The organism is Streptomyces ochraceiscleroticus (assembly GCF_000720485.1).
GTDB lineage: Bacteria > Actinomycetota > Actinomycetes > Streptomycetales > Streptomycetaceae > Streptomyces > Streptomyces ochraceiscleroticus.
On record NZ_JOAX01000003.1, the window covers coordinates 1 to 115,343 of the forward strand.

The 115,343-nt window shown below is 71.1% G+C and carries 96 protein-coding genes, 5 tRNA genes and 1 riboswitch; of the genes, 33 read left to right on the forward strand and 68 right to left on the reverse strand.

The features are described from left to right. On the reverse strand, window positions 1-352 hold a 352-nt coding region (locus IG84_RS0104265), incomplete at its 3' end, for an aconitase family protein (protein ID WP_031051522.1). A 24-nt stretch (window positions 353-376) separates the two neighbouring features. Between IG84_RS0104265 and ndgR the strand changes: the two genes are divergently transcribed. Continuing rightward, a complete protein-coding gene (ndgR, locus tag IG84_RS0104270) occupies window positions 377-1,093 on the forward strand; it encodes an IclR family transcriptional regulator NdgR (protein WP_030257960.1) in 717 nt (238 codons plus the stop codon). 203 nt (window positions 1,094-1,296) lie between these two features. On the opposite strand, the gene IG84_RS0104275 is transcribed toward ndgR, so the two are convergent. From IG84_RS0104275 to IG84_RS0104315, 9 genes are all read right to left on the reverse strand, one after another. After that, window positions 1,297-1,369 (reverse strand) — tRNA-Glu (locus IG84_RS0104275). A 48-nt stretch (window positions 1,370-1,417) separates the two neighbouring features. Next, window positions 1,418-1,489 (reverse strand) — tRNA-Gln (locus IG84_RS0104280). 34 nt (window positions 1,490-1,523) lie between these two features. Further along, a tRNA-Glu gene (locus tag IG84_RS0104285) sits at window positions 1,524-1,596 on the reverse strand. Window positions 1,597-1,660: 64 nt separating this feature from the next. Next, window positions 1,661-1,733: transfer RNA gene (locus tag IG84_RS0104290), tRNA-Glu, on the reverse strand. Window positions 1,734-1,796: 63 nt separating this feature from the next. Next, a tRNA-Gln gene (locus tag IG84_RS0104295) sits at window positions 1,797-1,868 on the reverse strand. An 85-nt stretch (window positions 1,869-1,953) separates the two neighbouring features. Beyond that, window positions 1,954-2,676, reverse strand: a complete 723-nt coding sequence (locus tag IG84_RS0104300) for an HAD family hydrolase (RefSeq protein WP_031051524.1) — start codon at window positions 2,674-2,676, stop codon at window positions 1,954-1,956. Between the two features lie 215 nt (window positions 2,677-2,891). Next, window positions 2,892-4,397 carry a glutamate--tRNA ligase gene (gltX, locus tag IG84_RS0104305; RefSeq protein WP_078648601.1) on the reverse strand — a complete coding sequence of 502 codons (1,506 nt, stop codon included), beginning with the start codon at window positions 4,395-4,397 and terminating at the stop codon, window positions 2,892-2,894. Further along, window positions 4,390-5,151 (reverse strand): fumarylacetoacetate hydrolase family protein, encoded by a 762-nt coding sequence (locus IG84_RS0104310; RefSeq protein ID WP_031051526.1) that lies wholly within the window; start codon window positions 5,149-5,151, stop codon window positions 4,390-4,392. The genes gltX and IG84_RS0104310 overlap by 8 nt, the downstream gene beginning before the upstream one ends. A 96-nt stretch (window positions 5,152-5,247) precedes the next feature. Further along, window positions 5,248-5,433, reverse strand: coding sequence for a hypothetical protein (locus IG84_RS0104315; RefSeq protein ID WP_031051528.1), 186 nt, complete (start codon window positions 5,431-5,433; stop codon window positions 5,248-5,250). 599 nt (window positions 5,434-6,032) lie between these two features. Between IG84_RS0104315 and IG84_RS0104320 the strand changes: the two genes are divergently transcribed. The 8 genes from IG84_RS0104320 (at window position 6,033) to IG84_RS0104355 (ending at window position 16,378) form a co-directional block, all read left to right on the forward strand. Then, complete coding sequence (locus IG84_RS0104320; RefSeq protein WP_031051530.1) at window positions 6,033-9,737, forward strand: sensor histidine kinase; 3,705 nt, start codon at window positions 6,033-6,035, stop codon at window positions 9,735-9,737. A gap of 9 nt (window positions 9,738-9,746) precedes the next feature. Continuing rightward, window positions 9,747-10,160 (forward strand): roadblock/LC7 domain-containing protein, encoded by a 414-nt coding sequence (locus IG84_RS0104325; RefSeq protein ID WP_030257979.1) that lies wholly within the window; start codon window positions 9,747-9,749, stop codon window positions 10,158-10,160. A 79-nt stretch (window positions 10,161-10,239) separates the two neighbouring features. After that, entirely contained in the window at window positions 10,240-10,650 is a 411-nt protein-coding gene (locus tag IG84_RS0104330; RefSeq protein ID WP_031051532.1) for a DUF742 domain-containing protein, read from the forward strand. After that, window positions 10,631-11,209 carry a GTP-binding protein gene (locus IG84_RS0104335; protein ID WP_031051534.1) on the forward strand — a complete coding sequence of 193 codons (579 nt, stop codon included), beginning with the start codon at window positions 10,631-10,633 and terminating at the stop codon, window positions 11,207-11,209. Before IG84_RS0104330 ends, IG84_RS0104335 begins: the two co-directional genes overlap by 20 nt. A 331-nt stretch (window positions 11,210-11,540) precedes the next feature. After that, window positions 11,541-14,699 (forward strand): sensor histidine kinase, encoded by a 3,159-nt coding sequence (locus IG84_RS0104340; RefSeq protein ID WP_031051536.1) that lies wholly within the window; start codon window positions 11,541-11,543, stop codon window positions 14,697-14,699. 10 nt (window positions 14,700-14,709) lie between these two features. After that, on the forward strand, window positions 14,710-15,123 hold the full coding sequence (locus IG84_RS0104345) for a roadblock/LC7 domain-containing protein (protein WP_030257992.1): 414 nt from the start codon (window positions 14,710-14,712) through the stop codon (window positions 15,121-15,123). An 84-nt stretch (window positions 15,124-15,207) separates the two neighbouring features. Beyond that, window positions 15,208-15,819, forward strand: coding sequence for a DUF742 domain-containing protein (locus IG84_RS0104350; RefSeq protein WP_031051538.1), 612 nt, complete (start codon window positions 15,208-15,210; stop codon window positions 15,817-15,819). After that, on the forward strand, window positions 15,800-16,378 hold the full coding sequence (locus IG84_RS0104355; RefSeq protein WP_073447656.1) for a GTP-binding protein: 579 nt from the start codon (window positions 15,800-15,802) through the stop codon (window positions 16,376-16,378). The genes IG84_RS0104350 and IG84_RS0104355 overlap by 20 nt, the downstream gene beginning before the upstream one ends. 145 nt (window positions 16,379-16,523) lie before the next feature. Here the strand turns inward: IG84_RS0104355 and IG84_RS0104360 are convergent, their stop codons facing one another. Then, the gene (locus IG84_RS0104360) at window positions 16,524-18,290 is read right to left on the reverse strand and encodes a dihydroxyacetone kinase family protein (RefSeq protein ID WP_031051539.1); all 1,767 of its coding nucleotides are present in this window, start codon (window positions 18,288-18,290) and stop codon (window positions 16,524-16,526) included. Between the two features lie 200 nt (window positions 18,291-18,490). Between IG84_RS0104360 and IG84_RS0104365 the strand changes: the two genes are divergently transcribed. Further along, complete coding sequence (locus tag IG84_RS0104365) at window positions 18,491-19,789, forward strand: MFS transporter (RefSeq protein WP_051861383.1); 1,299 nt, start codon at window positions 18,491-18,493, stop codon at window positions 19,787-19,789. A 57-nt stretch (window positions 19,790-19,846) separates the two neighbouring features. On the opposite strand, the gene IG84_RS0104370 is transcribed toward IG84_RS0104365, so the two are convergent. The 3 genes from IG84_RS0104370 to IG84_RS0104380 all read right to left on the reverse strand — a co-directional run bounded on the left by IG84_RS0104370 (window position 19,847) and on the right by IG84_RS0104380 (window position 24,332). Beyond that, complete coding sequence (locus tag IG84_RS0104370; protein WP_223732411.1) at window positions 19,847-20,074, reverse strand: acyl-CoA carboxylase epsilon subunit; 228 nt, start codon at window positions 20,072-20,074, stop codon at window positions 19,847-19,849. Window positions 20,075-20,111: 37 nt separating this feature from the next. Beyond that, window positions 20,112-21,695 carry an acyl-CoA carboxylase subunit beta gene (locus IG84_RS0104375; RefSeq protein ID WP_031051544.1) on the reverse strand — a complete coding sequence of 528 codons (1,584 nt, stop codon included), beginning with the start codon at window positions 21,693-21,695 and terminating at the stop codon, window positions 20,112-20,114. 243 nt (window positions 21,696-21,938) lie between these two features. Further along, window positions 21,939-24,332 carry a polysaccharide lyase 8 family protein gene (locus tag IG84_RS0104380; protein WP_031051546.1) on the reverse strand — a complete coding sequence of 798 codons (2,394 nt, stop codon included), beginning with the start codon at window positions 24,330-24,332 and terminating at the stop codon, window positions 21,939-21,941. Window positions 24,333-24,547: 215 nt separating this feature from the next. Between IG84_RS0104380 and IG84_RS0104385 the strand changes: the two genes are divergently transcribed. Then, window positions 24,548-25,165 carry a YceI family protein gene (locus IG84_RS0104385; protein WP_031051547.1) on the forward strand — a complete coding sequence of 206 codons (618 nt, stop codon included), beginning with the start codon at window positions 24,548-24,550 and terminating at the stop codon, window positions 25,163-25,165. A gap of 287 nt (window positions 25,166-25,452) precedes the next feature. On the opposite strand, the gene cimA is transcribed toward IG84_RS0104385, so the two are convergent. The 6 genes from cimA to ureA all read right to left on the reverse strand — a co-directional run bounded on the left by cimA (window position 25,453) and on the right by ureA (window position 33,081). Then, a complete protein-coding gene (gene cimA / locus IG84_RS0104390) occupies window positions 25,453-27,063 on the reverse strand; it encodes a citramalate synthase (protein WP_031051549.1) in 1,611 nt (536 codons plus the stop codon). 318 nt (window positions 27,064-27,381) lie between these two features. Next, window positions 27,382-28,689: an MFS transporter gene (locus IG84_RS0104395; protein WP_031051552.1), complete on the reverse strand. Its 1,308-nt coding sequence runs from the start codon at window positions 28,687-28,689 to the stop codon at window positions 27,382-27,384. Window positions 28,690-28,763: 74 nt separating this feature from the next. Further along, window positions 28,764-29,393: a TetR/AcrR family transcriptional regulator gene (locus IG84_RS0104400; protein ID WP_031051554.1), complete on the reverse strand. Its 630-nt coding sequence runs from the start codon at window positions 29,391-29,393 to the stop codon at window positions 28,764-28,766. Window positions 29,394-29,428: 35 nt separating this feature from the next. After that, window positions 29,429-30,493: an agmatine deiminase family protein gene (locus tag IG84_RS0104405; RefSeq protein ID WP_031051556.1), complete on the reverse strand. Its 1,065-nt coding sequence runs from the start codon at window positions 30,491-30,493 to the stop codon at window positions 29,429-29,431. Between the two features lie 189 nt (window positions 30,494-30,682). Next, on the reverse strand, window positions 30,683-32,386 hold the full coding sequence (locus IG84_RS0104410) for an urease subunit alpha (protein ID WP_031051558.1): 1,704 nt from the start codon (window positions 32,384-32,386) through the stop codon (window positions 30,683-30,685). Continuing rightward, window positions 32,383-33,081: an urease subunit gamma gene (gene ureA / locus IG84_RS0104415; protein ID WP_031051560.1), complete on the reverse strand. Its 699-nt coding sequence runs from the start codon at window positions 33,079-33,081 to the stop codon at window positions 32,383-32,385. The genes IG84_RS0104410 and ureA overlap by 4 nt, the downstream gene beginning before the upstream one ends. 177 nt (window positions 33,082-33,258) lie before the next feature. Here ureA and IG84_RS0104420 point away from each other — a divergent pair, with 177 nt between their 5' ends. Then, window positions 33,259-34,689, forward strand: a complete 1,431-nt coding sequence (locus tag IG84_RS0104420) for a cytosine permease (protein ID WP_037799290.1) — start codon at window positions 33,259-33,261, stop codon at window positions 34,687-34,689. Window positions 34,690-34,775: 86 nt separating this feature from the next. Here IG84_RS0104420 and IG84_RS0104425 read toward each other — a convergent pair whose 3' ends face one another. Then, window positions 34,776-35,864, reverse strand: a complete 1,089-nt coding sequence (locus IG84_RS0104425) for a branched-chain amino acid aminotransferase (RefSeq protein WP_031051563.1) — start codon at window positions 35,862-35,864, stop codon at window positions 34,776-34,778. A gap of 280 nt (window positions 35,865-36,144) precedes the next feature. After that, on the reverse strand, window positions 36,145-37,185 hold the full coding sequence (locus IG84_RS0104430; protein WP_031051566.1) for a 3-isopropylmalate dehydrogenase: 1,041 nt from the start codon (window positions 37,183-37,185) through the stop codon (window positions 36,145-36,147). Window positions 37,186-37,313: 128 nt separating this feature from the next. Between IG84_RS0104430 and IG84_RS0104435 the strand changes: the two genes are divergently transcribed. Then, a complete protein-coding gene (locus tag IG84_RS0104435; protein ID WP_031051568.1) occupies window positions 37,314-38,918 on the forward strand; it encodes a purple acid phosphatase family protein in 1,605 nt (534 codons plus the stop codon). Window positions 38,919-38,930: 12 nt separating this feature from the next. Here IG84_RS0104435 and IG84_RS0104440 read toward each other — a convergent pair whose 3' ends face one another. Further along, window positions 38,931-39,971 (reverse strand): NAD(P)-dependent alcohol dehydrogenase, encoded by a 1,041-nt coding sequence (locus tag IG84_RS0104440; RefSeq protein WP_031051570.1) that lies wholly within the window; start codon window positions 39,969-39,971, stop codon window positions 38,931-38,933. A 304-nt stretch (window positions 39,972-40,275) separates the two neighbouring features. Here IG84_RS0104440 and IG84_RS41465 point away from each other — a divergent pair, with 304 nt between their 5' ends. Further along, complete coding sequence (locus tag IG84_RS41465; protein WP_169746137.1) at window positions 40,276-40,413, forward strand: hypothetical protein; 138 nt, start codon at window positions 40,276-40,278, stop codon at window positions 40,411-40,413. 52 nt (window positions 40,414-40,465) lie between these two features. Here IG84_RS41465 and pruA read toward each other — a convergent pair whose 3' ends face one another. Together pruA and IG84_RS0104455 are read right to left on the reverse strand one after the other, a co-directional pair. Continuing rightward, window positions 40,466-42,097 (reverse strand): L-glutamate gamma-semialdehyde dehydrogenase, encoded by a 1,632-nt coding sequence (pruA, locus tag IG84_RS0104450; RefSeq protein WP_031051573.1) that lies wholly within the window; start codon window positions 42,095-42,097, stop codon window positions 40,466-40,468. A gap of 68 nt (window positions 42,098-42,165) precedes the next feature. Beyond that, the gene (locus IG84_RS0104455) at window positions 42,166-43,092 is read right to left on the reverse strand and encodes a proline dehydrogenase family protein (RefSeq protein ID WP_031051576.1); all 927 of its coding nucleotides are present in this window, start codon (window positions 43,090-43,092) and stop codon (window positions 42,166-42,168) included. 202 nt (window positions 43,093-43,294) lie between these two features. Here IG84_RS0104455 and IG84_RS0104460 point away from each other — a divergent pair, with 202 nt between their 5' ends. The 4 genes from IG84_RS0104460 (at window position 43,295) to IG84_RS0104475 (ending at window position 48,118) form a co-directional block, all read left to right on the forward strand. Further along, window positions 43,295-44,545, forward strand: coding sequence for a helix-turn-helix domain-containing protein (locus IG84_RS0104460; protein ID WP_031051577.1), 1,251 nt, complete (start codon window positions 43,295-43,297; stop codon window positions 44,543-44,545). Between the two features lie 141 nt (window positions 44,546-44,686). Next, a complete protein-coding gene (locus tag IG84_RS0104465) occupies window positions 44,687-45,508 on the forward strand; it encodes a DUF2182 domain-containing protein (protein ID WP_037799291.1) in 822 nt (273 codons plus the stop codon). Window positions 45,509-45,683: 175 nt separating this feature from the next. Beyond that, window positions 45,684-46,346 (forward strand): DUF1326 domain-containing protein, encoded by a 663-nt coding sequence (locus IG84_RS0104470; protein WP_031051580.1) that lies wholly within the window; start codon window positions 45,684-45,686, stop codon window positions 46,344-46,346. Between the two features lie 98 nt (window positions 46,347-46,444). Continuing rightward, the gene (locus tag IG84_RS0104475) at window positions 46,445-48,118 is read left to right on the forward strand and encodes a purine-cytosine permease family protein (protein WP_031051582.1); all 1,674 of its coding nucleotides are present in this window, start codon (window positions 46,445-46,447) and stop codon (window positions 48,116-48,118) included. 103 nt (window positions 48,119-48,221) lie between these two features. Here IG84_RS0104475 and IG84_RS0104480 read toward each other — a convergent pair whose 3' ends face one another. The 10 genes from IG84_RS0104480 to IG84_RS0104525 all read right to left on the reverse strand — a co-directional run bounded on the left by IG84_RS0104480 (window position 48,222) and on the right by IG84_RS0104525 (window position 61,118). After that, window positions 48,222-49,250 carry a PRC and DUF2382 domain-containing protein gene (locus tag IG84_RS0104480; RefSeq protein ID WP_063761743.1) on the reverse strand — a complete coding sequence of 343 codons (1,029 nt, stop codon included), beginning with the start codon at window positions 49,248-49,250 and terminating at the stop codon, window positions 48,222-48,224. Window positions 49,251-49,467: 217 nt separating this feature from the next. Further along, the gene (locus IG84_RS0104485; RefSeq protein WP_031051584.1) at window positions 49,468-49,851 is read right to left on the reverse strand and encodes a VOC family protein; all 384 of its coding nucleotides are present in this window, start codon (window positions 49,849-49,851) and stop codon (window positions 49,468-49,470) included. A gap of 235 nt (window positions 49,852-50,086) precedes the next feature. Continuing rightward, window positions 50,087-50,371 carry a zinc ribbon domain-containing protein gene (locus IG84_RS42850; protein ID WP_425424010.1) on the reverse strand — a complete coding sequence of 95 codons (285 nt, stop codon included), beginning with the start codon at window positions 50,369-50,371 and terminating at the stop codon, window positions 50,087-50,089. 45 nt (window positions 50,372-50,416) lie between these two features. After that, window positions 50,417-50,803, reverse strand: a complete 387-nt coding sequence (locus IG84_RS42855) for a helix-turn-helix domain-containing protein (RefSeq protein ID WP_425424011.1) — start codon at window positions 50,801-50,803, stop codon at window positions 50,417-50,419. 429 nt (window positions 50,804-51,232) lie between these two features. Beyond that, on the reverse strand, window positions 51,233-52,837 hold the full coding sequence (serA, locus tag IG84_RS0104495; RefSeq protein ID WP_031051585.1) for a phosphoglycerate dehydrogenase: 1,605 nt from the start codon (window positions 52,835-52,837) through the stop codon (window positions 51,233-51,235). A 247-nt stretch (window positions 52,838-53,084) separates the two neighbouring features. Continuing rightward, a complete protein-coding gene (gene ilvC, locus IG84_RS0104500; RefSeq protein ID WP_030258096.1) occupies window positions 53,085-54,083 on the reverse strand; it encodes a ketol-acid reductoisomerase in 999 nt (332 codons plus the stop codon). 147 nt (window positions 54,084-54,230) lie between these two features. Beyond that, a complete protein-coding gene (ilvN, locus tag IG84_RS0104505; protein WP_030623861.1) occupies window positions 54,231-54,755 on the reverse strand; it encodes an acetolactate synthase small subunit in 525 nt (174 codons plus the stop codon). 32 nt (window positions 54,756-54,787) lie between these two features. Beyond that, window positions 54,788-56,644: an acetolactate synthase large subunit gene (locus tag IG84_RS0104510; RefSeq protein WP_031051586.1), complete on the reverse strand. Its 1,857-nt coding sequence runs from the start codon at window positions 56,642-56,644 to the stop codon at window positions 54,788-54,790. Between the two features lie 207 nt (window positions 56,645-56,851). After that, complete coding sequence (locus IG84_RS0104520; protein ID WP_031051588.1) at window positions 56,852-59,839, reverse strand: putative bifunctional diguanylate cyclase/phosphodiesterase; 2,988 nt, start codon at window positions 59,837-59,839, stop codon at window positions 56,852-56,854. Between the two features lie 319 nt (window positions 59,840-60,158). Further along, complete coding sequence (locus IG84_RS0104525) at window positions 60,159-61,118, reverse strand: 2-hydroxyacid dehydrogenase (protein WP_031051590.1); 960 nt, start codon at window positions 61,116-61,118, stop codon at window positions 60,159-60,161. 88 nt (window positions 61,119-61,206) lie between these two features. On the opposite strand from IG84_RS0104525, the gene IG84_RS0104530 reads away from it, so the two are divergent. From IG84_RS0104530 to IG84_RS41005, 3 genes are all read left to right on the forward strand, one after another. Continuing rightward, on the forward strand, window positions 61,207-62,199 hold the full coding sequence (locus tag IG84_RS0104530) for an aldo/keto reductase (RefSeq protein ID WP_031051591.1): 993 nt from the start codon (window positions 61,207-61,209) through the stop codon (window positions 62,197-62,199). 324 nt (window positions 62,200-62,523) lie between these two features. After that, window positions 62,524-63,705, forward strand: a complete 1,182-nt coding sequence (locus IG84_RS0104535) for a PQQ-dependent sugar dehydrogenase (RefSeq protein ID WP_031051594.1) — start codon at window positions 62,524-62,526, stop codon at window positions 63,703-63,705. 67 nt (window positions 63,706-63,772) lie between these two features. After that, on the forward strand, window positions 63,773-63,946 hold the full coding sequence (locus IG84_RS41005) for a DUF6191 domain-containing protein (RefSeq protein ID WP_245659225.1): 174 nt from the start codon (window positions 63,773-63,775) through the stop codon (window positions 63,944-63,946). A 10-nt stretch (window positions 63,947-63,956) separates the two neighbouring features. On the opposite strand, the gene IG84_RS0104545 is transcribed toward IG84_RS41005, so the two are convergent. The 10 genes from IG84_RS0104545 to IG84_RS0104585 all read right to left on the reverse strand — a co-directional run bounded on the left by IG84_RS0104545 (window position 63,957) and on the right by IG84_RS0104585 (window position 76,379). Further along, complete coding sequence (locus IG84_RS0104545) at window positions 63,957-67,121, reverse strand: helix-turn-helix transcriptional regulator (protein WP_031051596.1); 3,165 nt, start codon at window positions 67,119-67,121, stop codon at window positions 63,957-63,959. Window positions 67,122-67,215: 94 nt separating this feature from the next. Beyond that, window positions 67,216-67,401 (reverse strand): hypothetical protein, encoded by a 186-nt coding sequence (locus IG84_RS0104550; protein ID WP_031051597.1) that lies wholly within the window; start codon window positions 67,399-67,401, stop codon window positions 67,216-67,218. 192 nt (window positions 67,402-67,593) lie between these two features. After that, window positions 67,594-68,178 carry a hypothetical protein gene (locus tag IG84_RS0104555; protein ID WP_031051600.1) on the reverse strand — a complete coding sequence of 195 codons (585 nt, stop codon included), beginning with the start codon at window positions 68,176-68,178 and terminating at the stop codon, window positions 67,594-67,596. A gap of 136 nt (window positions 68,179-68,314) precedes the next feature. Beyond that, window positions 68,315-70,579, reverse strand: coding sequence for an MMPL family transporter (locus IG84_RS0104560; RefSeq protein WP_078648604.1), 2,265 nt, complete (start codon window positions 70,577-70,579; stop codon window positions 68,315-68,317). A 126-nt stretch (window positions 70,580-70,705) separates the two neighbouring features. Further along, window positions 70,706-71,242, reverse strand: coding sequence for a phospholipase domain-containing protein (locus IG84_RS40430; protein ID WP_342668404.1), 537 nt, complete (start codon window positions 71,240-71,242; stop codon window positions 70,706-70,708). A 10-nt stretch (window positions 71,243-71,252) separates the two neighbouring features. After that, window positions 71,253-72,149, reverse strand: coding sequence for a carbohydrate ABC transporter permease (locus tag IG84_RS0104565; protein ID WP_078648605.1), 897 nt, complete (start codon window positions 72,147-72,149; stop codon window positions 71,253-71,255). Continuing rightward, window positions 72,146-73,027, reverse strand: a complete 882-nt coding sequence (locus IG84_RS0104570; RefSeq protein WP_031051605.1) for a carbohydrate ABC transporter permease — start codon at window positions 73,025-73,027, stop codon at window positions 72,146-72,148. Before IG84_RS0104570 ends, IG84_RS0104565 begins: the two co-directional genes overlap by 4 nt. A 28-nt stretch (window positions 73,028-73,055) precedes the next feature. Then, window positions 73,056-74,387 (reverse strand): ABC transporter substrate-binding protein, encoded by a 1,332-nt coding sequence (locus IG84_RS0104575; protein WP_051861385.1) that lies wholly within the window; start codon window positions 74,385-74,387, stop codon window positions 73,056-73,058. A 46-nt stretch (window positions 74,388-74,433) separates the two neighbouring features. Then, on the reverse strand, window positions 74,434-75,252 hold the full coding sequence (locus IG84_RS0104580) for a PfkB family carbohydrate kinase (protein ID WP_031051607.1): 819 nt from the start codon (window positions 75,250-75,252) through the stop codon (window positions 74,434-74,436). Between the two features lie 98 nt (window positions 75,253-75,350). Further along, complete coding sequence (locus tag IG84_RS0104585; RefSeq protein ID WP_031051608.1) at window positions 75,351-76,379, reverse strand: SIS domain-containing protein; 1,029 nt, start codon at window positions 76,377-76,379, stop codon at window positions 75,351-75,353. A 229-nt stretch (window positions 76,380-76,608) separates the two neighbouring features. On the opposite strand from IG84_RS0104585, the gene IG84_RS0104590 reads away from it, so the two are divergent. Continuing rightward, window positions 76,609-77,760: a LacI family DNA-binding transcriptional regulator gene (locus IG84_RS0104590; protein WP_031051610.1), complete on the forward strand. Its 1,152-nt coding sequence runs from the start codon at window positions 76,609-76,611 to the stop codon at window positions 77,758-77,760. Window positions 77,761-77,864: 104 nt separating this feature from the next. After that, the gene (locus IG84_RS0104595) at window positions 77,865-78,698 is read left to right on the forward strand and encodes an SDR family oxidoreductase (RefSeq protein ID WP_031051612.1); all 834 of its coding nucleotides are present in this window, start codon (window positions 77,865-77,867) and stop codon (window positions 78,696-78,698) included. A 99-nt stretch (window positions 78,699-78,797) separates the two neighbouring features. Here the strand turns inward: IG84_RS0104595 and gatB are convergent, their stop codons facing one another. The 10 genes from gatB to gdhA all read right to left on the reverse strand — a co-directional run bounded on the left by gatB (window position 78,798) and on the right by gdhA (window position 90,941). Further along, window positions 78,798-80,306 (reverse strand): Asp-tRNA(Asn)/Glu-tRNA(Gln) amidotransferase subunit GatB, encoded by a 1,509-nt coding sequence (gene gatB / locus IG84_RS0104600; protein WP_031051614.1) that lies wholly within the window; start codon window positions 80,304-80,306, stop codon window positions 78,798-78,800. Between the two features lie 16 nt (window positions 80,307-80,322). Further along, window positions 80,323-80,565: a hypothetical protein gene (locus IG84_RS0104605; RefSeq protein ID WP_030258159.1), complete on the reverse strand. Its 243-nt coding sequence runs from the start codon at window positions 80,563-80,565 to the stop codon at window positions 80,323-80,325. Further along, window positions 80,562-82,070 carry an Asp-tRNA(Asn)/Glu-tRNA(Gln) amidotransferase subunit GatA gene (gene gatA / locus IG84_RS0104610; protein WP_031051617.1) on the reverse strand — a complete coding sequence of 503 codons (1,509 nt, stop codon included), beginning with the start codon at window positions 82,068-82,070 and terminating at the stop codon, window positions 80,562-80,564. The genes IG84_RS0104605 and gatA overlap by 4 nt, the downstream gene beginning before the upstream one ends. Window positions 82,071-82,075: 5 nt before the next feature. Then, entirely contained in the window at window positions 82,076-82,372 is a 297-nt protein-coding gene (gatC, locus tag IG84_RS0104615) for an Asp-tRNA(Asn)/Glu-tRNA(Gln) amidotransferase subunit GatC (RefSeq protein WP_030258164.1), read from the reverse strand. A gap of 111 nt (window positions 82,373-82,483) precedes the next feature. Next, a complete protein-coding gene (locus IG84_RS0104620; RefSeq protein ID WP_031051619.1) occupies window positions 82,484-84,589 on the reverse strand; it encodes a putative bifunctional diguanylate cyclase/phosphodiesterase in 2,106 nt (701 codons plus the stop codon). Between the two features lie 157 nt (window positions 84,590-84,746). Then, entirely contained in the window at window positions 84,747-86,975 is a 2,229-nt protein-coding gene (gene ligA / locus IG84_RS0104625) for an NAD-dependent DNA ligase LigA (RefSeq protein ID WP_382467323.1), read from the reverse strand. 29 nt (window positions 86,976-87,004) lie between these two features. Further along, window positions 87,005-88,039 (reverse strand): methionine synthase, encoded by a 1,035-nt coding sequence (locus tag IG84_RS0104630; protein ID WP_037799292.1) that lies wholly within the window; start codon window positions 88,037-88,039, stop codon window positions 87,005-87,007. A gap of 122 nt (window positions 88,040-88,161) precedes the next feature. After that, window positions 88,162-88,851, reverse strand: coding sequence for an SDR family oxidoreductase (locus IG84_RS0104635; protein ID WP_031051624.1), 690 nt, complete (start codon window positions 88,849-88,851; stop codon window positions 88,162-88,164). Window positions 88,852-88,972: 121 nt separating this feature from the next. Next, window positions 88,973-89,515 carry an LOG family protein gene (locus IG84_RS0104640; protein ID WP_031051627.1) on the reverse strand — a complete coding sequence of 181 codons (543 nt, stop codon included), beginning with the start codon at window positions 89,513-89,515 and terminating at the stop codon, window positions 88,973-88,975. Window positions 89,516-89,621: 106 nt separating this feature from the next. Next, the gene (gene gdhA / locus IG84_RS0104645; RefSeq protein ID WP_031051629.1) at window positions 89,622-90,941 is read right to left on the reverse strand and encodes an NADP-specific glutamate dehydrogenase; all 1,320 of its coding nucleotides are present in this window, start codon (window positions 90,939-90,941) and stop codon (window positions 89,622-89,624) included. 315 nt (window positions 90,942-91,256) lie between these two features. Between gdhA and IG84_RS0104650 the strand changes: the two genes are divergently transcribed. Then, complete coding sequence (locus tag IG84_RS0104650; RefSeq protein WP_031051631.1) at window positions 91,257-91,553, forward strand: hypothetical protein; 297 nt, start codon at window positions 91,257-91,259, stop codon at window positions 91,551-91,553. A 19-nt stretch (window positions 91,554-91,572) separates the two neighbouring features. Here the strand turns inward: IG84_RS0104650 and IG84_RS0104655 are convergent, their stop codons facing one another. Next, on the reverse strand, window positions 91,573-91,875 hold the full coding sequence (locus IG84_RS0104655) for a hypothetical protein (RefSeq protein ID WP_051861387.1): 303 nt from the start codon (window positions 91,873-91,875) through the stop codon (window positions 91,573-91,575). A gap of 128 nt (window positions 91,876-92,003) precedes the next feature. On the opposite strand from IG84_RS0104655, the gene IG84_RS0104660 reads away from it, so the two are divergent. Both IG84_RS0104660 and IG84_RS0104665 read left to right on the forward strand, forming a co-directional pair. Further along, complete coding sequence (locus IG84_RS0104660; protein WP_031051635.1) at window positions 92,004-92,819, forward strand: helix-turn-helix domain-containing protein; 816 nt, start codon at window positions 92,004-92,006, stop codon at window positions 92,817-92,819. Continuing rightward, the gene (locus IG84_RS0104665) at window positions 92,816-93,130 is read left to right on the forward strand and encodes a DUF397 domain-containing protein (protein WP_031051637.1); all 315 of its coding nucleotides are present in this window, start codon (window positions 92,816-92,818) and stop codon (window positions 93,128-93,130) included. The genes IG84_RS0104660 and IG84_RS0104665 overlap by 4 nt, the downstream gene beginning before the upstream one ends. Before the next feature lie 22 nt (window positions 93,131-93,152). Here IG84_RS0104665 and IG84_RS0104670 read toward each other — a convergent pair whose 3' ends face one another. Together IG84_RS0104670 and mnmA are read right to left on the reverse strand one after the other, a co-directional pair. Continuing rightward, window positions 93,153-94,442 (reverse strand): DUF5685 family protein, encoded by a 1,290-nt coding sequence (locus IG84_RS0104670; RefSeq protein ID WP_031051639.1) that lies wholly within the window; start codon window positions 94,440-94,442, stop codon window positions 93,153-93,155. Between the two features lie 279 nt (window positions 94,443-94,721). Further along, the gene (mnmA, locus tag IG84_RS0104675) at window positions 94,722-95,843 is read right to left on the reverse strand and encodes a tRNA 2-thiouridine(34) synthase MnmA (protein ID WP_031051640.1); all 1,122 of its coding nucleotides are present in this window, start codon (window positions 95,841-95,843) and stop codon (window positions 94,722-94,724) included. A 101-nt stretch (window positions 95,844-95,944) separates the two neighbouring features. On the opposite strand from mnmA, the gene IG84_RS0104680 reads away from it, so the two are divergent. Next, complete coding sequence (locus IG84_RS0104680) at window positions 95,945-96,637, forward strand: N-acetylmuramoyl-L-alanine amidase (protein WP_031051641.1); 693 nt, start codon at window positions 95,945-95,947, stop codon at window positions 96,635-96,637. A gap of 34 nt (window positions 96,638-96,671) precedes the next feature. Here IG84_RS0104680 and IG84_RS0104685 read toward each other — a convergent pair whose 3' ends face one another. From IG84_RS0104685 to IG84_RS0104730, 10 genes are all read right to left on the reverse strand, one after another. After that, entirely contained in the window at window positions 96,672-97,841 is a 1,170-nt protein-coding gene (locus IG84_RS0104685) for a cysteine desulfurase family protein (RefSeq protein ID WP_031051643.1), read from the reverse strand. Window positions 97,842-98,002: 161 nt separating this feature from the next. Then, complete coding sequence (locus IG84_RS0104690; protein ID WP_031051646.1) at window positions 98,003-98,848, reverse strand: thioesterase family protein; 846 nt, start codon at window positions 98,846-98,848, stop codon at window positions 98,003-98,005. Window positions 98,849-98,945: 97 nt separating this feature from the next. After that, complete coding sequence (locus IG84_RS0104695) at window positions 98,946-100,031, reverse strand: ABC transporter ATP-binding protein (RefSeq protein WP_051861389.1); 1,086 nt, start codon at window positions 100,029-100,031, stop codon at window positions 98,946-98,948. Further along, complete coding sequence (locus IG84_RS0104700; protein WP_382467308.1) at window positions 100,028-101,203, reverse strand: ABC transporter ATP-binding protein; 1,176 nt, start codon at window positions 101,201-101,203, stop codon at window positions 100,028-100,030. The genes IG84_RS0104695 and IG84_RS0104700 overlap by 4 nt, the downstream gene beginning before the upstream one ends. Beyond that, window positions 101,200-102,210: an ABC transporter permease gene (locus tag IG84_RS0104705; RefSeq protein ID WP_031051651.1), complete on the reverse strand. Its 1,011-nt coding sequence runs from the start codon at window positions 102,208-102,210 to the stop codon at window positions 101,200-101,202. The genes IG84_RS0104700 and IG84_RS0104705 overlap by 4 nt, the downstream gene beginning before the upstream one ends. Before the next feature lie 75 nt (window positions 102,211-102,285). Then, window positions 102,286-104,037, reverse strand: coding sequence for an ABC transporter substrate-binding protein (locus IG84_RS0104710; RefSeq protein WP_031051652.1), 1,752 nt, complete (start codon window positions 104,035-104,037; stop codon window positions 102,286-102,288). A gap of 77 nt (window positions 104,038-104,114) precedes the next feature. Beyond that, window positions 104,115-105,113, reverse strand: a complete 999-nt coding sequence (locus IG84_RS0104715; RefSeq protein WP_031051653.1) for an ABC transporter permease — start codon at window positions 105,111-105,113, stop codon at window positions 104,115-104,117. A gap of 406 nt (window positions 105,114-105,519) precedes the next feature. Continuing rightward, entirely contained in the window at window positions 105,520-106,308 is a 789-nt protein-coding gene (locus tag IG84_RS0104720) for an enhanced serine sensitivity protein SseB C-terminal domain-containing protein (protein ID WP_031051654.1), read from the reverse strand. A gap of 196 nt (window positions 106,309-106,504) precedes the next feature. After that, the gene (locus tag IG84_RS0104725) at window positions 106,505-107,329 is read right to left on the reverse strand and encodes an enhanced serine sensitivity protein SseB (RefSeq protein WP_031051658.1); all 825 of its coding nucleotides are present in this window, start codon (window positions 107,327-107,329) and stop codon (window positions 106,505-106,507) included. A gap of 106 nt (window positions 107,330-107,435) precedes the next feature. Beyond that, window positions 107,436-108,140 (reverse strand): AAA family ATPase, encoded by a 705-nt coding sequence (locus tag IG84_RS0104730; RefSeq protein ID WP_382467322.1) that lies wholly within the window; start codon window positions 108,138-108,140, stop codon window positions 107,436-107,438. Window positions 108,141-108,339: 199 nt separating this feature from the next. Further along, window positions 108,340-108,436: riboswitch (glycine riboswitch) on the forward strand. 151 nt (window positions 108,437-108,587) lie between these two features. Here IG84_RS0104730 and gcvT point away from each other — a divergent pair. From gcvT to nadE, 6 genes are all read left to right on the forward strand, one after another. Next, complete coding sequence (gene gcvT, locus IG84_RS0104735; RefSeq protein ID WP_031051662.1) at window positions 108,588-109,745, forward strand: glycine cleavage system aminomethyltransferase GcvT; 1,158 nt, start codon at window positions 108,588-108,590, stop codon at window positions 109,743-109,745. Window positions 109,746-109,866: 121 nt separating this feature from the next. Then, window positions 109,867-110,244, forward strand: coding sequence for a glycine cleavage system protein GcvH (gcvH, locus tag IG84_RS0104740; RefSeq protein ID WP_031051664.1), 378 nt, complete (start codon window positions 109,867-109,869; stop codon window positions 110,242-110,244). 62 nt (window positions 110,245-110,306) lie between these two features. Further along, window positions 110,307-111,569, forward strand: a complete 1,263-nt coding sequence (gene glyA, locus IG84_RS0104745; protein ID WP_031051666.1) for a serine hydroxymethyltransferase — start codon at window positions 110,307-110,309, stop codon at window positions 111,567-111,569. Between the two features lie 280 nt (window positions 111,570-111,849). After that, window positions 111,850-113,232, forward strand: a complete 1,383-nt coding sequence (locus IG84_RS0104750) for an L-serine ammonia-lyase (RefSeq protein ID WP_031051667.1) — start codon at window positions 111,850-111,852, stop codon at window positions 113,230-113,232. Window positions 113,233-113,715: 483 nt separating this feature from the next. Further along, window positions 113,716-114,273: a GH25 family lysozyme gene (locus IG84_RS0104755; RefSeq protein ID WP_031051668.1), complete on the forward strand. Its 558-nt coding sequence runs from the start codon at window positions 113,716-113,718 to the stop codon at window positions 114,271-114,273. A gap of 87 nt (window positions 114,274-114,360) precedes the next feature. Beyond that, complete coding sequence (gene nadE / locus IG84_RS0104760; protein WP_031051669.1) at window positions 114,361-115,191, forward strand: ammonia-dependent NAD(+) synthetase; 831 nt, start codon at window positions 114,361-114,363, stop codon at window positions 115,189-115,191. The last annotated feature ends 152 nt before the right edge of the window (window positions 115,192-115,343 follow it).

A 115,343-nucleotide genomic window follows, 5' to 3' on the forward strand; every position in this document is an offset into this window, starting at 1 on the left:
CCACGGTGGTGCCCGGCTGGGTCAGCCCCAACTGCGGGCCCACCACATGCACCACGCCCTGCTCGACATCACCCAGCGGGTGCAGCCGGACCCCGAACTCCGCGGCGTTCTTGCGCAGCGTCTCCAGCTGGGTGCGCGAGACCGGATCGGCGATCGGCTTGTCGATGTCCAGGGGGGGGGGGTTGTGGTCCTCGGTGGCGATGGTCAGGTCCGTGCGGCGCACCCGGCGCCCGGCCTTGCGCAGGCCGTCGAACGCCTGCGGGCTGGTCACCTCGTGCAGCAGATGCAGATCGATGAAGAGGAGGTCGGGCTCGCCTTCCGCGCGCCGGACGACATGGTCGTCCCGTTTCACAGTGTGAGACGCGAGTATCGTTGCATGGACAACTCTAGCGGCGTCGGCGTTCTCGACAAGGCGGCTCTGGTATTGAGCGCTCTGGAGTCCGGTCCGGCCACCCTCGCCGGGCTGGTCGGAGCGACCGGGCTCGCGCGCCCCACGGCGCACCGGCTTGCGGTAGCACTGGAACACCACCGGATGGTGGCGAGGGACATGCAGGGCCGGTTCATCCTCGGACCGCGGCTGGCGGAGCTCGCCGCCGCGGCCGGTGAGGACCGCCTGCTGGCCACGGCGGGACCGGTTCTCACGCACCTGCGCGATGTGACGGGCGAGAGCGCCCAGCTCTATCGCCGGCAGGGCGACATGCGGATCTGCGTGGCCGCGGCCGAGCGGCTCTCGGGCCTGCGGGACACCGTCCCGGTGGGCTCCACGCTCCCGATGAAGGCGGGCTCGGCCGCGCAGATCCTGATGGCCTGGGAGGAGCCCGAGCGGCTGCACAGGGGCCTTCAGGGGGCGCGTTTCACCGCGACCGCGCTCTCGGGCGTACGGCGCCGTGGCTGGGCCCAGTCGATCGGCGAGCGGGAGCCGGGCGTGGCCTCGGTCTCCGCGCCCGTGCGCGGCCCGTCGAACCGGGTGGTGGCCTCCGTGTCGGTCTCCGGGCCGATCGAGCGGCTGACCCGCCACCCCGGGCGGATGCACGCCCAGGCCGTCATCGACGCGGCGGCCCGCCTCAGCGAGGCCCTGCGCCGTACGAGCTGATGCGTACGCGCTTATTCGCCGCCCCGCGCCTGCCGTCGCCAACGCCGCCGGCGGTGGGCAGGGGGCCTTTCCGCTCTTCTTTTCTCCGCGCGCTTCTTCTTTTCCGGATGACCGCGCCTTTTCATGATGACCGACGCCCGCCATTACGAAAGTCGGCGCACGAAAAAGGCCCTCCACCTGAGTGGAGGGCCTTTCTCTCTGTGTACCCCCGACCGGATTCGAACCGGCGCTACCGCCTTGAGAGGGCGGCGTGCTAGGCCGCTACACAACGGGGGCTCACCTGCGGTTTGAGCAGGAAGTGTGCAGTCCACCTACTCAACTGCGCTGGGCTACCAGGACTCGAACCTAGACTAAATGAACCAGAATCACTCGTGCTGCCAATTACACCATAGCCCATGGTGGTTGAGACCAATCCAGGATTGGTCACCAGTACCCCCGACCGGATTCGAACCGGCGCTACCGCCTTGAGAGGGCGGCGTGCTAGGCCGCTACACAACGGGGGCCCTAGCGATCCTCATCATCACCGCATCCGGGAGCGACCCGAAGGAGGTGGATTGTAAGGATCTGTACCCCCGACCGGATTCGAACCGGCGCTACCGCCTTGAGAGGGCGGCGTGCTAGGCCGCTACACAACGGGGGCTGGCACTGCGATCAAGAGACTGTACTGCCGGGAAGACGATACTTCCGAGAAGACGATCTCTTGCTGGGCTACCAGGACTCGAACCTAGACTAACTGAACCAGAATCAGTCGTGCTGCCAATTACACCATAGCCCACCAAAACGCAACCCCTTGCGGGATTTTGTTCGGCTTGCGCTTCCCGCCGGGCCTGTCGGCCCTCTCGGGCGGCGCAGAAAGAACATTACCCGAAGGTGTCCGGCGCTCCAAAACGGGTATCGCCGCGCAGCAGGCCGGGGAGCTGGTTCAGGCCGGTGATCCGGATCAGCTCGGGCCGGCCGCCCAGTCCCCGGCGGTCCAGCCAGATGCCCGTGAGGCCCGCGGCCACGGCGCCACCGGCGTCGATGTCGGGCTGGTCCCCCACGTACGCCACCTCTGCGGGCGGCAGCCCCAGGGCCTCACAAGCGGCGTGGAAGGCCCCCGCGGCGGGCTTGGCGATCCCCAGGTCCGCCGCGCACACCAGCGCCTCGAAACGGTCCCGTACGCCCAGAACCCGCAGCTTGCGGTCCTGATTGCGGACGGAGGAGTTCGAGAGCACCGCGTGCCGGTACTCCGCCGCGAGCAGCTCCAGCACCGGCAAGGTGTCCGGGAAGAGCGCCCAGGCGGCCTCGTAGTGCGCGAGGTACCGCCCGAACCACCCGTCGGCGTCCTCGTCGCTCATCGACGGCGTACCGAGGAAGTCCCGCACCCGGTCCCGTCGCTGCGCCTCGAAGGTGACCCCGCCGCCCTCGAACCGACGCCAGTGGAGCTCGGTGAGCTCCTTCCAACGGGTAAGGGCCTGCTCGACGGAGGGGTATCCGTCGAGCAGGCCCTCGGCGAGGAGATGCGCCTGCATCCCCACCTGATCGGCGTTCGCGTAATCGAAGAGCGTGTCATCGACGTCCCAGAGGACCGCGCGTATCGGCATGATCCCGACGGTAGCCGAGGCGCGTCCGACCGGCTGGGGGTTCGGGGGTCATCCCCCGAAGAATGCAGTGTCGACGTCCCAGAGGACCGCGCGTATCGGCATGATCCTCACGCTACCGGCGCGGCCGCTCCCGGGAGACCCGGTTTTCCGGCTCCCGGGGAACGAAAGGGGGGCGCCGACCAGTACGGTCGGCGCCCCCCTTCAAGGGCCTGGCGTTACGCGGCCAGCTTCTTCAGGGCCGCGTCGATGCGGGCGAGGGTGCGGTCCTTGCCCAGGATCTCGAGGGACTCGAAGAGGGGGAGGCCGACCGTGCGGCCGGTGGTGGCCACGCGGACCGGGGCCTGGGCCTTGCCGAGCTTGAGGCCGTGCTCCTCGCCGGCGGCCAGGACGGCCTCCTTGAGGGACTCCGGGCTCGACCAGTCCGCGGTCTCCAGCTTGGCGCGGGCGGTGGTGAGCAGGGCGACCGGGTCGCCCTTGCCCATCGCCTTGGTCCAGGACGCCTCGTCGAAGACCGGCTCCTGCAGGAAGAGGAAGTCGACGTTGTCGGTGATCTCGGAGAGCACCTTCAGGCGGCTCTGGGCGTGCGGGGCGATCGCGTCGAACACCGACTGGTCGAAGTCCGCCTCGTCCCAGGGCGCGAAGGGGGCGCGCAGCCAGGGGGCGCAGCGCTCGGTGAAGTCCTTCACGTCGAGCTGCCGGATGTGGTCGGCGTTGATCGCCTCGCACTTCTTGAGGTCGAAGCGCGCCGGGTTGGCGTTGACGTCCTCGATCTCGAACTTCGACACCATCTCGTCGATGGAGAAGATGTCCTGGTCCTCGGAGAAGGACCAGCCGAGCAGGGAGAGGTAGTTGAGGAGGCCCTCGGGGAGGAAGCCGCGCTCGCGGTAGAGGTTCAGCGAGGACTGCGGGTCGCGCTTGGAGAGCTTTTTGTTGCCCTCGCCCATGACGTACGGCAGATGGCCGAAGGCCGGGACCTGCTTCGCGACGCCCAGCTCGATCAGCGCCTTGTAGAGCGCGATCTGGCGCGGGGTGGAGGAGAGCAGGTCCTCGCCGCGCAGTACGTGGGTGATCTCCATCAGCGCGTCGTCGACCGGGTTGACGAGCGTGTACAGCGGCGCGCCGTTGGCGCGGAGGATGCCGTAGTCGGTCACGTTCTCCGGCTGGAAGGTCAGCTCGCCGCGGACCAGGTCGGTGAAGGTGATGGTCTCGTCGGGCATCCGGAAGCGGACGATCGAGGTGCGGCCCTCGGCCTCGTACGCGGCCTTCTGCTCGGGGGTCACCGCGCGGCACTTGCCGTCGTACCCGGAGGGCTTGCCGGCCTTGCGCGCGGCCTCCCGGCGCTCCTCCAGCTCCTCGGCGGTGCAGTAGCAGTGGTAGGCGTAACCGCCGTCCAGCAGCTTCTGCGCGACGTCCTGGTAGATGTCCATGCGCTGCGACTGGCGGTACGGGGCGTGCGGGCCGCCCTCGCCCTTGCCGCTGTCGTCGAAGGCCGCGGGGCCTTCGTCCCAGTCGAAGCCCAGCCAGCGCATGGCGTCCAGGAGCTGCTCGTAGGACTCCTCGGAGTCGCGGGCGGCGTCGGTGTCCTCGACACGGAAGACGAACGTACCGCCGTGGTGGCGGGCATACGCCCAGTTGAAGAGGGCGGTGCGGACCAGGCCCACGTGGGGGTTGCCGGTCGGCGAGGGACAGAAACGTACGCGGACGGGGGTCGCGTTAGCCACGCTTGATCACCTTGTTGGTGAGAGTGCCGATGCCTTCGATGGTGACGGCGACCTCGTCGCCGACGTTGAGCGGGCCGACCCCGGCGGGGGTGCCCGTGAGGACGACGTCGCCGGGGAGCAGCGTCATCGCCTCCGTGATGTGGACGATCAGGTCCTCGATCGAGCGGACCATCTCGCTGGTGCGGCCGAGCTGGCGCTGGGCGCCGTTGACCGTGCACTGGATGGTCAGATCGCTCGGGTCCAGCTCGGTCTCGACCCAGGGGCCGAGCGGGCAGGAGCTGTCGAAGCCCTTGGCCCGGGCCCACTGCGCCTCGCGACGCTGGACGTCGCGCGCGGTGATGTCGTTGGCGCAGGTGTAGCCGAGGATGACGTCCTTCACGCGCTCGCGGGGGACCTCGCGGCACATGCGGCCGATGACGACGGCGAGCTCGGCCTCGTGGTGCACCTCCTGCGAGAAGGAGGGGTACACGACGGGGTCGCCGGGGCCCACCACCGAGGTGGAGGGCTTGAAGAAGGCGACCGGCACGTCGTCGACCTCGTTGCCGAGCTCCTTGGCGTGCTCGGCGTAGTTGCGGCCGATGGCCACGACCTTGTTCGGGAGGACGGGCGGCAGCAGCCGCACCTTGTCCAGGGGGACCTTTTGACCCGAGCGCTCGAACTCGGCGAAGGGGTGTCCCTTGATGACGTCGAGGTCGTTGCCCTCGACGACGCCGAAGCCGACGTTGCCGTCGATGGAAAATCTGGCGATGCGCACGGAAGCCGCTGCCCCTCTTGATCTCTTGCCGGGAGTGGACACCCCAGGCTATCGCGGGAGCGCGGCCGCCCCTCTGTCCTTTTTGTGCGTCGCGTCCTACTCGGGCGCGTCCATGAGGACGGTGCGGCGGGGGTTGGCGGTCTGGGTGGGCAGCTCGACGGCCTGCTCCTGCTGTGCGGTGTCCTCGACCGGTGCGGTCTGCAGCTCCTCGGCGTCCTTCAGGTGCATCAGGGTCGTGCGCCGCGGGTTGGCTATGGAGCGGAACATCATCGTCGTCTTCACTGTCGGAATGCCTCGCGTATCTCGCGTGTGGTGGTCACTGCCCATGCAGATGCCGCTGGGCGATTGCGGCACCGGTGTAAAGCGTCAGGCTATGCGCGCTATTCCCGTCGATCTTGCGGTCAAGTCGGTGATCATCGTGTGAGTTTGCTCACGAACTGTGTGGCAAATGCCGCAATTTTCATGATCGAACGCCGTTGACGAAACGGACATTGGCGGAGCGAAGCACATGTTCCACTCCCCTTTACGACACCAGGGGCGGGGCGCTATGGCGCCCGTAACGCTCGCAAAAGTCCGTAATAAGGGGCGAGAGCTTCTACTACTCGTTACTCACTCCATACATTGCGTCACACATGTCACAGCCAGAGGCTCCGCTCTTGTTGCCGCTCCGGCACTGTGCTGGAATTCCCCGGACCGCCGCATGTTTCACACGGCGCGCAGGGGGCGCAGAGCAGCGCCGCGCGGTGGGTGCCGCTCTCTTAGCCAGAGGGAGTAGCCCGCCGGTCACACTCACGACCGCCATGGGGCCCGCGGCCCCCTACGACTCGACACCGTCCCGCCGTCACCGCGGAGGGACGCCTGGTCCAGAGGTTGCGACGCTAGTGCAGGGACGTTTCAAGAGGGATGGCAGCGCTGCGGCTGACCCGGAGCTGCGCGGCGGGACCGACCGCGCCTCCTCGCAGCAGCGCGCCCAGAGCAACGGTCCGGCGAGCGGCACGTTGCCGACCGACCGGACCGACCCGGCGCCGGCCGGCGACTCCGCCGCCGAGCGCCCCAAGGCCAAGGGCCCCGTGGGCCCCGGGGCCCGTCTGTCGCTGCGCAACTGGCGCATCAGCACGCGCCTGGTCTCCCTGATCGCTCTGCCCGTGGTCGCGGCCACCACGCTGGGCGGCCTGCGGATCAGCAGCGAGCTGGACAACATGGACCAGCTCGACCGGATGCAGCTCCTCACGGAGATGACGCGGCAGGCCACCGAGCTCGCCGACGCGCTCCAGGAGGAGCGGGACCGTTCGGCGGGCCCGCTGGCCGGCTCCGGCAACACCAAGGACGACACCGATGTGGTGGCGCCGCGCGAGGAGACCGACCGCGCGATCAAGTCCTTCAAGGAGCACACCGACGACGTCGACTCCGCGCGCGGCTCGATGGCCGGCGTGCGCGCCACGATCGTCGACATCCAGCGCCAGCTCGGCACCCTCAACGAGGTACGGAACAAGGCGTACTCCGACAAGGAGAACGTCGCCCAGACCGTCACCGCGTACAACCAGCTCATCACGTCCCTGCTCGCGCTCTCCCAGGACATGGCGCAGGCGACCAGCAGCCCGGAGATGATCCAGAGCACCCGCTCCCTGGCCGCGTTCTCCTCCGCCAAGGAGTACGCGTCGATGCAGCGGGCGTTCGTCAGCGCCGGTCTGTCGAACAAGGGCCACGCGCACCTGTCCGCGAACGACCGGCTGGCCGGCCGTACCGCCGAGGACAACGAGGAGTCCGCGCTCAAGCGGTTCTCCAACATCTACCCCGGCGCCGCCTCCCTCATGGAGGGCCTGGACAGCGGCAACGACGACATCGAGCACGCGAACTCCTTCGCGGACCGCAGCTTCAAGACCGAGTCGGGCATCCGCGGTGAGCAGATGTCGTACCTGGACTGGTACGACCTCGACACCAACAAGATCAACCTGATGTCGCGGATCGAGACGACGCTGCTCTCCCAGATGGAGCAGAAGTCCCGCGAGCTGCGCAACGACGCCACCACCGGCGCGATCCTCAACGGCGCCGTGATCCTGCTCGTCCTGGGCATCTCGCTCATCGGCGCGTTCGTCGTCTCCCGCTCCATGGTCCGCTCACTGCGCCGGCTGCAGGACACCGCGCAGACGGTCTCCCAGAAGCGCCTTCCCGAGCTGGTCAAGCACCTCTCCGAGGCCGACCCGCAGGACGTGGACACCTCGGTCGAGTCCGTCGGCGTGCACAGCCGGGACGAGATCGGCAAGGTGGCCACCGCGTTCGACGAGGTGCACCGCGAGGCCGTCCGGCTGGCGTCCGAGCAGGCGCTGCTGCGGGGCAACGTCAACGCGATGTTCACCAACCTCTCGCGGCGGTCGCAGGGCCTCATCCAGCGCCAGCTCTCGCTGATCTCGGAGCTGGAGTCCCGCGAGGCCGACCCCGACCAGCTCTCCTCGCTCTTCAAGCTCGACCACCTCGCGACCCGAATGCGCCGTAACGGCGAGAACCTCCTCGTCCTCGCGGGCGAGGAGCCGGGCCGCCGCTGGACCCGCCCGGTCCCGCTGGTCGACGTGCTGCGCGCCGCCGCCTCCGAGGTGGAGCAGTACGAGCGCATCGAACTGAGCGCGGTACCGACCACCGAGGTCGCCGGCCGCGTCGTCAACGACCTCGTGCACCTCCTCGCCGAGCTGCTGGAGAACGCCACCTCGTTCTCCTCGCCGCAGACCAAGGTCAAGGTCACCGGTCACGCGCTGCCCGACGGCCGCGTCCTGGTCGAGATCCACGACACCGGCATCGGCCTCTCCCCCGAGGACCTCTCGGCGATCAACGAGCGCCTCGCCAGCCCGCCGACCGTGGACGTCTCGGTGTCCCGCCGGATGGGCCTCTTCGTGGTCGGCCGCCTGTCCCTGCGGCACGGCATCCGCGTCCAGCTCCGTCCCTCCGACTCCGGTGGTACGACGGCCCTGGTCATGCTGCCGGTGGACGTCGCGCAGAGCGGCGGCGCCGGCAAGAAGCCCGGCCCGGGCGGCAAGTCCGCCGGCGGCCGCGGCGCCGGTGACGCGGGCGGCCAGCACTCCAGCCGCCTCGCGGGCCTGCAGCCGCGCGGCCAGATGGGCGCCGGCCCCCGTACCGCGCTGCCCACCCGCCCCGGAGCGGGCGCGCCCGGCGGTGCCCCCGGTGCCCCGGCCCGTACGCAGAACGACGCCTTCGGCAGCCGTCCCGCGGCCCCCGCCGGCCAGGACCGGCCCACGCTGCCGGTGCGCGGCGGCGAGCCGGCCCAGCCGCCGGCCGCGAGCCACCAGCCGACCGTCGCCCCGCCCACCGGCGCGCCCGCGCCGCGCGGCGAGCGGCCGCAGCTCCCCACCCGCAGCCCGGCCGGCGAGCTGACCGGCGGCCCCTCCGGCGCGGAGTCCGCGCCGCGGGAGCCCGGCCAGCAGCCCGGCTCGAGCTGGGGTGCGCGGCGCGAGCGCGGCGAGGCGGCCGGCGACTGGCCGCTGGCGCCCCGCCAGGGCCAGGAGGACCACCCGCGCGGCCACGAGGAGCCGGAGAGCACCGGCCGGCACGGCCGTGCCGAGATATCCGGCCAGTACGGGCGCCCCGAGACCACCGGGCAGTTCGAGCGCCCGGCGGCCGGCGGCCCCGGTGACACGGCGCAGTTCGAGCGCCCGGACTTCGGCGGCCGGCGCCCCGGCACGAACGTCCCGGAGCGCGGCGCGTCCCCCGCACAGGGCGCCCCGCAGGACGACCGGCCGATGTGGAGCGGCGAGTTCGAGCTGCCCTCGGCGCCGTCCTCCGCCCTGCCCGCCGAGGAGGCGCCCGCCGCTCCCCCGGCGCCGGACCGGCCCACCAGCCCGATGTGGAGCGGCGAGTTCGCTCCGCAGTCCGAGCAGAACGGCCGCCCCGCCGAGGAGAGCGCCCCGGCGCCCGCCCGCGGCGAGGAGGCCCCGGCCCGCGGCGGCCAGGCGTACGACAACGACTCCTTCGGCCGGGACGACTCCTTCGGCCGGGAGGACGACTTCGGCCGGGACGGTGCCTTCGGGCGCGCGCCCCGGACCGGTGAGGTCCCCGTACAGCAGCAGCCGTACTCCGCTCCGGACGACGCCGACCTGCTCGGCGGCCCCGCGCCGCGGAGCACGGGCGACGCGGGTTCGCCGATCTTCGACACGATCGAGTCGAATTGGTTCACCCAGCCGGGCGGCAGCGCGGCCGAGGAGCCCGTGAGCCGGCCGCAGAGCGCCCCGGAGGCGCCGCGGCTGCCCCGGCGCGAGCCGGCCGGCAACGGCGCTCAGGCGCAGGCCGAGTGGCGTTCCTCGCCCAACGACGACGTCTGGCGCCGGGCCGAGCAGGTCCGGCAGCCCGCGGCCGGCGGGGTCACCACCTCCGGGCTGCCGCGCCGCGTCCCGCGTGCGAACCTCGTCGCAGGCACCGCGCAGCAGGAGCAGCGTCCGGGCGGCCCGCAGGTCTCCCGTTCGCCCGACGACGTGCGCGGCCGGCTGACCAATCTCCGCCGGGGCATCCAGCAGGGCCGGCAGGCCGGGCACACCGGCACGCACCCCGTCGTGGACCCCACTCACCAGCAGGAGCGTTAGTTGAGTCCGATGAGCCAGGCGGCGCAGAACCTGAACTGGTTGATCACCAATTTCGTGGACAACACCCCTGGGGTGTCCCACACGGTGGTCGTCTCGGTCGACGGTCTGCTGCTCGCGATGTCCGAGGGCTTCCCGCGGGACCGGGCCGACCAGCTCGCCGCGGTGGCCTCCGGGCTCACCTCCCTGACATCCGGCGCGTCCCGCATCTTCGAGGGCGGGAACGTCAACCAGACCGTGGTGGAGATGGAGCGCGGCTTCCTCTTCCTCATGTCCATCTCGGACGGCTCGTCGCTGGCCGTACTGGCGCACCCCGAGTGCGACATCGGCCTCGTCGGTTACGAGATGGCCCTGCTCGTGGACCGTGCGGGCGGCGTGCTGACGCCGGACCTGCGGGCCGAGCTGCAGGGCAGTCTGCTGAACTGATCCACCACCGACCCCACGTGCCGAAGAACCCCCCACCGGCCCGATCCGACGACAGCCAGTTGTCCAGCCCGGAGGACCCATGACCCCGCCACCCGCTTCGCCCGGCCCGTACGGCTATACCAGCCAGCCGTACGGCGACGACGGGGGCGACCAGCCACTGGTCCGCCCTTATGCGATGACCGGAGGCCGGACCCGGCCGCGCTACCAGCTCGCCATCGAGGCGCTGGTCAGCACCACGGCCGATCCCTCCCAGCTGCCCGGGCTGCTGCCGGAGCACCAGCGCATCTGCCATCTGTGCGCCGAGGTGAAGTCGGTGGCGGAGGTCTCCGCGCTGCTGCACATACCGCTCGGCGTGGCCAGAATCCTGGTCGCCGACCTGGCCGAGGCCGGCATGGTGGCGATCCACCAGCCCGGCGGCAGCGGTGAGGCCGGCGGCACGCCCGATGTGACCTTGCTGGAGAGGGTGCTCAGTGGACTTCGCAAGCTCTGACGCCGCGTCCCGTTCGACCACGTCCGCGAAGATCGTGGTGGCGGGCGGTTTCGGCGTGGGCAAAACCACCTTTGTCGGGGCGGTTTCCGAGATCAATCCGCTGCGTACCGAGGCCGTGATGACGTCCGCTTCCGCGGGCATCGACGACCTCAGTCACGTGCAGGACAAGACGACGACCACCGTCGCCATGGATTTCGGGCGTATCACCCTCGATCAGGATTTGATTCTTTATCTCTTCGGCACGCCCGGCCAGGACCGTTTCTGGTTCATGTGGGATGATCTGGTCCGCGGTGCGATCGGTGCCGTGGTACTCGTCGACACCCGCCGGCTCTCCGACTGCTTCCCCGCGGTCGACTACTTCGAGAACAGCGGGCTGCCTTTCGTGATCGCGCTGAACGGCTTCGACGGGCAGCAGCCCTACACCCCGGACGAGGTGCGGGAAGCGCTGCAGATCGGCCCCGACACGCCGATCATCACCACCGATGCCCGGCACCGCGGCGAGGCCAAGGGTGCCCTCATCACGCTCGTCGAACACGCTCTTATGGCGCGGCTCAAGTAGCGCTGCCGTATGGTCAGTTGCGCCGGGGTGCGCTGTGTCCTTGGACACGCCGGGCCCCGGCGTTCATAACGTTTCGACAGAGAAATCCCGGGACCTCGACACCGGATGCGCACAGCTGGTTCCGCTGTGTTCACTTTCCCCTCGGCTTTTGCCGCGCCTCGCCCTTAACGCCCCTTTTATCTGGCGTCCCGCAGGGCTTGCTCATCTTGTGCGCACTGTTTGGAACGCACGGCCCTGACGTGCTGGAATTCGCTGAACTCCGGAGTAGGTAACGCCCAGAACGAAAACGGCACAGCGAGATACGTGCCGGCGCCGAGAGGTTGTTGGTCGAGTGAGGCGAAGCAAGTCGGGCCCCGCGCCGCAGCAGGCGGCGCAGCGGGGCAACTTCACACCGCCGCCGCGTCATACGGCGTCGCCTTCCGACGCGCCCGAAAGTCCGCTGAGCAGCCAGCCCGCGCGGGGCAGCCGGATGTCCCCGCGCAACTGGCGCGTGGCCACGCGGCTGAACGCGATCCTGCTGCTTCCCGTGATCCTGGCGCTGATCTTCGCCGGGCTGCGGGTGAACACCTCGGTCTCGACCTGGAACGAAGCCCAGGACGCCGAGAACACCGCGAAGCTGGTCCAGGCGGCCGCCTCCTACGGCCAGGCCCTCGTCGACGAGCGGGACCGCACCGCGGCGCCGCTCCTCCAGGGCAAGCAGAACGACCCGGTCGTCCGGAACGCGCGGGCCGAGACCGACGCCGCCGCCGCCGACTTCCACGACGCGGTCCGGAACATGCCCGACAAGCCGGGCCTCAAGCGCCGCCTCGCGGTCTTCGAGAAGGTCGAGCCCAAGCTCCAGGTGCTGCGCAAGGCCGCCTACACCTCGCAGCTCACCGGTGTGCAGACCGAGGAGGGCTACACCGAGGTCCAGCACCCGCTGATGGAGTTCTCCAACGAGCTGGGTCTGGGCACCGGCAACATCACCTCCTACGGACGCACGGTCTACGCCGTCTCGCTGGCGAAGGCCGCCACCTCCCTGCAGCGCTCCATCGGCACCCACCTGCTGGTGCACCCGGCGACGGGCGCCAAGGAGCGCAAGAAGCAGCTCACCGCCTTCGCGTCGTACGCCTACCTGGAGAACATCGCCATCGGCGAGTACACCTCCGGCGGCACCCCCGAGGACGTCGAGCGGCTGAAGACGGACTCCGCGGCCCTCAAGAAGAAGGGCCAGGAGCAGGCGGCCAAGGCGCGGAAGCAGGCGATCGCGGCCGGCCGGGCGTTCCAGGCTCCGCCGTCCATCGACGCGATGGTCCAGGCGATCTCCTCCGGCGCTTCGCCGCAGCTCCTGGCCGCCAAGGGCGTCACGCCGCAGACCTGGTTCGCGGCGTCCACCGGCAAGTTCGACATGTACCGCGGCATCGAGGAGGACCTCGCCGACAAGGCGGTGGCCGAGGCCGCGCAGATCGCCGACGACGCGCAGCAGACCACCTTCGTGGACTCCGGCGTCGCGCTCGGCGCGCTGATCATCGCCTTCCTCATCGCCGGCCTGATGGCCCGCTCGATGACCCGCAACATGCAGGAGCTGCGCACCGCCGCCTTCGGCATCGCCGAGCAGCGGCTGCCGATGCTGGTCGACCAGCTCTCCCGTACGGATCCGGGCCGGGTCGACACCCGCGTCAAGCCGATCCCGATCTCCACCACCGACGAGATCGGCGAGGTCGCCCGCGCGTTCGACCAGGTCCACCGCGAGGCCGTGCGGCTGGCCGCCGAGCAGGCGCTGCTGCGGGGCAACGTCAACGCGATCTTCACCAACCTCTCGCGCCGTAACCAGGGCCTGATCGAGCGGCAGCTGACGCTCATCACGGAGCTGGAGAACAACGAGGCGGACCCGGACCAGCTGGAGAACCTCTTCAGCCTGGACCACCTCGCCACCCGTATGCGGCGCAACGGCGAGAACCTCCTCATCCTCGCGGGCGAGGAGCCGGGCCGCCGCTGGACCCAGCCGGTCCCGCTGGTCGACGTGCTGCGCGCGGCCACCTCCGAGGTGGAGTCCTACGAGCGCATCGAGCTCCAGGGCTTCCCCGAGAGCGAGATCCACGGCCAGGCCGTCACCGACCTCGTGCACCTGCTGTCCGAGCTGCTGGAGAACGCCACCACGTTCTCCTCGCCGCAGACCAAGGTGCGGGTCACCGCGACCCGTCTCCCCGACGGCCGCGTGATGATCGAGATCCACGACAAGGGCATCGGGCTCACCCCCGAGGACTTCGCGGACATCAACCACAAGCTGGCCAACCCGCCGACCGTCGACATCGCGATCTCCCAGCGCATGGGCCTCTTCGTGGTCGGCCGGCTGGCGGACCGGCACGGCATCCGCGTCCAGCTCCGCCCCTCGGGCGAGCAGGCCGGGACCACCTCGCTGGTCATGCTGCCGGAGGCGATCACCCACGGCGGTGGCGGCGAGGACCAGTTCGAGGACGACTTCACGGTCTCCCGGATCATGCCGGAGCACCCGCAGTCGTTCCAGCAGCCCGAGGACATGCGGACCGCCGCCGAGCTCGGCTTCGACGACCACTACCGGCCGTCGGACGACTCCGCGGACCTGGACCCCGTGGGCCGCTCGCTGCTCCGCGAGGAGCGCCGCGCGGCGCTGGAGGCACAGAACGGCGCTCCGCGGCACGGTGCGCCGGGCCAGGAGCCCGCGCAGCACCCGGCGCAGGACTTCGGCGGGCTCCCCCGGCGCGCCGAAGCGGAGGGCTCGGGCGCCGCGTACGACGGCTTCCAGGAGCAGCCGTACGCCCCCCAGGAGGCCACGGGCCGGCAGTCCTACGACGGTCCGGCCGGTGCCTACGACGACCGCTCCTTCGGTGGTCAGAACCTGTTCGACCAGGGCTCTTCGGGGCTCAACGGCGAGCAGCCGCAGTACTCCGCAGACGGCCGGCAGGGCCCCGGACGGAGCGAACCGGCTCCGTTCCAGGGCTACTTCGGCGGTCAAGCGGAATCGGACCACAATGGTCCCGACGCTCCCGCGCAGCCGCAGGAACGCGTAGCATTCGATCGTCCGGGTCCCACCCCGAGCGAAACCCACTCCCTGACCGACGCCGGCCTTCCGCGCCGCGGAGGTGACAAGGCCCCCGGGCAGCAGGAGTGGCAGCAGCCCGAGGAGCCGGCGTCGCCCCCGCAACAGCGGAGCACGTCGGAGGACAGCTTTGGTTGGCGTACTGCCAACGATGAGCGCTGGCAGCGGGCGGAGCAGCTTCGCGAGCCGAAGGCAGGCGGGATCACCTCCTCCGGTCTCCCCCGGCGGGTGCCCAAGGCCAATTTGGTCGAGGGCACCGCGGAGCAGACGCAGCAGGGCGGCCCTCAGGTCTCCCGTGCGCCCGAGGACGTCCGGGGCAGGCTGAGCAACCTGCGCCGCGGTGTCCAGCAGGGACGCAGTGCCGGTATGGAGTCACCCAAGAATGACCAACAGGGCTTCGGCCCCGGCAGCACCTACGATCAGGAGCGTTAGTGTGAGCCCGATGAGCCAGGCGGCGCAGAACCTGAACTGGTTGATCACCAACTTCGTGGACAACACCCCCGGTGTGTCCCACACGGTCGTGGTCTCCGCAGACGGTCTCCTCCTCGCCATGTCCGAGGGGTTTCCTCGGGACAGAGCCGATCAGTTGGCGGCGGTGGCCTCCGGGCTCACCTCGCTGACCTCGGGTGCCTCCCGCATTTTCGAAGGCGGGAGCGTCAACCAGACCGTGGTGGAGATGGAGCGCGGGTTCCTCTTCATCATGTCCGTCTCGGACGGATCGTCGCTGGCCGTACTGGCGCACCCCGAGTGCGACATCGGCCTCGTCGGTTACGAGATGGCTCTGCTGGTCGACCGCGCGGGCAGCGTTCTCACGCCCGACCTGCGCGCCGAACTGCAGGGCAGCCTTCTCAACTGACAGACAGGCAGTGCGTTTCTCGCCACCGCACCATAGGGTGCGGTGGCGCGACCGGCGTCGGATTGGCAAGTTGGAGGAGGAAACGTGGCAACGCCCCCTAGCGGATACCCGTACGATTCCGGGCATCTGCCCGAGTCGCAGGGCGAAACCCAGTACAACCGCTTCAACTTCCCGTCCGCGCCGAGTCGTCGGCAGCAGCGGCCCGCGCCGCAGCACCAGCCCTACGACACGACGTACGGCAGCCCCTCCCCGTCTCCTTACGGCTACGGCGACGAGGGGCCCCGGGTTCCGCGGATAGAACCGGTGCAGCCGCCGCAGCGGCGCGCCGAGCCGTCGGCACCGACCGGTGGCGCGCAGAACCCGCTGGTCCGCCCGTACGCCATGACCGGGGGCCGCACCCGGCCGCGCTACCAGCTTGCCATCGAGGCACTGGTGCACACCACGGCCGGTCAGTCCCAGCTGCAGGGCCAGCTGCCGGAGCATCAGCGCATCTGCCATCTGTGCCGCGAGATCAAGTCGGTCGCCGAGATCTCCGCGCTCCTCTCCATCCCCCTCGGCGTCGCCCGGATCCTCGTCGCCGACCTGGCGGAGGCCGGACTCGTCGCCATCCATCAGCCCGGCGGTGACGAGTCCGCCGGCGGACAGCCAGATGTGACACTGCTCGAAAGGGTGCTCAGTGGACTTCGCAAGCTCTAGCGGTGCAGCCCGCTCCACCACCTCCGCGAAGATCGTGGTGGCGGGCGGCTTCGGCGTGGGCAAGACGACCTTCGTCGGGGCCGTCTCCGAGATCAATCCGCTGCGTACCGAAGCCGTGATGACCTCCGCCTCGGCGGGCATCGACGACCTGACGCACGCGCCGGACAAGACCACCACGACGGTGGCGATGGACTTCGGCCGTATCACGCTGGACCAGGACCTGATCCTGTACCTCTTCGGTACGCCCGGTCAGGACCGGTTCTGGTTCATGTGGGACGACCTGGTCCGCGGCGCGATCGGCGCCGTGGTGCTCGTGGACACCCGCCGCCTCGCGGACTGTTTCCCGGCGGTGGACTACTTCGAGAACAGCGGTCTGCCGTTCGTCATCGCCCTCAACGGCTTCGACGGACACCAGCCGTACACGCCGGACGAGGTCCGTGAGGCCCTCCAGATCGGCCCGGACGCCCCGATCATCACGACGGACGCACGGCACCGCAGCGAGGCCAAGAGCGCGCTCATCACGCTCGTGGAGCACGCGCTCATGGCGCGGCTGCGCTAACGCCTGACGGCGCGGTCGCACGACTCGCCCGTACGCGAAGGGCCCGGCACACCAAGGTGTGCCGGGCCCTTCGCGCTTGGCGCCCCGCCAGGGGCGTCCAGGGGCGCGGGGAACTGCGCGACCGGCCACGACGGCGCGGCAGCCGTCAGCGCAGCGTGCCGCCCACGGCGGTGACGATCAGCGCTAGCGAAGTCGCACCCGCGTCAGCGTGCCCGTACCCCATCGCGCCCATCCGCGCGGCCCGCCCCCGCGCGGGGGTCAGCTCGGCCGTCGCGGCCGCCGCCTTCGTGGCCACCTCGGCCGCCGCATGCCAGGCGGTCACCAGGTCCTCGCCCGTACGGGCGCAGAGCTCGGCCCGGAACGGGTCCACCGCGTCCAGCATGGTCTTCTCGCCGACCTGCGCGCCGCCCAGCTCGGCGACCGCGCGCTGCGCCGCGGCCACCGCCTCCACGAGCAGCGCCGTGGTGCAGCCGGCGCCTTCCGGGGCCCGCACGAGAACGGCGCCGGTCTCGGCCAGCAGCGCCCCGTACAGCGCGCCCGACGCGCCCCCGGACGCGTCGGCGAGGGCCAGCCCCGCGGACAGCAGCGCGGTGCCCGCGGAGCGCGGGTCCCCGGCCGGCCCCGGCTCCGCCGCGCGCGCCGCGGCCACCGCGGCCCGCAGGCCGCGGACGATCCCGATGCCGTGGTCCCCGTCGCCCGCGACCGCGTCCAGCCGCCCCAGCTCGTCCTCGTTCGCCGCGACCAGGTCGAGCGCGGCCTGCAGGGCGGCGGTGGCCGGCAGATCGGCCGCGGACGGCCCGGGCTGCGGCCGCGCCTGCTCAGCGGCGGCCGCCGGGGCCTCCCGTACATCGTCGGCATCCCTGCGGGACCCCGGCAGGCTGCGGAAGGCCGGGGTGTCGCAGGGCGCGTCGTACAACTGCGCCAGCTCCTCGTCGAGGACCATCACCGACAGCGAGACGCCCGCCATGTCGAAGGAGGTGACGAACTCGCCGACCTCCGGGCGGAACGGCGTCAGCCCGGCCTCCTTCAGGCGCCTGTTGACCTGCCGGAAGACGACGAACATCTCCTCGTACTTGGTCCGGCCCAGGCCGTTGAGCAGCACCGCGACCCGGCCGCTGCCGTCGGCGGGCGGCTCGGGCAGTTCGGGGAGAAGGTTGTCGACCAGCTCGTCGGCGAGTTCGGCCGCGGTGAGACTGCGGGTGGTGCGCAGGCCGGGCTCGCCGTGGATGCCCATGCCCAGCTCCGTGGTGCCCTTGTTCACGGTGAACAGCGGTTCGGTCGCGCCGGGCAGGGTGCAGCCGGAGAAGGCCGCGCCGAAGGTGCGCGTCATGGCGTTGGCGCGGGCGGCCACCCGGGTCACGCCCTCCAGGTCGTCGCCGCGCTCGGCCGCCGCGCCCGCCACCTTGAAGACGAAGAAGTCGCCGGCCACCCCGCGCCGGTCGCGCGAGGGGTCGATCTCCTGGCCCTCGACCGGCGGCGGGCCGCTGGCCACGTCGTCGGTCACCAGGACGGTGCGTACGGGCACGCCCTCGGCGGCGAGCCGGCGCGCGGCCAGGCCGAAGTGCATCACGTCGCCGGCGTAGTTCCCGTAGGACATCAGCACGCCGGCGCCGCCGTCCGCGGCCTTGGCGGTGCGGTAGATCTGCTCGGCGCTGGGGCTCGCGAAGACGTCGCCGACCGCGGCGGCGTCCGCGAGCCCGGGCCCGACCAGTCCGGCGAAGGCCGGGTAGTGGCCGGAGCCGCCGCCGATGACGACCGCGACCTTCCCGGGCCGCGGGGCGTGGCGGCCGACGACGCCATACGTGTCGGGGACCCGCCGGAGCGTGCGCGCGTACGCGTCGGCCAGTCCTTCCAGCCAGTCCTCGCGGAAGGTCGCGGCGTTGTGTCCGAGGCCGTCGGGCGTCGTGGTCATCAGGGCACACTCCTTTGTTCCGTCCCTGTTGGATTTAACACCCGCATCACAGATCCGTCACCCCTCAGCGCGTAAATCACGCTCGGTGCTGTGAGAATCACGGCCCAGAAAACCCTGAATCACATCTTGCATGTGAAGTTCACAGGATTCATGCTGCTGATGTCCCACCCTCACCACCCTCGCTCCCACGGAGGCGTGACATGGCTCCCCCCTCGGCGCTCTCACTGCCCGACCGCCTCGGCATTCCCAAGCCGCTGGTCTTCGGCTACCTCGGCGTCCTGCTCTTCATGGTCGGCGACGGTGTCGAGTCGGGCTTCATCGCGCCGTACATGGCGGACCACGGCGCCGGTACCGAGGTGCACGCCTCGTACGTCATCACCGCCTACGGTGTCACGGTCATGCTCGCCTCCTGGCTCTCCGGCGCGCTCTCGGACCTGTGGGGCCCGCGCCGGGTGATGCAGCTCGGACTGGCGATCTGGATCGTCTTCGACGTCCTCTTCCTGGTCTTCGCGCTCGGTCCCGAGAACTATCCGCTGATGCTGGTCTTCTACGGCCTGCGCGGCTTCGGCTACCCGCTCTTCGCCTTCGGATTCCTGGTCTGGATCACCGCGACGGCGCCCGTGGCCCGGATGGGCACGGCGGTGGGGTGGTTCTACGTGGCCTTCACCGGCGGCCTGCCCACCCTCGGCTCGCTGGTCGCCGGGGCCACCAACCCGCTCTTCGGGCAGTTCGGCACGCTCTGGGTGGCGCTGGGCATCATCGCGGTCGGCGGCGCGTTCTGCATGCTCGGCGTCCGGGAGCGGACCGGCTTCGCGCGGCTCGCGCCGCCCGAGGTCAGGCCCGTCCAGTCGCTCCTCGCCAGCCTCTCCATCGCCTGGACCCACCCCAAGGTCGCGGTCGGCTGCGTGGTCCGCATCATCAACACCGCGCCCGAGTTCGGCTTCCTGGTCTTCCTGCCCACCTTCTTCGCGAAGGAGCTGGGCTTCGGAGAGGGCCGCTGGCTGACCCTGCTGGCCGTCATCTACGGCACGAACGTCTTCTGCAACCTGCTCTTCGGCTGGCTCGGCGACAAGATCGGCTGGCGGAAGACCATCGCCGGCTTCGGCGGCATCGGCTGCGCGATCACCACGCTGACGCTGTACTTCGTACCGCAGGCCGTCGGCTCCCACTACTGGGTCGCGATCGTCTGCGGCATGCTCTACGGCGTGACGCTGGCCGGCTTCGTCTCCATCTCGGCCCTGATCCCCGCCCTCGCGCCCGACAAGAAGGGCGGCGCGATGGCCCTGCTGAACCTCGGCGCGGGCGGCGCGGCCTTCGTCGGCCCCGCCATCGTCAGCGTCTTCCTCGGCCCGCTCGGTCCGGGCGGCGTGGTCATCATCTTCGCCGCGCTGTACGTGGTGTCCGCGCTGCTGACCCTGTACCTGAAGCTGCCCGGGCAGCAGGGCGGGGCCACTCCCCCGGCGGCCACCACGACCGAACCGGCCGCGGTACGGGCCTGACCCCTACGCGAAAGGGCCCCGCACACCGAGGTGTGCGGGGCCCTTCGTCATCACGTATTACCCCTGCCAGGAGCGCGCGCCGCGGAAGCCGCGCTGGCGCTCCAGCCGGCGCCAGCGCGCGGCCGTGGCGTGCGGCTGCGCCGGGAGCGCGGCCGGCTGGTGGGCGGCGCGGGCGAGCAGCACCGCGGTCAGCGCGGCGAGCTCCTCCTCGCTGGCCTCGCCCTTCTCGACGCGGACCAGGGAACGGTCGGAGGTATCGGCAGGATTCACTTTCGTCGTCTCCAAGGTCGCAGGGTGACTGCGGTACAGAGCGGTGGCGGAATTACTGCGGCGGGTTGCCGTGCTTGCGGGCCGGCAGGTCGGCGTGCTTGGACCGGAGCATGGCCAGCGAGCGGATCAGCACCTCGCGGGTCTCGGCCGGGTCGATCACGTCGTCGACCAGGCCGCGCTCGGCCGCGTAGTACGGGTGCATCAGCTCGGACTTGTACTCCTTGACCATCCGGGCCCGCATGGTCTCCGGGTCGTCCGCCTCGGCGATCTGCTTGCGGAAGATCACGTTGGCCGCGCCCTCGGCGCCCATCACCGCGATCTCGTTGGTCGGCCAGGCATAGGTGAGGTCGGCGCCGATGGACTGGGAGTCCATGACGATGTAGGCACCGCCGTACGCCTTGCGCAGCACGACCGAGATCCGCGGCACGGTGGCGTTGCAGTACGCGTACAGCAGCTTCGCGCCGTGCCGGATGATGCCGCCGTGCTCCTGGTCGACGCCCGGCAGGAAGCCGGGGACGTCCAGCAGCGTGAGGATCGGGATATTGAAAGCATCGCACATCTGGACGAAACGGGCAGCCTTTTCCGACGCCTCGATGTCCAGCACGCCCGCCAGCGACTGCGGCTGGTTGGCGACGATGCCGACGACCTCGCCGTCCATGCGGGACAGCGCGCAGATGATGTTGGTCGCCCAGCGCTCGTGGACCTCCAGGAACTCGCCGTCGTCGACGAGCTCCTCGATGACCTTGCGCATGTCGTACGGGCGGTTGCCGTCGGCCGGCACCAGGTCCAGCAGCGCGTCGCCGACGCGCTCCGCCGGGTCGTCGCAGGGGACGGACGGCGGGTTCTCGCGGTTGTTGGACGGCAGCAGGGCGAGGAGGTAGCGGACCTCCTCCAGGCAGGTGGCCTCGTCGTCGTACGCGAAGTGGCAGACGCCCGAGGTCTCGGCGTGCACGTCCGCGCCGCCCAGCCCGTTCTGGGTGATCTCCTCGCCGGTCACCGCGCGGACCACGTCCGGACCGGTGATGAACATCTGCGAGGTCTCCCGCACCATGAACACGAAGTCCGTGAGGGCGGGGCTGTAGGCCGCGCCGCCGGCGCACGGGCCGAGCATCACCGAGATCTGCGGGATGACACCCGACGCCTTGGTGTTGCGCTGGAAGATGCCGCCGTACCCGGCGAGCGCCGAGACGCCCTCCTGGATACGGGCACCGGCACCGTCGTTCAGCGACACCAGCGGCGCACCGGCCTGGATCGCCATGTCCATGATCTTGTGGATCTTGGTGGCGTGGGCCTCGCCCAGCGCGCCGCCGAAGATCCGGAAGTCGTGCGCGTACACGAACACGGTACGGCCGTGCACGGTGCCCCAGCCGGTGATCACACCATCGGTGTAGGGCTTCTTGTTCTCCAGCCCGAAGCCGGTCGCCCGGTGCCGGCGCAGCGGCTCCACCTCGTTGAAGGACCCCTCGTCCAGCAGGAGGTCGATTCGCTCGCGGGCGGTGAGCTTGCCCTTGGCACGCTGGGCCTCGGTGGCGCGCTCACTCGGGCCTCGCCGGGCCTGCTCACGGATCGCGTGCAGCTCGGCGACGCGCCCGCGGGCGTCGTTCGCCTCGGCGGGCGCATCTTCGACAGTGGTCATGCATCGACGGTACGCGGACACCTGCTCATGAACCGATGTCGGTTTCTCACAACGTCGAGCACGATTTCGTGGGTAGGCAGGACAGAACCACGCTGTACGGGGGATGCGAAGGCGCCATCAACGCGCGGCAGCGATTTCCGGTCGCTGTGGAGGACTCACAAAAGACACCGGTGTGGTCTTGTGGCACTCCGCTGGTTGCCCGCACATCCCGGCCACCGGGCCGCGAAGTGCAGGACGCGCGGGTCAGTGTGTAGTGACCGTACAGGTATGCGTGGCGCAGGCCGTCCCCGGGCTGATCCGCAGCCGCAGCCGGCGGCCCGTTTCCAGGACCGTGACGCCGGGCCCGGCGCTCACCGCCTCGCGTACCGGGCGGTCCCAGACGATCTCCAGCGGCCGCCCCGTGCGCGGCGGCTCCGCCACGCACAGCGTCGCCGTCCGGCCGCGCCGGCGCACCAGGACGGACGACGGCGCCGAGGCGGTCAGCGGCCCCGCCGTCCCGGCCGTCCAGAAGTTCGCCGCGGCCACCCCGAGCGCGAGCACCTCGACCGCCTGCACCGCGCCCGTATTGGCGGTGATCCGCAGCCAGTGCCGGTCGGCGGCGCGCGCCGCGAGGGTGCGCGGCCCGGCCCCCGGCATCAGCAGATAGGCGTACGAGGCGTTCGCCGGGTCCGTGCCGTGGTCCCGCCAGAGCGTGAGGTAGCGGCGGGTGACACGGTCCGGCGAGGAGCCCGTATTGATGTCCCGCCAGGCGCCCGTGCGCGCCTCGCGCAGCGCCCGGAGCGGCATGCCGCCGGGGAAGACATATCCGCCGTGCCCCTGGAGGTGCGCCCAGCGGGCCCGCGGGAAGGCGCCGGTCCAGCCGGTCGTCACGGGCTGGACGACGCCGTCGACGGTGAGCGCCGCGGTCCCCGAGGCACCCAGGTTGCGGTTGTCGACGACGGTCTCGGCGGGCACGCCGTCCCGGCCGGTGATTCCCGCGCCGAGGCAGACGACGGTGTCGGCGAGGCAAAACCAGGACTTCTTGGCGCGCAGCGTCGAGGCGAGCCCGCGCACGTCCTGCCCGACGGCGGCGAACTCGCCGTCCGTGGCACCGCCCACCCATCTCGCGGCGGGCTTGGGCTCGCCCCAGCCGCCGCCCTCGTTGTCGGCGAGCCGCTTGGTGGAGACGGTCGTCCCCGGCAGGCGGTACGGGTCCACCGTCGGCCAGAAGAAGTCGGTGTACTGGCCGCCGCCGAAGTCCGCGCCCCACCAGTAGAGCATTCCGGCGCCAGTGTGCCAGCCGCGCGGATTCTCGCCGTTGCCGTTCTCGTAGTACGCGATCCGCTCCGAGGCCATGGCGATGTTGGCGGCGAAGCCGGGGCGGCGGTGCACCGCCCGGTCCATGGCGGGGAAGAGCTTGTGCGCGACCGGCTCGGGCGCCGCGGTGCCGGGCCCTTCGGCCACGGCGGCCAGCCGGGCGGCGTCCGCGACCGTGAACTGACGGTCGGTCAGCACGTTCAGCGTGGTGTCCCGCTCGATCCAGCCCTTCAGCAGCGCGTGCCAGCGGTCCCGCTCGGCGGCGGAGGCGCCCTGCGCGAGCACGGCGACAGCGGCCAGCAGCGCGTGCCCGTGGAAGTGGTCGCTGCGCATGACGTGCCGGTCGTCGCCGACCAGGTAACCGCGGCTGATCGCCCGCCCGTTGACGCTGTCCATCATCAGGCCGTTGTGCAGCAGCGGCGCGTAGGCGTTCTCGACGCTGTCGAAGATGATCTGCCGCTTCGGGTCGGTCACCTCCCAACTGCTGCCCCGCAGCAGCGTGAACAGCCGCCCGAGCCCGTCGAGCAGCACGTACCCGTACGTCCCCGAGTACGCGACCCAGGTGTGCTGGATGAACGAGCCGTCGGCGTACAGCCCGTCGCCCTTCGCCACGTACGGGAAGACCGGCGAGAGCGCGTCGCGGGCGAGCGCGAGCTTCTCCGGCGACCGGCCGAGGGCGCCGCGCAGCGCGACGACCCGGCACAGGTCGACGCGGTTGGCGCCGGTGCTGGTGCCCGTGTAGTCGCCGAGCATGGAGTCCGGTACGAAGTGGTCGACCGCGGCGAGGTAGGACGCGCGCTGCGCATCGGTGAGCCGGTCGTCGAGGATCGCGACGGTGTCCAGCAGCAGCCGCGGGCTGCCGATCTGCCATTCCCACCAGTTGCCGTACCGGGTCGTGGAAGGGTTGTAGACCCGCGCGGCCAGATGATCGAGCCCCTTGATCACGTCGTCGGCGAGCGAGGCGTCCCCGGTGAGCCCGGTGCCGTCCTGCGCGTACGCCTGCGCCATGACGTTCAGGCGGCTGTAGCTCTGGGTGATGCCGGCCGGCGGGTCGAAGGGGTGGTCGGGCCAGAGCGAGGCGTCGGCGGGCACCATGGCGGCGCGGAAGCGCCGGGCGAGGTCGCCGGTCTCCTTCAGGCGCGAGGCGTACGGCTCAGCGTCCGGGTCGTATCCCGTACCGAGCTGAAGCTCCAGCCAGCGCTGCCGCAGCGTGGCGAACTCGTCGTCGGCCGTGTCGGCGCGGGCGTCCGGGGCGGGTGAGGCGAGGGCGAACGCGGCGGCCCCCGCGCCGCTCACGGCGAGAAAGCCTCGGCGGGACCAGTGGAGAGTACGGGCACTCAAGGGGCCTCCTGCGCGGACCGGTACGGCGGTGGACTCGGCTTTGCTGTGTGCAGGTGGGGCACTCCGATCATGCCCCATGCCCATGGCTCCCGGGCACCCCTCGGACACAAAGGTTGAATGTTGAACGAGAACGCGCTACGGTCATTCTCGTTGAAGGTTAAACAACCTTCCTCGCCACCCCGAGGTCTCCCCGACCCGTCCCCCGAGGAGGAGCCATGGCTCTGTTCAACCGCAAGCGCACCGCCGAGACCGCTGCCCCCGCCGCCACCGCGACCCTCGTGGCGGACCCGGCGCTGGCCGCCCTGACCGGCGACTACACGATCGACCCCGCGCACAGCAGCATCGGCTTCACCGTGCGGCACGCCATGGTCACCAACGTCCGCGGCTCCTTCGCCGAGCACGAGGGCACGCTGCACCTGGACGGCAGTAACCCGGCCGCCTCGACCGCGAACATCGACGTGAAGATCGACAGCATTGACACCGGCATCGCGGACCGCGACGGCCACCTGAAGAGCGCCGACTTCTTCGACGCGGAGCGGTTCCCGCTGATGACCTTCCGGTCCGTCGGTGTCGAGCAGGTCGGCGCCGAGACGTACCGCGTCACCGGCAACCTCACGATCAAGAACGTCACCAAGCCGCTCGCCATCGACCTGGAGTTCAACGGCGCGGCCACCGACGTCTACGGCGCGCAGCGCGTGGGCTTCGAGGGCAGCGCCGAGATCCTGCGCTCGGAGTGGGGCCTCACCTGGAACGCGGCGCTGGAGACGGGCGGCGTGATGGTCAGCGACAAGGTGAAGCTGACCTTCGACATCTCGGCGGTCAAGGCGGGCTGAGCGGGCTGAGCGGGCGAAGGACGCCTGACGCGACCGGCCTGACCCGACCGTCTCGATGGCAGGGCCCCTCCCTCTCCCCACCACCAGCCACGTGATGTGGAGCCCAGGTGACCGGCCCCTCCCCCACCGCCACCACGCACCCCTCGAAGTTAGCGCCGCCCGCCGACTCACGGGGGCCCTGTGGATAACCGCCGTACACAGCGGTCATCCGTCGTCCGCACACGCCACGGCCCCGCCCGGTTCCCAAGAACCGGGCGGGGCCGTTGTCGTACGCGATCAGTGCGCCGTCAGTCCTCCGGCGTCACGCCCGCGCGCATCAGGCCGTACGCGTATGCGTCGTCCAGTGCCTGCCAGGACGCGGCGATCACGTTCTCCGCGACGCCCACCGTGGACCACTCGCCGCGGCCGTCGCTGGTGGAGACCAGGACCCGGGTGATCGATCCCGTGCCGAGCGCGCCCTCCAGGATGCGGACCTTGTAGTCCACCAGCTCCATGTGCCCCAGCTGGGGGTAGATCTGCTCCAGGGCGACACGAAGCGCCCGGTCCAGGGCGTTGACCGGACCGTTGCCCTCCGCCGTGGCCACGATCCGCTCGCCCTTGGCCCACAGCTTCACGGTCGCCTCGTTGGCGTGCGTGCCGTCGGGGCGGTCCTCGACGATCGCGCGCCAGGACTCGACGGTGAAGTACCGCTGCGGCTTGCCCTGGACCTCTTCGCGGAGGAGGAGTTCGAAGGAGGCGTCGGCGGCTTCGTACGTGTACCCCGCCAGCTCGCGTTCCTTGACGCGTTCCACGACCCGGCCGACCAGTTCGCGGTCGCCGCCGAGGTCTATGCCCAGCTCCTTGCCCTTGAGCTCGATGGAGGCGCGGCCCGCCATGTCGGAGACCAGCATCCGCATGGTGTTGCCGACCAGCTCGGGATCGATGTGCTGGTACAGGTCCGGATCGACCTTGATCGCGGAGGCGTGCAGGCCCGCCTTGTGCGCGAAGGCGGAGAGGCCGACGTACGGTTGGTGGGTGGAGGGCGTGAGGTTGACGACCTCGGCGATGGCGTGCGAGATCCGGGTGGTCTCGGCGAGCTTGCCCTCGGGGAGGACCTTGCGGCCGTACTTCAGCTCCAGCGCGGCGACCACCGGGAAGAGGTTGGAGTTGCCGACCCGCTCGCCGTAGCCGTTGGCGGTGCACTGGACGTGCGTGGCGCCCGCGTCGACCGCCGCCAGGGTGTTGGCGACCGCGCAGCCGGTGTCGTCCTGGGCGTGAATGCCGAGCCGCGCGCCGGTGTCCGCCAGTACGGTCCGTACCACCGCGGTGACCTGCGCGGGGAGCATGCCGCCGTTGGTGTCGCAGAGGACCACGACGTCCGCGCCGGCCTCGCTCGCGGTGCGGACGACCTGCTTGGCGTAGTCGGCGTCCAGCGCGTAGCCGTCGAAGAAGTGCTCGCAGTCCAGGAAGACCCGGCGGCCCTGCTCGCGGAGGTAGGCGACGGTGTCGCGGATCATCGCGAGGTTCTCGTCGAGGGTGGTGCGCAGCGCCAGCTCCACGTGGCGGACGTGGGACTTGGCGACCAGCGTGATCACCGGGGCCTTGGAGTCCAGCAGCGCCGCGACCTGTGCGTCGTCCTCCACCCGCACGCCCGCCTTGCGGGTGGCGCCGAAGGCCACGAGCTGCGCGTGCCGGAAGGGCACCTCTTCCTGTACCCGCTGGAAGAACTCGGTGTCCCGGGGGTTGGCGCCGGGCCAGCCGCCTTCGATGAAGCCCACGCCGAAGTCGTCCAGGTGGCGCGCGATCGTCAGCTTGTCCGCCACGGTGAGGTTGATGCCCTCGCGCTGCGCTCCGTCGCGCAGCGTCGTGTCGAACACATGGAAATCGTCGGACAGTGAGGCGTCGGAGGTGTCCGTCATGCTGATCTGGCTCCTGTCGGGATCTTCGGTCTACCGGAATGACCGGTGCCACCGTCCCCCTATGATCCCTCGCGCTCCGTTCCCGGTGGCGGGTGGGCCGGGAAACGAAAAAACCTCTCGCGGGTGCGAGAGGTCTGCGCGCGGGTCTGGGACGACGGTGCCGCGCCGTACTCGGTGTCGTACGGGGCGGTCACTGCGGACCGGCGCGCCTGCTGCCAATAATCATGGCGAACGAGAGCATGGGGGCAGTCTTGCACGATTCGTTCCCGCTGGGAGGGCCGTCTCAGAATGCGAACGGCCCGCCCAGCGGGCTGGTCCTCAGACGCCGGAGGGGCTGGAAACCGTCTGTTCCTTGGACACCCGGTGCAGGTCGATGGTCCGGGTCTCGCGCATCGTCACGTAGACGACGAGGGAGACGGCGGCGCAGCCGGCGACGTACCAGTAGTAGCCGGACTCGATGCCGCCGTTCTTGAACCACAGGGCGACGTACTCGGCGGTGCCGCCGAAGAGGGCGTTGGCGATGGCGTACGGGAGGGCGACGCCGAGTGCCCGGATGCCGGTGGGGAACAGTTCGGCCTTCACGCAGGCGTTGATCGAGGTGTAGCCGGTGACGACGACGAGGGCGAGCAGGGCGAGGCCGAGTGCGGGCCAGAAGGAGCCGGCGTGCCGCAGCAGCGTCATGATCGGCACGGTGAGGAAGGTCGAGCCGATCGCGAAGGTGATCAGCAGCGGGCGGCGGCCGATCCGGTCGGACAGCCGGCCGGCGAGCGGCTGGATGCACATGAAGATGAAGAGGGCGCAGAAGCTGACCAGGGAGGCGGTCGGCTTGTCCAGGCCGGCGCTGCCCGAGAGGTACTTGGTGAGGTAGGTGGTGTACGTGTAGTACGCCACGGTGCCGCCCATGGTGAGCGCGATGACGAGGAACGCTTCGCGCTTGTGTGCCCAGAGCGCCTTGAGGGTGCCGCGCTCGGGGTCGGCGTTGGCGCTGTCGTCCTCGGCGTAGACCTCGGTCTCCAGCATATTGCGGCGGAGGTAGAAGACGATGCCGGCGCCGAGTGCGCCGATGATGAAGGGGATGCGCCAGGCCCAGCTGTGCAGTGCGTCCTCGGACATGGTGCGCTGCAGGATGATCTGCAGGCCGAGGCCGAGGAGCTGGCCGGCGGTCATCGAGACGTACTGGAAGCTGGAGGCGAAGCCGCGGCGGCCGGGTGCGGATGCCTCGGTGAGGTAGGTGGCGCTGGCGGCGTATTCGCCGCCGACGGAGAGGCCCTGCAGCATGCGGGCGACGAGGAGGACGGCGACGCCGCCATAGCCGGCGACCGCGTAGGTCGGGGCGATGGCGATGAGGACGGCGGAGGCGGACATCAGGGTGACGGTGAGCGTCAGGGCGGCCTTGCGGCCCTTGCGGTCGCCGACCCGGCCGAGCAGCCAGCCGCCGACGGGCCGCATGAAGAAGCCGACCGCGAAAACCCCCATGGTGTTCATGAGGTTGGCGGTCTCATTGCCCTTGGGGAAGAAGGAGTCCGCGAAGTAGACGGCGAAGCTCGCGTAGACGAACCAGTCGAACCATTCGACCATGTTGCCGGCCGAGCCGACCCAGATCTTCTTCCATTGCTCTCGTCCCATAGCCGAGAACGGTGCCGGACCAGCGACTTCGCTGCAAGGGTGCACCAGGCAACGATCAGGCGACGTTCTGTACGTTACGTACCCGCTGCGGCATCGGCCGGGGTCAGCGCCTCGTCCAGGAAGTCGCGTACGTGGCCGAGGACGTCCTCCCTGGACAGGCCGGGGAGGCCGACGACGAGGTGGGTGCCGAAGCCGTCGAGCAGGGCGCGGGTGCGGGTGGCGAAGCGTTCGGCGTCGACGGGGCGCAGTTCGCCCTTGGAGGCGCCTTCGACCAGCAGGGCGACCAGGTCGCGGTGCCAGGCGAGTTCCAGGTCGAGCTGGCGTTCGCGGGTGGGGTCGTCGGCGTTCTGGGAGCGGTTCCAGACCTCCAGCCACAGGGTCCAGCGCGGGTCGCGGTGGCCTTCGGGGAGGTAGAGGTCGACCAGGGCGTCGATGCGGGTGCGGGCCGGGACGCGGCGGGCCAGCTCGGCGCGGCGTTCCGCGCCGAGCTGTTCCTCGCTCCATTGCAGGGTCTGGAGCAGCAGCTCGTCCTTGGTACCGAAGTAGTAGAGGATGTGGCCGCTGCTCATGCCGACCTCGCGGCCGAGTCCGGCCATGGTGAGCCGGTCCAGGCCCTCCTCCGCGATGGTGGTCATGGCCGCGGCGAGCACCTGCTCGCGGGGCTGGCTGAGACGCCGCCGGGGACGGCGCTCGGGACCGGGCACGGGGACCTCCTGGACCGGCTGATCGGGCCGGCTGATCAGACCTTGGGCTGCTGCTGGGTGATGCAGTGGATGCCGCCACCCGCAGCGAAGATCGTACGGGCGTCGACGAGGGTGACCGTACGGCCGGGGAAGAGCCGGCGGAAGATGCCGGCCGCGTGCTCGTCGCGCGGGTCGTCGAAGCCGCAGAGCACCACGCCGTCGTTGCAGAGGTAGTGGTTGATGTAGGAGTAGTCGACGAATTCGCCGTCCTCCTCGATGACGGTGGGCGCGGGGACCTCGACGACCTCGAGCTGCCGGCCGCGTGCGTCGGTGGCGGCCGTGAGGACCTTGACGATTTCGGCGCAGACCGCGTGGTCGGGGTGGGCGGGGTCGGGCTGGGTGTGGACGACGACGGTACCGGGGCGGGCGAAGGCGGCGACGATGTCGACGTGGCCGCGGGTGCCGAACTGGCCGTAGTCGGCGGTCAGTCCGCGGGGCAGCCAGATGGCCTTGGTGGTGCCGAGGAAGGCGTGGATCTCGGCCTCGACCTCTTCGCGGGTACGCCCTGGGTTGCGGCCGGGGTCGAGCTGGACGGTCTCGGTGAGCAGGACGGTGCCCTCGCCGTCGATGTGGAGGCCGCCGCCCTCGTTGACGAGAGGGGTGGGGTAGCGGCGGGCGCCGGCGAGGCCCGCGACCTCTTCGGCGATCTTCGCGTCGTGCTTCCAGGTCGCCCAGTCCTGGGCGCCCCAGCCGTTGAACACCCAGTCGGTGGCGGCCAGTTGGCCGTTTCCGGTGAGGAAGGTGGGGCCGATGTCGCGCATCCAGGCGTCGTCCAGCTCGCGCTCGACGATGTCGATGTCCGGGCCGAGCAGGCCGCGGGCTGCGGCGGTCTGGCCGGGGCCCGCAACGACGGTGACCGGCTCGAAGCGGCGTATCGCGCGGGCCACCCGTGCCCAGGCGACGCGTGCTTCGGAGAGCGTGCTGCCGCCCTCCTCGCCGAAGGTGAAGTTGGCGCCGGGCCAGGCCATCCAGGTGCGCTCGTGCGGCGCCCACTCGGGGGGCATCGTGTAGCCGTCGGCGGCCGGGGTCGCTCCGGCGGAGGGCAGGGGAAGCGTCGTCATGGGCTGCGTCCTTGCAGGTGGGAAGGGGGCCAGGCCGGCGCTGCCACCTGGTGAGGGGTGGCAGCGCCGGGTCCGCCCGAGGCAGGGACGTGGCCTCGGGCGGGGTGCGGGGGCCGGAGGGACGCGCCCTCCGGCGAGCCGCCGCTGCGGCTCGGAAAACGAACCGCTGCGGCTCGGAGGAAGTGCGGCTCAGAGGAAGTACAGCCGCGACAGCGACACGTACTCGGCGGGGTCGGAGCGCATCGGGGCGCCGTCCAGCGTGACCAGGCCGCTGTCGCCGTCGACCTGCACGCTGCCGACGCGGTCGTTCAGGAGCAGGTCGCGGGGGCCGATGCCGCGGGTGCCGCGGACGGCGACGCGCCGGCGGCGGGTGGGCAGCGAGTCGAAGGCCCGGCCGGGCGAGCCCGCCGCGGCCGCCGCTCCGCTGACGAAGGCGACGGACAGATCGGCGGCGGTGGCGCCGTGCCCGCCGAACAGCGGGCCCATGACGAGCGGTTCGCAGGTGTCGGTGGCGGCGTTGGGGTCACCGGTCACGCCCCACGCGGGGAAGCCGGACTTCAGCACCATCTGCGGCTTGGCGCCGAAGTAGCGCGGCTGCCACAGCGCGATGTCGGCCATCTTGCCGACTTCGAGCGAGCCGATCTCGTGCGAGAGGCCGTGTGCGATGGCGGGGTTGATCGTGAGCTTGGCCATGTAGCGCAGCACGCGCGCGTTGTCGTCGTGCGCGCCGTCGCCCTCCATGGGGCCGAGCTCGGCCTTCATCTTCCCGGCCATGGCGAAGGTACGGCGGACGGTCTCGCCGGCGCGGCCCATGCCCTGTGCGTCGGAGGAGGTGATGCCGATGGCGCCGAGGTCGTGCAGGACGTCTTCGGCGCCCATCGTGCCGGCGCGTATCCGGTCGCGGGCCATGGCCGCGTCGCCGGGCAGGTCGGTCTTGAGGTCGTGGACGGAGACGATCATCCCGTAGTGCTCGGCGACCGCGTCCCGCCCGAAGGGCAGGGTGGGGTTGGTGGAGGAGCCGATGACGTTCTCCACGCCGGCCATCTTCAGGACGTTCGGTACGTGTCCGCCGCCGCAGCCCTCGATGTGGAAGGCGTGGATGGTGCGGCCGTCCAGGACCTTCAGGGTGTCCTCGACGGAGAGGCACTCGTTCAGGCCGTCGCTGTGCAGGGCGACCTGGACGTCGTGCTCCTCGGCGACGCGCAGGGCGGTGTCCAGGGCGCGGGTGTGCGCGCCCATGTCCTCGTGGACCTTGAAGCCGGAGGCGCCGCCCTCGGCGAGTGCCTCGACGAGCGGGGCCGGGTCGGAGGACGAGCCGCGGGCGAGGAAGCCGATGTTGACGGGCCAGGCGTCGAAGGAGTTGAAGGCGTGCCGCAGGGCCCAGGGCGAGTTGACGCCGACGCCCCAGACGGGGCCGAACTCCTGGCCGATGATCGTGGTGACGCCGGAGGTGAGCGATGCCTCCATGATGCGCGGGGACAGCAGGTGGACGTGGGTGTCCACGGCACCGGCGGTGGCGATCATGCCCTCGCCGGACACGATCGACGTCCCCGTACCGACGACGACGTCGACGCCGTCCATGGTGTCGGGGTTGCCGGCCCGTCCGATGCCGCTGATCCGGCCCTCGCGGATGCCGATGGAGACCTTGCGGATGCCCTGGACGGCGTCGATGACCAGCACGTTGCTGATGACGACGTCGCAGGTCTCGCGGACGGCGGCGGCCTTGAGGTGCAGTCCGTCGCGGGCGGTCTTGCCGAAGCCGGCGAGGAACTCGTCGCCGGGCTTCTGGGCGTCGGACTCGACGCGTACGACGAGGCCGGTGTCGCCCAGGACGACCCGGTCGCCGGCGCGCGGGCCGTGTACGGACGCGTACTCCTGCGGATCGATGGTCATGCCCGCTCCTCCTCGCTCTCCGCCCCCAGATAGCCGCAGGCGGCCGCCCGCCGCAGTGCTTCTTCCTTCGCGCCCGGCGCGTCCAGCGGCCCGTCCACCAGGCCGGCGAAGCCGATCGCGATCCGGTCGCCGCCGATCGGCACGAGGCCGACCTCTTCCTCGGCGCCCGGGTCGAAGCGCTGGGAGGAGCCGGCGGGGACGTTCAGCCGCATGCCGTAGGCGGCGGCGCGGTCGAAGTCGAGCCGGGGGTTGGCCTCGAAGAAGTGGAAGTGGGAGGTGACGCTGACCGGGACGGTCGCGGTGTTGCGGACGCGGACGGTCAGCGCGGGCGCCGGGGCCTCGTCGGCCGGGCCCGGCAGTACCGCGCCCGGCGCGGCGTCGCCCTGCGAGCCCCCGCCGATCGGGTCGCTGACCACGGCGAGCCGGGAGCCGTCGTCGAAGACCGCTTCCACGTGTACCTCGGTCACCACGTCGGCGACGCCGGGCAGCACGTCGTCGGGGCCGAGGACCGCGCGGGCCGCCGCGATGGCGTCGGCCAGCCGGCCGCCGTCCCTGGCCACCTCGCAGACCGTGTCCGCGACGAGGGCGGTCGTCTCGGGCACGTTCAGCTTCAGGCCGCGTGCCCTGCGCGCTCTCGCCAGTTCGGCGGCGCCGAACAGCAGCAGCCGGTCGCGCTCGGTCGGGGTCAGCCGCATGCCACCACACCTCCTGATCGATTAGAGCGCCACTCTAACCAAGGAAGTCCGTTGTCCGAAAGGGTTGACCGAGCACAGGGGCATGGGTCACATTGAGCGCCGCTCAATAAAAGCGGAACGCCACACACCGGGGCGGTACCGCCCAGCACTCGTCCGGCCTCTCAGAGGAGCCCTCTCATGCCGATCGAACAACGCGGAGTCGACACGATTCCCGACGAGGAACGCACCAGCCGCCCGCGCGACCTCGTCTCCATCCTGCTCGGCTCGAACCTCGCCCTCGGCGTGGTGATCTTCGGCTGGCTGCCGGTCTCCTTCGGGCTGGGCTTCTGGCCGTCGGTGACCTCCCTCACCGTCGGCACCCTCGTCGGCACGCTCCTGACCGCGCCGCTCGCGCTGGTCTCCCTACGGACCGGCACCAACCTCTCCACCAGCAGCGGAGCCCACTTCGGCGTACGCGGCCGGCTCGTCGGCTCGGTGATCGGCCTGCTGCTCTCGCTCGGGTACACCGCGCTCACCCTCTGGGTCGGCGGCGACGCGGTCGTCGGCACCCTCGCCCGGCTCATCGGCCTCCCCGACGGCGGCGCGAGCTACGCGGCCGTCTACGCGCTGCTCGCGGTCTGCACCGCGGCCGGCGCGGTCTACGGCTACAAGCTGCTGCTCCGCCTCTCCCGCGTCCTCGCGCTCGGCATGACCGCGATCCTCGTCGTCGGGCTGTTCGCGTACGCGCCCGACTTCACCACCGCGGCGCCGGACGGCAGCGCGTACCTCCTCGGCAGCTTCTGGCCCACCTGGCTGCTCGCGGTCGTCTCGGCCGGGCTCAGCGGCCCGATCGCCTTCATCACCCTGCTCGGCGACTACACGCGCTACATCTCCCCGCGCCGCCACAGCTCCCGCAAGGTGTTCTGGGCGACCTGCCTGGGCCTGGTCGCGGGGCTGCTGGTGCCCCAGCTCTTCGGCACCTTCACCGCGCTCGCGGTCGGCGCCGCCGACGACTACGCCGGGCCGCTCGTCGCGGGCGCCCCCTTCTGGTTCCTCGCCCCGCTCTTCCTCGCCGCCTCGGCCGGATCGGTCGGCAACGCGGGCCTGATGCTGTACTCCATGGGCCTGGACCTGGACGCGATCCTGCCGAAGGCCACCCGCACCCAGGCCACCTACGTCGTCGCCGGGATCTCCACGTTCTTCGTCTACCTCGGCCACTTCGCCTGGGACGCACAGGACGCGATGACCTCCTTCGTCCTGCTGCTCACCGCGGTCGGCACACCCTGGGCGGTACTCACCGTCATCGGCTTCGTGCGCTGCCGCGGGGTCTACGACTCCGAGGCGCTGCAGGTCTACAACCGCCGTGCCCGGGGTGGCCGTTACTGGTACACGGCGGGCTGGAACGTGCCCGCGACGGTGACCTGGGCGGCCGGCTCGGTGGTCGGCCTGGCCGCGGTGGACACCCCGCTCTACACCGGCCCGCTCGTCCCGTACACCGGCGGCATCGACCTGTCCTTCCTGCTGTCGGCGCTGGTCACGGCCGCGCTGTACGGGGTGCTGACGCGGCGTCCGGCGACGGTGCCCGCGGCCGTCGTCCCGGTCGAGGAGGCGCCGGCGGAGGTGCCGTAGGACGGGCCACGGACGACAACGGGCCGCCCCGGACGCGAGTACGTACGCGTCCGCGGCGGCCCGTTGCAGGCGGTGCGGCGGCGGGGTCAGCCCAGGGGGTGCATCCAGCCGTGGGTGTCCTGCGCGGTGCCGCGCTGGATGTCCAGCAGCGCCTCGCGGAGCTTCATGGTGACCTCGCCGGGCTCGCCGCCGCTCTGCTGCCACTCGGCGCCCTTGCGCTTGACCGTGCCGACGGGTGTGATGACCGCGGCGGTGCCGCACGCGAAGACCTCGGTGAGCGTGCCGTTCTCGGTGTCGGCCTGCCACTGGTCGATGGAGACGCGGGCCTCCTCCGCCTCGTAGCCCAGGTCGCGGGCGACGGTGAGGAGGGAGTCACGGGTGATGCCGGCGAGCAGCGAGCCGGTCAGCGTCGGGGTGACGATCTTGTTCCCGTACACGAAGTACAGGTTCATGCCGCCGAGCTCCTCGACCCACTTGTGCTCGACCGCGTCGAGGTAGGCGACCTGGTCGCAGCCCTTCTCGGCGGCCTCGGCCTGGGCGAGCAGGGAGGCGGCGTAGTTGCCGCCGGTCTTGGCGTCGCCCATGCCGCCGGGGACGGCGCGCACGCGGTCCTCGGAGAGCCAGATGGAGACGGGCTTCACGCCGCCGGGGAAGTAGGCACCGGCGGGCGAGGCGATCACGAGGAAGAGGTACTCGTTGGCGGGCTTCACGCCGAGGCCGACCTCGGAGGCGAACATGAAGGGGCGCAGGTAGAGCGACTCCTCGCCGCCGTGCGCCGGCACCCAGTCGCGGTCCTGCCGGACCAGCGCGTCGCACGCCGCGATGAAGGTCTCGACGGGCAGCTCGGGCATGCCCAGGCGGCGCGCGGAGCGCTGGAAGCGCTCGGCGTTGGCCTCGGGGCGGAAGGTCGCCACGGAGCCGTCGGCCTGGCGGTACGCCTTCAGGCCCTCGAAGATCGTCTGCGCGTAGTGCAGCGTCATGTTCGCCGGGTCGATCGAGAGCGGCGCGTACGGAACGAGCTGTGCGTCGTGCCAGCCGCGGCCCTCCGTCCACTTGATCGTCACCATGTGGTCGGTGAAGTGCCGGCCGAAGCCGGGGCCGGCCAGGATCTTCTCCCGCTCCGCGGCGGGCAGCGGGTGGGAGGAGGGCTTGAGCTCGATCGTGGGCGTCGTCATGAGTGCGTGTCCTTCACCGGTGTGATTGTGGCGGCTGCGCACGCGCGGCGTCCGGTCAGTACGTGGACGTCCGAGCTTCCCCTGGTGCGTGGCCCCACGTCCGATTATCGCTCGGGTGGGACCGCGGAGAGGAAGGAGGTGGCGTAGTGCGCGTGCGTGGCCTGGGGTCGATGGTCGCACCCAACCGGCGAGTAGCCCAGCGGCCGGGTACGTGAGTACCTGGAGCCGCTGGGCTACTGGCGGGAACAGCTCTAGAAGCTGTCGCGTTCGAGCAGCGGCGTCAGCCGGCTACTCGGCCGGCGAGCGCGTCGCCGATCTCGTCGGTGGTGCGCGGGCTGCCGTCGCGGGCCTCGAGGTCCGCGGCGACGGCCTCCTCGATGCGGGCGGCCTCGGCCTCGTAGCCCAGGTGCCGCAGGAGGAGCGCGACGGAGAGGATCGTCGCGGTCGGGTCGGCCTTGCCGGTGCCGGCGATGTCCGGTGCCGAGCCGTGGACGGGCTCGAACATGGACGGGAAGGCGCCCGAGGGGTTGATGTTGCCGGAGGCGGCCAGGCCGATGCCGCCGGTCACGGCGGCGGCGAGGTCGGTGAGGATGTCACCGAAGAGGTTGTCGGTGACGATGACGTCGAAGCGCTCCGGCTGCGTGACGAAGAAGATCGTCGCGGCGTCGACGTGCAGGTAGTCGGTGGTGACCTCGGGGTACTCCTCGCCGACCTTGTCGAAGATGTTCTTCCACATGTGGCCGGCGTGGACCAGGACGTTGTTCTTGTGGACCAGCGTCAGCTTCTTGCGCGGGCGGGCCTTGGCGCGCTCGTACGCGTCCCGGACGACCCGCTCGACGCCGTACGCCGTGTTCAGGCTGACCTCGGTGGCGACCTCGTGGGGCGTACCGGTGCGCAGGCTGCCGCCGTTGCCGGTGTAGGGGCCCTCGGTGCCCTCGCGGACGACGATGAAGTCGATGTCGGGGCGGCCGGCCAGCGGGGTGCTGGTGTTCGGGAAGAGCTTCGACGGGCGCAGGTTGACGAAGTGGTCGAAGGCGAAGCGGAGCTTCAGCAGCAGGCCGCGCTCCAGGACACCGGAGGGCACGGACGGGTCGCCGATGGCGCCGAGCAGGATGGCGTCGTGCTGCTTGAGCGACTCCATCTCGGCGTCCGGCAGCGTCTCGCCGGTGGCGTGCCATCGCTTGGCACCCAGGTCGTACTCCTTGGTTTCCAGCTTCACGTCCTGCGGGAGGACGGAGGTCAGGACCTTGAGGCCCTGGGCCACGACTTCCTGGCCGATACCGTCACCGGGGATCACTGCGAGGCGAATGCTGCGAGACATGCCTGGACCCTACTCTTCGTCCCATGGGTTGACACCCGGTGTCCGGCATACGGACATGTGACGACTCGGTCAGCCGCAGTTCACCTGGTATCCGCCACCCGGTCTCCGGGCGATGTCACGGTCGCACCATGGCTTCCCGTGAGACCCCCACCTCGCCCGACATTCCCCGCTTCGGCATCCCCGAGCGGCTCGCCGCCCGGATGTCCATGGCCGAGCAGCACGAGTACCTGCGCACCAAGCTGTCCCGGCGCGGGCTGCTGCGCACCTCGGCCGCCGGTGCGGGTCTCGTCGCGGGCAGCGGGCTGCTCGGCTCCACCACGGCGTGCGCGGCGCCCGGCTCCACCGCCCTGCTCTCCGCGCCCGCCACGGCGGCGGTGGACGGCTCGATGGTGGCGCCCTTCGGCCGGCACCTGCAGTTCGGCGCCGACCCGAAGACGCAGATGCGGGTCTCCTGGCAGGTGCCGTTCGCGGTGAAGCGGCCGTATCTGCGGGTGGGCCTGAAGCCGTGGGATCTCAGCCGCAAGATCGAGGCGGAGGTGCGGGACCTGCACACTCCCGCGCTCACGAAGAAGCTGCCGGCCGTCGACCAGTACTACCTGCATGCCGCGCTGGACGGCCTCAAGCCGGGCACGACGTACTACTACGGCGTCGGCCACGACGGCTTCGACCCGGCCGACGCGCGCCACTTCTCGACGATCGGCACCTTCCGCACGGCTCCCGCGCGGCCCGAGAAGTTCGTCTTCACCGCCTTCGGCGACCAGGGCGTCAGCTACGACGCGCTCGCCAACGACCAGCTCATCCTGGGCCAGAACCCCTCCTTCCACCTGCACGCGGGCGACATCTGCTACGCCGACCCGGACGGCCAGGGCTCGGAGGAGGACACCTACGACGCGCGGGTCTGGGACCAGTTCCTCGCCCAGACCGAGACGGTCGCCAAGTCCGTGCCGTGGATGGTGACGACCGGCAACCACGACATGGAGGCGTGGTACTCGCCGAACGGGTACGGCGGCCAGAACGCCCGCTGGTCCCTGCCGGGCAACGGCCCGGACGCGAAGCACGCCCCCGGCGTGTACTCCTTCACCTACGGCAACGTCGGCGTCGTCGCCCTGGACGCCAACGACGTCTCGTACGAGATCACCGCCAACACCGGGTACACCGGCGGCAAGCAGACGAAGTGGCTGGACCGCCGCCTCGGCGAGCTGCGCGCGGACAAGGGCATCGACTTCATCGTGGTCTTCTTCCACCACTGCGCGTTCTCCACGACCGTCTCGCACGCCTCGGACGGCGGCGTCCGCGACGCCTGGCTGCCGCTCTTCGAGAAGCACGGCGTGGACCTGGTGATCAACGGCCACAACCACATCTACGAGCGCACCGACGCCCTCAAGGGCACCAGCGTCTCCCGCAAGGTGCCGGTCGGCGGCAGCGTGGACTCCGCGCGCGAGGGCATCGTGTACGTCACGGCGGGCGGCGCGGGCAAGGCGCTGTACAAGTTCCCCGTGCCGGACAGCTACGAGGGGCACGAGAAGGACCTGGACGAGGTCGAGACGTACCACTGGACCAAGGGCGGCGGGAAGGACACCGAGAAGGTGGCGTGGTCGCGGGTGCGCTACACCGGCTTCTCGTTCCTCGCGGTGGAGGTCGAGACCGGCCACCGGCCCCGGATGAAGGTCACCGCGCTCGCCGAGACCGGCGAGCGCATCGACCACTTCGACGTGGAACGCACATCCCGCTGATGGCTGCCGGGGTCACCCGTTGGGGAGGATCACGGCCCGGCCGTTGATCCTCCCCGCGTGCAGCCGCTCGTAGGCCAGCGGCGCGTCGTCGATGCCGTACGTCTCGACGTGCACCGACAGCGCCCCGGCCCGCGCCAGGCCGAGGACCTCGGCCAGCTCGCCGCGGCTGCCCCAGTACGGGGAGGACACCGAGACCTCGTACGCCGAGGTGCCGAAGCCGACGGGCAGCGCGCCGCCGCCGAGGCCGACGATCGTCACGTCCGCCTCGACCGCGGCCACCGCGCCCGCCGTGGTGACGGTGGGCGCCGCGCCGACGAAGTCCAGGACGAGCTGGGCGCCGAGGCCGCCGGTCAGCGCGCGGACCTTCGCCGCGGCGTCCGCGTCGGAGAGCACCGTCTCGTGCGCGCCGACCTCGCGGGCCAGCGCGAGCTTCGCCTCCCCGAGGTCGAGGGCGATGACGCGGGCCGGGCTGAGCGCGCGCAGCAGCTGGATGGCGACGTGGCCGAGGCCGCCCGCGCCGATGACGACGGCGGTGGAGCCGGGGACCAGCTTGGCCAGCGAGCGCTTGATGGCGTGGTACGGGGTGAGGCCCGCGTCGGTCAGCGGCACGGCCTGGACGGGGTCGAGGCCGCCGAGCGGCACGAGGTGGCGGGCGTCGTCGACCAGGAGGTACTCGGCGAGGGCGCCGGGCGCGCCGAGCCCGGGCGGGCGGATGCCGAGCTCGGGGGCGCGCAGGCAGTAGTTCTCCTTGCCCTCGGCGCACTTGGCGCAGGCGCCGCAGCCCCACGGGCCGTAGACGGCGACCGCGTCGCCCACGGCGAAGGCGGTGACGCCCTCGCCGAGCGCGGCGACCGTGCCCGCGCCTTCGTGGCCGAGGGTGAGCGGCAGCGGGAAGGGCAGCGCTTCCGCCGGCCATTCCATGACGGCGATGTCGGAGTGGCACACGCCGGCGGCGGTGACCCTCAGCAGTACCTGTCCGGGCCCCGGCTCGGGCACCGGTACCTCGACGACCTCGGGTGCGGCACCGACCGTGCGGTACTGCACGGCCTTCATCGTGGCCTTCATGGCGAACCTCCTCGTTCCCCGCGCGACCCCGTATACATGCACTGCACAACTAAAGCCGGAACGCCCCGCCGTCTCAGATAGTAGGAAGCCCAAGTAATTGTGCAGACATCACGGCTCTACTGTCCTACTTTTGTAGAAGCCGAACGTCTCGCTCCACCCAGCGAAGGCGGCTCAGGCCGGCGCGCACTCACAGGCGACCCCTGGCGCGACCTGGCCCCGCCCGCTCCGGCGTCGCATTCCGCCTTCGTGGCATCTCGGGGATCGATCCGACGATTCTTAAGGAGACGTGGTCATGGCCGACACCGCTGCCCCCGCCCGCAGGATCCGCCACCGCGTGCGTACGTCCGGCGAGACCGACCGCAGGAACGCCGCCGCCGCGCTCCAGCGCGCCCTGGACCGCCGCGACAACGGCGGCGCGACCGGGCACTGAAACGTGAGAACCGCCCCCGGCCCGAAGGCCGGGGGCGGTTCTCTTCAGAGACTCAGCCCATGTGCGGGTAGCGGTAGTCCGTCGGAGCGACCATCGTCTCCTTGATGGAGCGCGGCGACATCCAGCGCAGCAGGTTGAACTTCGAACCCGCCTTGTCGTTGGTGCCCGAGGCGCGGCCGCCGCCGAAGGGCTGCTGGCCGACGATCGAGCCGGTCGGGCGGTCGTTGACGTAGAAGTTGCCGGCCGCGAAGCGGAGCTTCTCGGAGACCTCGGCGACGACCTGCCGGTCCTTGGCGAGCACGGCGCCGGTCAGCGCGTACGCCGAGGCCGACTCCATCTGGTCCACCGTCGCGTCGAAGTCGGCGTCCTCGTAGACGTGGACCGCGATGATCGGGCCGAAGTACTCGGTCTTGAAGACGTCGTTCTCCGGGTCCGAGCAGGCGATGACGGTCGGGCGGACGAAGTAGCCCACCGAGTCGTCGTAGCTGCCGCCCGCGATGATCTCGCAGGCCGGGTCGGCCTTGGCCGCGTCGATGGCGGCCTTGCTCTTGGCGAAGGACCGGTCGTCGATGACGGCGCCGATGAAGTTCGACAGGTCGGTCACGTCGCCCATGGCCAGGCCCTCGACCTCGGCGGCCAGCTCGTCCTTGAAGCCGTTCTCCCAGATGGAGCGGGCGATGTAGGCACGCGAGGCCGCGGAGCACTTCTGACCCTGGTACTCGAAGGCGCCACGGGTGATGGCGGTCTTCAGGATCGCCGGGTCCGCGGTCGGGTGCGCGACGATGAAGTCCTTGCCGCCGGTCTCGCCGACCAGCCGCGGGTAGGAGCGGTACTTCTCGATGTTCTGGCCGACCTCCTTCCACAGGTACTGGAAGGTCTTGGTCGAGCCGGTGAAGTGCACGCCGGCCAGCTCCGGGTGCGGCAGTGCGACCTCGGAGACCTCCTTGCCGTCACCGGTGACCAGGTTGATCACGCCCTTGGGCAGCCCGGCCTCCTCCAGCAGCTCCATCAGCAGAACGGCGGAGTGGGTCTGGGTCGGGGACGGCTTCCAGACCACCACATTGCCCATCAGGGCGGGGGCGGTGGGCAGGTTGCCGGCGATCGCGGTGAAGTTGAACGGCGTGATCGCGTAGACGAAGCCCTCCAGCGGGCGGTGGTCCAGGCGGTTCCAGACACCGTTCGGCTGCATCAGCGGCTGCTCGGTCAGCAGCTCACGCGCGAAGTGCACGTTGAAGCGCCAGAAGTCCACCAGCTCACAGGGCGCGTCGATCTCGGCCTGCTGGGCGGTCTTGGACTGCCCCAGCATGGTCGAGGCGGCGATCGTCTCGCGCCACGGGCCCGCCAGCAGGTCGGCGGCCTTCAGCAGGATCGCCGCGCGGTCGTCGAAGGACATCGCGCGCCAGGCCGGGGCCGCGGCGAGCGCCGCGTCGACGGCCTCCTGCGCATCGGCCTTGGTGGCGTTCGCGTACGTACCCAGCACGGCCTTGTGGTTGTGCGGCTGGACGACGTCGAAGCGCTCACCGCCGCCCATCCGCTTCTCACCGTTGATCGTCATCGGGAGGTCGATGGGGTTCTCGGCGAGCTCCTTGAGCTTCGCCTCCAGGCGGGCGCGCTCCGGGGAGCCGGGGGCGTAGCCGTGCACCGGCTCGTTGTACGGGGCGGGGACGTGGGTCACAGCGTCCATGGCGGCCGTGTCTCCTTCTGTCGGGTGCGGGTGCGGAGTCTGTACGGGGCCGGGCCCGGCCCCCGGGGTCAGCTGCGGGTGAGCAGCGAGCGGGCGAAGAACGCGAGGTTCGCGGGACGCTCGGCCAGCCGGCGCATGAAGTAGCCGTACCAGTCGGTGCCGTAGGCGATGTAGACGCGCACGCGGTGGCCTTCGGCGGCGAGCCGGCGCTGCTCGTCGTCCCGGATGCCGTAGAGCATCTGGAACTCGTAGTCCTCGTTCTTGCGGCCGGCGCGGTAGGCGAGGTCCTGGGCGATGGCGACCATGCGCGGGTCGTGCGACCCGACCATCGGGTAGCCCTCGCCCTCCATCAGGATCTTCAGACAGCGGACGTACGCCTTGTCCACCTCGGCCTTGTCCTGGAAGGCGACGGTGGCGGGCTCCTTGTACGCGCCCTTCACCAGCCTCACCCGCGAACCTTCCCCGGCCAGCGCGCGGCAGTCGTCCTCGGTACGGAAGAGGTAGGACTGCAGCACGGCGCCGGTCTGGGGGAAGCGTTCGCGCAGCTCGCCGAGGATGGCGAGAGTGGAGTCCACGGTGGTGTGGTCCTCCATGTCCAGGGTGACGGTCGTGCCGATCGCGGCGGCGGCCTCGACGACCGGGGTGACGTTCTTCAGGGCCAGCTCGTGGCCGCCGGGCAGGGCCTGCCCGAAGGCGGAGAGCTTGACCGACATCTCGGCCCGGGTGCCGAGGCCGAGCGGCTTGAGGCCCTCGACCAGCTCCAGGTAGGCGTCGCGGTTGCGGAGCGCCTGCGCGGGGTCGGTGATGTCCTCACCCAGCACGTCCAGGGTGATCTCCAGGCCGGCGTCGGCCAGGGAGCGGACGGCGGGGACGGTGTCGCCCAGGGTCTCGCCCGCGATGAAGCGGTCGACGACGGAGCGGGTGACCGGCGCGGCCGAGACGAGACGGCGCATTTTGTCGCTGCGCGCAGCGGCGAGGATCACGGGACCCAGCACGGGACACCTCCACGGTTCACGGATGACAGATGCCGAGCGTGTCGGGCGCGCCGGCAGGTCGAGCCACCAGAAACGTAAGTTTCACGGTACGTCGGTAGCCATCGACAGCTGTCACGCCTTCGTGTCCGGCATCTCAGACAGATGTATGAGAATGTGCCGTGACATCTGACGCAGAGGTGACCGGAGAGGAGCCAGGCGGCGCATGCCAGGGGACTACGAGCAGCTGGTGGACGAGATCTCGGCGGCGCTCGGCGCGCCCGCGACGCTGGAGGACCGGGACTTCCGGCTGATCGCGTTCGGCGCGCACGAGGGCGACGACGACTCGATGATGGACCCGGTGCGGACCCGGTCGATCCTGCAGCGCCGGTCCACGGCCGCGGTCCGCGCCTGGTTCGAGGGGTTCGGCATCGCCCGCGCCAAATCCGCGCTGCGCATCCCGCCGGACCCGGCCGCCGGGGTCTTCAAGGGCCGCATCTGTCTGCCCGTACGCCACCGGGGCATCGTGCACGGGTACGTCTGGCTGCTGGACGACGGGCACCTCAGCAATCTGGAGCTGGGCGGGCGCGGCACGCCGCCCGATCCGCGCATCGAGCAGGCGATGGAGACCGCGGCACGGATCGGCGCGCTGCTCGCGGCGGAGGCCCGGGCCGGTGCCGAACTGGGCGATCTGCTGCGGGAGTTGCTGCTGAGCGGCGCGTCGGAGCGGCAGGCGGCGGCGGACGCCCTGCGGGACGCGCTGCGGCCGGGTGCGGACGAGGCGCCGCTCGCGCTGGTCGCCGTGGCGCCCTGGGACACCTCCGACACCGACGCGGCGCCGCTGCCGGGCCTTCCGGGGCTGCTCGCGGCGAGCGCGATGCCGGGGGCGGCCGGGACGGCGGGGTCGGCGGGGTCGGACGAGCGCCCGGGCGGGCCGCCCGGCGCGGGCGCGCGGCAGGGCGCCGCCGGGCACACCCTCGCGGCCCTCGTGCGCCTGCGGACGGCCGGGGGGCTCGCGCCCGCGCACTCCGCCGCCGAGCACCTGCTGCGCTCGCCGCGTGCCGGGAGCGGCGCCGCCGCCGGCATCGGGGCACCGCGCGAGGGGCTGAGCGAGCTGCCCGGTGCCTGGCGGGAGGCGCTGGCCGCGGCCCGCTCGGCGCGCGCCGAGCCGCGGCTGGGCCCGGTCGCGCAGTGGGACGCCATCGGCGCGTACCGGCTGCTGACCGGCCTGCCGGCCACACAGTCCGATGAAACGATTCGCCCGCTGCTCTCCCCCGCCCACACCGAACTGGCGCGCACCGCCGAGGCGTTCCTGGACTGCGCGGGCCAGGCGAGCCGCACGGCCCAGGCCCTCGGCATCCACCGCCAGACGCTCTACTACCGCCTCGGCCGAGTCGAGAAGCTCACCGGCCTGGACCTGGACGAGGGCGCCGACCGCCTCCTGCTGCACATGGCGCTGAAGTCGGCACGGCTGTAAGAGAGGCGTACGAACTGCGCCCCCGTGAGCACTGCCGGCCGAGGCCGATCACCAGCACTGTCCCGATTCCTCCGGCGCCCGCTTCTGTGTTCTTCTGGAGGAAGAGGGTGGAGGAAGAGGGCTCCTGGAAGGAGGAGCGCCATGCTGCACATCCGCACCCTGGCCCCCGCGCCGGCGCAGTCCGGCAGCCTCCTGCCGCGGCGTGAGCTGGCTGCCGCGTGGACACTCATGGTCCTGCTCGCCGGCCTGGCATGGGTCCTCACCGTGGCCCAGTCCCGCGACATGGACGACATGGCCATGGAACCGGGCACGATGGGGCTGGCGCTGCCGCTCTTCCTGCTGCTGTGGGTGACCATGATGGTGGCGATGATGTTCCCTTCGGTGGCCCCGGTGGCCATCGCCTGGGCGCGGGCGATCGGCCGGCAGTCGGCCGGCGCCACCCGCGCCGCGCGCGTCACCCAGTTCGCCGCGGGCTACCTGCTCTCCTGGACGGCATTCGGCCTGCTCGCCTACGGAGCGCTGGCGGCGACCGGGAAGCTGGTGGACAGCCATCCCGGTGCGGGTCGCTGGCTGGGCACCGCCGTCTTCCTGCTCGCGGGGCTGTCCCAGTTCGGGCCGCTGAAGCGCGTGTGCCTGCTGCACTGCCGGAACCCCCTGGCGCACCTGATCCGGTACGCGCACTTCCGGCCGTGGGCCCGGGATCTGCGCGTGGGCGCGCACCACGGGCTCTACTGCGTGGGCTGCTGCTGGGGCCTGATGATCGTCCTCATCCCGCTCGGCGTGATGAACGTGGCGGCCATGGCCGGGCTGGCGGCGGTGATCTTCTTGGAGAAGCTGTGGCGGTGGGGCCCGTGGCTCACCTGGGCGGTCGGCCTCGCTTTCCTGGTCCTGGCCGCACTCGCTCCCTTCCAGGACGGGCTGCTGCCCGGCCTGGAGATGCCCGAGCCCTCGATGATGATGTAGCCACTCGCTTCCCGGCCTGGAGATGTCCGAGCACTCGATGATGTAGCCGCTCGCTTCCCGGGCCGACGAGGCGCACGATGGAAGGTGCAGGCCGTTCGCGATCCCGGGAGCGGCTCGGGACACGGTCTCGCCACTCCACGTGAGCTCCCATCGGCTCGACGGGGAGGGAAGCGACATGACTGAACAGGTCACTACCGACACACGCTGGCATCTGGCCGGCGACTGGTTCGATGTATGCAAGTGCGCCATTCCGTGCCCCTGCACGTTCGCGCAGCCCCCCACCTACGGCGACTGCGAAGGAGTGCTGGCCTGGCACATCCGGGAAGGCACCTTCGGCGACGTACGGCTCGACGATCTCAACGTGGTGATGCTCGGCTCCTTTGTCGGCAACCCCTGGGCCCGCGAGCACACCGACGCGTACGCCGCGGTCTTCTTCGACGAGCGCGCCGACGACCGGCAGCGCGCCGCCCTCCAGAGCATCTTCGGCGGTGAGGCGGGCGGATGGCCCGCAGAGTTCGGCGAGATGTTCGGCCCCGAGATGCGGGGCATGGAGTTCGCTCCCATACGGATCGAGGTCGACGAGGACCTGGCCTCATGGCGCGCCGAGATCCCCGGGCGGGTCTCTGCAAGCGCAGAGGCGCTGACCGGGCCGACCACCCCGGACGGGGCACGGGTACAGGTGCACAACGCGCCGGGCGCCGAGGTCGGGCCGGGCCAGGTCGCCACCTGGGGACGGGCCACCACCGACCGCGCCGACGCGTACGGCTTCTCCTGGGACCGCTCCGGGAAGTCGAGCAAGCACTTCCCCTTCGACTGGAGCGGGGGCCCGGCCGCCTAGCGGCTGCGGCGCCCCGGCCGGACCGGGCGCCGCACCGGAAACACCGGCTTCATCTTGCACGTATGCGTGGGTAACACGGCCTTCCTAGTGTCCCCGCCATGGACACAGGCCTGTACACCGAGGCGGACACCGCGCCGGCCCCGCCGCGCACCGGCCGGGCGGAGAACGACCAGGCCGCGAAGGAGACGCTGGAGGACTACACCCTCCGCTTCGCGCCACGCAGTTACCGGCGCTGGACGCCGATGGTCGTGGCGACCACCGCGCTGGGCGGGATCGCCTATCTGGCCGACTTCTCCATCGGCGCGGGCATCGGCCTCGCGCACGGCACCGGGAACGCGCTGGCCGCGATCCTGGTCGCGGCCGCGGTCATCTTCGTGACCGGCTTCCCGCTCGCGTACTACGGAGCGCGCTACAACATCGACCTGGACCTGATCACCCGCGGCTCTGGCTTCGGGTACTACGGCTCGGTCCTGACCAGCGTCATCTTCGCCAGCTTCACCTTCATCTTCTTCGCCACCGAGGGCTCGATCATGGCGCAGGGGCTGAAGCTCGGCCTCGGCCTGCCGCTCTGGCTGGGGTATCTCGTCTCCACCCTCCTGGTGATCCCGCTGGTCGTGTACGGCATGAAGGCGCTCAGCAAGCTCCAGGTGTGGACGACACCGGTCTGGCTGCTGCTGATGGTCGGCCCGCTGGCCTACCTGGTCGCCACCGACCCCGGTACCGTGCACCGCTTCCTGGCGTACCCGGGCACCGGCGGCGACGGCGGCCTCAACACCGCCTCGGTACTGCTCGGCGCGGGCGTGTGCCTGTCGCTGATCGCGCAGATCGGCGAGCAGATCGACTATCTGCGGTTCATGCCGCCCAAGACCCGGGAGAACCGGCGCAGTTGGTGGACCGCCGTGATCATGGCGGGCCCCGGCTGGGTGGTGCTCGGCGCACTCAAGCAGGCCGCCGGCATCTTCCTCGCGGTCTACGCGCTGGCCAAGGTCGCCCCGGCGGCCGCCGCCGAGCCGATCCAGCAGTTCAAGGGCGCCTTCGACGCGATGCTGCCGCCCTGGCTCGTGCTCCCCCTCGCCGTGGTCCTCGTCGTGATCAGCCAGATCAAGATCAATGTGACCAACGCCTACTCCGGCTCGCTGGCCTGGACGAACTCCTTCACCCGGGTCACCAGGCGCTACCCCGGCCGGATGGTCTTCGTGCTCGCCAACCTCGGCATCGCGCTGATCCTGATGGAAGCCGACATGTTCAGCTTCCTCAACGCCGTACTGGGCTTCTACTCGAACTGCGCCATCGCCTGGATCGTCACGGTCGCCACCGACATCATGGTCAACAAGTACCTGCTGAAGCTCTCCCCGCACGCCCCCGAATTCCGCCGGGGCATGCTGTACGCGGTCAACCCCGTCGGCGTGGTGGCCTTCACCGCCGCCTCCGGCCTGTCGATCGCGATGTACTTCCACGCCCTCGGCGACACCCTGCAGCCGTACTCCCCGGTCGCCGCCGCCGTCCTCGCCTTCGTCCTCACCCCGCTGATGGCCGTGGTCACCAAGGGCAGGTACTACCTGCGGCGGACCGCCGACGGGATCGCCGAACCCCTGCTGGACGCGGACGGCAACCCGAGCGCGCACACGTACACCTGTCACGTCTGCCGACAGGAATTCGAGCGCCCCGACGTGGCCGCCTGCCCGGCCCACGACGCCGTGGTCTGCTCGCTGTGCCTGAGCACCGACCGCACCGGCGCGCACGTCCTGCCCGCGGCGCCCGCGGGCGCCTGACCCCACCGCGTACCCCCGCGTACGCGAAAAAGCGACGCCTGCCCGTGCTGAACCGGGCAGGCGTCGCGTGATCGTGTGCGGCGAGCGGAGAACCGCCCATGGGTCACCAGGTGTGCCCCGTGTCCTCCTCGCCGGTCTCCTTGATTCCCTTGCGGCCGGTGCGGTCCGTGGGGTCCTTGGGGCCCGTCCGGCCTGTGGGGCCCGTCCGGCCCGTGCGGGTGGCCGGGTCCACGCCGTCGTCGAACTCGAGCTGCTCCCGGCGGACCTCGGTCGACACCTCCTGCTGCTCGGTGACCCGGTCGGTCTCCAGCCGGACCCGCTCGTAGGGCCGCGTCTCCTTGCGGATCACGGGCTCCTCGCGGTGCAGCGTGATGTCGTACTCGCCGTCCTCCAGGTTCACGGGAGTGCCACGGCTGCGCCGGGCCTCCTCGTCGGAGATCGGCTCGCGGGTGAGACGGGCCTCCTCGTGGCTGACCGGCACGGTCCGGCTCACGTTCTCGGTCACCACGTGCTTCCGCAGATGCGCGTGGCCGCTCTCGTGCTCCTCGACACCGAACTCGGCGCGCTCCTCCGAGAGCGTCATCTCGGGGTTCTGCTCCTTACGGGACCGCTGGTCCGTGTCCGTCGGACCGCCGCGGGACATGGCCATCTGCCCGGCGCCCGCGCCGGCCAGCGGCCGGTCGGCGTCGGGGCGGGTGTTCTGCCCGGCCATCCCGGCCGCACCCGCGGTGCCCATGCCGCCGGCGGCGGCTGCGGTACCCATACCTCCGGCCTGCCCCGTGCCCGTGTCGCGGCCCATGCCGCCCCGGCCCGATCGGGTCAGACCGTAGTGCCGGTACAGACGCTCCTCCTCCGACGGTTCGAGGTGACCGTCGGCGTCCATCCGCGGAGCGTCCTTGATCTGGTCCTTGGTGTGCGGAACACGGATCGCGTCGTCCACCCGCGTGCAGCCGGCCAGCGGGACGAAGGTCTCCTTCGTCCCGAACAACCCCGTGCGCACCGTGATCCACTCCGGCTCATTGGTGGCGTCGTCCCGGTAGACCTGCTGGACAGTGCCGACCTTCGCGCCGTCCGCATCGATCACGTTCAGCCCGGCCAGGTCATGAGGGGTGTCACCCAGAGGTGCATTCATGGCGTCTCTCCTTTCGCGCGCGCCTGCAGGAGAGGCACGCACCACTCCATTGCGCACCCCATGGGGCCGCGCAGCGAGTCGGGAGCACACCGGCCGGGCTCCGGCTACCGGTCCGGACCGGGCCCGAAGCCGCTCGTGGGGGCGGAGCGCGGCACCGGCCGGTGCGGCGCCCCACCCCCCGGCACTACTCCATTCGGGTGACGACGCCCGTCCGGGCTCAGCTCCCGCTGCCGTACGGGCGGGTGATCAGCTCCATGTAGTGGCCGTCCGGGTCGGGGAAGTACACACCGCGGCCGCCGTCGTTGGTGTTGATCTCGCCGGGGCGGGTGCGGTGCGGGTCGGCCCAGTACGCCAGCCCCAGCCCCTTGATCCGGTCGAAGCTGCGGGTGAACTCGTCCTCACTGATCAGGAATGCGTAGTGCTGCGGGGTGATCTCGCCGCTGTCCTGCGCGAAGTCGAGGGTGACCCCGTTGTCCATCACCACGGGCAGGAAGGGTCCGAACTCGGGCTGCACCTTCAGCCCGAGAATGTCCGCGAGGAACTTCGCCGACTTCTCCCGGTCGCTGGCGTGGACGATCGTGTGGTTCAGCTCAACTGCCATGACATACCTCCCGTTTGATGCCCCGATCCTAGGAGGCGGGGGCGGCAGGGCGTATCGTCCGTAGGGCTTAGGCCGGGGGCCGGAGGGGGCTCGGTCCCCCGATCCCTGGCAGGGCCCCCGCCCACGATTCCCGGCAGGGCCCCTCCCTCTCCCCAGCCAGCGGAGAAGCCCCTGGCAAGGCCCCCTCCCCCGCCCTCGACCACACATACCGCGAAGTTGACTTCCGCTCTCCGGCCTAAAGGCCGGAGATTCCTACCACGGTCGGCTGACCGTCTCGGTGGGTTCCTGTTTCATCGCGCTGTGCCGGGACGCGTCCCGGTCTTACCCGCGCTCCGCAGGCTGACACCGCCAGTCCGGCGGCCTTGGCGATGTTGACCGCCGCGTTGATGTCCCGGTCCAGGACGGCCCCGCACGCCTCACACGTCCATACACGGATGTGCAGGGGCTTGGGGGCCGCATCCTTGATCACGGTCACCGTGGCCGGGGTCGAGGGCAGAGCGCGGGACCACTTCACCCGCACCTCCCCGATCTTCGGAAACGACAGGTCTCCACCGGCCGTGATCTTTCAGCGGGCGTTGGCGGTGAACCGTACGGCCTGCCGGTTGTCCTTGCGGGACTTGAACCGGGGTGCCCCCACGCGAGGGCGCTTGCCCTTGAGGCCGTTGAAGAAGTTCCGGTACGCGGTGTCCAGGTCCCGAAGGGACTGTTGGAGTACCACGGCGGAGACCTCGCCGAGCCAGGCGCGTTCCTCGGTCTTCTTCGCCTCGGTGATCAGCAGCTTCGACAGGTCCCCGATCTTCGGAAACGGCACTCCCTCGGCGCGGGCGGTCTCACGGGCCCGGAGGGCGTCGTTGAAGACCACCCGAGCGCACCCGAACGCCCTGGCCAGCGCAGAACGCTGAGGACCGTTCGGGTACAAGCAGAAGGCGTAACGCAACTGCACGCCGATCACCGTACTGCAGTTGGTTTATGGCTGACATGCAGAACATCAGGACTGGTCGACACTGTGCGTTCGCGCTCACATGATGCGCGCCGTCTGCACGGACGGAAGCTCCCGCAGGCTCCGCCAGGAGTACCCGGAACTCGTCCAGCGCTACTGGCGGGCGCAACGGCTGTGGTCCGACTCCTACTTGCCAGGTCGGCGGGGCTCCGCTCTCGACAGTCCTCCAGTACATCAAGCAGCAGAATCGTCCGCTGTGCCCCGCGGGTCAGAGCAGTTCTCAGAATCGCTTCACCACTGGGCTCAAGACCGATGCACTGCGATGAGACCCGGTAGCGCGCCCCGCCGTCGCACGGGGCCCCTGTGAATAACCTCCGCGCGACACAGCGAAGGGCCCGGACGGAAGGAATCCGTCCGGGCCCTCGCACAGGCGTGCGACCGTCAGTCCGTGAGGTTCACCGTACGCGCGGAGGTGGCGCCGATCTCCTCGGCGATCTCCGTGAGCACCGGCGCCGCGATCGTGTCGTCGACGGTCAGCGCGACCAGCGCCTCGCCGCCCACGTCCGCGCGGGAGACCTGCATGCCGGCGATGTTGATGCCCGCCTCGCCCAGGATCCGGCCGAGCGTGCCCACGACACCGGGGCGGTCGCTGTAGCGCAGGAACGCCATGTGGTCGGCGAGCGCCAGGTCGATGCTGTGGTCGTTGACGGCCACGATCTTCTGCTGGTGCTTGTGGCCGGCCAGCGTGCCGGAGACCGAGATCTCCTCGCCGCCGGAGAGGGTGCCGCGGACGGTCACCACGTTCCGGTGCTCGGGCGACTCGCTGCTGGTGGTCAGCCGCACCTCGACGCCACGCTCCTGCGCGAACAGCGGTGCGTTGACGTACGAGACGGTCTCGTCGACGACGTCCTCGAAGACGCCCTTGAGCGCGGAGAGCTCCAGCACCTTCACGTCGTGCTGGGTGATCTCGCCGTACACCTCGACGTCGAGGCGGACCGCGACCTCGCCCGCGAGCGCGGTGAAGATCCGGCCGAGCTTCTCGGCCAGCGGCAGACCGGGCTTCACGTCCTCGGCGATGACGCCGCCCTGGACGTTGACCGCGTCCGGGACCAGCTCGCCGGCGAGCGCCAGGCGCACCGAGCGGGCCACCGCGATACCGGCCTTCTCCTGCGCCTCACCGGTCGAGGCGCCCAGGTGCGGGGTGCACACGACCTGGTCGAACTCGAAGAGCGGGGAGTCCGTGCAGGGCTCGGAGGCGTAGACATCCAGGCCGGCGCCGGCGACCCGGCCCTCCTTGAGGGCGGTGGCGAGCGCGGCCTCGTCCACGATCCCGCCGCGCGCGGCGTTGACGATCCGGACGGACGGCTTGACCTTGTGGAGCGCCTCGTCGCCGATGAGGCCGACGGTCTCCGGGGTCTTGGGGAGGTGGACGGTGATGAAGTCCGAGACCTGGAGCAGCTCGTCCAGGGACAGCAGCTTGACGCCCATCTGGGCGGCGCGCGCGGGCTGGACGTAGGGGTCGTACGCGACGACCTTCATGCCGAAGGCGGACATCCGCTGGGCGACCAGGACGCCGATGCGGCCGAGGCCGACGACGCCGAGGGTCTTCTCCGCCAGCTCGACGCCGGTGTACTTGCTGCGCTTCCACTCGCCGTTCTTGAGGGCGGTGTTCGCCTGCGGGATGTTGCGCGCGGTGGCGACCAGCAGACCGCAGGCCAGCTCGGCGGCGGTGACGATGTTGGAGGTCGGCGCGTTCACGACCATCACGCCGGCCTTGGTGGCGGCGGAGACATCGACGTTGTCCAGGCCCACGCCCGCGCGGGCGACGACCTTGAGCTTCTTCGCGGCGGCGATGGCCTCGGCGTCGACCTTGGTCGCGGAGCGCACGAGGATCGCGTCGACGTCGGCGATGGCGGGGATCAGCTCGGCGCGGTCGGCGCCGTTGCAGTGCCGGATCTCGAAGTCCGGACCGAGCGCGTCGACGGTCGCGGGCGACAGCTCTTCGGCGATCAGTACGACAGGTTTGCTGGCAGGGGCAGTGCTCACGTGGTCTTCAGTCCTCACTAATCCTTCGCGGACGGCCGTCCCGACGGCCGAAGGCGGTGAAGGGGGCAGCCGCGTGGAAGACGCACGACGTTGTGAGCCTGACGCGCTTGTGGTCAGCAGTGTAGTGGCGTTTCAGGGCTCCTCCTTCGCCGGAGCGTAAGGATCACCCGTGCGTGGTTCTACGCAGTGGACAAGGTGGCGGCGTAAGGGGCCGTGCCGATACGGCACGGCCCCTCGCGCACGAGGCTTACGCCTCCTCGTCCACCCAGCTCATCAGGCCACGCAGCTTCTTGCCGGTGGTCTCCAGGAGGTGGTCGGCGTCGGCCTTCTTGTACTCGTTGTACTTCGGCAGACCGTCCGCGTACTCCTTCATCCAGGTGTTGGCGAAGGTGCCGTCCTGGATCTCGCCGAGGACCTTCTTCATCTCGGCCTTGGTGGCGTCGGTGACGATCCGCGGGCCGGTGACGTAGTCGCCCCACTCGGCGGTCTCGGAGATCGACCAGCGCATCTTCTCCAGGCCGCCCTCGTACATGAGGTCCACGATCAGCTTCAGCTCGTGGAGGCACTCGAAGTACGCGATCTCCGGCTGGTAGCCCGCCTCGACCAGGGTCTCGAAGCCGGCCTTGACCAGGGCGGCGGTGCCGCCGCAGAGCACGGCCTGCTCGCCGAACAGGTCGGTCTCGGTCTCCTCGGTGAAGGTCGTCTTGATGACGCCCGCACGGGTGCCGCCGATGCCCTTGGCGTAGGACAGGGCCAGCGCGAAGGCGTTGCCCGAGGCGTCCTGCTCGACCGCCGCGATGCACGGCACGCCGCGGCCCTCTTCGTACTGGCGGCGCACGAGGTGGCCCGGGCCCTTGGGGGCGACCATGCACACGTCGACGTTGGACGGGGGCTTGATGAAGCCGTAGCGGATGTTCAGGCCGTGGCCGAAGAACAGGGCGTCGCCGTCCTTGAGGTTGTCCTTGACGGACTCCTCGTAGACCTTCGCCTGGATCGGGTCCGGGACCAGGATCATGATGACGTCGGCCTCGGCCGCCGCCTCGGAGGGGCTCACCACGCGCAGGCCCTGCTCCTCGGCCTTCGCCTTGGACTTGGAGCCCTCGTGCAGGCCGACGCGCACGTCGACGCCCGAGTCGCGCAGCGACAGCGCGTGGGCGTGGCCCTGGCTGCCGTAGCCGAGAACCGCGACCTTACGGCCCTGGATGATGGACAGGTCGGCGTCGTCGTCGTAGAACAGCTCGGCCACTTCGGGTATCTCCTTGGTACTAGCTGGTGCCCACAGACTATGCCGGGGCTGGGGGGTGAAAGCTCAGGGTCTCGCCATACGGGCAGCGGCCGCGGGCGAGGGGGCGTGTTCCGGCCGCGGCGGGGTCCCGCGGCCGGAGTACGCGGGTCAGGCCGAACGGTCCAGGGCCCGCAGCGAGCGGTCCGTGATGGACCGGGCGCCGCGCCCTATGGCGATCGTGCCGGACTGGACCAGCTCCTTGATGCCGAACGGCTCCAGCATCTTGAGCATGGCTTCCAGCTTGTCGGCGCCGCCGGTGGCTTCGATGGTGACGGCCTCCGGCGAGACGTCCACGGTCTTGGCGCGGAAGAGCTGGACGATCTCGACGATCTGGGAGCGCGTCTCGTTGTCCGCGCGGACCTTGACCAGGACCAGTTCGCGGTGGATGGCCGAGGACGGCTCCAGCTCGACGATCTTCAGGACGTTGACCAGCTTGTTCAGCTGCTTGGTGACCTGCTCCAGCGGGAGCGACTCGACATTTACGACAATGGTGATGCGTGAGATGTCGGGGTGCTCCGTGACACCGACGGCGAGTGAGTCGATGTTGAAGCCGCGGCGGGAGAACAGCGCGGCGATCCTGGCCAGGATACCCGGCGTGTTCTCCACCAGGACGGAGAGCGTGTGCTTGGTCATGTGCTCGGTCTCTTCTCTTCTGTCCTGGCCGGTCAGTCGTCTTCGTTGTCGCCGAAGTCGGGGCGCACCCCGCGGGCCGCCATGACCTCGTCGTTGGAGGTGCCGGCCGCGACCATCGGCCAGACCATGGCGTCCTCGTGGACGATGAAGTCGACGACGACCGGGCGGTCGTTGATGGCGTTGGCCTTGGCGATCACGGCGTCCAGCTCGGCCGGGTCCTCGCAGCGCATCGCCACGCAGCCCATGGCCTCGGCCAGCTTCACGAAGTCCGGGCAGCGGGTGCCGGTGTTCGGGGCGGGCTCATCGTCCGGGCCACGGTGCAGCACGGTGTTGCTGTACCGCTGGTTGTAGAACAGGGTCTGCCACTGGCGGACCATGCCCAGCGCGCCGTTGTTGATGATGGCGACCTTGATCGGGATGTTGTTCATGGCGCAGGTGACCAGTTCCTGGTTGGTCATCTGGAAGCAGCCGTCGCCGTCGATGGCCCAGACCGGGCGGTCGGGCTGTCCGGCCTTGGCACCCATCGCGGCGGGGACCGCGTAGCCCATGGTTCCGGCGCCGCCGGAGTTCAGCCAGGTCGCGGGCTTCTCGTAGTCGATGAAGTGGGCGGCCCACATCTGGTGCTGGCCGACGCCCGCCGCGTAGATCGTGTCCTCGGGGGCGAGCTGGCCGATGCGCTGGATGACCTGCTGGGGGGAGAGCGTGCCGTCCGCGGGCAGGTCGTAGCCGAGCGGGTAGTTCTCGCGCCAGCGGTTCAGGTCGTTCCACCAGGCGGCGTAGTCGCCGGTGCGGCCGGCCTCGTGCTCGGCCTGGACGGCGACGATCAGGTCGGCGATGACCTCGCGGGCGTCACCGACGATCGGCACGTCGGCGGTCCGGTTCTTGCCGATCTCGGCCGGGTCGATGTCCGCGTGGACGATCTTGGCGTACGGGGCGAAGCTGTCCAGCTTGCCGGTGACGCGGTCGTCGAAGCGGGCGCCCAGGGCGATGATCAGGTCGGCCTTCTGGAGCGAGGTCACGGCGGCCACCGAGCCGTGCATGCCGGGCATGCCCAGGTGCTGCGGGTGGGTGTCGGGGAAGGAGCCCAGCGCCATCAGGGTGGTGGTGACGGGGGCGCCGGTCAGCTCGGCGAGGACCTTGAGTTCGGCCGTCGCGCCGGCCTTCATCACGCCGCCGCCGACGTAGAGCACCGGGCGCTTGGCGTCGGTGATCAGCTTGGCGGCCTCGCGGATCTGCTTGGCGTGCGGCTTGGTGACCGGGCGGTAGCCGGGCAGGTCGGTCGTCGGCGGCCAGGAGAAGACCGTCTTGGCCTGCATGGCGTCCTTGGCGATGTCCACCAGGACGGGGCCGGGGCGGCCGGTGGAGGCGATGTGGAACGCCTCGGCGATCGTCTTCGGGATGTCGGCCGGGTCGGTCACCAGGAAGTTGTGCTTGGTGATCGGCATGGTGATGCCGCAGATGTCCGCCTCCTGGAAGGCGTCCGTGCCGATCGCGGCGGAGGCGACCTGGCCGGTGATCGCGACCAGCGGGACGGAGTCCATGTGGGCGTCGGCGATCGGGGTGACCAGGTTGGTGGCGCCGGGGCCCGAGGTGGCGATGCAGACGCCGACCTTGCCGGTGGCCTGCGCGTAACCGGTGGCCGCGTGGCCCGCGCCCTGCTCATGGCGGACCAGGATGTGGCGGACCTTCCGGGAGTCCATCATCGGGTCGTACGCCGGGAGGATCGCACCGCCGGGAAGGCCGAATACGGTGTCGGCCCCGACCTCCTCGAGAGAACGAATGAGGGACTGCGCGCCCGTGACGTGCTCGACGGCGGAGGCGGACTGCTGAGATCCGCCGGAACGGGCCCGCGGCTGCGGATGGTGGGCCCCGGTGGCCTGCTCGGTCATCTGCGTCTCTTCTCGGAGGTGAGGGTTTTGATGTGGTTTGGCGGTGCTGGTGCAACAAAAAACCCCTCGTGCCGTCAGGCAAGCGAGGGGAGCGCGTCGGTGCGGTGCGCCGGGCTACTGCAGGGCCCGGCTTCAGCCGACGCGCTGTCCAAGTACGAGAATTCGGGTGCGCATGGCTCTGACCTTCCCCCCGGCGCACCTGGAGTGTCAAGTGGGTGGGACGGGGGTCTCACTATTTGAGCGCAACGGGGGATGGCTGATCGCGTCGGGTCCGGCCGGCACCTCGCCGGTGGTGAGCCGCCGTGGCAGCTCTCCCAGCCGTGCGCCGCCGCCCGGCTCCCGGGGGCCGGAGGCCCGCCGGGCGGCCGGCACGGCGCTGCTCAGCACCATCTCGCGCCCCTCGGGCAGCAGGCCGGGGAGGGGGTACCCGCCGATGCCGAGCGCGCGGCGCAGCCGGTGCTCGTCCAGCGGTCCGGAGAACGCCATGCCCTGGCCGTGCGTGCAGCCCATCGCGCGGAGCGCGCTGACCTGCTCGGGCCGGTCCACGCCGTCGGCCACGGACTGCAGCCCGAGGTCGCCGGCGATCCGCAGCAGCCCCGCGGTGATCTTGTGCAGCCGCGCGGACTCCACGACGCCGTCGACCAGGCCGCGGTCCAGCCGCAGCACGTCGATGGGCAGCCGGCGCAGCGCGCTGATCGCGGCGTATCCGCTGCCGAAGCCGTCGAGCGCGATCCGTACGCCGAGCCGCCGCAGGGCCGCCAGCCGGCGCTCCAGCTCGTCCAGCGGGATCCTCGGGTCGCTGTCGGACAGTTCCAGCAGGAGCGATCCGGACGGCAGGCCGTGCCGCGCGAGTAACGTCTCGATGGACCGGGGCGGGAGCTTACGGTCCAGCAGCCGGCGGGCGGAGAGCCGGACGGCGACGCAGACCGCGTGGCCCGCGTGGTGCCGCCGCGCCGCCTGCTCGACCGCCTCCTCCAGTTGCCAGCGCCCCAGCTCGGCGGTGCGCTCGCCGTCGTCGGCGACCGCCTGGCCGCGCTCGCCGACCCGCAGGAATTCGGCGGGGGTGAAGAGGATGCCCTGTGCGGAGCGCCAGCGGGCCTGTGCGGCGACCGCCGTGATCCGGCCACTGGCGAGCTCCACGACGGGCTGGTGGAGCAGCGCGAATTCGCCGTCGTGCAGCGCTGTGCGCAGCCTCGTCGCGATCTCGGAACGGCGCACCACGTCGGCCTGCATCTGGGGTGCGTACAGCTCCACGCGGCCCTTGCCGGCCTGCTTGGCGCGGTACATCGCCAGGTCGGCGTTGCGCATCAGCCCGGCCGGGGTGACGCCGGGCTCGGCGAAGGCCACGCCGATGCTGGCCGCGACCCGGACGTCCTGGCCGTCGATGCGGTACGGCTCGGACAGCCTGATCCGCAGCCGGTCGGCGATCTCGTGGACGCGGAACTCCCGGCTCGTGCGGTCGTGGCTGCCGTCGCCCGTGATGAGCGCGGCGAATTCGTCGCCGCCCAGGCGTGCGGCGATGTCGCCGGCGCGCACGGATTCGGCCAGCCTGCGGGCGGCCTGAATCAGCAGTTCGTCTCCCGCCTGGTGTCCGATGGTGTCGTTGACCTGCTTGAATCCGTCCAGGTCGATGTAGAGCACGGCGGTGTCGTGGTCGGAGGAGCGGCGGCCGCTGACGGCCTGGCTGACCCGCTCGGTGAACAGCGCGCGGTTGGGCAGGTCGGTGAGCGCGTCGTGCGAGGCGTTGTGCTGGAGCTGGGCCTGCAGGCGCACCCGTTCGGTGACGTCGCGGGAGTTGAAGATCAGGCCGCCTTCGTGGCGGTTGACCGTGGACTCGACGTTCAGCCATTCCTCGCCGCCGGGGCGGCCACCGCCGGCCCGGAAGCGGCACTCGATGCGGGTGGTGGGCTCCGCCTCGGGGTCGGCGGCCAGGAATCGCCGTACTTCGTGCACCACGCGGCCGAGGTCCTCGGGGTGGATCAGGGAGGCCAGCTCGGAGCCGACCAGGTCCTCGGCGTCGCGGCCGTAGACGCCGGAGGCGGCGGGGCTGACGTAGCGCAGTACGCCGGTCGGCGCGGCGATCATGATGACGTCGCTGGAACCCTGGACGAGGGAGCGGAAGTGGTTCTCCTTCTGGGCCAGCTCCCGGGTGAGGGTGATGTTGTCCACGAGCATGATCCCCTGGCGTACGACCAGGGCGAGCACGACCGTGCAACCGGTGAAGAGCACGACGTGGTCGATGCGCCGGCCGTCCAGGACGTTGAGCAGGATGCCCAGGGTGCAGACGGCGGCGGCGAGGTACGGGGTCAGCGCGGCGAGCGACCCGGCGATCGGGCGGGTGCCGGGGGGCACGGCGGCGCGCCGGGTGGCGCGCGTGAAAGCGTCCCCCGCGGAGTCCGTGCCGCAGCGTGCGGCGACCCACGGGGCGTACGCCAGCAGCATGGAGCCGGCGAACCAGCCGGCGTCGAGGATCTGCCCGGAGCGGTAGTGCTCGCGCAGCAGCGGCGAGGTGAACAGCGCGTCGCACAGCACGGTCAGCGCGAGCGCCGCGATGGCGGTGTTGATCGCCGAGCGGTGCGCCGAGGAGCGCTTGAAGTGCAGCGCGAGGACCATGCTCACCAGGACGATGTCCAGGAGCGGGTACGCGAGGGACAGGGCGCCCTGCGCGACCGTCTGGCCCTGGAAGTGGGCGTTGTGCGCGAGCGCCAGGCTCCAGGAGAGCGTGAGCAGCGAGCCGCCGATCAGCCAGGCGTCCAGCGCCAGGCAGACCCATCCGGCCCGGGTCACGGGCCGCTTGGCGAGTACCAGCAGGCCCACGATGGCGGGCGGTGCGAAGAGCAGGAAGCAGAAGTCGGCGACGGAGGGGCTGGGCACGGGGGCTTCGAGGACGACCTCGTACCATCCCCAGATGCCATTGCCGATGCCCGCCATCGCGGAGGAAACCGCGAACAGCAGCCAGGCGGGTCGAAAGCGGCTGTGGTGCCTGCGGGCGTACAGCACGCAGGAGACCGCTGCGGCCAGGGCGGCCGCGCTGAGCCCGAAGTCACCCATGATCAGGGCCAGTTTCTCCGAGCCCCAGCCGAACGCGGCGCCCGTGGCGTAACCTCCGCAGACGACGGCGAGCACAATCTGGGGCAGGCTGCTCGCGGGCCGCGGCCGGGCCGGCGGGGCGAGCACCGCGCCGGAGGCGGTCACCGGGCTCTCCCCCGCGCGGCCCACCGGCGTGGTCGTGGCGGGCACGGCCCGCGCTGCGTCCGTATCGCGGTGGGTACGCGCGGAACGCGCGTGTGCTCAGCGGTCCTCGTCTCGGTGGTGCATCGGCCGTACATCGCCCGTCGCCCCCCTCGGTTCCGGTCGTTCGCTGCGCGCCGCCACGTCCCGGCGCGGGTCCCCGTTCGGGACGATACACCAGTTCCGTCACACAGGGACATAGTCGCTCTACGGAGCGTGACTGGCAGGCGAGTTGGTCGCACAGGACGCAGTCGTACGACTCCGTAGAGCTACGCGCAACCCGTCAGCCGGCGGTGGTGATGACGTTCCGGAGAGGCTCGCCGGCCGCGAAGAGCCGCAGTTGATCACGGAGAAGCCGCTTCGCACGGGGCAGGAATGCAGTACTGGGGCCACCGACGTGCGGAGTGATGAGCACGCCGGGAGCGTGCCACAGGGGGTGAGTGGCAGGCAGCGGTTCCGGATCGGTTACATCGAGTGCTGCCCGCAGCCGTCCCGACTCGAGTTCGGCGAGCAGTGCCTTGGTGTCGACGACTCCCCCGCGCGCGATGTTGACGAGCAGTGCGCCGTCCTTCATGCGGGCCAGGAAATCGGCTCCGACCAGGCCACGGGTGTCTTCGGTGAGCGGCGTCGCCATGATCACGACATCGGCGTCGGGCAACATGGCAGGCAGTTCCGCGAGCGGAAGCACAGGACCGCGCACGGTGTCACGAGCGGTGCGCGCGATGCGCGCCACCCGCGCACACTCAAACGGCGTGAGCCGGTCCTCGATAGCACTTCCGATCGAACCGTAACCCACAATGAGGACGGACTTGTCGGCCAGCGAATCACGGAAGCCCTGCCGCCACTGCCCCGCGTCCTGGGACCGGACGAATGCGGGGATGTCGCGGAGCGCGGCGAGAATGAGGGTGAGGGTGAGCTCGGCGGTGCTCGCGTCGTGCAGACCGCGTGCGTTGCACAGCTTGGCACCGGCCGGCAGCCGGGGCACGGCCGGCAGCATGTGCTCGATGCCGGCCGTGAGGGTCTGGACGACGCGGACGTTCGCCATCTCCGGGAGCGGCTTCAGGATGCGGTCGGCGGGCTTCATGTAAGGGACGGCGTAGAAGGCGCAGCGGGCGGGATCCGCGGGATATTCGGGGCCGGCGTCCCAGTGGACGTAGGAGAGGTCCTCGGGGAGCCCGTCGATCTCGGTGGCGGGTATGGGGAGCCAGACGTCGGTGGCGCGAGTGGTGTCTGCGGAAGCCATGGCCCGAGGCTATGCGAAGAGTGCCCCTCATCAGACGTTAGTTTGGTCAGCGCCCTTGACCGGGGCGAGGGGACGGAGGCACGACCAGGTGGAGCGCAGGACAATCGGTGCGGCGGCGCTCGAAGTGGGCGCTATCGGGCTCGGCTGCATGCCGATGAACTGGGGGTACACCGCGTCGCAGCAGCACGGGGAGGGCTCGGTGCGGACCGTGCACGCCGCGCTCGACCGGGGCTGCACCCTGTTGGACACCGCCGACATGTACGGCCCGTTCACCAACGAACTGGTACTCGGACGGGCACTGAAACACCGCCGTGACCAGGCATTTCTCTCGACGAAGGTCGGTCTGCTGGTCGGCGACCAGCACATCGTCGCCAACGGCCGCCCCGGTTACGTGAAGCGGGCCTGCGACGCCTCGCTGCGCCGGCTGCAGACCGATCACATCGACCTCTACCAGCTGCACCGCTCCGACCCCGAGGTGCCGATCGAGGAGACCTGGGGGGCGATGGCGGAGCTGGTGGCGGCCGGGAAGGTGCGTGCGCTGGGGCTGTGCGCCGTGGGGGCGCGGGCTCCCCGGCGCCGCGGCGCCCGTACGCACGACCTCACACTGCACCAACTGGAGCGCATCCAGCAGGTGTTCCCGGTCAGCAGTGTGGAGGCGGAGCTGTCGGTGTGGTCGCCGGACGCGCTGGAGGCGCTGCTGCCGTGGTGCGAGACGCGCGGCGTGGGCTTCCTCGCCGCGATGCCGCTCGGCAACGGCTATCTGACCGGCACCCTCACCCCGGGCCAGGGCTTCGAGCCGGAGGACCTGCGGGCCCGGCACCCGCGCTTCACGGCGGAGATGATGGCCGCCAACCAGCCCGTCGTGGCGGGGCTGCGCCGGGTGGGCGCGCGGCACGGCGTGACGCCGGGGCAGATCGCGCTGGCCTGGGTACTGGCCCAGGGCCGCCACGTGGTCCCGATACCGGGCACGAAGAAGGAACGCTGGGCCACCCAGAACGCCAAGGCCGCGGCGGTACAGCTGACCCGCCACGACCTCGCGGAGATCGCGTCGCTGCCGCCGGCGCGGGGGTCTTGGGACTGAGGCGGCGGCGCGCATACGGGGCGAGTCGAACACCGCGGTTCCCCTGACCAGGGGTTACCCGAGGAGCAGGAGCGGAAACCGGCGCGCGGCTGGGGCCGAACGGGCGCGCCTACGGGGGCGAATCGGCGCGCCTACGGGGGCGAATCGAACGCCTCTGAACCCCCGACCGGGGGTTACCCAGGGTGCGGAGGCTTGGAAACCGGAGCGGGGAGTGGAAACCGCCGCGCGAGGGCGGGAACCGCAGCGCAGGGAAGGGAAACCGCTGCGCGGGGGCGGGCCTCGTGTGGTGTGCTGGTGGTCGCCGCCGATGAGAGGACGCCCGCCGTGCCACGCCGTACCGCGATCGCCGTGCTGACCGCCGCCCTACTGCTGGCGGCGGGCTGCTCCTCCGGGGGCTCCTCGGGCGGCTCCTCAGGCGGTGACGGTGGTACGGGCGGGAAGTCCGCCGGGCCCTCGCGCGGCGGGAGCGCGTCGGGCGCGCCGCACCGTACCCCCTCCGCCGCCCCGGCCAAGGGCTCGGTGAAGGTGGTCTCCACCCTGACCACCGGCCTGAAGTCTCCCTGGGGCGTGGCCGCGCTGCCCGGCGGCGACCTCCTCGTGGCGTCCCGGGACACCGGGACGATCCTCAAGGTGGACGGCGAGAGCGGGAAGAAAACCGAGCTGGGGTCGGTGCCCGGCGTGGCCCCGGACGGCGAGGGCGGGCTGCTGGGCCTCGCGGTCTCCTCGACGTTCGGCGCCGACCACCTGGTGTACGCGTACTTCACCACCGCGTCCGACAACCGCATCGCCCGCATGATCTACAACGACAAGCGGCCGGCCGGCGATCAACTGGGCGCGCCCGACACGGTGTTCAAGGGCATTCCCAAGGGCCATATCCACAACGGCGGGCGGATCGCCTTCGGCCCGGACAAGATGCTGTACGCCGGCACGGGCGAGACCGGTGACGGCGAACAGGCCCAGGACCAGGACTCCCTGGGCGGCAAGATCCTACGAATGACGCCGGACGGCGAGCCGGCGCACGGCAATCCCTCGGCCGACTCCGTCGTCTATTCGTACGGCCACCGCAACGTCCAGGGGCTGGCCTGGGACGCCGGCAAGCGGCTGTGGGCGTCGGAATTCGGCCAGAACACCTGGGATGAGCTGAACCTGATCCGGCCGGGCGGGAACTACGGCTGGCCGGAGGCCGAGGGAAGGAGCGGCGGGGACTCCTCGTCCGTACAGCCGGTCGAGCAGTGGCGTACGGCGGACGCCTCGCCCAGCGGGATCGCGTACGCCAAGGGGTCGGTCTGGATGGCCGGGCTGCGCGGCGAGCGGCTGTGGCGGATCCCGCTGCGGGGCACGGAGCCGGTCGCGAAGCCGCAGGCATTCCTGGAGGGGAAGTACGGGCGGCTGCGGACGGTCCTGCCGACCGGGGACGGCGGGCTGTGGCTGGTCACCAGCGAGACGGACAAGCGGGGCACGCCGGAAAAGGGCGACGACCGGATTCTGCGACTGAAGATCACATGATGTCCTTTTTGCGGCGGGCGTGCCTACACTGGCCGCAGTGAGCAGGACGCCACGCCAGGGGGTCGCGATGTTCAACCTCGCCGAAGAGCTCTTCGCGCCGGGCCGCAAGCACACCGAGGACGAGCGGCAGAAGCTCTCCCTCATGGTCGTGGACGTCGGCGACTCCGATCCGGGCCTCGGCCCCATCGACCTCGCCTCCGGGCGGGTGGTCGTCCGCCTGCCGCGGGCCGCTCGGCCTTAGCTACGGGCCCTCAGGCCGACTCCGCGTCCGGGAACAGCCGCAGCCGGTGTGCCAGCGCGCCCGCCTCGCCGCGTCCCGAGACGCCGAGCTTGGCCAGGATGTTGGAGACGTGCACGCTCGCGGTCTTCGGCGAGATGAAGAGCGCGTCCGCTATCTGGCGGTTGCTGCGCCCCACCGCGACCAGCCGCAGCACGTCCTGCTCGCGCGGCGTGAGCCCCAGCGAGTCGGCCGTCGCGCCGGTCCTCGTGTCGGCCGTCGCGCCGGTCGTCGCATCGGCGGTCGCGACGGTGGTCTCCGCTGTCCGGTCTCCCGCCGGCCCAGCACGCACGGGCCCAGTGAGCGCGGGCGCGGACTGTGCGGGCACGGACGTGAGACCGCCGGATCTTCGTCCCTCCGGCAGGATGATCCGGGCCCGCAGCGCGAGCCGGTCGATCTCCAGGGCCAGCGGGTCCGCGCCCATCCACCGCGCCGCGGCCCGCGCCTCGGCGAGCAGCGCCGTGGCTGCCTCACGCTGCTCGCGGGCGGCCGGGCCGCAGGTCAGCAGCGCCTCCGCCCAGCGGTGGCACGCCCAGGCCAGCTCGTAGGGCCGCTCGACGCGGCGGAGCGCGGCGACCGCCTCGGCCCAGCGCTCCGGCGACGGCCGTCCCTCGGCCCGGCACAGCTCGGCCTCGGTCAGCCGGCCGTACGCCTGCCACACCGGGACCGGGCGGGGCAGCGTCCGCACCACCGCCGCCAGCCGGGCGAGCATCTCCTCCCGTCCGCCGGCCGCGGCGGGCAGCCCGCGGGCGTCCGCCTCGGCGGCGGCGGCCCGCCACAGCAGCGGCCAGCCGAAGCTGTACGTATCGAGCGGGAACCCGGCCGTCAGTAACGGCTCCAGCACCTCCCGGGCCGCCGCCACGCCCTCCCGGTGGACGGTGATCTCGTACGCGAAGCGGGTCATGGGGATCGTGTACTGCGGTTGGTTCTCATAGCTGCCGAAGTCGCGCCGGGCCACCCGCAGTTCTTCCGCGGCGGTGTCGAAGTCGCCGCGGAGCAGCGCCAGGTCGGCGTGGCGGGAGGCGGCCAGCGCGCGGGTGCGGCTGCCCAGGGCGAGGCGCCGGCAGTCGGCCGCGGCCGCCGCCGACTCCGTCCAGCGGCCCAGCGACATCAGGCTCTCGGCGAGATTGCCGTACACCCAGCTGCGGGAGTCCTTGAGGCCGAAGTGCTCGGTCATGGCGAGCCCGCGCTCGGTCGCGGCCACCGCCTCCGCCGAGCGGCCCACCGACTCCAGGTGCGAGGGGAGGTTGCTGAAGCCGCGCGCGACGACGGCCGAATAGCCGCGCTCCAGCGCCCGGTCCAGCGCCGCGCGGAAGCCGGACAGGCCGCCGTCCACGTCGCCCGAGGAGACCTGCAGGCCGTACAGCGTGAGGCGGGCGTTCAGCTCGACCTCCTCCTCGCCGACCAGGCAGGCGAGCTCCACGGCACGCTCGGCGGCGGTGAAGGAGTCGGGGCCCGGGGCGTGCAGCGCGCCCCAGGCGGCGGCCTGCGCCAGCACCGCGGCGTGCACCGGCGACGGCGGCAGCCCGCGCACCAGCTCCTGGGCGCGGCCCAGGTCCTCCCAGCCGTCGCCGCGCCCCGTGCTCTGCGCCAGCCGGGAGCGCTGGGTGAGAAACCATGCCTCGCGCAGCGGGTCGTGCTCCCCCGCGAGGGCGCGCAGTGCCCGCCGGGTGACCGTGTAGGCGCGCTCGCGGTCGCCGGAGAGCCGGGCGGCCACCGCGATCTCGGCGAGCAGGTCCAGATAGCGCAGCGCGTCGTCGTCGCAGCCGCTGGCCGGATACGCCTCGGCGCAGTCCACGGGGCGGACGGCGAGCCGGACGTCCTTGGGGACCTCGTCCCACAGCTCCAGTGCGCGGTCCAGCAGCCGCAGCTGCTCGGCGTGGGCGTGCCGGCGGCGGGCCGTGACCGAGGCGGTGAGGACGGCGGGGAGCGCCTTGGCGGCGTCCCTGGCGTGGTACCAGTAACTCGCCAGGCGGGTGGCGCACGCCTCGGCGCGCACCAGGCCCGGCTCGGCTTCGAGGGCTTCTGCGTACCGGCGGTTGAGGCGGGTGCGCTCTCCGGGGAGCAGGTCGTCCTGGACGGCCTCGCGGACCAGCGCGTGCCGGAAGCGGTAGCCCGTGCCGTCGCTGGTCGGCACCAAAGTGTTGCTGCCGACGGCGACCCGCAGGGCCTCGATGAGGTCGTCCTCCGGCAGGCCGGCGACGGCCGCGAGGAGGTCGTGCTCGACGGTGGAGCCGCCCTCGGCGGCCGTCCGGATCACCCGCTGGGTGTGCTCCGGAAGTGCCTCGACGCGCACGAGGAGGAGGTCGCGCAGCGAGTCGCTGAGGCCGGGGAGCGTGCCGTCGTGGATGCTGCAGGCCAGCTCCTCGACGAAGAAGGCGTTGCCCTCGGAGCGCTCGAAGACCCGCTCGACCAGGGCCTCTTCGGGCTCGCTGCCGGTGATCCCGGCCATCTGGGAGCGGACCTCGTCGCGGGTGAAGCGGGCCAGCTCGGCGCGCCGGACCGTGCGCATGCGGTCGACCTCGGCGAGGAAGGGGCGCAGCGGGTGGCGGCGGTGGATGTCGTCGGAGCGGTACGTCGCGACCAGCAGGACCCCGGCGTCGTGGAGGGTGTGCAGCAGGTAGCTGAGCAGCTCGCGGGTGGAGCGGTCGGCCCAGTGCAGGTCCTCGACGAGGATGACGAGGGTGCGGCCGCGGGCGAGCCGCTCCAGGAGCCGGGCGGTCAGCTCGAAGAGGCGGGCGCGGCCGTGCTCGTCGTCGCGCGACTCGCCCGGGGCCTCGCCGAGCTCGGGCAGGATGCGGGCCAGCTCGCCCTCCTGGCCTCCGACGGCGGCGGCCAGCTCCTCGGGCAGGCGGGAGTTCAGCGTGCGCAGGATCGCGGAGAACGGGGCGAACGGCAGGCCCTCGGAGCCGATTTCGATGCAGCCGCCGAGGGCGACGAGCGCGCCGGCGGCGCGGGCGGCCGCGGCGAACTCCTCGATGAGCCGGGTCTTGCCCACGCCCGCCTCGCCGCCGACGAGCAGCGCCTGCGGCTCGCCGGAGGCCGTGGTGCGCGCGAGGGCGTCGCCCAGCAGGCTCAACTCGCTGCTGCGGCCGACGAACACGCGACTGACGGACCTGGTCTCCACGTCGCAGAGCATCGCACAGGGGTCTGACAATCCGGCACCGAGTTTTGCGGGCGACGGGCTGCCTCCGCGAGCGTTCACCGGCCCGCGTCCGTAAGGCATTTCGGCCTTATGCCGCGGCCCGGCGGCGGGCCCGTACACCCCGGCCCCACCTGCTCACCCGCCCTTCAGACGCGTTGCCGGCGGACCGTGCGGCGCGGCGGCCCTCGGCGGCCTCGCGGGCCAGCCGGTCGCGGTCGGCCTCCCGGCGCAGTTCCTCGGCGCGGGCGCGGTGCTGCGCTTCGTAGTAGAGCATGGCGTCTCCTGGTACGGCCGCGGGAAGCGTGTTCCCACGGCGGCTGACGGTACGTCGTCAGCCTGGCCGCCTCAGGGGGTGCGCCACATCGGGCAACTTCCCGATCTCCACGACCGGAGGGGCCTTAGATCCGCTGCCGTGTCTCACGCAGCGGTCTAAGGCCCCTCCTGTATGCCGTCATGCGGGCTCTCCTCAGGAGCCGCCGCCGGGGCTGAGCTTCGGGGCGGACGCGAACAGGTCGAGGTACATGCCGCCGGCGATCACCAGGCCGAGCACGGCGAGCGCGAAGCCGCCCCAGGCGACGGCCCGGGTCCAGGCGGCCTGCGGGCGGCGGAGCAGGACGGCGCCGGTGACCACGAGGGCCAGCACGGCGAAGATCCCGTTGACGAGGGCGGTGGTGTGCCAGGGGGTGGTGTAGACGGCGGCGATCTGGTCCTGGGTCTTGCCGGTCTGGAGCTTGATCTGGCCGAGGACGGTCTGCCGCTCGGCGAGTACGGTACCGGCCCAGGTGCCGGTCAGGGAGGCGAGGCCGAGGGCGGCACCGGCGACGGCGCCGGCCCCCGCCGCGATACCGCGGCCGCGCGCAAGACCGGCCCGCTCGGTGCCGGGCGCGTCCTCCGTGAGGAGTTCCTCCTGACGGTCCTCCTCCGTGGCGGTGGTGTCCGGAGTGCTGTCCTCGGGTGCGGCAGCCCGCTCCTCAGGCTTCGTGTCCGCCGCCGCGTCCCCGGTGACCGCCCCGGTCTTCTCGGTGTCGTTCTTGGTCGTCGTGGTACCCATGGGCGCGACCGTAGGGGCCGCGTCTGAGAGTCGTATGAGAGAGCGGGCCAACACCGGATGACGAGCGCGCGAACGGCGTCCGGACGGCCCGGTCAGCCGCGTACGAATGGGGCGTCCGCCCCGTACGAGTGGCGCGTCAGCTACGCACGAGTGGCGCGTCCGCCGCCTCCCGCGGCTCCGGGACGAGCACCACCGGCACGGCGTCCCCGTACTCCTCCTCGTACTCCTCCGGCGGCTCGATGCTGAGGCGCGGCAGGCGCCGCTCCAGCCAGCCCGGCAGCCACCAGTTCGCGCCGCCCAGCATGTGCATCAGCGCCGGCACCAGGAGCGTGCGCAGCACGAAGGCGTCCAGGGCGACCGCGGCGGCCAGCCCGATGCCGAACATCGCGATCGTCCGGTCGCCGCTGAGCACGAAGGCGGAGAACACCGCGATCATGATGACCGCCGCGGAGTTGATCACCCGGCCGGTCTCGGCGAGTCCGACCCGCACGGACCTGCAGTTGTCGTGTGTGCGCCGCCACTCCTCGTACATCCGGCTGACCAGGAAGACCTGGTAGTCCATGGAGAGGCCGAAGAGGACGGAGACCATGATCACCGGCAGGAACGGTTCGATCGGGCCGCCGCTGCCCAGGCCGAGCAGCTCGCTGCCCCAGCCCCACTGGAAGACGGCGACGACGACTCCGAAGGCGGAGGCGACCGCGGCGACGTTCATGACCGCGGCCTTGAGCGGGATGCCGATCGAGCGGAAGGCCAGCAGGAGCAGCACGGACCCGAGGGAGACGACCACGCCCACGAAGAGCGGCAGCTTGCCGACGATCACGTCGGCGAAGTCGTCGTAGCCGGCGGTCACGCCGCCGACGTCGACGTGCAGCGTGGAGGCGTCGGCGGCCTCGGGCAGCACGTCGCCGCGCAGCCGTTCGACCAGGTCGGAGGTGTCCTTGGACTGCGGCGAGCTGTCCGGGACGACGGTGATCACGCCGGTACTGCCGCTGCCGTCGAACTCCGGCCCGCTGACCTGTGCCACTCCGGGCGTGTTCCGCAGCTTGTCCGGGAGGCCGTCGAAGGCGAGCCGGTCGTCGGCGCCGTCCAGGTCGCCGACCAGGGTCAGCGGCCCGTTGAAGCCGGGGCCGAAGCCGTCGGCGAGCAGGTCGTACGCCTGCCGGGTGGTCGAGGAGCGCGGGTCGGTGCCCTGGTCGGAGGTGCCCAGGTGCAGCCCGAGGGTGGGCAGCGCGAGGACCAGCATGACGGCGGCGGCGAGGCCGCCGAGCAGCTTGGGGTGGCGCTCGACGAAGCCGGACCAGCGGACCGCGAAGCCGGTGGGCTGCTCGGGGCGGGGACCGTCGGCGGCGAGCCGGCCGCGTTCGCGGCGCCCCAGTACGCGCGTCCCGATCAGCCCCAGGAGCGCGGGCAGCAGCGTGACGGAGGCGGCCACGGTGAGCACGACGGTCAGCGAGGCGGCGAGCGCGACGCCGTTGAGGAAGCTCAGCCGCAGGACGAACATGCCGAGGAGGGCGATGCACACGGTCGCCCCGGCGAAGACCACGGCCCGTCCCGAGACGGCCACCGCCTTCTGCGCGGCCCGGTCGACGTCCATCCCCGCCCGCAGGTTCTTGCGGTGCCGGGTGACGATGAACAGCGCGTAGTCGATGCCCACGCCGAGTCCGATGAGCATGCCGAGCATCGGTGCGAAGTCCGCGACGGTCATGACGTGGCCGAGCAGGCCGATGCCGGCCGACGCGGTGCCGACCGCGACGACCGCGGTGATGATCGGCAGGAGGGTCGCGGCCAGCGACCCGAAGACGAGGAAGAGCACGACGGCGGCCGCCGCCAGGCCGAGGCCCTCGGCGAGGTGGCTCTGCGGCGCTTCGGTGAGGCCGGCGCCGGCGCCGCCGAGCGCGACGGTGAGGCCGTCCCCGGACGCGGCCTGTGCGGTGTCCACGACGGCCTGTACCTGCTTCGGGTCCAGGTCGTCGGCGGGTGCGTCGAAGACCACCGTGGCGTAGGCGGTGTGCCCGTCCTGGCTGATGCGCTGTTTGGCGTCGCCGGCCGGGGCCTCGTCGGTGCCCGTGCCGTGCGGGCCGTCGGGGCCGTCCACGGAGGCGACCCCGGGCAGCCCTACGATCCGGTCCAGGGCGTGGTCCATCCGGTCCTGTACCGCGTCCGCGCGTACGGTCCCGGAGTCGGTGTGCCACACAAGGGTGTCGTTGTCCCCGGACAGCCCGGGGAAGGCGTCCGCCATCCGTTCCGCGGCGCGCCCGGACTCCGTACCGGGGACGTCGTATTTGTTCGAGTACGAGGAGCCCAGCGCACCGGCTGCCGCCACGACGCCCGCGAGGACGGCGAGCCAGAGCACGATGACCAGGGCGCGGCGCTTCAGGCACCACCGGGCAAGAACGGTCATGAGGGCCTTTGTCTGCTTCCCGGGGTTTGTGCGCCGAACCCCGGGATGACCGGTGCTGCCGAGCGCGGGACGGGCGGGAGGTGGCACGGGCCCGCCGCCTGCCGACGAAGGGGCGGCGGGCCCGCATCACACGAGAGTGACAGCCCGAAAAGATCCTTTGACCCCTTTGTGCCCTTCCCCACAAAGAAGCGAAGGATCGGCCTCCGCGAGGTTCGGCCCGTTATGGACTCCGTGCCGTCCTCGATGTGGCCCAGCAGCCGGCGGCGGAACGATTCGTCTTCCCTGACCGTGACGTTTAGGCCGTACCAGCCGTGGTCGGGGTCCGCGGAGTGCGCCGGCGTACGGGTGCGGCCCGCGGTCAGCGTCACCGCGCGCCCGCCGCGGTCCCGGCGGACTCCCGCCGGAAGCCGTTGGGCCCGGTGAGGCGGAAGTCGTACGTCCGGTCCCGGACCGGTACGTCCCGGCCGGCCTCCCCCGTACGTCACGGTGCCGGGGTGTGGCGTATTCCCGCGCATACGGGTACAGCGCGAGGTGCGCGGCCGCCGCGCCACTGTTGCGCAGCGCCGGCCGGAAGCGCCCGGCCGCCGGACCGTAGGCGCCGTCCGCGTCGGGCCGGTACGGCAGCGGACGGGCCGGGCGCGTGCCCTCCTCCGGCCGCGGCAGCCGCGCGTCCTCACTTGCCGATGCCGGCCGCCAGCCCTCGCACGAAGTGCCGCTGTCCGATCAGGAAGATCACGATCATCGGCAGCGCGGCGATGGTGAGGCCCGCGAAGAGGATCGGCCAGTTGGAGTTGAGCCGCCCCGCCATGTCGGCGAGACCCACGGGCAGCGTCTTGAGCCGGTCGTCGGTGATGAAGACCAGTGCGAAGGCGTACTCGTTCCAGGCGAAGAGCGCCTGCAGGACGGCGGCGGAGGCGAGGATCGGGCGGGCCATCGGGACGACCACCCGCCAGAACGTCTGCCAGCGGCTCGCCCCGTCGATGTACGCCGCCTCCTCCACCTCCACCGGCTGCCCCAGCAGGTACGCGCGGATCAGGAAGGTGGTGAAGGGCACCTTGAAGGCGGTGTAGAGGACGATCAGCGCCCAGTACGTGTCGTAGATCCCCAGCGCCTGGAGGAGCTGCGAGAGCGGCACCAGGGCCACCGTCGGTGAGAGCATCATCGCGCCGAGCACCAGCAGCAGCGCCGGCTGCGAGCAGGGGATGTCGAGCCGGGTGAGGCCGTAGGCGGCCCAGGCGCTGATGAGGACGACGGCCAGCACGCTCGCCGAGGTCACCAGCACGCTGTTGAGCAGATAGCCGAGCACGCCCTGCTGCCAGGCGTCGGCGTACGTCGACCAGTGCGGGTCGGTGGGCAGTCCCCAGGGGTCGGCGAAGATCTCGCCATTGGTCTTCAGGCCCGCCAGCGCCATCCAGCACAGCGGGTAGATCACCGCGACGGCGAGCGCGGCCAGCGCGCCGTAGGCCAGTACGCGCACGGCGACGGGGCCGAAGCGGGCGGGGGCGCGCCCTGTGGGGGACGAGGCCGGTTCCGGTGCCGTACGGGCGGTCCTGCCGAGGGTGAGGGTCATGCGGCGACCGCCTTTCTGCGCGAGTGGAGAAGCTGCAGGGCACCGGCGGCGAAGGTGATCAGGAAGATCACGGTGCCGATCGCCGCGGCGTATCCCATGTCGTCGCCGGTGAAGGCGCTGGCGTACAGCCAGGTCCCCAGCACCTGACTGGAGTTGGCGGGCCCGCCGCCGGTCATCACCATCACCTCGTTGAAGACCAGGAAGGCCCCGGACACGGTGAGGATGATCAGCAGGGTGGTCATCTCGCGCACCATCGGCACGGTGACGTTGAAGAACGTGCGGATCCGTCCCGCGCCGTCCACGGTCGCCGCCTCGTACAGCTCGCGGGGTATGCGCTGGATCGCGACGGTCAGCAGCATCGTCGTGTACCCGAACGACTGCCACTGGCTCATGTTGATGACGCCCCAGATGGAGGTGGCGGCGTCGCCCAGCCAGTCGTGCTGGAGGCCGTCGAGCCCGACCGCGGCCAGGGCGCCGTTCACCAGGCCCGCGTCCGGCTGGTAGAGGAACTGGAAGAGCAGGCCCGCGACGGTCATGGAGACGGCCGCCGGGATGAAGTACACGGCGCGCAGCACCCCGCGCAGCCGCCGCCCGATCAGCTCCTCCAGTACCGCGGCGAGCACGAGCGCCGCGCCGACCTGGAAGACGACCGAGGTGACCGCGTAGAACACGTTGTTGAGCAGCGCGTGCCAGAAGACCGGGTCCTGCAGGGCCTGCCGGTAGTTCTCCAGGCCGACGTAGCGCATGCCGGGCCGGAAGACGCTGAACTTGAAGAGGCTGAGCCGGACGTTCTCGACGATCGGGTAGTAGACGAACAACGCGATCAGCGCGAGCGCGGGAGCGGCATAGAAGGCGTGCCGGATGCGGCGTCGTGTCACTGGTGCACCTCCTTCGGGGCGGGCGGGGTCAGGGGCGGACGCCGAAGCGGCGGGCGTTCTCGGCGCCCCGGCGCACGGTCTTCATGGCCTGTTCCGGGGTGGCGTTGCCGCCGAGCACGGAATCGGCGGCCGACAGATAGGGATTGACGACCTTGTCGTCGGCGCGGGTGTCGAGCCAGACGGCGATGTCGTGGCTCGCGATCGTCCGCTGCGCGCCGGCCAGCCCCGGCAGCCGCGCGGCGTCCGCCGTGCCCTTCACCGCGCTCAGCCAGCCCAGCTCCCGCACCATCTTCCGGGCCTGCTCCCGGCTGGTGAGGAACTTCAGGAAGTCCACGGCGAGCGCCTTGTCCGGCGAGGAGTTGGAGACCATCAGGCCGTCCACGCCGCCGGCGATGGCGCGCGGCGAGCCCTTGGCGCCGGGGATCGCGGGCATCGGGAAGAAGTCCCAGTTCTCGGCGTACGCCTTGGGCGCGCCCCCGCTCTCGTCCAGGTACGAGAACTCCAGCGTCTCCAGGTACTGCATGGCGGCCTTCCCGTACAGCATCCGGGCCTGCGCCGACTCGTGGCTGATGCTGGTGCCGCCGGGCGGCATGCACCGCTGCCGCAGCCGCGCCAGGTCCTTGAACGCGCGGACGTATCCGGGGTGGGTGAAGGCGTGGGCTCCGCCGTCGTAGTCCCTGGCCAGCACGTCGGCCGGCACTTCCATGGCGTTGAACTGGGTCAGCAGGTGCCCGGCCGGCCAGCCGTACTGGTTGCCGAAGGCCAGCGGCGTGTACCCGGCCTTCTTGATCCGGTCGCAGGCGGTGAGCAGTTCGGGGAAGGTCCGCGGGACGCGCCGCACCCCGGCCTTCGCGAAGATCTTCTCGTTGTACGCGAAGACCTTGGCGTCCATGTCCAGCGGCACGCCGTACCGCCGCCCGCCGTAGGTGAAGGCGCGCAGCGCGTCGCCCTCGAAGCGCTCGCCCCAGCGGGTGCCGTCGAGCTGCCCGGTGAGGTCGGCGGCGAGCCGCCCGTCGGCGAACTTCTGCGCGTACCGCCCCGGCCAGGCGAAGTAGATGTCGGGCAGTTCGCGGGAGGCGGCGAGCACCGCGATCCGGTCCTTGTAGGGCTGGTCGCCGACGGCCTGGAGGTCGATGGTGACGCCGGGGTTGCGCTTCTCGTACTCCCGGGCCGCCGCCTTGAAGTACGGGGCGTACTCGGGGTCCGCCCACTTCTCCAGGACGGTCAGGTGGCCGTGGGGCTTTCCGGCGAGGCGGAAGTCGTCGGCGGTGACCCTTACGGGGGCCTGGCCGCAGCCGCTGAGCAGCGTCAGCAGTACGGCGAGCAGGCAGCCGGCGGCGGCTGCCGGGGTGCGGCGCATCGGCTCTCTCCTGGCGGTCGGAGGGGTGGTCGGAAGGGACGGGCGGTCAGCGGCGGGCGGGGCTGCCGGGCAGGGCGAGGGGGTGGCCGAAGGCCCCGGGGCTGGTGCAGACCTCGGCCGCGTAGCGCGCGGCGCGGGCGGCGGCGTCGGCCAGGGGGCTGCCCTGCCACAGGGATACGAGCAGGGCCGCGATGAAGGAGTCGCCGGCGCCCAGGGTGTCGGTGGCCGCGACCGGGACGACGCGCTGGTGGTGCACCGTCCCCTCGTACGACACCAGCGCACCACCGGCCCCGCGCGTCACCACGGCCAGCTTCGGACCGGCCTGCCGTATCCGCTCGGCGAGCGCGGCGGCCTCCGCGTCCCCGGCGTCCGGCCGGGAGAAGACGGCGCCGTGCACGTGCGGCAGCAGCGGCGCGGCGTAGGACCAGGGGCGGTCGGAGAAGTCGAAGCTGACCGGGCAGGCGGCGGCGAGCGCGGGCAGGTGCGGCTCCAGGCGGCTGCAGTCGCCGGTGTGCAGCAGGTCGAAGCCGGCCAGCCAGGCCAGGTCGGCGGCGTCCGGCGCGAAGACCGAGACGGTCTCGTCGCACTCGCCGAAGCTGCGGTTGCCGTCCGCGTCGAGGTGCACGGTCGCGTAGGCGTTCGGCCCGTCGGCCGTCCGGGCCCGGTCGGTGCGGACGCCCTCGGCGGCGAGCGCGGCCCGTATGTGCGCGCCGGCCTCGTCGGTGCCGGTGACGCCCAGGTACCCGGCGTCGGCGCCGAGCCGGGCGGCGTGCACCGCGACGTTGAGCGCGTTGCCGCCCGGGTACATCAGGCCGCGCTGGGGATAGCGGTCGACGACATTGTCACCGACTCCGCAGATGCGCATGGGGGTTCCTTACGGGGAGGAGCTGCGGGAGGGGAGCGGGTACGGGACGGCCCGGTGCGGCACCGCACCGGGCCGGGTCACGCGAGGGGGTTCCGGGATCAGTACTCGACCTGGAACATGTAGCGGCGCTTGTCCAGGTCGTGGCCGCGCACCGACTCGTAGTGGCGGGCGAGCCGGGTGCCGAAGACGTCCAGCGCGATCGGCGTGATGTCGCCGCGCACCGACTCCGGGACACCGGGCAGCGAGAAGATCCGCGAGTCCACGTAGTGGGCCTTCTTGGTGTACTTGTCCAGGAAGGTCTTGGCGCGCTCGGCCATCGGGCGGGTGGCGTCCTCGCCGAGGAAGAGGATCACCGGCTGGTCCTCGGTGACCACCTCGAAGGCGCCGTGGAAGAACTCACCGGCGTTGTAGGTGCCGCCGTGCTTCCACTGCATCTCCATCAGGTAGCACATCGTGAAGCCGTAGCCGGCGCCGTAGTTGGGGCCGGCGGACAGGACGTACGTGACGTCCTCGTCAGCCAGCGCGGTGGCGATCGAGGCGGCGAGCTCCTCGCCCTCCTCCTGGGACTTGTGGAGCGCCTCGGGCAGCGCCTCGTACGCCGTGCGGACGGCCGCGTAGTCGCCCTCGGCGCCGGTCTTCTCCAGCAGCGCGTACACGAGCTGCCCGAACAGCACGCCCTTGGGCGCGACGACGGTGTCCTCGCTGCGGTAGGTGAACGCGGCGTGCGCGGCCTTGGCCAGGGGGCTGTCGGCGCTGCGGGTGAGGGCGGCGACCTTGGCACCGGTGCTGCGGGCGTACTCGGCGGCCGCGACGGTCTCCTTGGTGGTGCCGGTGTGCGAGGACACCAGGACGAGTGAGCCCTCGCCGAGCAGCGCGGGGCGGCGCAGATTGAACTCGTCGCTGTTCATGTGGAAGACGGGGAACTGCGCCCGGGTCTCCAGGAGGAAGTGCGCCGGGTAGGCGGCGGTGAGCGAGCCGCCGCAGCCGACGAGGAAGACGTTGCGCAGCCCGCCCGCGACGACCTCGTCGACGAACGTGCGCGCGGCCTCGTTCTGGCTGAGCGCGAAGGACACGGCCTCCTTGAAGTCCTCGGTGATCGGCTTGAGGGGCAGGGATGCGGTAGTCACGCGGGTCCTTTCCTGAACGGTTGCGGTGCGGGGTGGTGCGGTGCGATGCGGGCGCGGCGGGGTGGTGCGGAGCCCGGGACGGGCACCGGCCTCCCGCATCATTGAGAACGTTCTCAATCCAAGCCGAAGAGGTGTCTTGAGAACGTTCTCATTCGCGGTGTTGGGAACCTTCCCACCGCCAACTCCCCGCCGTCAATCCCCTGTCGCGACCCGATAGCCTGACGACGCCATGACGACGAACCGACGCAAGCCCGCAGGCCGCCCCGCGACCCTCCCCGACGTCGCGCGCGAGGCGGGCGTGTCCCGCTCCACCGCCTCCCGCGCGCTGGCCGGCTACGGCTCGGTCAGCCCGGACGCCCGCGAACGCGTGCGCGCCGCCGCCGAGAAGCTCGGCTACCGCGCCAACCAGCTCGCCCGCTCCATGATCACGGGACGTACGCACACCCTCGGCGCGATCGTCGCCGACATCCAGAACCCGTTCTTCGCGGGCGTCACCCGCGGCATCACGGACGCGGCGCGCGCCGCCGGGTACCAGGTCCTGCTCGCCAACACCGACGAGGACGTGGCCGCCGAGCGCGCCGCGGTGAAGATGCTGCGCGACAAGCACGTCGACGGGCTGATCGTCGCCCCGGCCGCCACCACGGAGACCGGCCACCTGGCGGCCGCGCACGCCGCCGGCTGCCCCGTCGTCCTCCTCGACCGCCAGGCCCCCGGCCTGCCCGCGGACTCCGTCACGGTGGACAACCACGGCGCCGCCCAGGACGCGGTACGCCGCCTCCTGGTCGCGGGCCACCGCCGCATCGCGCTGGTCAGCCTGCTGGGCACCGCCCCTGTGGGCACCCCCGCCGACACCCCGGGCACCGCTCCGTCCACCGCCCTGGAGGCCGCCCCCGCCGACCCGGCCTCCCCCGACCCGGCCTCCCCCGACCCGGTCTCCACCGGCCTGGAGCGCATCGAGGGCTACCGCGCCGCGCTGCGCGAGGCGGGCCTCACCGACACCGACACCTACCTCCGCACCGGTACCTTCCACCGCGAGGACCCGGCCGACCTCACCGCCGAACTGCTGTCCCTCTCCGAGCCCCCCACGGCCGTCTTCGCCACCGACAGCATGATCGCCCTCGGCGTCCTTTCCGCCGCCCGCGACCACGGCCTCCGCGTCCCCGAACACCTCTCCGTCGTCACCTTCGACGACACCGACTGGGCCCGCGCCGTACGCCCCCGCATCAGCGTCGTGGCCCAGCCCGTCCAGGAACTCGGCGCCCGCGCAGTCCACTCCCTCATCACCCGCATCGAGGGCACTGCCGGCACCCCCGAACACATCGTCCTGGACACGGAGTTCATCGAACGCGAGTCGATCGCGAGCCCTCCGGACGCCTCCTGACGCCCCACCCCACCGCGCTTGACCTCAAGCCCAGTTGAGGTCCTAGCGTGCAGCGCGAGTGATCGACGAGAGCGATCGCCGGCTGGCGACAGGAGAAGGCAACGATGATCCTTGTGACCGGTGCGACCGGGAACATCGGGAGCGCCCTGCTGCGGGAGCTGCAGGGGGCCGGCGCCGGCCCCGTGCGGGGGCTTACCCGGGACGCTGCCCGGGCCTCGTTCCCCGGGGAAGTCGAAGCTGTCGAGGGCGATTTGACCGAGGTCGCCGCGCTGAAGCCGGTGCTGGACGGGGTGCGTTCACTGTTCCTCGTGTCGGGCGTGGGCGCGGACGCGGACGTCCTCGCGGCCGCCCGGCAAGCGGGCGTCGAGCACGTGGTTCTCGTGTCGTCCATGACCGTGGAGACCCATCCCCACCTGGCTCCCGCCGGCGAGAACCTGGCGGTCGAGCGGCTGCTCCAGGACAGCGGCATGGCCTGGACGATCCTGCGGCCGACGCAGTTCACCTCGAACACCCTGTGGTGGGCGGCGTCGATCCGCGCGCACCGGTCGGTCCGGGCGCCGTACGCGGACATCGGGCTGCCCGCCATCCACCCCGCCGACATTGCGGCGGTGGCCAGGACGGCGCTGACCGAACCGGGGCACCGGGGGCGGACGTACGCACTCACCGGACCCGCACGGGTCACGCCCCGGCAGCAGGTCGAAGCCATCGGTGCTGCCCTCGGGGAAGAGGTGTCCCTCGACGAGATCAGCCGGGAGGAGGCCCACCGGCAGATGGCGTCCTTCATGGCGGACGGAACCGCGGACGCGATACTCGACCTGATGGGCGGGGACGTCAACGACGAGCTGCTCCGGGTGCGGGACACGGTGTCGCAGATCACCGGCGCTCCTGCCCGAACGTTCCAGCAGTGGGCGCGGGAGAACGTCGCCGCGTTCCGCTGATCCGCTGATCCGCCCAAGAGAGCTGACACGGATCGCACACGCGCGAGGGGCGGCGCACCCAGTAGGTGCGCCGCCCCTCCCCACGTAAGGGGACCAGGATCAGCCCTCCACGCCCAGCTTCTCCAGGATGAGCTCGCGGACGCGGGCCGCGTCGGCCTGGCCTCGGGTGGCCTTCATGACCGCGCCGACCAGGGCGCCGGCCGCGGCGACCTTGCCGCCGCGGATCTTGTCGGCGATGGCGGCGTTGGACTCGATCGCCTCGTCGACGGCCTTGCCCAGCGCGCCCTCGTCGGAGACGACCTTCAGGCCGCGCTTCTCGACGACCTCGTCCGGGGTGCCCTCTCCGGCCAGTACGCCCTCGATGGTCTGGCGGGCCAGCTTGTCGTTGAGGGAACCCTCGGCGACCAGCGCGGCGACCCGGGCGACCTGCTCCGGCGTGATGGGCAGCGCGTCGAGGTCGACACCGTCCTCGTTGGCGCGGCGGGCCAGCTCGCCCATCCACCACTTACGGGCGGCCGCGGCGTCCGCGCCGGCCTCCGTGGTGGCGACGATCAGGTCGACCGCACCGGCGTTGAGGATCGACTGCATGTCGTGCTCGGAGATGCCCCACTCCTCGCGCAGCCGGTTACGGCGCACGCGCGGCAGCTCGGGCAGTCCCTTGCGCAGCTCCTCGACCCACTCGCGGGACGGGGCGACGGGGACCAGGTCGGGCTCCGGGAAGTACCGGTAGTCCTCCGCCTCCTCCTTCACGCGGCCGGACGTCGTGGAGCCGTCCTCCTCGTGGAAGTGGCGGGTCTCCTGGATGATCGTGCCGCCGGAGGAGAGCACCGCGGCGTGCCGCTGGATCTCGAACCGGGCCGCACGCTCGACGCTGCGCAGGGAGTTGACGTTCTTGGTCTCCGAGCGCGTGCCGAACTTCTCGCTGCCCTTGGGCATCAGCGAGAGGTTCACGTCGCAGCGCATCTGGCCCATCTCCATGCGGGCCTCGGAGACGCCGAGCGCCTTGATGAGCTCGCGCAGCTCGGCGACGTACGCCTTGGCGACCTCGGGGGCGCGCTCGCCCGCACCCTTGATCGGCTTGGTGACGATCTCGATGAGCGGGATGCCGGCGCGGTTGTAGTCCAGGAGGGAGTGCGAGGCGCCGTGGATTCGGCCCGTCGCGCCGCCCACGTGCGTGGACTTGCCGGTGTCCTCCTCCATGTGGGCGCGCTCGATCTCCACGCGGAAGACCTCGCCGTCCTCCAGCTGCACGTCGAGGTAGCCGTCGAAGGCGATCGGCTCGTCGTACTGGGAGGTCTGGAAGTTCTTCGGCATGTCCGGATAGAAGTAGTTCTTCCGGGCGAAGCGGCACCACTCGGCGATCGAGCAGTTCAGCGCGAGGCCGATCTTGATGGCGGACTCCACGCCGATCGCGTTGACGACCGGGAGGGAGCCGGGCAGCCCCAGGCAGGTGGGGCAGGTCTGGGTGTTGGCGTCGGCGCCGAGCGCCGTCGAACACCCGCAGAACATCTTGGTCTTGGTGCCGAGCTCGACGTGCACCTCGAGACCCATGACGGGCTCGTACGTCGCGAGGGCGTCCTCGTACGAGACCAGGTCAGTGACAGTCACGGTGAAACAATCCCTCTCAGCCCAGCAGGACGTCGTCGTCGCCCAGGTGCTTCAGTTCCCGGTAGAGGATCGCCAGGCCGGTGACGATCGCCGCGGCCGAGACCGCCGCGTCGATCAGCCGGAGCGTGTCGTTCTCCTGCCGGGCCAGCTTCGCCTGCTTGGCGACGCTGAGCGCGCCGAAAGCGGTGGTGCCCATCGACAGGTACAGACCCGACTTGGACTTCTTGAAGTTCTTGGCCTTCTTGGTGATGGCGCTCACAGTGACGGTGCCTCCTCGAGCAGCGGGTGGCCCCACTTTTCCACGAAGGCGGCCTCGACGGCGGCACCGACCTTGTACAGCCGGTCGTCCTTCATGGTGGGGGCGATGATCTGCAGGCCCACGGGCAGCCCGTCCTCGGGAGCCAGGCCGCAGGGCAGCGACATGGCCGCGTTGCCCGCCAGGTTCACGGGGAGCGTGCACACGTCCGCGAGGTACATCGCCATCGGGTCGTCGGCACGCTCGCCGATCGGGAAGGCGGTGGTGGGCGTGGTCGGCGAGACGATCACGTCGACCTGCTCGAATGCCTTCTCGAACTCGCGGGTGATCAGGGTCCGCACCTTTTGCGCGGAGCCGTAGTACGCGTCGTAGTAGCCGGAGCTGAGCGCGTACGTACCGAGCATGATCCGGCGCTTGACCTCGGGGCCGAAGCCGGCCTCGCGGGTCAGGGCCGTGACGTCCTCGGCCGACTTCGTGCCGTCGTCGCCGACCCGCAGGCCGTAACGCATGGCGTCGAAGCGGGCCAGGTTGGAGGAGCACTCCGAGGGCGCGATGAGGTAGTACGCGGCCAGCGCCAGGTCGAAGGACGGGCAGTCCAGCTCGACGATCTCGGCGCCCAGCTCCTTCATCAGCGCGACGGACTCGTCGAACCGCTGGATGACACCGTCCTGGTAGCCCTCGCCGCGGAACTGCTTCACCACGCCGACGCGCATGCCCTGTACGGAGCCGTTGCGCGCGGCCTCGACGACCGCCGGGACCGGCGCGTCGATGGAGGTGGAGTCGAGCGGGTCGTGGCCCGCGATCGCCTCGTGCAGCAGCGCCGCGTCCAGGACCGTACGGGCGCAGGGTCCGCCCTGGTCGAGGGAGGAGGAGAACGCGACCATGCCGTAGCGGGAGACGCCGCCGTACGTCGGCTTCACGCCGACCGTGCCGGTGACGGCGGCGGGCTGGCGGATGGAACCGCCGGTGTCCGTACCGATCGCCAGCGGTGCCTCGTACGAGGCGAGGGCCGCGGACGAGCCGCCGCCGGAGCCGCCGGGGATGCGGGTCAGGTCCCACGGGTTGCCCGTCGGGCCGTACGCGCTGTTCTCCGTGGAGGACCCCATGGCGAACTCGTCCATGTTGGTCTTGCCGAGGATGACGACGTCGGCGGCCTTCAGGCGCTCGGTCACCGTCGCGTCGTACGGCGGGATCCAGCCTTCGAGGATCTTGGAGCCGACGGTGGTCGGGACGCCCTCGGTGGTGAAGATGTCCTTCAGGGCGAGCGGGACGCCGGCCAGCGGGCCGAGCTTCTCGCCGCGCTCGCGCTTGGCGTCCACGGCGCGGGCCTGGGCGAGCGCGCCCTCCCGGTCGACGTGCAGGAAGGCGTGCACCTTCTCGTCCACGGCCTCGATCCGGGCCAGGTGGGCCTCGGTGACCTGGACGGCGGTGACCTCACCGGCCGCGATCTTCGCTGCGGTCTCGGCGGCGGTCAGCTTGATCAGTTCGTGTGCTGCGGTCTGCGCCATCTCGGTCACTCCTCCCCCAGAATCTGCGGCACCTTGAATCGCTGCTGCTCCTGGGCGGGGGCGCCGGAGAGCGCCTGCTCGGGGGTGAGCGACGGACGGACCTCGTCCGCCCGCATGACGTTCGTCAGGGGCAGCGGGTGGGAGGTCGGCGGGACGTCTTGGTCGGCGACCTCGGAGACGCGGGCTACCGCGCCGATGATGTCGTCGAGCTGTCCGGCGAAGTGGTCGAGCTCTTCGTCCTTCAGCTCCAGACGTGCCAGCCGTGCGAGGTGGGCGACCTCCTCGCGCGTGATGCCAGGCATGCAGCGATCCTCTGCTGGTTTCCGGTGGAGTTTCCGCCCCAATCCTATGGCTCCGGGAGTCGTGACCGCGAAACGCTTTCCCCGCGGGGGCCGGAACCGGGACCGGGACGGCTACTTCACGACCTGGCCCGAGGGCCGGTCGGCCTCCTCTGAGTCGGCAGGCGCGCCTTCCGACTCCCGGCGCCAGCCGTGGTGCTCGCGCGCCCGCAGCCACGCCGTCGTCTCGTCCGGCGGCATCGCGGCGGCCACCAGCCAGCCCTGTACCGCGTCGCAGCCCAGATCGCGCAGCCGCTCCCAGGTCTCGTCGTCCTCGACGCCCTCCGCGACGACGAGCAGGCCGAGGGAGTGCGCGAGGTCGAGCGTGCAGCGGACGATCTCGGCGTCCTCGGTGTCCACCGCGAGCCGGGCCACGAACGAGCGGTCGATCTTCAGCTCGCTGACGGGCAGCCGCCGCAGGTGCACCAGCGAGCTGTACCCCGTGCCGAAGTCGTCCAGCGACATCTTCACGCCGTGGCCGGTCAGGCCGTTCAGCGTGTCGGCGGCGCGCTGCGGGTCCTCCAGCAGCACATGCTCGGTGATCTCGAGCTGGAGCGCGCCCGGCGGTACCTGGTGCCGCGCCAGCCGGGCGGCGACCGCGCCGGCGAACCCGGGGGTGTGCACATCGCGCGGTGACACATTCACCGCGACCGGGACCTCCAGGCCGTCCGCGCGCCAGCGCGCCACCTGGCCGAGCGCGGTCTCCAGGACGTACTCGGTCAGCCGCGGCATCAGCCCGGAGGACTCGGCGATGGCGATGAACTCGTCCGGAGGGACTCTCCCGCGGTCCGGGTGCACCCAGCGCACCAGCGCCTCGAGACCGGCGACCTGGCCGTCGAAGCGGACCTTGGGCTGGTAGTGCAGCTCGACCTCGCCCGCGTCCAGCGCCCGGCGCAGGTCGCCGAGGAGGCCGAGGCGGTCGGGGGTGTTGCCGTCGCGCTTGGCTTCGTAGACCTCCACGCCGCTGCGGTCCCGCTTCGCCTGGTACATCGCGACGTCCGCGCGGCGCAGCAGGCCCTCGGCGTCCAGCGCGTGGTCCGGATAGACCGCGACGCCGGCGCTCGCCTCGAGCACCAGCGTCAGCCCGTCCAGGTCGAGGGGCGAGCCCAGGGCGGCGACAAGCGAACGGGCCACCCGCTGTGCGCTGGTGAGGGAATCGGCGGTGGGCAGCAGCACCGCGAACTCGTCGCCGCCCAGCCGCGCGGCCTCCGCTCCGCGGGGCAGGGCCTGCCGCAGCCGCTCGGCGATCTGGAGCAGCAGGCGGTCACCGGCGAGGTGTCCGAGGGTGTCGTTGACCGACCGGAAACGGTCGAGATCGATCAGTACGAGGGCGGCGCGGGCGCCGACGCGCTCGGCGTCGTCCAGCGCGCTCCAGGTCCGCTCCAGCAGCCACTGCCGGTTCGGCAGGCCGGTCAGCGGGTCGCGAAGCTGCTCCTCGGCGCGGGCCCGCGCGATCCACAGCGTGGAGTCCAGCGCGATCAGCGGTACGGCGAAGAGCGGCAGCAGCAGCGGGGTGTGCTCGGCGACCACCACGATCAGCGGGGCTATGCCCACGAGCGCGATGCCGACCAGGGCCTGCCGGGTCACCGACCGGCGCGCGATGGACGGCAGCCGGCCGTTGCGCGAGCCCATCAGGAACCACAGCAGCGCGCGGGTGACGGCGAGATACACCAGCGCCGATCCGAGGATCGGCGGCAGGACGGACAGGTCCCATTCACCGGGACGGCCGGGGTCGGCCACGCTGGGCGTGATGCCGAACGCGGCGAGGCCCAGCGCCGCCGCGCCCAGGCCGAGGACGTCGATCGCACCGTGCACCACCGCCTGTCGCCAGCGCTGCCGACGCGCCGCGCCGACCAGCACGACCACGGACAGGCTGATCAACAGTGCGGGCACCCAGCCGTACAGCAGCAGGACCGCCAGGGCCAGTGCGGCACCGGAGCCGGTGCCGCCGGACCAGCGGTCCCGGCCGATGGCGACGAGATGCCCGACGATCACGCCGGTGAGGACGGCCAGCGACCAGCCGACGGCGCCGCGCGGGAAAAGCGCGGCGCCGCCTCCGATCGTCATGATCACGCCCGTCACGAGCACCAGGGCGGCCGTCAGAACCACAGCCGCGGGCAACGCGGGCATGACGAGCCGCCGGAGCCGCGACGCCGGAGCGGCGCTGTCGGTCGGTTCCATTCCGATACCTCTCACAGCCGGCTGTGCCCGCGCCACGGCAGGCGCACCCCTCAACAGTAGGCCGCAGAAGGCCACCTCGGGCAGCGATCGGCAGCGGTTGCCCGAATGCGACCCGACCACCCGTAAGCGTCTGGTATGCGCCGAAGAAGTGACTTGCTCACTCCTCCTCCGGCGGTGTGACCGCTACCGCGCGGGCGGCGTCGGGGCCCTCTTCGAGCAGCACCGCGAAACCGTCATCGTCCAGCACAGGCACCTTCAACTGCATAGCCTTGTCATATTTCGAACCAGGATTGTCGCCTACAACGACGAAACCAGTCTTCTTCGAGACAGATCCGGTCACTTTCGCTCCAAGGCGTTGCAGCGCTTCCTTCGCGCCATCTCTGGTGTGTGATTGAAGTGTTCCCGTTACGACGACGGTGACGCCCTCCAGCGGCCTCGGGCCTTCGTCGCCGGTGCTCTCCTCCTCCATCCGGACCCCGGCGGCACGCCACTTGTCCACGATGTCGCGGTGCCACTCCTCCTCGAACCACTGCTTGAGCGAGGCGGCGATGGTGCCGCCGACGCCCTCGACCGCGGCCAGCTCCTCCTCGCTCGCCTCCCGGATCCGGTCCAGCGAACGGAACTCCATCGCCAGCGCCTGCGCCGCGACCGGACCCACGTGCCGGATCGAAAGGCCCGTCAGGATGCGGGCCAGCGGGCGCTCCTTGGCCGCCTGGATGTTCTCCAGCATCGCCAGGGCGTTCTTCTTCGGCTCGCCCTTCTGGTTGGCGAAGAACGTGACGACCTTCTCCTCGCCGGTCTTCGGGTCCCGCTTGGGCAGGCCGCTGTCCGGGTCGAGCACGTACGACTTGATGGGCAGCAGCTGCTCGATGGACAGCCCGAAGAGGTCGCCCTCGTCCTTCAGCGGCGGCTCGGCGGGCTCCAGCGGCTGGGTCAGCGCCGTCGCCGCGACGTATCCGAAGTTCTCGATGTCCAGGCTCTTGCGGCCCGCGAGGTAGAAGAGCCGCTCGCGCAACTGAGCCGGACATCCCCGCGCATTCGGACAGCGCAGGTCGATGTCGCCCTCCTTGGCGGGCTGCAGCGCCGTCCCGCACTCGGGGCACTCGGCCGGCATCACGAACTCCCGCTCGCTGCCGTCCCGCAGGTCCGCCACCGGCCCGAGGATCTCGGGGATCACGTCGCCCGCCTTGCGCAGCACGACCGTGTCGCCGATGAAGACGCCCTTGGCCTTGACCACGTCCTGGTTGTGCAGCGTGGCGAACTCGACCTCGGAGCCGGCCACCATGATCGGCTCGACCACGGCGTACGGCGTCACCCGGCCGGTCCGCCCGACACCCACCCGGATGTCCAGCAGCTTGGTGTTGACCTCCTCCGGCGGGTACTTCCACGCGATGGCCCAGCGCGGCGCGCGCGAGGTCGCCCCGAGGCGGCCCTGCAGCCGGATCTCGTCGAGCTTGACCACGACGCCGTCGATCTCGTGCTCGACGTCGTGGCGGTGGTCGCCGTAGTACTTGATGAACTCCCGCACCGCGGCGAGCGAGTCGACGACCTTGTTGTGCTTGGCGGTCGGCAGGCCCCACTCGCGCAGCAGGTCGTACGCCTGCGACTGGCGGTCGATGTCGAAGCCCTCGCGGGCGCCGGTGCCGTGCACGACCATGTGCAGCGGGCGCGTCGCCGTGACCTTGGGGTCCTTCTGGCGCAGCGAACCGGCCGCGGCATTGCGCGGGTTGGCGAACGGGGGCTTGCCGTCCGCCACCAGGCGGGCGTTGAGCTGCTCGAACGCCTCCATCGGGAAGAAGACCTCGCCACGGATCTCCACCAACTCGGGGACGCGGTCGCCCTTGAGCCGGTCGGGAATGTCCGCGATCGTCCGCACATTCGGCGTGATGTCCTCGCCCGTGCGGCCGTCGCCGCGGGTGGCGGCGCGGGTCAGCCTGCCGTGCTCGTACGTGAGGTTGACCGCGAGGCCGTCGACCTTGAGCTCGCACAGGAAGTGGTACCCCGCCGACTTCGGGTCGCCGCCCAGCTCCGTCGCCAGCCGCTCCGCCCAGGCGGCCAGCTCCTCGTCGTCGAAGGCGTTGTCCAGCGAGAGCATCCGCTCGCGGTGGGCGACCTCCGTGAACTCCGTCTCGTACGACCCCGCGACCTTCTGCGTGGGCGAGTCGGGCGTCCGGAGCTGCGGATGCTCCTCCTCCAGCGCCTCCAGGGAGCGCAGCAGCTTGTCGAACTCCGCGTCGCTGACGACCGGGGCGTCCTTGACGTAATACCGGAAGCGGTGCTCCTCGATCTGCTCCGCGAGCCGCTGATGCCGCTCGCGTGCCTCCGAGGGCACGCCGGCTCCCGCCGCGTCGTCCACCGCCTGTCCGGTCTGCTCTTCGCCGGCCACCGTCTGTCCTCCCGTGTCCTTGAGTGCGCTCACTCAGGGTTGTCCGCGAGCGATCCCGCCGCCCGGACGCAATGGGCGAGCACCTTACGGGCATAGTCGGGCGAAGCGCCCGCGAGCCCGCACGCGGGAGTGATCACCACGGACTCGCTGAGAGTCCCCGGATTCAGCCCCAGCCTGCGCCACAGCGTCCTGACACCCATGACGCTACCGGCAGGGTCTGACAATGGGCCGTCGGTGCCCGGCACGACGCCGGCGAAGAGCGTCGTACCGCCCTCGACGGCCTCGCCGATCGCCTCGTCGTCACGCTCGGTGAGCAGTGAGAAGTCGCACGCGATACCGGTCGCGCCGGCCCGGCGCAGCAGCGCGAACGGGACGTCGGGGGCGCAGGAGTGGATGATCACGGGCGTACGGCCGGCCTGTGCGGCGCCCGCATCGGCCTGCGCGCGGCCCGCGTCGGCTTGTGCGGGGCCCGCGTCTGCCCGTGCAGGGTTCGCCGCTTCGATGATGTCGCGGAGGGCGCCCTCGACGACGGCGCGGTCCACGGCGCGGTGGGTGCGGTAGCCGCTCGCGCTCTTCACGCTGCCGCGCAGTACGGAGGTCAGCGACGGCTCGTCGAGCTGGAGGGCGATCCGTGCGCCGGGTACTCGCCGCCGTACGTCCGCGAGGTGCCCGCGCAGCCCCTCCGCCAGCGAGGCGGCCAGGTCCCGGCAGGCGCCCGGGTCGCTCAGCGCGGCTTCCCCGTTGCGCAGCTCCAGGGAGGCGGCCAGGGTCCAGGGACCGACGGCCGAGACCTTCAGGGCACCCTCGTACCCCTGCGTGAACTCCTCCAGCGCGTCGAGGTCCTCGCCGAGCCAGGACCGGGCCCGGCGGGTGTCCCGGCCCGGCCGGTCGCTGATCCGCCAGCCGCTGGGCTCCACATGCGCGTACACCTCGACGAGCAGCCCGGCGGTCCGGCCGATCATGTCGGCACCGGGCCCTCTGGCGGGCAGCTCGGGCAGGTACGGCAGCCGGTCCAGGGATCCGGTGACGGTCTTCGCGGCCTCGCGCGCGTCGCCACCGGGCATCGACCCGATACCGGTGGCCGCGCGGGCGCCCCAGGGGTTAGTGGTCTTGTCGCTCACGCGTCCGACCCTATGCGGCGTGGCCGTGTGGCTGCGCCCGTGCGACCTTGCGTACGGCCGGGGCGTCAGCTTCCCGGGCGCACCGAGAGATCGGTGATCTCCGCGTCCCTGGGGAGGTCGAGGGCCGTGAGGACCGTCGTCGCGATCGACTCGGGGTCGATCCAGCGGGACGGGTCGTACTCCTTGCCCTCCTGCTGGTGCACGGTGGCCTGCATGGCGGTCGCGGTGCGCCCCGGGTAGACGGAGGTGACCCGCACCCCGTTGTCGTGCTCCTCGGCGCGCAGCGCGTCCGCCAGCGCCTTCAGGCCGTGCTTACTGGCCGCGTACGCGCCCCACTGCGGGTTCGCGCGCAGCCCCGCGCCGGAGTTGACGAAGACCACGTGGCCCTGCGCGAGCCGGAGCTGCGGCAGGAAGAGGCGGGTCAGCTCGGCCGGCGCGACCAGGTTGGCGGTGAGCTGGCGCTGCCAGCTCTTGGCGGGCAGGTCGGCGACCGCGCCCAGCTCGACGACGCCCGCGATGTGCAGGACGGAGTCCAGCCGGTCGGGCAGCGTCTGGTGGCCGAGCGCCCAGGCGAGCTTCTCCGGTACGCCGAGGTCACCGACGACCGCGCGGGCCCCGGGGAACTGCGCGGCCAGCTCCTTGGCGCGGCCCGCGTCCCGGGCCAGCAGCCACAGCTCCTCCCCCCGGTCGGCCAGCCGCCGCGCGACCGCCGCCCCGATGCCCGATCCTGCGCCGGTGATCAAGTGCGTACCCATGGGGCGATCCTAACGACCTCCGGATATCCGCGCCCCCGCCTGGGTAACCCCCTGGTGGGGGTCTCCGGGGCTGCGCAATCGGGGCCCGCGCGAAAGTCGTACTGACTCGCCGCGCAAGAGTTCAGCTCTGTACCCCCGCCTGCTCCTCCAGGTAAGCCAGCGCGCCCACGCCGTCCTCCGCGAAGAAGGCCAGCTCGGTGAGCGGTACCGGGAGGAAGTTCTCCTCCTCCATGCGCTGGAACTGCTGCTTGAGGCCGTCGTAGAAGCCGTTCGTGTTCAGGATGACGACGGGCTTGGTGTTCAGGCCGTGCTTCTTCAGCTCAAGGATCTCGGTGGCCTCGTCCAGCGTGCCGGTGCCGCCGACCATCACCACGATGGCGTCGGCGCGGGCGAGCAGCGCCGCCTTGCGCTCGGCGAGGTCCGCGGTGATCACCATCTCGTCCGCGCCCGCGCGCGCCTTGTGGGCCAGGAACTCCACCGAAATACCGATGAGCCGGCCGCCGTTCTCCTGCACGCCGTCGGCCATGACCTTCATCAGGCCGGTGTCCGAGCCGCCCCAGACCAGCGCGTGCCCGCCCTTGCCGATCAGCTCGGCGAATTCACGGGCGGGGACGGTGTAGCTCTCGGAGAGGTCGGCGGCGGAGCAGAAGACACAAATGTTCATACGGCAACGATACGGGTGGGCAGAGGACGGACGACGGTCCCCCGCCCACTCGTCACGGGCGGGCAGGGGGCGCACCTCGATCCCCGCCCACCCGTCACGGGCCGCGTCAGATCAGCCCCTGCACCAGCATCGCGTCCGCGACCCGCTCGAACCCGGCGATGTTCGCGCCCACGACGTAGTCACCGGGGCGGCCGTACCGCTCCGCCGTCTCGAAGCACGTGCGGTGGATGTTCCGCATGATGGCCGCGAGCTCGCCCTCCGTACGCTCGAAGGTCCACGACTCCCGCGCGGAGTTCTGCCGCATCTCCAGCGCGCTCGTCGCGACACCGCCCGCGTTGGCCGCCTTACCGGGCCCGAAGGCCACCCCGGCCTCCCGGAACACCGCGACCGCACCGGGCGTCGTGGGCATGTTCGCGCCCTCGGACACCGCCTTCACGCCGTTGCCCACCAGGACGCGCGCGGCCTCCTCGTCCAGCTCGTTCTGCGTGGCCGAGGGCAGCGCCACATCGGCGGGGACGTCCCACACGGACCCGCCGGGCACGTACGTCGCCGAGGACCCGCGCCGCTCCGCGTAGTCGCTGATGCGGCCGCGCTCGACCTCCTTGATCTGCTTCAGCAGATCGAGATCGATGCCCTTCTCGTCCACGACGTAGCCGCCGGAGTCCGAGCAGGTCAGCACGTTCGCACCGAGGGCCTGCGCCTTCTCGATCGTGTAGATCGCGACATTGCCGGAACCGGAGACCACGACCTGCCGGCCGTCCAGGTCCTCGCCGCGCTCCTTGAGCATCTCGGCGGTGAACAGTACGTTCCCGTAGCCGGTGGCCTCCGTACGGACCAGGGAGCCGCCCCACTCCAGGCCCTTGCCGGTGAGCACACCGGCCTCCCAGCGGTTGGTGATCCGCCGGTACTGGCCGAACAGGTAGCCGATCTCGCGAGCGCCGACGCCGATGTCACCGGCCGGCACGTCAGTGTGCTCCCCGAGGTGGCGGTGCAGCTCGGTCATGAAGGACTGGCAGAACCGCATGACCTCAGCGTCGGACCGGCCGTGCGGGTCGAAGTCGCTGCCGCCCTTGCCACCGCCGATGTTCAGTCCAGTGAGTGCATTCTTGAAGATCTGCTCGAACCCGAGGAATTTCACGATGCCGAGGTTGACCGAGGAGTGGAAGCGCAGGCCGCCCTTGTAGGGACCGAGGGCGCTGTTGAACTCCACCCGGAAACCACGGTTGACGTGGATCTTTCCCTTGTCGTCCAGCCACGGCACCCGGAACATGATCTGCCGCTCCGGCTCGACGACGCGCTCCAGAATGCGGGCGTCGGCGAGCTCACGGCGCACGGCGAGCACCGGGTCGAGGGTCTCCAGTACCTCCAGAGCCGCCTGGTGGAATTCCGGCTCCCCGGGATTGCGCCGGACCAGCTCGGCATACAGGCCGGCCGGCCCGGCCCGATGATCCCCGGCGGCCTTGTCCTCCGTAAGTCCCGCACGTTCCGCTTGCACCGTCACGTTCTTTTCCCTTCCCATAGACGGCCGTTGACGTCCCGTCGCTCCGCGACTCTATGTTCCCGCCCGCCACGCACGGTATCCGGTTCTCCGGGAACCCGAGAGGAACTCCCGGTGCACGACCGGCGGGGCACCGCTCCCGCGTTGCCCCCTCGGCGGAGCAGCGGGACGCTGGAGACATGCGCGACCGGGCCCGTCCGGTACCCCTCAAGGAGCACCCGCCCGGCCGGAAAGGGGTTTCTCATGCGAATGCTGCTCAAGGTTCAGCTCGACACACCAACGGCCAACGATGCCATCACGAACGGCACGCTTCCGAAGACCATCGAGAACGCGCTGGCGAACCTCCGCCCCGAAGCGGCCTATTTCACCACCCAGGATGGAATCCGTACTGCATTTATCTTCTTCGATATGCAGGACCCGTCCCAGATGCCGAAGACCGGAGAGCCGTTCTTCCTCGAACTCGGCGCCAAGGTCCAGTACACGCCGGTCATGAACGTGGAAGACCTCCGCAAGGGCCTCGCGGCTCTGAATGGCGGCTAGCCCTCCGGCAGTCCTCTGATCACCGACGGGCACGGCAGTCCGCCACGCGCAGGGCATCACTCAGCGCCTCCGCCAGGCGGAGGGCCAGGTAGCGGAACTCGGCGTCCGTGACCTTCGGGTCGGCGTGCATCGCACGGGCGTATTGCAGTAGCTCCGCCCCCATCCCGAGCTGGATCTGCTCGACGCTGTCGGCGAGCGCGGACACGGGCCCCGTGCCGTCGGTCGAGAGGTAGCAGGGGCGGCCGTCAGGGGTCGTCCACGGCAGCAACCGCAGGGCGTGAACGGGTACTTCAGACGCTTCACCAGGCGTTTCATCCGTCATGGAGTCGATTGTCAGTGGCCGCGGTTACTCTGCGTACTGGATCGGATTCGTTGTGCGGAGACGGGCAGCGGGTGTGCGATCCGTGCAGTGCGGTACGACGTACGACCGGCGCCAGCGGAGGATGCCCGATGCCCAAGTCCAAAGAACCTCCCACCAGTCTCCTGATCTTCGGCAAGCAGTCCCGTTACCTGCGCGAGAAACGCGACCTGACCCGCCGCGAGCTGTCCGCGCTCATCCCGTACTCCGAGTCCTTCATCGCGATGGTCGAGCGCGGCGAAAGACCCCCGAAGCCGGGGTACGTGGACGCGGTGGACGCGGTACTGGGCGCGGACGGCCTGCTCTGTGTCCTGGCGCCGGACGTGTCGGAGAAACATCACCCGGCGTGGGCGGAGGAGTACGTCCACCTCCAGGCGCAGGCGCTTGCCCTGCATGTCTACTCGACGCACTTCCTGCACGGCCAGCTGCAGACGAAGGAGTGCGCGCAGGCGGTCTTCCGGTCCGTCAGACCCAGCATGACCGAAGAGGAGATCGAGCAGTCCGTCCAGGCGCGCCTGGCCACACAGAAGCTGCTCACGCGCACGCCCGCGTGCCGGATGACCTTCGTGCTGGAGGAGTCGACGCTGCTGCGGAAGATCGGCGGGCGGGATGTGTGGGAGGGCGAGCTGCGCAACCTGCTCAAGATCTCCCAACTGCACAACGTGCAGCTTCAGATCATGCCGCTGTCCCGGGAGACGCATGCGGGGGTGGACGGCCCGATGACGCTGCTGGAGACTCCGGACCACCACACCGTCGGCTACGTCTCGGGCCAGCAGGGAAGTTACTTCCTGACCGAGCCCGACGACATCAGCGTGCTGAGCCACCGCTATGGCACGCTGCGGGCACAGGCCCTCGATGCCGAGGCGTCGCGAGCTTTCATTCAGCGACTGCTGACAGGAGAGTCATGAAAACCGATCTGGCGTGGTTCAAGAGCAGCTACAGCGGCGGTCAGGACGAGGCATGCATCGAGGTTGCCGTGACCTGGCGGAAGTCCAGTCACAGCGGCGGCACGGGCGAAGCGTGCATCGAGGTGGGTGCTGCTTGGCGCAAGTCGAGTCACAGCGGCAGCGAGGGCGAAGCCTGCGTCGAGGTGGCGACCGCCCCCCGTGCCATACACGTCCGCGACTCCAAGGACACAGCGCGCCCCCACTTCGCCGTCTCCCCCACCGCCTGGGCGGAGTTCCTCGCGTTCGCGCAGGGGGTGCCGGAAGCCGGCTGACCGTACACCGGTGGGGCGGCGGTCAGCAGCCGCAGTCGCAGCAGGCGCAGCACTCACAGACCTCGCAGCACTGACATGCCTCGCAGCACTGACAGCCCTCGCAGCAGTCGCTGAGGCAGCCCTTGCGCTTCTTCCGGGACCAGGGGCCCTCGTAATCGTCGGCGCAGCAGAGCCGGCAGGTGCAGCAGAGGCCGATGAAGGCGGCGCAGCCGGCGAAGAAGCCGCGGGGTTTCTTCGGCTGGTGGGGGCCTTTCCCGAAGTCTCCGGACCCTCCGAACCCTCCGGCTCCTCCCGCGCCTCCGCCGTGGCCCCCGCTGTACGGGTTCTGTGGGCCGTTCAGGGGCTGCTGCCCCTGGGCGTAGTACGGGCCGCCGGCCGGAGGCGCACCGTACGGCGCTGCCTGGCCGTACTGGGGCGGTTGACCGGCGGCGCCGTCATGGCCCGCGTGGCGGCACGATGTCGTGCCGAAGGCGCGGTCCACCGCGCGGCGGAGTTCGTGGACGAGCAGGATGTGTACGAGCTTGGCGTCGGCGAAGTCGACATCGCGGAGGGCGAGTCGGATGCCGTGGAGTGCGTCGTCGCAGACGCGGCGGGCCTGCTCGAGGCCGGTGCCCGTGGCGGTGAGTGGGTTCCAGGCGCCCTCGGCGGCGTCCGTCGCACGGTCTTCCACGGCGTCGAGGAGGTGGGCGAGCCGGCCGAAGAGGCGGCCGGCCTCGGCGAGCGGTTCGGCGTTGCCGGGGCGGCCCGCCAGGACTGCCGTGTGGGCGAAGGCCGCGGCGGTCGCCGTCTCGGTCGGCTCGGTGATGACCGTCAGCGGTGTGCCGGGGCCGGCCAGCCGCTCGACGGCCGGCTGCCGGTCGACCGCGTCGACCAGTACGGCGGTGTCGAAGCCGACCGTGGAGCCGGTACGCGTTCCGGCCCGGTGCCAGCCGGTGGCGACCTTGCGCGCGGCGGCGGCGACGGGGCGGCGGCGCAGGAGTCCGTCCTGGTCTGCGACATGATCGCGGATCTTCGCCGAGGCGAGCACGAGGGAGACCGACGCGGCGAGCCGCGCGCCCTCCCCCTTCGCCACCGAAGCGGTGCGCATGCCGCGCAGCGGGCAGGGCCCGGCGGTCCGGCGCCCGGCCTCCGCGTGACCGGCCTGAGCATCCGTCAGTACGGAAACGATCAAGCCGTCGTAGTTCGTGACCACCCGGGCGAACTGCCCATGATCGTTACGCAGCGCGAGGCAGAGGCCGCACAGATGGGCCATCCACTCCGCTTTGAGCCCTTCGGTCAGGCGGTGAGTGCAGGGCCTGACTATTCCGAACACGTGATACCCCCGTATGACGTCGGCGCGATGCGTCCAGGCAGCACCGTCGGCGCCTGTAGTGTGCAGCGGCTGCAGATCGTACAGAGCGCGCCGCTGACCTGCATAAACGGCGTACACAGGTCCACGCATGGGCGTCGTCTCGTCAGATGGGGCGGTTTCTGCCGCCTGGCCCGGCCAGGATGTCTGCCGCCAGGCCCGCCGTCCCGGCCGTCCCTGCTGAACGCCCGCCGTGGCCCGCTGGGCGCCCGCCGTGGCCCGCTAGATGCCCGCCGTGGCCCGCTAGACGCCCGCCGTGGCCCGCGTGGTGCTCGCGATCGTCGCCGAGCCGACCACCCTCGTCCCGTCGTACAGGACGATCGCCTGGCCGGGGGCCACGCCGCGGACCGGTTCCGCGAAGGTGACCGCGAGGCCGTCCTTGGTCGTCTCGGCCGTGACCTCGGTCTCCTCGCCATGGGCGCGGAGCTGGGCCGTATACGGGCGGGGGCCCGCCGTCGGGGCGGTGCCGCACCAGCGGGGGCGGATGGCGGTGAGGGCGGTGACGTCGAGGGACGCCGCCGGGCCGACCGTGACCGTGTTGTCGACCGGGGAGATGTCCAGGACGTAGCGCGGCTTGCCGTCGGGGGCCGGGGTGCCGATGCGGAGGCCCTTGCGCTGGCCGATGGTGTAGCCGTACGCGCCCTCGTGGGTGCCCAGCTTCGTACCGGACTCGTCGACGATGTCGCCCTCGGCGCGGCCCAGTCGCTTCGCGAGGAAGCCCTGGGTGTCGCCGTCGGCGATGAAGCAGATGTCGTGGCTGTCGGGCTTCTTGGCGACGAAGAGGCCGCGGCGGGCGGCTTCTTCGCGGATCTCCGCCTTGGTGGTGAGCGTGTCGCCGAGGGGGAACATCGCGTGCGCGAGCTGGCGCTCGTCCAGGACGCCGAGGACGTAGGACTGGTCCTTGGCCATGTCGGAGGCGCGGTGCAGCTCGCGGGTGCCGTCCTCGCGGGTCACGACCGTGGCGTAGTGGCCGGTGCAGACCGCGTCGAAGCCGAGGGCGAGGGCCTTGTCGAGGAGGGCGGCGAACTTGATCTTTTCGTTGCAGCGGAGGCAGGGGTTGGGCGTGCGGCCCGCCTCGTACTCCGCGACGAAGTCGTCGACGACGTCCTCGCGGAAGCGTTCGGCGAGGTCCCAGACGTAGAAGGGGATGCCGATGACGTCGGCGGCCCGGCGGGCGTCGTGCGAGTCCTCGATCGTGCAGCAGCCGCGCGCGCCGGTGCGGAAGGATTTGGGGTTCTCGGAGAGCGCGAGGTGTACGCCGGTCACGTCGTGGCCCGCCTCGGCGGCGCGGGCGGCGGCGACGGCGGAGTCGACACCGCCGGACATGGCGGCGAGCACACGGAGGCGGCGGGGAGCGTCAGTCATAGCTCTTCCAGAGTAGACGGAACCACTGGCGGGAGTGGAAGCGAGCGGGGTCCCGGCCGCCGGGCGGAACCGTGAGCCGGGTGGTGAGCGTTGTTCAGCGCATGGGAGACGGTGATCACACGGCCCGCAGAAACATCGGCCGCCGCGCGGTGCTGATCGGCGGGACGGTCGCGGTGGCGGCCGGGGGGCTGGCGGCGCACGACCGGCTGGAGCGCTGGTGGTGGCGGCTGCCCGGCCAGGAGAAACCGCGCAAACCGGGCGAGGTGGACTACCAGAGCGCGCAGTGGTCCGCCGCGTCCGGGGCGAACTGGCGGCGCGCCGACCGGCCGGCCGACTACGTGATCGACCGGGTGGTGATCCATGTCGTGCAGGGCAGCTATGCGACCGCCCTGCGGGTCTTCCGCAATCCCGCGCACGGCGCGGCCGCGCACTATGTCGTCCGGAAGGACGGGCATGTCGCGCAGACCGTCCGCGAGCTGGATGTCGCCTTTCACGCGGGCAACCGGGGGTACAACGAGCGCAGCATCGGCATCGAGCACGAGGGCTTCGTCGACCGGCCGCAGGACTTCACGGCCGCGATGTACGGGAGTTCGGCGCGGCTGACGGCGGACATCTGCGCGCGGTACGGGTTCCCGGCCGACCGGGAGCACATCGTGGGGCACGTGGAGGTCCCGGGGGCGGATCACACCGACCCCGGGCCGCTCTGGGACTGGGACCGGTACATGGACCTCGTACGGGAGGCGCTGTCCCGGAACCCGGGCAAGGGCCGGGACCCGGGGAAGGCCCCGGCCTAGCGCCCCGGGGCCCGGGCCGGCCACCCCGCCCGGCTCAGCTGAGCCCCGCGCTCCGTGCACGTTCGACCACCGGGCCGATCGCCTCCGCCAGGGCCGCCACGTCCTCCTTCGTGGAGGTGTGGCCGAGGGAGAAGCGGAGGGTGCCGCGGGCCAGGTCCGGGGTCATGCCGGTGGCGAGGAGGACGTGGCTGGGCTGGGCGACGCCGGCCGTGCAGGCCGAGCCGGTGGAGCACTCGATGCCCTGCGCGTCCAGGAGGAGGAGCAGGGAGTCGCCCTCGCAGCCGGGGAAGGAGAAGTGCGCGTTGGCGGGGAGGCGCCCGGCCGGGTCCGGGTCGCCGCCGAGGACAGCGTCGGGCGCGGCGGCCCGTACGGCCGTGATCAGCTCATCACGCAGGGCGCCGATCTCGCGCACGAACTCCTCACGGTGCGCGACGGCATGCCGTCCAGCCGCGGCGAAGGCGGCGATCGCGGGCGTGTCGAGGGTGCCGGAGCGTACGTGGCGCTCCTGGCCGCCGCCGTGCAGCACGGGCACCGGCGCGTACTCCCGCCCCAGCAGCAGCGCCCCGATGCCGTACGGACCGCCGATCTTGTGGCCGGAGACGGTCATGGCGGCCAGCCCACTGGCGGCGAAGTCGACCTCGAGCTGCCCGAACGCCTGGACCGCGTCCGAGTGCATCGGGATGTCGAACTCGCGCGCCACTGAGGCCAGTTCTGCGACCGGCTGGACGGTCCCTATCTCGTTGTTGGCCCACATGACGGTGACCAGCGCGACGTCCGAGGGGTCCGTGGTGATCGCCTCGCGAAGCGCGTCCGGGTGCACGCGCCCGTAGGCGTCCACCGGCAGCCACTCCACGCGCGCGCCCTCGTGCTCGGCGAGCCACTCGACCGCGTCGAGCACGGCGTGGTGCTCGACGGGGCTGGCGAGTACGCGGGTACGGGACGGCTCGGCGTCCCGGCGGGCCCAGTACAGGCCCTTGACGGCGAGGTTGTCGGCCTCCGTGCCGCCCGCGGTGAAGACGACCTCACTGGGGCGTGCGCCGAGCGAGGCGGCGAGGGATTCCCTGGCCTCCTCGACGGTACGGCGGGCACGCCGGCCGGCGGCATGCAGCGAGGAGGCATTGCCGGTGACGGCGAGCTGGGCGGTCATCGCCTGCACCGCTTCCGGAAGCATCGGGGTGGTGGCGGCGTGGTCGAGGTAAACCATGGTGCGCACGATTCTACGAGCTGCCGGGCGCCCTGCGGGAGCGCATACCCGGCGCTCGGAGGCACCCTCCACAAAACCCGGGCCGAGCGCCGCAAAACCCCTGGCGAGAGCGCCCCGGAACCGCGGCCGGGCGCGCCCGGCCGCCGCGCGCCCGGGTGCGGTCAGTCCAGCAGCGCCCGGGCAAGCTGCCGGGACTGCGCGACCAGGCGGTCGTTGGCGTCCCAGACCTCGGCGTCCTCCTCCAGGAAGCCGCCGGCGAGGTTGCGGGTGGTGATCGAGACACGGAGCGGGCCGGGCGCCGGGCGGCAGCGGATGTGGGTGGTCAGCTCGACCGTGGGGACCCAGCCCTTCAGGCCCATCTCGAAGGCGGTCGGCGGCAGCGCGTCGACCGTGAGGAGGAGGGAGAGCGGGTCGGCGTCGCGGCCGTCGGCGAGGCCGAACCAGCCGCGCATCTCGCCGTTGCCGCTGGGCGCGCCGACGGCCCAGCCGCAGGTCGCGGGGTCCAGCCGGACGTCGAGCCGGGCGGTGATCGCCGAGCTACCGGGGAGCGCGGGGCGGCCTTCGGGCGCCGCGTCCGTACCGAAGCACTCCTCGTACGGGGGCATGGCCGGCGGCTTGGCGGTGGTGCGGACGTCGTCCGGGAGCGCGTCGAGGTCGCCGTAGGCGGCCAGTACGCGCAGCCGCTCGACCTCGGTGCCGTCGTCCTCGAACTGGACGAGGGTCGCGGTACCGGTGGACATGGTGCGGCCGGTGCGGACGACCTCGGTGCGGATCACGGCAGGGCCCGGCCGGGAAGCGGTGAGGTAGTGGGCGGTGACCGTCATCGGGTCGGGGTGCGGCAGCGCGTCGCCCAGGGCCCGGCCCATCAGCGCGAGGAGGTAGCCCCCGTTGACCGCGTGAATGATCGTCCAGCCCGCGGAGAGCTCCGCGTCGTACACGCCGGGAGAGCGGCGCACGATGGCCGTGTCACGGTCGAACTCGCTGTTGCCTATGGTCACCTCTGCCATGCGGTGCACCGTACACGGAATTATTACCAGCCGGTAGAGGCGTCTTGGCCGCCGGTCACCGGGCTGCTGACCCGGTGCCCGGCGGCCCTCCCCCGCTCTACTTCGGAGCGGTCTTCGACACCTTGCCGGGAGTGTCTTCCGGGGCCTGGTCAGGAGCGTTCTCCGGGTGGTGGCACGCCACTTGGTGGCCCGTGCGGAGTGCCACCAGCGGCGGCTCCGTCGTCGCGCAGACCTCCGTCGCCTTCCAGCAGCGGGTGCGGAAGCGGCAGCCGGACGGGGGGTTGATCGGTGAGGGGACGTCGCCCTTGAGCAGGATGCGGTCCCGTTCGGTGCGGCGCTTGGGGTCCGGTACGGGGACGGCGGAGAGCAGCGCCTTGGTGTACGGGTGCATCGGCGCCTCGTACAGGGAGGTGCGGTCCGCCAGCTCGACGATCTTGCCGAGGTACATCACCGCGATGCGGTCCGAGACGTGCCGGATGACGGACAGGTCGTGCGCGATGATCACGTAGGTGAGGCCCAGCTCCTCCTGGAGGTCGTCCATCAGGTTCACGACCTGGGCCTGGATGGAGACATCCAGCGCGGAGACCGGCTCGTCGGCGACGACCAGCTTGGGCTTGAGCGCGAGCGCGCGGGCGATGCCGATGCGCTGGCGCTGGCCGCCGGAGAACTCGTGCGGATAGCGGTTGTAGTGCTCCGGGCTCAGCCCGACCAGCTCCAGCAGCCGCTGGACCTCCTTCTTCACGCCGCCCTCGGGCTCGACGTTCTGGAGGCGGAAAGGGGTGCCGACGATGCCGCCGATGGTGTGCCGCGGGTTCAGCGAGCCGTACGGGTCCTGGAAGATCATCTGGACGTCGCGGCGCATCGGACGCATCCCGCCGGTCGACAGATGCGTGATGTCCCGGCCCTCGAACTCGATCGAGCCGCCGGTCGGCTCGTCCAGCCGCGTGATCAGCCGGCCCATCGTGGACTTGCCGCAGCCGGACTCGCCGACCACGCCCAGCGTCTCGCCCGGGTACACGTCGAAGTCGATGCCGTCGACCGCCTGTACGGCGCCGACCTGGCGCTTGAGCAGGCCCTTGGTGATCGGGAAGTGCCGGACCAGGCCACGCACCTTCAGCAGGGGCGCGGCCGCGGGGGCGGCCTCCGCGATCCCTGTCGTCTTCTCGTCAGTCGTCTCGGTCACAGCTTCGGCGCAATCTCTTCGGTCCAGATCCGCTCCCGCTCCTCCTGCGACATGTGGCAGGCGGAGAAGTGGCCTCCCCCGCCGGCTACGCCCTCATTGGCGGGGGTGCCCCCATTGTCGACCTGGCGCAGCTCGGGGCGGACGGTACGGGTGAGGTTGTCCTTCGGGATGTCCGCGTACGGGCAGCGCGGGTTGAAGGCACAGCCGGAGGGGACGTTGATCAGGCTGGGCGGGGAGCCCTTGACCGGGATCAGGCGGTCGGTCTGCTCGCGGTCGATGCGCGGCATCGAGCCGAGCAGACCCCAGGTGTAGGGGTGCTGCGGCTCGTAGAAGACCTTGTCGGCCGGGCCGCGCTCCACGCACCGCCCGCCGTACATCACCAGCAGGTCGTCCGCGAGCTCGGCGACCACGCCCAGGTCGTGGGTGATGATGACGACGGCCGAGCCGAACTCCTTCTGCAGGTCCCGGATGAGGTCCAGGATCTGCGCCTGGACGGTGACGTCCAGCGCGGTGGTCGGCTCGTCGGCGATGAGCAGCTCGGGGTTGTTGACCAGCGCCATCGCGATCATCGCGCGCTGCCGCATGCCGCCGGAGAACTGGTGCGGATGGTCGTCCACCCGCTTGTCCGGCTGCGGGATGCCGACCCGGTCCAGCATCTCGATCGCGCGCTTGCGTGCGGTCTTCTTGTCGACGTCGTGGTGGACGCGGTACGCCTCCACGATCTGCTGGCCGACCGTGTAGAAGGGGTGCAGCGCGGACAGCGGGTCCTGGAAGATCATCGCCATCTCGCGGCCGCGCAGCCGCCGGACGTCGTCGGGGTCGGCGCCGATCAGCTCCTGGCCGTCCAGCCAGATCTCGCCGGACATCCGCACCTTGCTGCGCTGCTGCCGGGAGGCGCGGTGCAGGCCCATCACGGCGAGCGAGGTGACGGACTTGCCGGAGCCGGACTCGCCGACGATGCCGAGCGTCTTGCCCTTCTCCAGCTTGAAGGAGAGTCCGTCGACGGACTTCACGACGCCGTCGTCGGTCGGGAAGTGGACTTTGAGGTCGCGTACTTCGAGGAAGGCGGTGGGGGCCGCGCCCCCGTCCGCGACCGGCTCGGCGATCGCCGCCGGGGCCGCCGCCGTATCCGTTGCCGTGGTGGTCTTGGTCAGGTCGTCGGAGTCGGTCACGAGAGCCTCACCCGCGGGTCGACGGCGGCGTACAGGACGTCCACCACCAGGTTGCACAGGACGATGAAGAAGGCGGCGAGCAGGGTGACGCCGAGGATGTTGGGCAGGTCGTTGGCGGTGATCGCCTGGACGGCGAAGGCGCCCACGCCCTGGAGGGAGAAGACCTGCTCGGTGATGAGCGCGCCGCCGAGCAGCAGGCCGAGGTCCATGCCGAAGACGGTGATGATCGGGGTGAGCGCGGCGCGCAGGCCGTGCCGGACGACGACCTTGCGCTCGTGCAGGCCCTTGGCCCGTGCGGTACGGATGTAGTCCTCGTTCAGCGTCTCCAGCATGCCGGCGCGGGTGAGCCGGGCGTACAGCGCCGAGTAGAGGAACGCCAGGGTGACCCAGGGCAGGACGAGGGTGCGTGCCCAGGCGAACGGGTCCTCCAGCAGGGGTACGTAATCACTGCGCTCGAAGATCGGCCACTGGTACGTGAAGAGGGCCAGCGCCAGGGCGCCGGTGAAGAACATGGGGAGCGAGACGCCGGCCAGCGCCACGCCCATCGCCGCCCGGTCGAAGAGCGAGCCCGGGCGCAGTGCGGAGAGCACGCCGGTGGCGACGCCGGAGACGACCCAGACCACGGCGGCACCGGCGGCCAGCGAGAGGGTCACCGGGAGCCGGGACTGGATCTCGGGCCAGACCTCGATGTGGGTCTTGAAGGAGTAGCCGAAACACGGCCGGTGGCAGTGCGCCACATCGGGACCGAACTTGTAGTCGACGCCGACGAAGATGCCCTTGAGGAAGTCCCAGTACTGCTCGTACACCGGCTTGTCCAAGCCGAGGTTCTTCTTCACCGCGGCGATGTCCGCGGGGGTGGGGGCCTTGCCGATGTACTGCTGCGCGAGCTGGTCGGAGGACTGCCCGGCCAGCTTCGGCAGCAGGAAGAAGATGCCGAAGGTGACCGCGCTGACGATCAGCAGCAGGATCACTGCGCTGATCAACCTGCGGATGATGTACGAGAACACGGGACTGCGGCGTCGGTGCCCGCGGGCCTGCGGCGGCCCACGGGCACCAATGCCTTCACCTGCCTTCCGGGGCTGCTACTTCTTGACGCCGACGTTGAGGTAGTCGTACTGACCGCTGAAGGCCGAGGTGGACACCAGGTTCGTGGCCTCCGGCGAGCGGTACATCAGCACCTTGAAGTAGGTCAGCGGCACGATCACCGCCTGCTCCATCGTCTTCTTGTCGATCTCGGCGTACGCCTTCTCGCGCGCGGCCTGGTCGGTGTTGGCGATGGCGGTGTCGAGCAGCTTGTTGATCTCCGGGTCGTCCAGCTCCGAGAGGTTGGTGTTGCCGGACTGGCTGATCGCCTTGCCGTTCAGGATCTGCTGCAGGTAGCCGTAGCCGGTCGGGAAGTCCGAGCCCCACTGCATCATGATCAGACCGACGTTGTTCTTCTTGTTGAACTTCGGCACACCGGCGTAGTCCGAGAAGTACTTGCTCGTCGGGTACTGCTGGATCTTGGCGTTGATGCCGATCTTCTTCAGCGAGTCGATGACGGTGGTGGCCGCGTCGACCTCGTCCTGGCGGTCGGAGCGGGCGAGGATGGTGGTGTCGGTCTTGCCGGCCCCGCACTCCTTCCACTTCTTCTTCGCCTCGGTCAGGTCCAGCTGGTCCTTGGCGTCGTACTTCTGCGGGTACATGTCGAACTTCTGGTACCCGGCGATGTCCGTCGGCAGGACGGTGGAGGCGATGTCACCGCGGATCGGGCCGCCGAGCGAGGTCTGCACGGCCTTCTTGTCGATCGCGTACTGCACGGCCTGGCGGCAGGCGAGCTTGTCGAACGGCTTCACCTTGGAGTTGATCGCCGTGTAGACCAGCCGCTGGCCGAGCGCGTTGTCCGTGTTGGCCTTCAGCTTCTGGTCGGTCAGGAGCTGGGCCTGGGTCTGGCCGTCCACACCGCGCCCGGCGAGGTCGATCTGGGTGTTGCCGGACTGCAGGTCCTTGTCGATGGTCGACTGGGCGACCTTCATCTTCAGGACGATCTTGTCCGGGAGATGCTTGCGCAGCGGGTCGGTCTTGGCGGACCACTGCGGGTTGCGCACCAGGGTGAGCTGCTTGCCCTCCTGGTAGCTCTGGAACTTGTACGAGCCGCTCGAGACCACGGACTTGGTGTAGTCGGCGCCCTTGTCCTTGGCCTGCGGGACCGGCGCGGTCTGCGGCGCGGACACCAGGTAGTCGAACTCCGCGAACGGCTTCTTCAGGTGGAAGACGATCGTGTGGTCGTCCGGCGTCTCGATGGACTTCAGCCCGGCCTTGGACTTGTCCTTGTACGGGCCCTTGTACTTGTCCTTGTCCTCGAGGAACTGCTGGAAGTAGTTCGGGCCGAGCGAGAGGGTGTCGCGCGCGAAGTTGGAGCGCTCGACCGCGTACTTCACGTCCTGCGAGGTGACGGGCTTGCCGTCCTCGTACTTCACGCCCTTGCGGAGCTTGTACGTCCAGGTCTTGCCGCCGTCGGTGGGCTTGCCCATCGACTCGGCGAGGTCGGGCACCAGCTCGTTGCCCTTCTCGCCGGGGGCCGGCTTGAAGGTGGTGAGCGGACGCGCGTAGAGACGGCTGAAGTTGTAGATGAAGGCGTAGTACGTGTTGCCCGGGTCGAAGGACTCGGGGGCGTCGCTGATCGCGTAGTTGACCGTCCCGCCCTTCGCGTCCGAGGCGTTGACGATGCCCTTCGTTGCGGCGTTCGCCGCGGACGCGCCTCCGCTTGCGTCCTTGCCGCCACTGCAGCCGGCCAGCAAAAGGCCCGCACTGGATATGGCCGCGATCGCCGCGACCGGAACTGACCTTCGCATGATGCTCGGTTTCCCCTTCGTTCGTCGGAAACTTCGGTGGAACTAGCCGGGACCGCCCGGGCGCTGCCGGCGCGGCGTCAGCGGCTGCGCGGGTCCAGCGCGTCCCTCAGGCCGTCACCGAGCAGGTTGAACGCGAGTACGGTGACGAAGATCGCGAGGCCGGGGACGAGCATGTACTGGGGGTCGACCTCGTAGTACTTGACCGCCTGGTTCAGCATTCCGCCCCAGGAGGACTGCGGGGGCTGGATACCGACACCGAGGAAGCTGAGGGCCGCCTCGAAGAGGATGTTCGAGGGGATCAGCAGCGTGGAGTACACGACGATGGGCCCGACCAGGTTCGGCAGCAGCTCCCGGAAGAGGATGAACGGTCCGCGTGCGCCCATCCCGCGGGCCGCGTCGACGAATTCGCGCTCCCGCAGCGACAGCGTCTGGGCCCGCACGATGCGGCCCATGTACGGCCAGTTGAAGAAGCCGATCACGAAGATCAGGACCGAGATGTGCAGCGGCAGGCCCTCCAGGCCGAAGGCGCCGCCCTGCAGCGAGGCGGAGATGGCGATGGCGAAGAGCAGCAGCGGGAACGCCAGGAAGACGTCCATCATCCGGCTGATCACCGCGTCCACCCGGCCGCGGTAGTAGCCCGCCACCACGCCGAGGACCGTGCCGATCGCCACCGACAGCAGCGTCGCGCCGAACGCCACGATCAGCGAGACCCAGGAGCCCTCCAGGACCCGCGCGAGCAGGTCACGGCCGAACTTGGGGTCCACGCCGAGCGGGTGGTCCGCGCTCATGCCGCCGAAGTCACCGAGCGGCAGGGTGGTGTTGGGGTCGATCAGTGACTGGTTCGGCTCGTTCGGGTCCAGGCCGAGGAGCGACTGCAGGGGCCGGGAGAGCGCCGCGATCACGATGAGGAGGATGACAACGATGGCGCCGGCCACCGCGACCTTGTCGCGTTTGAAGCGCAACCAGGCGATCTGGCCGAGCGAGCGGCCCTCGATCCGCTTGCTCGGCACGCCTTCCAGCACCGCTTCCGGCTGCGCCTCGGCAGCCGCCCCGGTGGTCTCGATCGGTGCGGTCACGTGCCTTAGACCCCTCTCGGCCGCGCTTGGCCGGCCCACGTCCGCCGCGTCGGCGGCTCGGTTCACATCACTGGTGTGCGCGCCGGCGGACGTCCGGAGGTCTTGCAGCTCAGCGTTTTTCGGATGTCCGCGCGACAGCGGTCGAGTTGCCCGTCGCACACAGGGTCCAGGCCCTGCTGCGGGAGTCTTCATCCGAGTCGCGATCAGTCACCAGCCCTGCCGGGGAAAGGATGCGCAACTGTGATGTGCTCCACGGCATTCCGTTATACGGACATCCGGGACGGCTCAGCGGTTCGCAGCCCCGCCCGGAGGTGACGTCAACGACGGTACACAGGAGGGCAATTCGGCACACGTCGGCGCGAGGGACGACGACACTTTCACGCCGCGTTGGCAACCGCGAGTGACCTCAGTAGGGGCGGGGGTAGCCGTAGCCGTGGGAGGCGGTGGGGGCGGCGGCGGGGCCCTGTGCCCCGCGGTCGAAGAAGGGGCGGGCGTAGGCGCGCATCCACATGCCCACGGGGTCGTATTCGTCCTCCAGCGCCACCGTCGAGACAGGCAGTCCTTCCGGAACCGCGCCGATGGACTGCTGCATCATCAGCCGTACCGACTCCACGGCGGCCGGGCTCGTGTCGTACAGCTCCAGGCCGATCGCCAGGTACGGGACGCCGAGGGCGGGCTGCACCCAGGCGCGGCGCAGCGAGCGGACGGCCGGGGTGCGGTGCGCGTTCTGCCCGAGGAGGGCGTAGAACTGCGGGATCTCCACGGCCGGTTCGGTGATCCGCAAGGGCCCTGCGGGCAGCCGGTCCAGGCCGCCGGCGATCCGGCGCAGGTCCAGCCAGGGGATGCCGACGCCGCCGCCCGGCGCGTGCGGGTTCAGCCACAGGCCCCAGCGGTCGGGGTAGAGGGCGGCGGCGATCTCGGGCCCGGACACCACTTCGTGGGCGCGGGTCCAGCCGCTGGCCGCGAGCTCCGCGGGGGAGGTCACGCACGGCGCGTAGCCGAGCCCGTCGACCTCCATGTTGCCGTACTGCGCATCGGCGGCCCCGGCGCTGCCCTGCCACAGCAGCATCCACACCTGGCCCCCGGCCAGCGCCTGCAGCAGCGCCTCATAGGCGTCGTACCGGCCGGGCGAGACCTGCTGCAGCACCTGCTCGACCTGGCCGGCCGCCGCTCCCTGATGCGCACCCGCGCTCACGTGTCCCCGTCCCTTCTCTCGGCAGGCACGTAAGGGCGCCCGCCCGGTCATTGCACCAGCTTAAGGGCGGGTCCGGCGCCAGGTCCGGGCCGGGCGCGAGCGATCCGTCCCGGTACGGGCCGGTTCGCAGCCGCGTCGCGTCGGCGCCCAGGTCCGGTCCGCGGACGCGCCGCGCGATACGAGGCCCTGCTTCGCGTTACCCCAGGTCCTGTGCGTAGAACGGCCGCACCCGCTCGCGCATCCAGTCCACGACCGGGTCCTGCGCGATGTCCAGCATGACGAGCTGGACCGGCCAGGGCACCGGTACGGCACCGAGCGCCCGGCCCAGGGCGGCGAGCGCGCCGTCCCGCTGCGCCTGGTCCTGGAGCGCGGCCGCCGGATCGGCGACCTGCACGCCGACGAAGAGCGTGGGCGCGTCGCCTTCGATGTTCGCGAGGCAACGGCGGGCGGTCGTGACGTACGGGACGCCGGAGAACTCCAGCCCCGCCGCGGCGAGGAAGTCCACCGGCTCGTCCTGCCAGTCCGGCTCGTACAGCCGCACCCGGCCGCCGGAGGGCAGGCCGTCGCGCGGCATGTCACCGCGGCACAGCTCGGCCACGGCGGGCGGCGGCAGCGGTACGCCGACGGTGCCGTCCGGGTTCACCGCGATGCCGATCTTCGGCGGCAGGCCGCGGGCGAACTCGCGGGCCGGCGCGACCGTGCACGGCATGTGGGCCCCGACGACCCGCAGGAACTCCTGCTCGGAGCTGAAGACGGGGACGTACGCCATGCCGTCGGGCAGCTCCACCGTGGGCAGGTCCAGCCCGGGCCGGCCGAAGCCGGCGCTGTCGGGGCCGCCGCCCTTGGGCAGCGGCACCCATATCCGGCTGCGGCCGAGCACCTCGACGATCCGGGCGCCGGCATGAGGGTGACCGACCGACGCCGCGAGCACCTCTTCCAGCTCGTTGGCCGGCCAGGCCAACTGCGGAATGCCCTGATCGGGAATGCCCTGCCCAGGGATGCTCTGCTCCGGAATGTCCATGGTCACCACCCGCTTCGTACCGCGCTGCCTGGTCGGAAACCCTAGCGTCCGACCGGCCGGTTCTTCTCGGCCGTCTCACAGGCACGTACGGAAGCGCGCGGCCCCGTCAGCCGAACGTCGTCCGCTCCAGCGCGTCCGCCGCCCGCCGGTCCAGCAGCACCGCCGCCGTGAACCCCTTCGGCAGCCGCGCGGAGCGGGCCCTGGCCAGCAGCCGCCGGACCGCGCGCCGGTGCCGCCCGAAGGCGTAGCCGGACACGCCGCGGCCCCTCGCCCGCTGCCCGGAGAGCGCCACCGCCGGCGGCACGTCGAGCAGGACGAGATGCAGCTCACGGCCCTCGCGCCGGGCGGTGCGCGCGATCCAGCGGCGCACCCAGGCGAGCGTGCCGCAGTCGTGCACGACCACGCTGCCGCCGGAGCGCAGCGCCTGCCGCAGGCCGTGGTAGTGCGCGGCCCGCACCAGCGGGCGGACCAGGCCGTACGGCAGCCTGCCGAGCCGGCCCGCCGCCCAGCGCTCCCGTACGTCCTGGGAGTCGATGCGGTGCACGGGCACGCCGGCCCGGTCCAGCGCGGGCACCACGCGGTGCATGAGCGTGCTCTTGCCGCTGCCGGGCAGGCCCGAGACGACCACCAGGCCGCCCGCGGGAAAGTCCAGCTCCCTGACGGCCGCCTCGCCTTCCGTGCCGCGCAGGTCCATCACCGGCGCGCCGCGGCCGGGACGCGCCACCGCCTTGGGCGCGCGGGCGCGGCGCGGCACCGCGCCGGGCGCGACCCCCGCTGTCGTCGCGCATACGGCTTGCCTCTGCACCGTGATCGCCCTCCCCGTTGGTTCACTGGATGTCCCCCTACCCGCAGAGTGTCAAGAAAAGGTAATGAGCTTCAAGCGCGGGGCAGGTCGTGCCAGTACGCCGGGTGTGCGGGCCGGGACTCCTCTATCCGGCGTCGCCGTGCAATGATGTGCGCGCCACGTGCGCCGTGACCGCACACCGGCGCTCAACTGCATACCGGCCGCTTGAATCCGCGCGGGAGAGTTCCCGCCAGGCCACGGCGGGGCGCCGAAGGAGCAAGTACTCCCTTGAATCTCTCAGGCCCCTGTACTGCGCGGACGAGGCAGATCTGAAAAGCGGGCCGCCCGGGTGCGGCCCCACCCAAGGTGCAAGCCGAAGCCCCGATCGGGGCTGTCGGTGAACCTCTCAGGTTCCGATGACAGATGGGGAGACGTCCGATACGTCCCTGTCGTCCACCCCGGGAGCCCGCCGCCATGAGTGAACCCCGTCGTACCGCGCTCGATGCCACCCATCGCGCGCTCGGCGCGACCATGACCGACTTCGCCGGCTGGGACATGCCGCTGCGTTACGGCAGCGAGCGCGACGAGCACGTCGCCGTCCGCACCCGCGCCGGCCTCTTCGACCTCTCCCACATGGGCGAGATCACCGTCACCGGCCCGCAGGCGGCCGACCTCCTCGACTACGCGCTGGTCGGCAACATCGGCTCGGTCAAGCCGGGCCGCGCCCGGTACACGATGATCTGCCAGGAGGACGGCGGCATCCTGGACGACCTGATCGTCTACCGGCTGGCCGACCTGGGCCCCTCCTCGCCGAAGGCGGGCGAGGAGGGCGAGTACATGGTCGTCGCCAACGCCTCCAACGCCCAGGTCGTCCTGGACGCGCTCACCGCCCGCCAGGCCGGCTTCGACGCCGCCGTACGGGACGACCGCGACGCGTACGCGCTGCTCGCCGTCCAGGGCCCCGAGTCCGCCGGCATCCTGAAGTCGCTCACCGACGCCGACCTGGACGGCCTGAAGTACTACGCGGGCCTGCCGGGCACCGTCGCGGGCGTCTCCGCGCTGATCGCCCGGACCGGCTACACCGGCGAGGACGGCTTCGAGCTGTTCGTCCGGCCCGCCGACGCGGTCGCGCTGTGGGAGGCGCTGACCGAGGCGGGCAAGGGCGCGGGCCTGGTCCCGTGCGGCCTGTCCTGCCGCGACACGCTGCGCCTGGAGGCGGGCATGCCGCTGTACGGGAACGAGCTGTCCACCTCCCTGACGCCGTTCGACGCGGGCCTGGGCCGGGTCGTGAAGTTCGAGAAGCCCGGGAACGAGGGCCGCTTCGTGGGCCGCGACGCGCTGGCGGCGGCCGCCGAGCGCGCGGAGCAGAACCCGCCGCGCAAGCTGGTCGGGCTGATCGCCGAGGGCCGCCGCGTGCCGCGCGCGGGCTACCCGGTCGTGGACGCCGGGGGCACCGCCATCGGCACCGTCACCTCCGGCGCCCCCTCCCCCACCCTCGGCAAGCCGGTCGCGATGGCGTACGTGGACGCGGCGCACGCGGAGCCGGGCACGAAGGGCGTCGCCGTGGACATCCGCGGCAAGCACGAGCCGTACGAGGTCGTCGCGCTGCCCTTCTACAAGCGGGAGAAGTAGCCACCCGGCGTGGCGCGACCCGCCACGTCCCGTCCCTGCGGACGGTAGAAGTGACGCGTTCGCGTCTCACCTGTCAAGACCCTCTGCACGATCATTCCCCCGCATCCAGGAGAATCGAACCATGAGCAACCCCCAGCAGCTCCGGTACAGCAAGGAGCACGAGTGGCTGTCGGCCGCCGAGGACGGCGTCTCGACGGTCGGCATCACCGAGCACGCCGCCAACGCGCTCGGCGATGTCGTCTACGCCCAGCTCCCCGAGGTCGGCGCCACCGTCACCGCGGGCGAGTCCTGCGGCGAGCTGGAGTCGACCAAGTCCGTCAGCGATCTCTACTCCCCGGTCGACGGTGAGGTCACGGAGATCAACGAGGACGTGGTGAACGACCCGTCGCTGGTGAATTCCGCCCCCTTCGAGGGCGGCTGGCTGTTCAAGGTGAAGCTGAGCGGCGAGCCGGAGGACCTGCTCTCCGCCGACGAGTACACCGCTTTCACCGCCGGCTGACCTACGCCCGCCCGCCGTGCCGAGGGCCACAAGCTCTCGGAGGCGCCCACCCAGGAAGACTCATGTCGCTTCTCAACAGCTCCCTCCATGAGCTCGACCCCGACGTCGCCGCCGCTGTCGACGCCGAACTCCACCGTCAGCAGTCCACCCTCGAAATGATCGCGTCGGAGAACTTCGCTCCGGTCGCCGTCATGGAGGCCCAGGGCTCGGTCCTCACCAACAAGTACGCCGAGGGCTACCCCGGCCGCCGTTACTACGGCGGCTGCGAGCACGTCGATGTCACCGAGCAGATCGCGATCGACCGGGTCAAGGAGCTGTTCGGCGCCGAGTACGCCAACGTGCAGCCGCACTCGGGCGCCTCCGCGAACCAGGCAGCGCTGTTCGCCATGGCCAAGCCGGGCGACACGATCCTCGGCCTGGACCTGGCGCACGGCGGGCACCTCACCCACGGCATGCGCCTGAACTTCTCCGGCAAGCAGTTCAACGTGGTCCCCTACCACGTCGACGGCAACGGCCTGGTCGACATGGCCGAGGTCGAGCAGCTCGCCAAGGAGCACCGCCCCAAGGTGATCATCGCGGGCTGGTCGGCGTACCCGCGCCAGCTCGACTTCGCCGCCTTCCGACGCATCGCCGACGAGGTCGGCGCGTACCTCTGGGTCGACATGGCGCACTTCGCCGGCCTGGTCGCCGCGGGTCTGCACCCGAACCCGGTCGAGCACGCCGACATCGTGACCTCCACCACGCACAAGACGCTCGGCGGTCCGCGCGGCGGCATCATCCTCGCCAAGAAGGAGTTCGCGAAGAAGCTGAACTCCTCGGTCTTCCCGGGCTTCCAGGGCGGCCCCCTGGAGCACGTGATCGCGGCCAAGGCGGTCTCCTTCAAGGTCGCCGCCTCGGAGGACTTCAAGGAGCGCCAGCAGCGCACCGTCGAGGGCGCCCGGCTCCTCGCCGAGCGTCTGACCTCCCCGGACGCGCGCGCGGCGGGCGTCAACGTCCTCTCCGGCGGCACCGACGTGCACCTGGTCCTGGTCGACCTGCGTGACAGCGAGCTCGACGGCCAGCAGGCCGAGGACCGCCTCCACGAGGTCGGCATCACGGTCAACCGCAACGCCGTCCCGAACGACCCGCGGCCCCCGATGGTCACCTCGGGCCTGCGGATCGGCACCCCGGCGCTGGCCACCCGCGGCTTCACCACCGAGGACTTCCGCGAGGTCGCCGACATCATCGCGCTGGCGCTGATGCCGGAGTACGACGCGGCCGCCCTGAAGGCCCGCGTCACCGCGCTCGCCGACAAGCACCCGCTCTACCCCGAGCTGGGCAAGTAAGACGCCTGGCGGTCGTACGGGCTTCACGGGCCCGGGGCATCCTGTCCCGGGCCCGTGGCGTGTGCGCCGTGGCGCGTACGTTGCGACGTGTGCGCTGCGGCGTGTGCGCCTCACCACAGGATGTCCGGTGACCGCCCGGTAGGCCCCTTCTGTCGCGTTAGGCTCGACAGTCGGCGAAGAAACGTCCCACCTACGCCGTTCACGGCCTGCTCCCGCGGAGCGTGCCCGGCACGCATTCCGCCCCCTCGCCCACCCTGAGCAGACAAAGGAGTCCGCCACCGTGGCCATCTCCGTCTTCGATCTTTTCTCCATCGGCATCGGCCCGTCCTCCTCCCATACGGTCGGCCCGATGCGCGCGGCACGGATGTTCGTGGGCCGCCTCAAGAAGGACGGCCTCCTCGCGCAGACCACGTCCGTACGGGCCGAGCTCTTCGGCTCCCTCGGCGCCACCGGCCACGGCCACGGCACCCCCAAGGCCGTCCTGCTGGGCCTGGAGGGCCACTCGCCGCGCACCGTCGACGTCGAGAATGCCGACGAGATGGTGGAGCGCATCCGCACGACCAAGCGGCTGCGGCTGCTGGACGCCGAGATAGGCGATGTGCACGAGATCGACTTCGACGAGTCGACCGAGCTGATCCTGCACCGCCGCCGCTCACTGCCGTACCACGCCAACGGCATGACCCTCTTCGCGTACGACGAGCACGGCGCCCCGCTGCTGGAGAAGACGTACTACTCGGTCGGCGGCGGCTTCGTCGTGGACGAGGACGCGGTCGGCGCCGACCGCATCGTGCTCGACGACACCGTGCTGAAGTACCCCTTCCGCACCGGCGACGAGCTGCTGCGGCTCGCCCAGGAGACCGGCCTGTCGATCTCCGCGCTGATGCTGGAGAACGAGAAGGCGTGGCGCACGGAGGAGGAGATCCGCGCCGGGCTGCTGGAGATCTGGCACGTCATGCAGGGCTGCGTGAGCCGCGGCCTGTCCCGCGAGGGCATCCTGCCGGGCGGCCTGAAGGTACGCCGCCGGGCGGCGAACGCGGCCCGCGCGCTGCGCTCCGAGGGTGACCCGCTGGCCCACGCGATGGAGTGGGTCACGCTCTACGCGATGGCCGTCAACGAGGAGAACGCGGCGGGCGGCCGGGTCGTGACCGCGCCCACCAACGGCGCGGCCGGCATCATCCCCGCCGTCCTGCACTACTACGTGAACTTCGTGCCCGGCGCGGATGAGGACGGCGTGGTCCGCTTCCTGCTGGCCGCGGGCGCCATCGGCATGCTCTTCAAGGAGAACGCCTCCATCTCCGGCGCCGAGGTCGGCTGCCAGGGCGAGGTCGGCTCGGCCTGCTCGATGGCGGCGGGCGGCCTGGCGGAGGTACTGGGCGGCTCCCCGGAGCAGGTGGAGAACGCCGCGGAGATCGGCATGGAGCACAACCTCGGCCTGACCTGCGACCCGGTCGGCGGCCTGGTGCAGATCCCGTGCATCGAGCGCAACGGCATGGCCTCGGCGAAGGCGGTCACCGCGGCGCGCATGGCGCTGCGCGGCGACGGCCGGCACCACGTCTCCCTCGACAAGGTCATCAAGACCATGAAGGACACCGGCGCCGACATGAGCGTGAAGTACAAGGAGACAGCGCGCGGCGGCCTCGCGGTCAACATCATCGAGTGCTGACCGGCTCGCCCGGCGACCGGCACACAGCCGGTCTCCGGACCCGCCCCCGAGCGTGATCCAGATCACGGAATACCCCTGGAGGTCGGGGGCAGGCGCCCGTTCGTGATTCTCGTGATGCTGATCGCCCTGGCAACGCTGGGCCTGCTGGTGGCGCGCTACGCGCCCCGCCCCCCGGCCTGACCTCTTTACCCCGCGACGGGTCCGAACCTCCCCCGGTTCGGACCCGTTGTCGTTTTTTGCTTGCGCCCCGGGCCCACACCCCGTATCCGTAGGACTCACGGGGAACTCCCGTACGCCGAACGGCGTTTGGTTGTCGACGGCGCTTGTCACACAGCGTGCACAGCCGTCGTGCACGGGGGACGTCGAGGGGAGCGACGAAGCACGGTCGGAGGGCAACTCCACCTTTGAGACCTTGCGTCAGCGGGCATGTCCATGATGGACCGCAGTGACGCTTGGTAATCGCACGGTTGCGGGAGGATTGCAATGCTGCACGGCGTCGATGTCAGCTCGTACCAGCCCACGTACTCCACCAAGGGCCTGGACTTCGTCTTCATCAAGGCCACCGAGGGCCGCTCGTACATCAATCCCCACCAGAGCTCCCAGGCGTCGCGGGCCCGTGAGGCGGGGTGCGTGGTCGGCTTCTACCACTTCCTGTGGCCGGGAAACATCGCGGCGCAGGCCCGGTACTTCGTCGACAAGTGCGCGTCGAAACTGGGCGACGTACTGATAGTCGACTGGGAGCGCACCAGCGCCGGGACGTACGCGAGCAATGCGCAGAAGGACCAGTTCATCCGCGAGGTGAAGGCCCTGCGGCCGCACCGCCACCAGGTACTCCTGTACTGCAACCGCGACTTCTGGCTCAACCACGACACCACGTCCTACGCCGGCGACGGCCTGTGGATAGCGGACTACGTCTCCGCGGGCCACCCGCGGATCAAGGCCAAGTGGCGCTTCCACCAGTACACGGACAGCCCGATCGACAAGAACGTCGGCCAGTTCTCCAGCAAGGCCGCTCTCAAGGCGTGGGCCAACGAAGAATAGAGTTTCCTCGTACGTACGCGTCTGTGTGCCGGTGCCGCCCGCCTCTCCGCGGGCCCCGGTGTCACAGCGAGACCACGAGGAGCCACCGTGACCGACCCGGCGTCCATGAGCCTGCAGCAGGAGATCGCCCGGGATCTCCAGGTGTCCGCGTCCTTCGACGCGCACGAGGAGATCGAGCGCCGGGTGGCCTTCCTCACCGAGCGGCTGACCAGCACGGGGCTGCGCTCCCTGGTGCTCGGCATCAGCGGCGGCGTGGACTCCACCACCGCGGGCCGGCTCTGCCAGCTCGCGGTGGAGCGGGCCCGGGAGGCGGGGCACGACGCGACGTTCTACGCCATGCGGCTGCCCTACGGCGTCCAGGCCGACGAGCACGACGCGCAGCTCGCGCTCTCCTTCATCAAGGCCGACCAGCTGCTCACCGTCGACGTGAAGCCGGCCAGCGACGCGGCGCTGGCGGCCGTCCTGGCGGGCGGGGCGACCTTCCGTGACGCCCACCACCAGGACTTCGTACAGGGCAACATCAAGGCCCGGCAGCGCATGATCGCGCAGTACGCGGTGGCCGGCGCGCAGGAGGGTCTGGTCGTGGGCACCGACCACGCCGCCGAGGCCGTCTCCGGCTTCTTCACCAAGTTCGGCGACGGCGCCGCCGACCTGGTGCCGCTGACCGGGCTGACCAAGCGCCGGGTGCGCGCGGTGGCCGAGGCCCTCGGCGCCCCCGCCGAGCTGGTCTGGAAGACCCCGACCGCCGACCTGGAGACGCTGGACCCGGGCAAGGCGGACGAGGACGCGCTCGGCGTCACGTACGACGACATCGACGACTTCCTGGAGGGCAAGCCGGTCAGCGAGCAGACGTACGAGACGATCGTCCGCCGCTACCGCCTCACGGCCCACAAGCGCGAACTGCCGATCGCGCCCTGAGCCGGCGCGGGCCGGGCGTCGGCCGCGACGCGGGCAGCGGGCGCCCGGCCGGGGCCGTGCCCCTGCCCCGGTTCTCCCGCCCGGCACGGAAATGTCATGCCCCCGCTAGGGGGTCTTCCGCCGTGCGACGGTGAATCGTGGCCGCCGACGGG

Coding starts and splice junctions, on each gene's coding strand:
- IG84_RS0104630 (WP_037799292.1), bottom strand. CDS start 88,039: ATGCCCGGTGGCGACGCGCGCGAGGCCGCGAAGACCGTCACCGGATCC.
- IG84_RS0104465 (WP_037799291.1), top strand. CDS start 44,687: ATGCTGCACATCCGCACCCTGGCCCCCGCGCCGGCGCAGTCCGGCAGC.
- IG84_RS0104385 (WP_031051547.1), top strand. CDS start 24,548: ATGGCTCTGTTCAACCGCAAGCGCACCGCCGAGACCGCTGCCCCCGCC.
- ilvN (WP_030623861.1), bottom strand. CDS start 54,755: ATGACCAAGCACACGCTCTCCGTCCTGGTGGAGAACACGCCGGGTATC.
- IG84_RS0104425 (WP_031051563.1), bottom strand. CDS start 35,864: ATGACGACGCCCACGATCGAGCTCAAGCCCTCCTCCCACCCGCTGCCC.
- IG84_RS0104640 (WP_031051627.1), bottom strand. CDS start 89,515: ATGAACATTTGTGTCTTCTGCTCCGCCGCCGACCTCTCCGAGAGCTAC.
- IG84_RS0104555 (WP_031051600.1), bottom strand. CDS start 68,178: ATGGGTACCACGACGACCAAGAACGACACCGAGAAGACCGGGGCGGTC.
- IG84_RS0104360 (WP_031051539.1), bottom strand. CDS start 18,290: ATGACCACGACGCCCGACGGCCTCGGACACAACGCCGCGACCTTCCGC.
- IG84_RS41465 (WP_169746137.1), top strand. CDS start 40,276: ATGGCCGACACCGCTGCCCCCGCCCGCAGGATCCGCCACCGCGTGCGT.
- IG84_RS0104685 (WP_031051643.1), bottom strand. CDS start 97,841: ATGGTTTACCTCGACCACGCCGCCACCACCCCGATGCTTCCGGAAGCG.
- IG84_RS0104565 (WP_078648605.1), bottom strand. CDS start 72,149: ATGACCCTCACCCTCGGCAGGACCGCCCGTACGGCACCGGAACCGGCC.
- ureA (WP_031051560.1), bottom strand. CDS start 33,081: ATGCGGCTGACCCCGACCGAGCGCGACCGGCTGCTGCTGTTCGGCGCC.
- IG84_RS0104550 (WP_031051597.1), bottom strand. CDS start 67,401: ATGCTCTACTACGAAGCGCAGCACCGCGCCCGCGCCGAGGAACTGCGC.
- ndgR (WP_030257960.1), top strand. CDS start 377: ATGGACAACTCTAGCGGCGTCGGCGTTCTCGACAAGGCGGCTCTGGTA.
- IG84_RS0104300 (WP_031051524.1), bottom strand. CDS start 2,676: ATGCCGATACGCGCGGTCCTCTGGGACGTCGATGACACGCTCTTCGAT.
- IG84_RS0104405 (WP_031051556.1), bottom strand. CDS start 30,493: ATGACGACGCTTCCCCTGCCCTCCGCCGGAGCGACCCCGGCCGCCGAC.
- IG84_RS0104395 (WP_031051552.1), bottom strand. CDS start 28,689: ATGGGACGAGAGCAATGGAAGAAGATCTGGGTCGGCTCGGCCGGCAAC.
- mnmA (WP_031051640.1), bottom strand. CDS start 95,843: ATGACTGACGCTCCCCGCCGCCTCCGTGTGCTCGCCGCCATGTCCGGC.
- IG84_RS0104560 (WP_078648604.1), bottom strand. CDS start 70,579: ATGACCGTTCTTGCCCGGTGGTGCCTGAAGCGCCGCGCCCTGGTCATC.
- IG84_RS0104510 (WP_031051586.1), bottom strand. CDS start 56,644: ATGACCGAGCAGGCCACCGGGGCCCACCATCCGCAGCCGCGGGCCCGT.
- gcvH (WP_031051664.1), top strand. CDS start 109,867: ATGAGCAACCCCCAGCAGCTCCGGTACAGCAAGGAGCACGAGTGGCTG.
- IG84_RS0104655 (WP_051861387.1), bottom strand. CDS start 91,875: ATGACGGATGAAACGCCTGGTGAAGCGTCTGAAGTACCCGTTCACGCC.
- IG84_RS0104470 (WP_031051580.1), top strand. CDS start 45,684: ATGACTGAACAGGTCACTACCGACACACGCTGGCATCTGGCCGGCGAC.
- IG84_RS0104590 (WP_031051610.1), top strand. CDS start 76,609: ATGACGACGAACCGACGCAAGCCCGCAGGCCGCCCCGCGACCCTCCCC.
- IG84_RS0104710 (WP_031051652.1), bottom strand. CDS start 104,037: ATGCGAAGGTCAGTTCCGGTCGCGGCGATCGCGGCCATATCCAGTGCG.
- IG84_RS0104680 (WP_031051641.1), top strand. CDS start 95,945: ATGGGAGACGGTGATCACACGGCCCGCAGAAACATCGGCCGCCGCGCG.
- IG84_RS0104545 (WP_031051596.1), bottom strand. CDS start 67,121: ATGCTCTGCGACGTGGAGACCAGGTCCGTCAGTCGCGTGTTCGTCGGC.
- IG84_RS0104665 (WP_031051637.1), top strand. CDS start 92,816: ATGAAAACCGATCTGGCGTGGTTCAAGAGCAGCTACAGCGGCGGTCAG.
- IG84_RS0104330 (WP_031051532.1), top strand. CDS start 10,240: ATGACCCCGCCACCCGCTTCGCCCGGCCCGTACGGCTATACCAGCCAG.
- IG84_RS0104475 (WP_031051582.1), top strand. CDS start 46,445: ATGGACACAGGCCTGTACACCGAGGCGGACACCGCGCCGGCCCCGCCG.
- gatA (WP_031051617.1), bottom strand. CDS start 82,070: ATGGCGCAGACCGCAGCACACGAACTGATCAAGCTGACCGCCGCCGAG.
- IG84_RS0104660 (WP_031051635.1), top strand. CDS start 92,004: ATGCCCAAGTCCAAAGAACCTCCCACCAGTCTCCTGATCTTCGGCAAG.
- IG84_RS0104575 (WP_051861385.1), bottom strand. CDS start 74,387: ATGCGCCGCACCCCGGCAGCCGCCGCCGGCTGCCTGCTCGCCGTACTG.
- IG84_RS0104435 (WP_031051568.1), top strand. CDS start 37,314: ATGGCTTCCCGTGAGACCCCCACCTCGCCCGACATTCCCCGCTTCGGC.
- IG84_RS0104440 (WP_031051570.1), bottom strand. CDS start 39,971: ATGAAGGCCGTGCAGTACCGCACGGTCGGTGCCGCACCCGAGGTCGTC.
- IG84_RS0104485 (WP_031051584.1), bottom strand. CDS start 49,851: ATGGCAGTTGAGCTGAACCACACGATCGTCCACGCCAGCGACCGGGAG.
- IG84_RS0104345 (WP_030257992.1), top strand. CDS start 14,710: ATGAGCCAGGCGGCGCAGAACCTGAACTGGTTGATCACCAACTTCGTG.
- IG84_RS0104755 (WP_031051668.1), top strand. CDS start 113,716: ATGCTGCACGGCGTCGATGTCAGCTCGTACCAGCCCACGTACTCCACC.
- pruA (WP_031051573.1), bottom strand. CDS start 42,097: ATGGACGCTGTGACCCACGTCCCCGCCCCGTACAACGAGCCGGTGCAC.
- IG84_RS0104690 (WP_031051646.1), bottom strand. CDS start 98,848: ATGGCAGAGGTGACCATAGGCAACAGCGAGTTCGACCGTGACACGGCC.
- IG84_RS0104480 (WP_063761743.1), bottom strand. CDS start 49,250: ATGAATGCACCTCTGGGTGACACCCCTCATGACCTGGCCGGGCTGAAC.
- IG84_RS0104725 (WP_031051658.1), bottom strand. CDS start 107,329: ATGGACATTCCGGAGCAGAGCATCCCTGGGCAGGGCATTCCCGATCAG.
- gcvT (WP_031051662.1), top strand. CDS start 108,588: ATGAGTGAACCCCGTCGTACCGCGCTCGATGCCACCCATCGCGCGCTC.
- cimA (WP_031051549.1), bottom strand. CDS start 27,063: ATGACGGACACCTCCGACGCCTCACTGTCCGACGATTTCCATGTGTTC.
- IG84_RS0104430 (WP_031051566.1), bottom strand. CDS start 37,185: ATGTCTCGCAGCATTCGCCTCGCAGTGATCCCCGGTGACGGTATCGGC.
- gatC (WP_030258164.1), bottom strand. CDS start 82,372: ATGCCTGGCATCACGCGCGAGGAGGTCGCCCACCTCGCACGGCTGGCA.
- IG84_RS0104620 (WP_031051619.1), bottom strand. CDS start 84,589: ATGGAACCGACCGACAGCGCCGCTCCGGCGTCGCGGCTCCGGCGGCTC.
- IG84_RS41005 (WP_245659225.1), top strand. CDS start 63,773: ATGTTCAACCTCGCCGAAGAGCTCTTCGCGCCGGGCCGCAAGCACACC.
- IG84_RS0104580 (WP_031051607.1), bottom strand. CDS start 75,252: ATGCGCATCTGCGGAGTCGGTGACAATGTCGTCGACCGCTATCCCCAG.
- IG84_RS0104650 (WP_031051631.1), top strand. CDS start 91,257: ATGCGAATGCTGCTCAAGGTTCAGCTCGACACACCAACGGCCAACGAT.
- IG84_RS0104635 (WP_031051624.1), bottom strand. CDS start 88,851: ATGGGTACGCACTTGATCACCGGCGCAGGATCGGGCATCGGGGCGGCG.
- IG84_RS0104365 (WP_051861383.1), top strand. CDS start 18,491: ATGGCTCCCCCCTCGGCGCTCTCACTGCCCGACCGCCTCGGCATTCCC.
- IG84_RS0104460 (WP_031051577.1), top strand. CDS start 43,295: ATGCCAGGGGACTACGAGCAGCTGGTGGACGAGATCTCGGCGGCGCTC.
- IG84_RS0104375 (WP_031051544.1), bottom strand. CDS start 21,695: ATGACCACTGTCGAAGATGCGCCCGCCGAGGCGAACGACGCCCGCGGG.
- IG84_RS0104595 (WP_031051612.1), top strand. CDS start 77,865: ATGATCCTTGTGACCGGTGCGACCGGGAACATCGGGAGCGCCCTGCTG.
- IG84_RS0104525 (WP_031051590.1), bottom strand. CDS start 61,118: ATGGCTTCCGCAGACACCACTCGCGCCACCGACGTCTGGCTCCCCATA.
- IG84_RS0104420 (WP_037799290.1), top strand. CDS start 33,259: ATGCCGATCGAACAACGCGGAGTCGACACGATTCCCGACGAGGAACGC.
- IG84_RS0104410 (WP_031051558.1), bottom strand. CDS start 32,386: ATGACCATCGATCCGCAGGAGTACGCGTCCGTACACGGCCCGCGCGCC.
- IG84_RS0104325 (WP_030257979.1), top strand. CDS start 9,747: ATGAGCCAGGCGGCGCAGAACCTGAACTGGTTGATCACCAATTTCGTG.
- glyA (WP_031051666.1), top strand. CDS start 110,307: ATGTCGCTTCTCAACAGCTCCCTCCATGAGCTCGACCCCGACGTCGCC.